This window comes from Stutzerimonas sp. 21-1 (genome assembly GCF_056336065.1).
This window is the reverse complement of the sequence record NZ_CM150500.1, coordinates 752,791-863,774: the sequence shown is the minus strand read 5'-3', so window position 1 is coordinate 863,774 and position 110,984 is coordinate 752,791. Positions and strand designations below refer to the sequence as shown.

111 protein-coding genes (2 of these 111 only partly in view) are annotated in these 110,984 nt (G+C 64.8%); 47 read left to right on the top strand and 64 right to left on the bottom strand.

Annotated elements, in window-relative coordinates; genetic code table 11:
• From rng to mreB, 6 genes are all read right to left on the bottom strand, one after another.
• On the bottom strand, positions 1-115 hold the start of the coding sequence (gene rng, locus AC0ZJQ_RS04165) for a ribonuclease G (protein ID WP_008567322.1). Its footprint begins 1,343 nt before the window's first position; only the first 115 of its 1,458 coding nucleotides appear in the window; it begins with the start codon at positions 113-115; its stop codon lies beyond the left edge, outside the window.
• Positions 116-208: 93 nt separating this feature from the next.
• Complete coding sequence (locus tag AC0ZJQ_RS04160; RefSeq protein WP_458989311.1) at positions 209-799, bottom strand: Maf family protein; 591 nt, start codon at positions 797-799, stop codon at positions 209-211.
• Positions 800-893: 94 nt separating this feature from the next.
• Positions 894-1,964 (bottom strand): PEGA domain-containing protein, encoded by a 1,071-nt coding sequence (locus AC0ZJQ_RS04155; protein WP_237264497.1) that lies wholly within the window; start codon positions 1,962-1,964, stop codon positions 894-896.
• Between the two features lie 210 nt (positions 1,965-2,174).
• Positions 2,175-2,663: a rod shape-determining protein MreD gene (gene mreD / locus AC0ZJQ_RS04150; protein WP_008567325.1), complete on the bottom strand. Its 489-nt coding sequence runs from the start codon at positions 2,661-2,663 to the stop codon at positions 2,175-2,177.
• Positions 2,660-3,622: a rod shape-determining protein MreC gene (mreC, locus tag AC0ZJQ_RS04145; RefSeq protein ID WP_391639173.1), complete on the bottom strand. Its 963-nt coding sequence runs from the start codon at positions 3,620-3,622 to the stop codon at positions 2,660-2,662. The genes mreD and mreC overlap by 4 nt, the downstream gene beginning before the upstream one ends.
• A 139-nt stretch (positions 3,623-3,761) precedes the next feature.
• On the bottom strand, positions 3,762-4,799 hold the full coding sequence (mreB, locus tag AC0ZJQ_RS04140; protein ID WP_008567329.1) for a rod shape-determining protein MreB: 1,038 nt from the start codon (positions 4,797-4,799) through the stop codon (positions 3,762-3,764).
• Between the two features lie 302 nt (positions 4,800-5,101).
• Here mreB and gatC point away from each other — a divergent pair, with 302 nt between their 5' ends.
• From gatC to AC0ZJQ_RS04110, 6 genes are all read left to right on the top strand, one after another.
• Complete coding sequence (gene gatC, locus AC0ZJQ_RS04135) at positions 5,102-5,389, top strand: Asp-tRNA(Asn)/Glu-tRNA(Gln) amidotransferase subunit GatC (RefSeq protein ID WP_167136040.1); 288 nt, start codon at positions 5,102-5,104, stop codon at positions 5,387-5,389.
• Positions 5,389-6,840, top strand: coding sequence for an Asp-tRNA(Asn)/Glu-tRNA(Gln) amidotransferase subunit GatA (gene gatA / locus AC0ZJQ_RS04130; RefSeq protein WP_155551547.1), 1,452 nt, complete (start codon positions 5,389-5,391; stop codon positions 6,838-6,840). The genes gatC and gatA overlap by 1 nt, the downstream gene beginning before the upstream one ends.
• Before the next feature lie 11 nt (positions 6,841-6,851).
• Positions 6,852-8,300, top strand: a complete 1,449-nt coding sequence (gene gatB / locus AC0ZJQ_RS04125) for an Asp-tRNA(Asn)/Glu-tRNA(Gln) amidotransferase subunit GatB (protein ID WP_167136038.1) — start codon at positions 6,852-6,854, stop codon at positions 8,298-8,300.
• 141 nt (positions 8,301-8,441) lie between these two features.
• A complete protein-coding gene (locus AC0ZJQ_RS04120; RefSeq protein ID WP_167136035.1) occupies positions 8,442-8,840 on the top strand; it encodes a septal ring lytic transglycosylase RlpA family protein in 399 nt (132 codons plus the stop codon).
• A gap of 73 nt (positions 8,841-8,913) precedes the next feature.
• Positions 8,914-9,987, top strand: a complete 1,074-nt coding sequence (locus AC0ZJQ_RS04115) for a calcium/sodium antiporter (protein ID WP_476477364.1) — start codon at positions 8,914-8,916, stop codon at positions 9,985-9,987.
• Positions 9,988-10,015: 28 nt separating this feature from the next.
• On the top strand, positions 10,016-11,098 hold the full coding sequence (locus tag AC0ZJQ_RS04110; RefSeq protein WP_008567336.1) for a calcium/sodium antiporter: 1,083 nt from the start codon (positions 10,016-10,018) through the stop codon (positions 11,096-11,098).
• A 39-nt stretch (positions 11,099-11,137) separates the two neighbouring features.
• Here the strand turns inward: AC0ZJQ_RS04110 and AC0ZJQ_RS04105 are convergent, their stop codons facing one another.
• The 6 genes from AC0ZJQ_RS04105 to AC0ZJQ_RS04080 all read right to left on the bottom strand — a co-directional run bounded on the left by AC0ZJQ_RS04105 (position 11,138) and on the right by AC0ZJQ_RS04080 (position 15,913).
• Positions 11,138-11,563, bottom strand: coding sequence for a bactofilin family protein (locus tag AC0ZJQ_RS04105; RefSeq protein ID WP_102827744.1), 426 nt, complete (start codon positions 11,561-11,563; stop codon positions 11,138-11,140).
• Positions 11,564-11,577: 14 nt separating this feature from the next.
• Positions 11,578-11,934: a hypothetical protein gene (locus AC0ZJQ_RS04100; RefSeq protein ID WP_167136534.1), complete on the bottom strand. Its 357-nt coding sequence runs from the start codon at positions 11,932-11,934 to the stop codon at positions 11,578-11,580.
• Complete coding sequence (locus AC0ZJQ_RS04095) at positions 11,915-12,889, bottom strand: M23 family metallopeptidase (protein WP_165593998.1); 975 nt, start codon at positions 12,887-12,889, stop codon at positions 11,915-11,917. The genes AC0ZJQ_RS04100 and AC0ZJQ_RS04095 overlap by 20 nt, the downstream gene beginning before the upstream one ends.
• Before the next feature lie 140 nt (positions 12,890-13,029).
• A complete protein-coding gene (locus tag AC0ZJQ_RS04090; protein ID WP_476477363.1) occupies positions 13,030-13,971 on the bottom strand; it encodes an AEC family transporter in 942 nt (313 codons plus the stop codon).
• A 94-nt stretch (positions 13,972-14,065) separates the two neighbouring features.
• On the bottom strand, positions 14,066-14,626 hold the full coding sequence (locus AC0ZJQ_RS04085; protein WP_003287379.1) for a response regulator transcription factor: 561 nt from the start codon (positions 14,624-14,626) through the stop codon (positions 14,066-14,068).
• Positions 14,627-14,659: 33 nt separating this feature from the next.
• The gene (locus AC0ZJQ_RS04080; RefSeq protein WP_476477362.1) at positions 14,660-15,913 is read right to left on the bottom strand and encodes an ATP-binding protein; all 1,254 of its coding nucleotides are present in this window, start codon (positions 15,911-15,913) and stop codon (positions 14,660-14,662) included.
• A gap of 154 nt (positions 15,914-16,067) precedes the next feature.
• Between AC0ZJQ_RS04080 and AC0ZJQ_RS04075 the strand changes: the two genes are divergently transcribed.
• Together AC0ZJQ_RS04075 and AC0ZJQ_RS04070 are read left to right on the top strand one after the other, a co-directional pair.
• Positions 16,068-16,772, top strand: a complete 705-nt coding sequence (locus tag AC0ZJQ_RS04075; protein WP_167136028.1) for an SIMPL domain-containing protein — start codon at positions 16,068-16,070, stop codon at positions 16,770-16,772.
• Between the two features lie 181 nt (positions 16,773-16,953).
• Entirely contained in the window at positions 16,954-19,161 is a 2,208-nt protein-coding gene (locus tag AC0ZJQ_RS04070) for a TonB-dependent receptor domain-containing protein (protein ID WP_167136026.1), read from the top strand.
• Positions 19,162-19,263: 102 nt separating this feature from the next.
• Here the strand turns inward: AC0ZJQ_RS04070 and AC0ZJQ_RS04065 are convergent, their stop codons facing one another.
• From AC0ZJQ_RS04065 to nirS, 11 genes are all read right to left on the bottom strand, one after another.
• Positions 19,264-21,105, bottom strand: coding sequence for a nitric oxide reductase activation protein NorD (locus AC0ZJQ_RS04065; protein WP_003287386.1), 1,842 nt, complete (start codon positions 21,103-21,105; stop codon positions 19,264-19,266).
• Positions 21,106-21,188: 83 nt separating this feature from the next.
• Positions 21,189-22,613, bottom strand: coding sequence for a cbb3-type cytochrome c oxidase subunit I (locus AC0ZJQ_RS04060; protein WP_008567341.1), 1,425 nt, complete (start codon positions 22,611-22,613; stop codon positions 21,189-21,191).
• 44 nt (positions 22,614-22,657) lie between these two features.
• Positions 22,658-23,098, bottom strand: coding sequence for a c-type cytochrome (locus AC0ZJQ_RS04055; RefSeq protein ID WP_008567342.1), 441 nt, complete (start codon positions 23,096-23,098; stop codon positions 22,658-22,660).
• Positions 23,099-23,297: 199 nt separating this feature from the next.
• On the bottom strand, positions 23,298-23,804 hold the full coding sequence (gene ahbB, locus AC0ZJQ_RS04050; RefSeq protein WP_036997450.1) for a siroheme decarboxylase subunit beta: 507 nt from the start codon (positions 23,802-23,804) through the stop codon (positions 23,298-23,300).
• On the bottom strand, positions 23,779-24,222 hold the full coding sequence (locus AC0ZJQ_RS04045; RefSeq protein WP_003287391.1) for an Lrp/AsnC family transcriptional regulator: 444 nt from the start codon (positions 24,220-24,222) through the stop codon (positions 23,779-23,781). The genes ahbB (AC0ZJQ_RS04050) and AC0ZJQ_RS04045 overlap by 26 nt, the downstream gene beginning before the upstream one ends.
• Positions 24,215-24,730: a siroheme decarboxylase subunit beta gene (ahbB, locus tag AC0ZJQ_RS04040; protein ID WP_003287392.1), complete on the bottom strand. Its 516-nt coding sequence runs from the start codon at positions 24,728-24,730 to the stop codon at positions 24,215-24,217. Before ahbB (AC0ZJQ_RS04040) ends, AC0ZJQ_RS04045 begins: the two co-directional genes overlap by 8 nt.
• Complete coding sequence (locus AC0ZJQ_RS04035; protein ID WP_036997452.1) at positions 24,727-25,185, bottom strand: Lrp/AsnC family transcriptional regulator; 459 nt, start codon at positions 25,183-25,185, stop codon at positions 24,727-24,729. Before AC0ZJQ_RS04035 ends, ahbB (AC0ZJQ_RS04040) begins: the two co-directional genes overlap by 4 nt.
• A 2-nt stretch (positions 25,186-25,187) precedes the next feature.
• Entirely contained in the window at positions 25,188-26,366 is a 1,179-nt protein-coding gene (locus tag AC0ZJQ_RS04030; protein ID WP_003287394.1) for a cytochrome D1 domain-containing protein, read from the bottom strand.
• Positions 26,363-26,704: a c-type cytochrome gene (locus tag AC0ZJQ_RS04025; RefSeq protein ID WP_054093554.1), complete on the bottom strand. Its 342-nt coding sequence runs from the start codon at positions 26,702-26,704 to the stop codon at positions 26,363-26,365. The genes AC0ZJQ_RS04030 and AC0ZJQ_RS04025 overlap by 4 nt, the downstream gene beginning before the upstream one ends.
• Positions 26,705-26,721: 17 nt before the next feature.
• Positions 26,722-27,036 carry a c-type cytochrome gene (locus AC0ZJQ_RS04020; RefSeq protein ID WP_003287397.1) on the bottom strand — a complete coding sequence of 105 codons (315 nt, stop codon included), beginning with the start codon at positions 27,034-27,036 and terminating at the stop codon, positions 26,722-26,724.
• A 59-nt stretch (positions 27,037-27,095) separates the two neighbouring features.
• Positions 27,096-28,808, bottom strand: a complete 1,713-nt coding sequence (gene nirS, locus AC0ZJQ_RS04015) for a nitrite reductase (RefSeq protein ID WP_003287399.1) — start codon at positions 28,806-28,808, stop codon at positions 27,096-27,098.
• A 343-nt stretch (positions 28,809-29,151) separates the two neighbouring features.
• On the opposite strand from nirS, the gene AC0ZJQ_RS04010 reads away from it, so the two are divergent.
• The 7 genes from AC0ZJQ_RS04010 to AC0ZJQ_RS03980 all read left to right on the top strand — a co-directional run bounded on the left by AC0ZJQ_RS04010 (position 29,152) and on the right by AC0ZJQ_RS03980 (position 35,620).
• Complete coding sequence (locus tag AC0ZJQ_RS04010; protein ID WP_314019747.1) at positions 29,152-29,967, top strand: CbbQ/NirQ/NorQ/GpvN family protein; 816 nt, start codon at positions 29,152-29,154, stop codon at positions 29,965-29,967.
• Positions 29,951-30,538, top strand: a complete 588-nt coding sequence (locus tag AC0ZJQ_RS04005; protein WP_003287401.1) for a cytochrome c oxidase subunit 3 — start codon at positions 29,951-29,953, stop codon at positions 30,536-30,538. The genes AC0ZJQ_RS04010 and AC0ZJQ_RS04005 overlap by 17 nt, the downstream gene beginning before the upstream one ends.
• A 10-nt stretch (positions 30,539-30,548) precedes the next feature.
• Positions 30,549-30,806, top strand: coding sequence for a cytochrome C oxidase subunit IV family protein (locus tag AC0ZJQ_RS04000; RefSeq protein ID WP_003287403.1), 258 nt, complete (start codon positions 30,549-30,551; stop codon positions 30,804-30,806).
• A 223-nt stretch (positions 30,807-31,029) separates the two neighbouring features.
• Entirely contained in the window at positions 31,030-32,211 is a 1,182-nt protein-coding gene (gene nirJ / locus AC0ZJQ_RS03995; protein ID WP_155551533.1) for a heme d1 biosynthesis radical SAM protein NirJ, read from the top strand.
• A gap of 71 nt (positions 32,212-32,282) precedes the next feature.
• Positions 32,283-33,119, top strand: a complete 837-nt coding sequence (gene cobA, locus AC0ZJQ_RS03990) for a uroporphyrinogen-III C-methyltransferase (protein WP_155551532.1) — start codon at positions 32,283-32,285, stop codon at positions 33,117-33,119.
• Positions 33,110-34,633, top strand: coding sequence for a nitrite reductase (locus tag AC0ZJQ_RS03985; RefSeq protein WP_008567000.1), 1,524 nt, complete (start codon positions 33,110-33,112; stop codon positions 34,631-34,633). The genes cobA and AC0ZJQ_RS03985 overlap by 10 nt, the downstream gene beginning before the upstream one ends.
• 126 nt (positions 34,634-34,759) lie before the next feature.
• On the top strand, positions 34,760-35,620 hold the full coding sequence (locus tag AC0ZJQ_RS03980; RefSeq protein WP_008567001.1) for a LysR family transcriptional regulator: 861 nt from the start codon (positions 34,760-34,762) through the stop codon (positions 35,618-35,620).
• 13 nt (positions 35,621-35,633) lie between these two features.
• On the opposite strand, the gene AC0ZJQ_RS03975 is transcribed toward AC0ZJQ_RS03980, so the two are convergent.
• The 15 genes from AC0ZJQ_RS03975 to AC0ZJQ_RS03905 all read right to left on the bottom strand — a co-directional run bounded on the left by AC0ZJQ_RS03975 (position 35,634) and on the right by AC0ZJQ_RS03905 (position 52,943).
• Complete coding sequence (locus tag AC0ZJQ_RS03975) at positions 35,634-36,773, bottom strand: HPP family protein (protein WP_155551531.1); 1,140 nt, start codon at positions 36,771-36,773, stop codon at positions 35,634-35,636.
• Positions 36,774-36,865: 92 nt separating this feature from the next.
• The gene (ccoN, locus tag AC0ZJQ_RS03970; RefSeq protein WP_008567003.1) at positions 36,866-38,308 is read right to left on the bottom strand and encodes a cytochrome-c oxidase, cbb3-type subunit I; all 1,443 of its coding nucleotides are present in this window, start codon (positions 38,306-38,308) and stop codon (positions 36,866-36,868) included.
• Positions 38,309-38,601: 293 nt separating this feature from the next.
• Complete coding sequence (locus tag AC0ZJQ_RS03965; RefSeq protein ID WP_008567004.1) at positions 38,602-39,708, bottom strand: methyl-accepting chemotaxis protein; 1,107 nt, start codon at positions 39,706-39,708, stop codon at positions 38,602-38,604.
• Between the two features lie 12 nt (positions 39,709-39,720).
• The gene (locus tag AC0ZJQ_RS03960; protein ID WP_008567005.1) at positions 39,721-40,464 is read right to left on the bottom strand and encodes an SDR family NAD(P)-dependent oxidoreductase; all 744 of its coding nucleotides are present in this window, start codon (positions 40,462-40,464) and stop codon (positions 39,721-39,723) included.
• Between the two features lie 145 nt (positions 40,465-40,609).
• Positions 40,610-41,800 carry an NnrS family protein gene (locus tag AC0ZJQ_RS03955; RefSeq protein ID WP_008567006.1) on the bottom strand — a complete coding sequence of 397 codons (1,191 nt, stop codon included), beginning with the start codon at positions 41,798-41,800 and terminating at the stop codon, positions 40,610-40,612.
• Between the two features lie 376 nt (positions 41,801-42,176).
• Entirely contained in the window at positions 42,177-42,365 is a 189-nt protein-coding gene (tatA, locus tag AC0ZJQ_RS03950) for a twin-arginine translocase TatA/TatE family subunit (protein ID WP_177313783.1), read from the bottom strand.
• Positions 42,366-42,391: 26 nt separating this feature from the next.
• Positions 42,392-42,967, bottom strand: coding sequence for a nitrous oxide reductase accessory protein NosL (locus tag AC0ZJQ_RS03945; protein WP_008567007.1), 576 nt, complete (start codon positions 42,965-42,967; stop codon positions 42,392-42,394).
• Positions 42,968-42,989: 22 nt separating this feature from the next.
• Positions 42,990-43,820, bottom strand: coding sequence for an ABC transporter permease (locus tag AC0ZJQ_RS03940; RefSeq protein ID WP_008567009.1), 831 nt, complete (start codon positions 43,818-43,820; stop codon positions 42,990-42,992).
• Complete coding sequence (locus AC0ZJQ_RS03935) at positions 43,817-44,743, bottom strand: ABC transporter ATP-binding protein (RefSeq protein WP_008567011.1); 927 nt, start codon at positions 44,741-44,743, stop codon at positions 43,817-43,819. The genes AC0ZJQ_RS03940 and AC0ZJQ_RS03935 overlap by 4 nt, the downstream gene beginning before the upstream one ends.
• Positions 44,740-46,050, bottom strand: a complete 1,311-nt coding sequence (locus tag AC0ZJQ_RS03930; protein WP_037019317.1) for a nitrous oxide reductase family maturation protein NosD — start codon at positions 46,048-46,050, stop codon at positions 44,740-44,742. The genes AC0ZJQ_RS03935 and AC0ZJQ_RS03930 overlap by 4 nt, the downstream gene beginning before the upstream one ends.
• Before the next feature lie 133 nt (positions 46,051-46,183).
• On the bottom strand, positions 46,184-48,097 hold the full coding sequence (gene nosZ, locus AC0ZJQ_RS03925) for a TAT-dependent nitrous-oxide reductase (RefSeq protein ID WP_008567013.1): 1,914 nt from the start codon (positions 48,095-48,097) through the stop codon (positions 46,184-46,186).
• Positions 48,098-48,168: 71 nt separating this feature from the next.
• On the bottom strand, positions 48,169-50,349 hold the full coding sequence (gene nosR / locus AC0ZJQ_RS03920; RefSeq protein ID WP_051018660.1) for a transcriptional regulator NosR: 2,181 nt from the start codon (positions 50,347-50,349) through the stop codon (positions 48,169-48,171).
• A 269-nt stretch (positions 50,350-50,618) separates the two neighbouring features.
• Positions 50,619-51,869, bottom strand: a complete 1,251-nt coding sequence (locus AC0ZJQ_RS03915; protein ID WP_155551527.1) for an acyl-CoA dehydrogenase family protein — start codon at positions 51,867-51,869, stop codon at positions 50,619-50,621.
• A gap of 173 nt (positions 51,870-52,042) precedes the next feature.
• A complete protein-coding gene (locus AC0ZJQ_RS03910; protein ID WP_008567016.1) occupies positions 52,043-52,483 on the bottom strand; it encodes a CopD family copper resistance protein in 441 nt (146 codons plus the stop codon).
• Between the two features lie 109 nt (positions 52,484-52,592).
• Positions 52,593-52,943: a hypothetical protein gene (locus tag AC0ZJQ_RS03905; protein WP_054093540.1), complete on the bottom strand. Its 351-nt coding sequence runs from the start codon at positions 52,941-52,943 to the stop codon at positions 52,593-52,595.
• A 215-nt stretch (positions 52,944-53,158) separates the two neighbouring features.
• Here AC0ZJQ_RS03905 and AC0ZJQ_RS03900 point away from each other — a divergent pair, with 215 nt between their 5' ends.
• A complete protein-coding gene (locus tag AC0ZJQ_RS03900) occupies positions 53,159-53,560 on the top strand; it encodes a DUF488 domain-containing protein (protein ID WP_476477361.1) in 402 nt (133 codons plus the stop codon).
• A gap of 7 nt (positions 53,561-53,567) precedes the next feature.
• Here the strand turns inward: AC0ZJQ_RS03900 and AC0ZJQ_RS03895 are convergent, their stop codons facing one another.
• Positions 53,568-54,560, bottom strand: coding sequence for a TRAP transporter substrate-binding protein (locus tag AC0ZJQ_RS03895; RefSeq protein WP_476477360.1), 993 nt, complete (start codon positions 54,558-54,560; stop codon positions 53,568-53,570).
• A 425-nt stretch (positions 54,561-54,985) separates the two neighbouring features.
• A complete protein-coding gene (locus AC0ZJQ_RS03890) occupies positions 54,986-56,542 on the bottom strand; it encodes a sigma-54-dependent transcriptional regulator (RefSeq protein ID WP_314019741.1) in 1,557 nt (518 codons plus the stop codon).
• A 255-nt stretch (positions 56,543-56,797) separates the two neighbouring features.
• Here AC0ZJQ_RS03890 and phhA point away from each other — a divergent pair, with 255 nt between their 5' ends.
• The 3 genes from phhA to AC0ZJQ_RS03875 all read left to right on the top strand — a co-directional run bounded on the left by phhA (position 56,798) and on the right by AC0ZJQ_RS03875 (position 59,353).
• Entirely contained in the window at positions 56,798-57,583 is a 786-nt protein-coding gene (gene phhA / locus AC0ZJQ_RS03885) for a phenylalanine 4-monooxygenase (protein ID WP_008567022.1), read from the top strand.
• 220 nt (positions 57,584-57,803) lie between these two features.
• Positions 57,804-58,160: a 4a-hydroxytetrahydrobiopterin dehydratase gene (locus tag AC0ZJQ_RS03880; RefSeq protein ID WP_008567023.1), complete on the top strand. Its 357-nt coding sequence runs from the start codon at positions 57,804-57,806 to the stop codon at positions 58,158-58,160.
• Positions 58,160-59,353, top strand: a complete 1,194-nt coding sequence (locus tag AC0ZJQ_RS03875) for an amino acid aminotransferase (protein WP_476477359.1) — start codon at positions 58,160-58,162, stop codon at positions 59,351-59,353. The genes AC0ZJQ_RS03880 and AC0ZJQ_RS03875 overlap by 1 nt, the downstream gene beginning before the upstream one ends.
• Before the next feature lie 25 nt (positions 59,354-59,378).
• Here the strand turns inward: AC0ZJQ_RS03875 and AC0ZJQ_RS03870 are convergent, their stop codons facing one another.
• On the bottom strand, positions 59,379-60,332 hold the full coding sequence (locus tag AC0ZJQ_RS03870) for a helix-turn-helix transcriptional regulator (RefSeq protein ID WP_458989297.1): 954 nt from the start codon (positions 60,330-60,332) through the stop codon (positions 59,379-59,381).
• Between the two features lie 172 nt (positions 60,333-60,504).
• Between AC0ZJQ_RS03870 and AC0ZJQ_RS03865 the strand changes: the two genes are divergently transcribed.
• From AC0ZJQ_RS03865 to rimA, 4 genes are all read left to right on the top strand, one after another.
• Complete coding sequence (locus AC0ZJQ_RS03865) at positions 60,505-62,646, top strand: TonB-dependent siderophore receptor (RefSeq protein ID WP_476477358.1); 2,142 nt, start codon at positions 60,505-60,507, stop codon at positions 62,644-62,646.
• Positions 62,647-62,697: 51 nt separating this feature from the next.
• The gene (locus tag AC0ZJQ_RS03860; protein ID WP_008567364.1) at positions 62,698-63,003 is read left to right on the top strand and encodes a DUF2218 domain-containing protein; all 306 of its coding nucleotides are present in this window, start codon (positions 62,698-62,700) and stop codon (positions 63,001-63,003) included.
• Positions 63,000-63,917, top strand: a complete 918-nt coding sequence (locus AC0ZJQ_RS03855) for an alpha/beta hydrolase (RefSeq protein ID WP_314019738.1) — start codon at positions 63,000-63,002, stop codon at positions 63,915-63,917. The genes AC0ZJQ_RS03860 and AC0ZJQ_RS03855 overlap by 4 nt, the downstream gene beginning before the upstream one ends.
• A 137-nt stretch (positions 63,918-64,054) precedes the next feature.
• Positions 64,055-64,849: a S6 modification regulatory phosphodiesterase RimA gene (gene rimA, locus AC0ZJQ_RS03850; RefSeq protein WP_008567366.1), complete on the top strand. Its 795-nt coding sequence runs from the start codon at positions 64,055-64,057 to the stop codon at positions 64,847-64,849.
• A gap of 1 nt (position 64,850) precedes the next feature.
• Here rimA and AC0ZJQ_RS03845 read toward each other — a convergent pair whose 3' ends face one another.
• From AC0ZJQ_RS03845 to AC0ZJQ_RS03810, 8 genes are all read right to left on the bottom strand, one after another.
• Positions 64,851-65,534 carry a type 1 glutamine amidotransferase domain-containing protein gene (locus tag AC0ZJQ_RS03845; protein WP_314019737.1) on the bottom strand — a complete coding sequence of 228 codons (684 nt, stop codon included), beginning with the start codon at positions 65,532-65,534 and terminating at the stop codon, positions 64,851-64,853.
• A 122-nt stretch (positions 65,535-65,656) separates the two neighbouring features.
• A complete protein-coding gene (locus AC0ZJQ_RS03840; RefSeq protein ID WP_476477357.1) occupies positions 65,657-67,546 on the bottom strand; it encodes a methyl-accepting chemotaxis protein in 1,890 nt (629 codons plus the stop codon).
• 165 nt (positions 67,547-67,711) lie between these two features.
• Positions 67,712-69,172 carry a sodium-dependent transporter gene (locus AC0ZJQ_RS03835; protein WP_476477356.1) on the bottom strand — a complete coding sequence of 487 codons (1,461 nt, stop codon included), beginning with the start codon at positions 69,170-69,172 and terminating at the stop codon, positions 67,712-67,714.
• Positions 69,173-69,250: 78 nt separating this feature from the next.
• The gene (maiA, locus tag AC0ZJQ_RS03830) at positions 69,251-69,901 is read right to left on the bottom strand and encodes a maleylacetoacetate isomerase (RefSeq protein ID WP_476477355.1); all 651 of its coding nucleotides are present in this window, start codon (positions 69,899-69,901) and stop codon (positions 69,251-69,253) included.
• A gap of 76 nt (positions 69,902-69,977) precedes the next feature.
• A complete protein-coding gene (gene hppD / locus AC0ZJQ_RS03825; RefSeq protein WP_476477354.1) occupies positions 69,978-71,057 on the bottom strand; it encodes a 4-hydroxyphenylpyruvate dioxygenase in 1,080 nt (359 codons plus the stop codon).
• Between the two features lie 294 nt (positions 71,058-71,351).
• On the bottom strand, positions 71,352-72,761 hold the full coding sequence (locus tag AC0ZJQ_RS03820; RefSeq protein ID WP_102827627.1) for a sodium-dependent transporter: 1,410 nt from the start codon (positions 72,759-72,761) through the stop codon (positions 71,352-71,354).
• 109 nt (positions 72,762-72,870) lie between these two features.
• Positions 72,871-73,965 (bottom strand): Glu/Leu/Phe/Val dehydrogenase dimerization domain-containing protein, encoded by a 1,095-nt coding sequence (locus AC0ZJQ_RS03815; protein WP_008567372.1) that lies wholly within the window; start codon positions 73,963-73,965, stop codon positions 72,871-72,873.
• Positions 73,966-74,049: 84 nt separating this feature from the next.
• The gene (locus AC0ZJQ_RS03810) at positions 74,050-77,520 is read right to left on the bottom strand and encodes an indolepyruvate ferredoxin oxidoreductase family protein (RefSeq protein ID WP_155551514.1); all 3,471 of its coding nucleotides are present in this window, start codon (positions 77,518-77,520) and stop codon (positions 74,050-74,052) included.
• A 197-nt stretch (positions 77,521-77,717) separates the two neighbouring features.
• Here AC0ZJQ_RS03810 and AC0ZJQ_RS03805 point away from each other — a divergent pair, with 197 nt between their 5' ends.
• Entirely contained in the window at positions 77,718-78,188 is a 471-nt protein-coding gene (locus tag AC0ZJQ_RS03805; protein ID WP_008567373.1) for an Lrp/AsnC family transcriptional regulator, read from the top strand.
• A gap of 9 nt (positions 78,189-78,197) precedes the next feature.
• On the opposite strand, the gene AC0ZJQ_RS03800 is transcribed toward AC0ZJQ_RS03805, so the two are convergent.
• The 3 genes from AC0ZJQ_RS03800 to AC0ZJQ_RS03790 all read right to left on the bottom strand — a co-directional run bounded on the left by AC0ZJQ_RS03800 (position 78,198) and on the right by AC0ZJQ_RS03790 (position 81,107).
• Entirely contained in the window at positions 78,198-78,893 is a 696-nt protein-coding gene (locus tag AC0ZJQ_RS03800) for an anaerobic ribonucleoside-triphosphate reductase activating protein (RefSeq protein WP_476477353.1), read from the bottom strand.
• A complete protein-coding gene (gene nrdD, locus AC0ZJQ_RS03795) occupies positions 78,890-79,045 on the bottom strand; it encodes an anaerobic ribonucleoside-triphosphate reductase (protein ID WP_003287967.1) in 156 nt (51 codons plus the stop codon). The genes AC0ZJQ_RS03800 and nrdD overlap by 4 nt, the downstream gene beginning before the upstream one ends.
• A gap of 76 nt (positions 79,046-79,121) precedes the next feature.
• The gene (locus tag AC0ZJQ_RS03790; RefSeq protein WP_476477352.1) at positions 79,122-81,107 is read right to left on the bottom strand and encodes a ribonucleoside triphosphate reductase; all 1,986 of its coding nucleotides are present in this window, start codon (positions 81,105-81,107) and stop codon (positions 79,122-79,124) included.
• A gap of 271 nt (positions 81,108-81,378) precedes the next feature.
• On the opposite strand from AC0ZJQ_RS03790, the gene AC0ZJQ_RS03785 reads away from it, so the two are divergent.
• Entirely contained in the window at positions 81,379-82,056 is a 678-nt protein-coding gene (locus AC0ZJQ_RS03785) for a Crp/Fnr family transcriptional regulator (protein WP_003287970.1), read from the top strand.
• 99 nt (positions 82,057-82,155) lie between these two features.
• The gene (locus AC0ZJQ_RS03780; RefSeq protein WP_003287972.1) at positions 82,156-82,551 is read left to right on the top strand and encodes a putative zinc-binding protein; all 396 of its coding nucleotides are present in this window, start codon (positions 82,156-82,158) and stop codon (positions 82,549-82,551) included.
• Between the two features lie 102 nt (positions 82,552-82,653).
• Here AC0ZJQ_RS03780 and ubiT read toward each other — a convergent pair whose 3' ends face one another.
• The 5 genes from ubiT to norR form a co-directional block, all read right to left on the bottom strand.
• Positions 82,654-83,142 (bottom strand): ubiquinone anaerobic biosynthesis accessory factor UbiT, encoded by a 489-nt coding sequence (ubiT, locus tag AC0ZJQ_RS03775; protein ID WP_054093521.1) that lies wholly within the window; start codon positions 83,140-83,142, stop codon positions 82,654-82,656.
• Positions 83,136-84,026, bottom strand: coding sequence for a U32 family peptidase (locus AC0ZJQ_RS03770; RefSeq protein ID WP_003287974.1), 891 nt, complete (start codon positions 84,024-84,026; stop codon positions 83,136-83,138). Before AC0ZJQ_RS03770 ends, ubiT begins: the two co-directional genes overlap by 7 nt.
• A 14-nt stretch (positions 84,027-84,040) precedes the next feature.
• The gene (ubiU, locus tag AC0ZJQ_RS03765; RefSeq protein WP_008567383.1) at positions 84,041-85,036 is read right to left on the bottom strand and encodes a ubiquinone anaerobic biosynthesis protein UbiU; all 996 of its coding nucleotides are present in this window, start codon (positions 85,034-85,036) and stop codon (positions 84,041-84,043) included.
• 195 nt (positions 85,037-85,231) lie between these two features.
• Positions 85,232-85,441 carry a hypothetical protein gene (locus tag AC0ZJQ_RS03760; RefSeq protein WP_003287976.1) on the bottom strand — a complete coding sequence of 70 codons (210 nt, stop codon included), beginning with the start codon at positions 85,439-85,441 and terminating at the stop codon, positions 85,232-85,234.
• Between the two features lie 81 nt (positions 85,442-85,522).
• Positions 85,523-87,046 (bottom strand): nitric oxide reductase transcriptional regulator NorR, encoded by a 1,524-nt coding sequence (gene norR, locus AC0ZJQ_RS03755; protein ID WP_476477351.1) that lies wholly within the window; start codon positions 87,044-87,046, stop codon positions 85,523-85,525.
• Between the two features lie 151 nt (positions 87,047-87,197).
• On the opposite strand from norR, the gene ytfE reads away from it, so the two are divergent.
• The 4 genes from ytfE (at position 87,198) to AC0ZJQ_RS03735 (ending at position 89,167) form a co-directional block, all read left to right on the top strand.
• Positions 87,198-87,869, top strand: coding sequence for an iron-sulfur cluster repair protein YtfE (gene ytfE / locus AC0ZJQ_RS03750; protein ID WP_237264440.1), 672 nt, complete (start codon positions 87,198-87,200; stop codon positions 87,867-87,869).
• A 60-nt stretch (positions 87,870-87,929) separates the two neighbouring features.
• Positions 87,930-88,088: a hypothetical protein gene (locus tag AC0ZJQ_RS03745; protein ID WP_165594031.1), complete on the top strand. Its 159-nt coding sequence runs from the start codon at positions 87,930-87,932 to the stop codon at positions 88,086-88,088.
• Between the two features lie 145 nt (positions 88,089-88,233).
• On the top strand, positions 88,234-88,917 hold the full coding sequence (locus AC0ZJQ_RS03740; protein WP_008567389.1) for a Crp/Fnr family transcriptional regulator: 684 nt from the start codon (positions 88,234-88,236) through the stop codon (positions 88,915-88,917).
• 52 nt (positions 88,918-88,969) lie between these two features.
• Positions 88,970-89,167, top strand: coding sequence for a DnrP protein (locus AC0ZJQ_RS03735; RefSeq protein ID WP_165594033.1), 198 nt, complete (start codon positions 88,970-88,972; stop codon positions 89,165-89,167).
• Between the two features lie 82 nt (positions 89,168-89,249).
• Here the strand turns inward: AC0ZJQ_RS03735 and AC0ZJQ_RS03730 are convergent, their stop codons facing one another.
• A complete protein-coding gene (locus AC0ZJQ_RS03730) occupies positions 89,250-90,413 on the bottom strand; it encodes a type III PLP-dependent enzyme (protein ID WP_008567391.1) in 1,164 nt (387 codons plus the stop codon).
• Between the two features lie 392 nt (positions 90,414-90,805).
• Between AC0ZJQ_RS03730 and AC0ZJQ_RS03725 the strand changes: the two genes are divergently transcribed.
• Entirely contained in the window at positions 90,806-92,389 is a 1,584-nt protein-coding gene (locus AC0ZJQ_RS03725) for a peptide chain release factor 3 (RefSeq protein WP_476477350.1), read from the top strand.
• 68 nt (positions 92,390-92,457) lie between these two features.
• Complete coding sequence (locus tag AC0ZJQ_RS03720; RefSeq protein WP_476477349.1) at positions 92,458-92,766, top strand: hypothetical protein; 309 nt, start codon at positions 92,458-92,460, stop codon at positions 92,764-92,766.
• Between the two features lie 21 nt (positions 92,767-92,787).
• On the opposite strand, the gene AC0ZJQ_RS03715 is transcribed toward AC0ZJQ_RS03720, so the two are convergent.
• Complete coding sequence (locus AC0ZJQ_RS03715; protein ID WP_476477348.1) at positions 92,788-93,105, bottom strand: TraR/DksA family transcriptional regulator; 318 nt, start codon at positions 93,103-93,105, stop codon at positions 92,788-92,790.
• 145 nt (positions 93,106-93,250) lie between these two features.
• Between AC0ZJQ_RS03715 and AC0ZJQ_RS03710 the strand changes: the two genes are divergently transcribed.
• From AC0ZJQ_RS03710 to AC0ZJQ_RS03690, 5 genes are all read left to right on the top strand, one after another.
• Positions 93,251-93,556: a nucleotide pyrophosphohydrolase gene (locus AC0ZJQ_RS03710; protein WP_165594035.1), complete on the top strand. Its 306-nt coding sequence runs from the start codon at positions 93,251-93,253 to the stop codon at positions 93,554-93,556.
• Positions 93,553-94,302: a methyltransferase domain-containing protein gene (locus tag AC0ZJQ_RS03705; RefSeq protein ID WP_165594036.1), complete on the top strand. Its 750-nt coding sequence runs from the start codon at positions 93,553-93,555 to the stop codon at positions 94,300-94,302. Before AC0ZJQ_RS03710 ends, AC0ZJQ_RS03705 begins: the two co-directional genes overlap by 4 nt.
• Positions 94,303-94,318: 16 nt before the next feature.
• Entirely contained in the window at positions 94,319-94,924 is a 606-nt protein-coding gene (locus AC0ZJQ_RS03700; protein WP_476477347.1) for a DUF4136 domain-containing protein, read from the top strand.
• 88 nt (positions 94,925-95,012) lie between these two features.
• Complete coding sequence (locus AC0ZJQ_RS03695; protein ID WP_008567403.1) at positions 95,013-95,573, top strand: DUF4136 domain-containing protein; 561 nt, start codon at positions 95,013-95,015, stop codon at positions 95,571-95,573.
• Positions 95,574-95,662: 89 nt separating this feature from the next.
• The gene (locus AC0ZJQ_RS03690; RefSeq protein ID WP_476477346.1) at positions 95,663-96,112 is read left to right on the top strand and encodes a DMT family transporter; all 450 of its coding nucleotides are present in this window, start codon (positions 95,663-95,665) and stop codon (positions 96,110-96,112) included.
• Between the two features lie 6 nt (positions 96,113-96,118).
• On the opposite strand, the gene AC0ZJQ_RS03685 is transcribed toward AC0ZJQ_RS03690, so the two are convergent.
• A complete protein-coding gene (locus AC0ZJQ_RS03685) occupies positions 96,119-97,048 on the bottom strand; it encodes an SdiA-regulated domain-containing protein (protein WP_476477345.1) in 930 nt (309 codons plus the stop codon).
• 243 nt (positions 97,049-97,291) lie between these two features.
• Between AC0ZJQ_RS03685 and AC0ZJQ_RS03680 the strand changes: the two genes are divergently transcribed.
• From AC0ZJQ_RS03680 to AC0ZJQ_RS03670, 3 genes are all read left to right on the top strand, one after another.
• The gene (locus AC0ZJQ_RS03680) at positions 97,292-97,585 is read left to right on the top strand and encodes a hypothetical protein (protein ID WP_155551507.1); all 294 of its coding nucleotides are present in this window, start codon (positions 97,292-97,294) and stop codon (positions 97,583-97,585) included.
• Between the two features lie 89 nt (positions 97,586-97,674).
• Positions 97,675-99,051 carry an MATE family efflux transporter gene (locus tag AC0ZJQ_RS03675; RefSeq protein WP_167135987.1) on the top strand — a complete coding sequence of 459 codons (1,377 nt, stop codon included), beginning with the start codon at positions 97,675-97,677 and terminating at the stop codon, positions 99,049-99,051.
• A 1-nt stretch (position 99,052) separates the two neighbouring features.
• A complete protein-coding gene (locus AC0ZJQ_RS03670) occupies positions 99,053-99,511 on the top strand; it encodes a DUF2214 family protein (RefSeq protein ID WP_054093511.1) in 459 nt (152 codons plus the stop codon).
• A gap of 6 nt (positions 99,512-99,517) precedes the next feature.
• On the opposite strand, the gene speA is transcribed toward AC0ZJQ_RS03670, so the two are convergent.
• From speA to thiO, 3 genes are all read right to left on the bottom strand, one after another.
• Positions 99,518-101,428 carry an arginine decarboxylase gene (speA, locus tag AC0ZJQ_RS03665; protein ID WP_476477344.1) on the bottom strand — a complete coding sequence of 637 codons (1,911 nt, stop codon included), beginning with the start codon at positions 101,426-101,428 and terminating at the stop codon, positions 99,518-99,520.
• A 117-nt stretch (positions 101,429-101,545) separates the two neighbouring features.
• Positions 101,546-101,917 (bottom strand): translation initiation factor Sui1, encoded by a 372-nt coding sequence (locus tag AC0ZJQ_RS03660; RefSeq protein ID WP_167135985.1) that lies wholly within the window; start codon positions 101,915-101,917, stop codon positions 101,546-101,548.
• Positions 101,918-102,018: 101 nt separating this feature from the next.
• Positions 102,019-103,134, bottom strand: a complete 1,116-nt coding sequence (gene thiO / locus AC0ZJQ_RS03655) for a glycine oxidase ThiO (RefSeq protein WP_155551685.1) — start codon at positions 103,132-103,134, stop codon at positions 102,019-102,021.
• A 150-nt stretch (positions 103,135-103,284) separates the two neighbouring features.
• Between thiO and AC0ZJQ_RS03650 the strand changes: the two genes are divergently transcribed.
• The 7 genes from AC0ZJQ_RS03650 (at position 103,285) to AC0ZJQ_RS03620 (ending at position 110,790) form a co-directional block, all read left to right on the top strand.
• Positions 103,285-103,791 carry a GspH/FimT family pseudopilin gene (locus AC0ZJQ_RS03650; protein ID WP_167135983.1) on the top strand — a complete coding sequence of 169 codons (507 nt, stop codon included), beginning with the start codon at positions 103,285-103,287 and terminating at the stop codon, positions 103,789-103,791.
• A 181-nt stretch (positions 103,792-103,972) separates the two neighbouring features.
• The gene (locus AC0ZJQ_RS03645; protein WP_155551503.1) at positions 103,973-104,449 is read left to right on the top strand and encodes a GspH/FimT family pseudopilin; all 477 of its coding nucleotides are present in this window, start codon (positions 103,973-103,975) and stop codon (positions 104,447-104,449) included.
• 8 nt (positions 104,450-104,457) lie between these two features.
• Positions 104,458-105,006, top strand: coding sequence for a type IV pilus modification protein PilV (pilV, locus tag AC0ZJQ_RS03640; protein ID WP_155551502.1), 549 nt, complete (start codon positions 104,458-104,460; stop codon positions 105,004-105,006).
• Positions 105,007-105,041: 35 nt separating this feature from the next.
• The gene (locus tag AC0ZJQ_RS03635) at positions 105,042-105,854 is read left to right on the top strand and encodes a PilW family protein (RefSeq protein WP_476477343.1); all 813 of its coding nucleotides are present in this window, start codon (positions 105,042-105,044) and stop codon (positions 105,852-105,854) included.
• On the top strand, positions 105,851-106,525 hold the full coding sequence (locus tag AC0ZJQ_RS03630; RefSeq protein WP_476477342.1) for a pilus assembly PilX family protein: 675 nt from the start codon (positions 105,851-105,853) through the stop codon (positions 106,523-106,525). The genes AC0ZJQ_RS03635 and AC0ZJQ_RS03630 overlap by 4 nt, the downstream gene beginning before the upstream one ends.
• Before the next feature lie 10 nt (positions 106,526-106,535).
• The gene (locus AC0ZJQ_RS03625) at positions 106,536-110,363 is read left to right on the top strand and encodes a pilus assembly protein (protein WP_476477341.1); all 3,828 of its coding nucleotides are present in this window, start codon (positions 106,536-106,538) and stop codon (positions 110,361-110,363) included.
• 1 nt (position 110,364) lies between these two features.
• Positions 110,365-110,790 (top strand): type IV pilin protein, encoded by a 426-nt coding sequence (locus AC0ZJQ_RS03620; RefSeq protein WP_155551499.1) that lies wholly within the window; start codon positions 110,365-110,367, stop codon positions 110,788-110,790.
• Between the two features lie 112 nt (positions 110,791-110,902).
• Here AC0ZJQ_RS03620 and ispH read toward each other — a convergent pair whose 3' ends face one another.
• Positions 110,903-110,984 carry the 3' end of a 4-hydroxy-3-methylbut-2-enyl diphosphate reductase gene (ispH, locus tag AC0ZJQ_RS03615; protein WP_155551498.1) on the bottom strand. The gene runs 863 nt beyond the window's last position, so 82 of the gene's 945 nt are visible here — the last part of the coding sequence; its start codon lies off the right edge, out of view — the gene reads right to left on this strand; it ends in the stop codon at positions 110,903-110,905.

The following is a 110,984-nucleotide window of genomic DNA, read 5'->3' as shown; positions in this document are numbered from 1 at the left end:
CGACAATGCCGCGGCGCTGGGTGCGCTCGACGTGCACCTCCTGCAGGACGCCGTTCTCCACCACCGCCACCCGTGACTCCATGGGGGTGATGTTCATCAGGATCTCTTCGCTCATTGTCGTTTTTCTCGGCCGAAAAGCGGATTTGAAGCAGCCACAGCTGTCAGGTCTGCGCCGATTCTAGCGAGATAAACGCCGCAGCCACAGGCTCTAACCGGCGCTTTTGCTCCAGCGCGGCAATCCGAAGCGGTCGAGCAGCTGCGCCGTTTCGCACAATGGTAGGCCGACCACCGCCGAATAGCTGCCGCGCAACTGGTTGGCGAACACCGCCCCCCAACCTTGAATCGCGTAGCCGCCCGCCTTGTCTTGCGGCTCGCCGCTGTCCCAGTAGGCTTGCGCCTCGGTCGCATCGATGGCGCGGAACTCGACTTCGCTGTCGACCAGGCACACCTCGCAGGCGCCGCGGTTCGCCAGCACGATGGCGGTCAACACCCGATGGCTGCGCCCGGACAGCGCCGCCAGCATGGCCAGGCCTTCGGCCCGATCCGCCGGCTTGCCGAGAATGCGCTGATCCAGCACCACGCTGGTATCGGCGGCAAGCACGCAGGCATCCGCGTCAGGCAGGACAGCAAGTCCGGCGCGGGCCTTGTCCAGCGCCACGCGCCGGACGTAGTCCTCGGCCGTCTCGTGCGGCAACGGCGTCTCGTCGACGCTCACCGCCAGGAGGGAAAACGGCACACCGATCTGTTGCAGGAGTTCACGACGTCGCGGCGACGCCGATGCGAGATACAAGCTGCTCATTGCGGACCCTGTCGAGAAATGCAGGAAAGGGTCGCACACGCGCTGGTTGCAGGGAAGCAAATGGCCCGGCCGGAATCGGCCGGGCGCGCGGAAATCAGAAGCGGAAATTGACCACGCGATCGTCGTCCAGCGACAACTTGCGCGTCTGAGTGACGCCTTCGTGCGTCACCTGCACATCGTACTCGCCGCTCTCGAGGATCAACGACACCGGCGTCGCGCCGTGAACCTGATCGTTGATACGCACCTGATCGTTGAAGCGGTTGCTGCGCACGATCAGCGAATAGCTGCGCGCATCGCACAGTTCGCTGCTCACGCCGAGGATGGCGCAGGGCATCACCTTCTTCGGCTTGATCGCCGCCTCGATGATCACTTCAGCGCTGACCGTGCCATCCAGGTTCATGCTCGCTTCGGAGAAATCTGCCCGGGCGCGATAGGAATACCAGTTCGGGTCGAGCTGCAGGCTGTCGATCTCGTCGCGCAGCTCCTCACTCAACACGCGCTGGTAACGCTCCTGCACCCACTGCGACATGCGGCTGTCGTTGCGATGCTCGGCCAGGCAGGCCGCCATGCTCTTGCTGGTCGAACAGCGGAACGACACCGTCTCGTTGAAATGCAGGGTACGCTCCAGGCGTCTGGCGATGGCCTGAACCTTCTTGGCGTTGCGCTCGCGCGCCTCGGATGCCAGCAGTGCGGTCAATCGCTCCACTTCACGGGTGAGCTGCGCATATTTCAGATGCTGCCGTCCCAGCTCCTCTTCGGCCGCCTGCACGCGCTGCCGCGCGGCCTGCTCGGCCTCGCTGCCGCGTCGGTAGTCGGCAAGCAGTCCGTCCAGGCGCTCCTGGCCGGCTGGTTGCTTGAGGAAATCTTCGATCTCCTGGTGGATCAGCGACTTGGCGCTGGCAAGCTGCAGCAGGGCGGAATCCAGCGAGCCCTTCTCGCTACGAAGCCGCTCCTGCAGCTGCAGCCTCTCCTGCCCGGCCGTCTCCAGTTCACGCTGCTTGCGATTCAGTTGCTCCTCGCGCGACATCTCGGCCGGCACCGTACCGACAGATGACTGTACGGAGACGCCCGTCGCAGTCGGCGCGGCGCTTTCGGCCTGGCTATAGCCACCCCCGACCAGCAGCAGGATCGCCAGGGCGCCGCCACCCGCCAGCCACGACCGCATTCTGCGGGAACTCACCAAAACCTCAGCATCCATAGCCACTCGCCCGCGTTCTGTCTGCGCCGTATCGAAATAGCTCTGGACCACACGCAAAAAATGATGGCCCAGCGCCATGAAGGCCGCATGATTTCAGAAAAGCAGGCAGGGTTCAATGCGGGCCTTGGTCGAACACCATGCCCGACTGCCGCGGCGGCGGGAGGTCCTGTGGTGGACTCAGTTGACGTCGAAACGACGACGCAGCCAATGCAGCACGACGAAAATCCACGGCCAGAGCAAGGCGCTGATTGGCACCGGCACGAGGAAGATGAGCGTCGGCGGCCGGTTGCCGGTCAGGGTGTTGAGCCACAGCTGCACCAGCTGCGCCAACCCGAGAACGACCAGCAACACCATGCTCTGCTGCCATAGCGGGAACATACGCAGACGCTGCTGCAGGCTCAGCACGAGGAAGGCAATCAGGATCAGCGGCAGGCCGTTCTGTCCGAGCAGTGTGCCGGCCAGCACATCCAGCATCAGGCCAAAGACGAACGCCAGCCCCATACCACCACGATGCGGCAAGGCCAGCGACCAGAAGGCAATCACCAGGCCGAGCCAAAGCGGCCGGGCCAGCTCGGTGCTCGCCGGCATCGGTGCGATGCTGAGCAGCAGGGCCACCAGCAGTGACAACCAGATTACCCAGCCATTGTGCGCACGCCCGGCAATCATGGTCGCACCTCGCCGGCGCTCGGTTCCGCTGGCACGGCAGGCTGGCTGTCGCCGGCCGGTATGGTTTGCGCTTTCACCTCAGGCTGATCGGCAGTCTTCTCGGCACGCTCGGCCGCCTGACGATCGGCGCTGGCCTGCGCCTCGGCGGCCGCAGCGGCGCGTTCTTCGGGGCTGCGCGAGTCACTGAAAACCAGCAACAGATAGCGGCTGCGATTGAGCATGGCGGTGGGCACCGCGCGGACGATGGCGAACGGCTGCCCCGAGTCGCGCACCACTTCCTTCACCTGCGCCACCGGATAGCCGCTGGGGAAGCGCTGGCCGAGGCCGGAACTGACCAGCAGATCACCTTCCTTTATATCCGCCGTTTCGGCGACATGGCGCAGCTCCAGGTACTCCGAATCGCCGGTGCCGGCGGCGATCGCGCGCAGGCCGTTGCGATTCACCTGCACCGGAATGCTATGCGTAACGTCGGTCAGCAGCAGTACGCGTGCCGCATACGGCATCACTTCCACCACCTGCCCCATCAGGCCATTGGCATCGAGTACCGGTTGGCCGACGAAGACACCATCCTGGCTGCCCTTGTCGATCAGAATTCGGTGGGTGAACGGATTGGGGTCCAGGCCGATCAGCTCGGCGACAATCACCCGGTCATCGACCAGCGCCGCGGAATTGAGCAACTCGCGCAGCCGCACGTTCTGCTCGGTGAGTGTCGCCAGCTTCTGCAGGCGGCGTTGCAGCAACAGCGCCTCGGCCTTGAGCTTCTCGTTCTCCGCGACCAGGCTGCTGCTGCTGCTGATCTGCTCGGTAGCGCCCTTCCAGGCGCGCACCGGCAGGTCAGCCAGCCAGTAGAACGGGGTCAGTACCAGCCCCATCTGGCTACGCACAGGTTTGAGGGAATCGAAACGTGCATCCACCACCATCAGCGCGACACAGAGCACGGCGAACACCAGAAGGCGCACGCCGAGCGAAGGTCCCTTGGCAAATAGCGGTTTGATCGTGAAGCCCTCGAAACTGCCTGCTACAAACTGAACGCGGCGAGCCGAAAGCAGAGTCGCGCTCGGCCTTCGGTTCGCCGCATCGGTTACTGCCGCCTGTGCCTCACTCGGTGGAGAGCAGGTCCATGGCGTGACGATCCATCATTTCCAGCGCACGACCGCCGCCACGCGCCACGCAGGTCAGCGGCTCCTCGGCGACGATTACCGGCAGGCCGGTTTCCTGCGACAACAGCTTGTCGAGATCACGCAGTAGCGCACCGCCACCGGTCAGCACCAGGCCACGCTCGGCGATATCGGAAGCCAGTTCCGGCGGCGACTGTTCCAGCGCGCTCTTGACCGCCTGGACGATGGTCGCCAGCGACTCCTGCAGCGCCTCGAGCACTTCGTTGGAGTTCAGGGTGAAGCTGCGCGGTACGCCCTCGGCCAGGTTGCGGCCACGGACGTCGACCTCGCGGATCTCGCCGCCCGGGAAGGCGGTACCGATTTCCTGCTTGATGCGCTCCGCGGTCGATTCGCCGATCAGGCTGCCGTAGTTGCGGCGTACGTAAGTGACGATGGCCTCGTCGAAGCGATCGCCGCCGACCCGTACCGATTCGGCGTAAACCACGCCGTTGAGGGAGATCAGCGCGATCTCGGTGGTACCACCACCGATGTCGACGACCATCGAGCCACGTGCCTCGTCCACCGGCAGGCCGGCGCCGATCGCAGCCGCCATCGGCTCCTCGATCAGGAAGACTTCGCGCGCGCCGGCGCCCAGCGCAGACTCGCGGATCGCCCGGCGCTCGACCTGGGTCGACTTGCACGGCACGCAGATCAGCACGCGCGGGCTGGGCTGCAGGAAGCTGTTCTCGTGCACCTTGTTGATGAAGTACTGCAGCATCTTCTCGCAGACGCTGAAATCGGCGATCACGCCATCCTTCATTGGCCGGATCGCGGAAATGTTGCCCGGGGTACGGCCGAGCATGCGCTTGGCCTCGGTGCCTACGGCCACCACGCTCTTCTGGTTGCCGTGGCTGCGGATGGCGACTACCGAGGGCTCGTCGAGAACGATGCCGCGATCGCGCACATAGATGAGGGTATTGGCAGTGCCCAGGTCGATCGACAGATCACTGGAAAACATGCCACGCAGTTTCTTGAACATTGGGAAAGGGCCCTGGGGCAAACGCGTGGGGAAAAAAGTGCCGCAAACTCTAACAATGGTGCCAAGTTAGGGCAAGGCGCGAATCCGCCCCACAGCCGCCAGACGTGCGCCATTGCGCGCAATCGTCAGGCCATCGTCGCCACGCCAGGCGCTGCAGACGCGCTACCGGGAAGCGCCCCGTGCATGTAAGATCATCCGCTTTTCCGGGCTCGAAGCCCCCTCTTGCCGCGGCTCATGCCGCCAGCGTTCCGTCGGCCGACCGACGGATGGCAACCCGATTCGTTTTCCGCTGGAGACCTGCGATGGCGCTTGAACGCTGCGAAGTGGAAAAGATCGCTCACCTGGCCCGCCTGGGCCTGAATGAAAGCGATCTGCCGCGCACCACCGAGACCCTCAACAATATCCTCGGCCTGATCGACCGCATGCAGGCCGTCGACACCGCCGGCGTCGAGCCGCTGGCCCATCCGCTGGAAGCCACCCAGCGCCTGCGCGCCGATCAGGTGACCGAAACCAACCACCGCGACGAGTACCAGGCCATCGCCCCGGCTGTGGAAAACGGACTCTATCTGGTTCCCAAGGTGATCGAGTGATGCATCGACTGACTCTGGCGCAAATTGCCCGCGGCCTGGCCGCCAAGGACTTCTCTGCTGTCGAACTGAGCGACGCCCTGCTCGCGCGCATCGGCCAGCTCGACCCGCAGCTCAACAGCTTCATCACCGTCACCGCCGAGCAGGCGCGCAGCCAGGCGCAGGCAGCCGACGCACGCCGCGCCGCCGGCGAGAACGGCGCCCTGCTCGGCGCACCGATAGCGCACAAGGACCTGTTCTGCACTCAAGACGTGCTGACCACCTGCGGGTCGAAGATCCTGCACAACTTCAAGGCACCCTACGACGCCACCGTGGTCGCCAAGCTGGCCGCGGCCGGCGCGGTCAGCCTCGGCAAGCTGAACATGGATGAGTTCGCCATGGGCTCGGCCAACGAATCCAGCCATTTCGGCGCGGTGAAGAACCCTTGGGACACTTCCCGCGTGCCCGGCGGCTCCTCCGGCGGTTCGGCCGCTGCGGTGGCCGCTGGCCTGGTTCCGGCCGCGACCGGCACCGACACCGGCGGCTCGATCCGCCAGCCGGCAGCACTGACCAATCTCACCGGCATCAAGCCGACCTACGGTCGCGTCTCGCGCTGGGGCATGATCGCCTACGCCTCCAGCCTCGATCAGGGTGGCCCGCTGGCGCGTACCGCCGAAGATTGCGCACTGATGCTCGGCGCCATCGCCGGCTTCGATCCGAAGGATTCGACCTGCGTCGACGCACCGGTGGACGACTATCTGGCGACGCTGAACCAGCCGCTGGCCGGCCTGCGCATCGGCCTGCCGAAGGAATACTTCGGCGCCGGTCTGGACAGCCGTATCGCCGACGCCGTGCTGGCCGTGGTCGAGCAACTGAAGAAGCTCGGCGCCACGGTCAAGGACATCAGCCTGCCGAACCTGCAGCACGCAATTCCGGCCTACTACGTGATCGCGCCCGCCGAGGCCAGCTCCAACCTGTCGCGCTTCGACGGCGTGCGCTTCGGCTATCGCTGCGAGAATCCGGTCAACCTCGAAGACCTGTACAAACGCTCGCGCGGCGAAGGCTTCGGCGCCGAGGTGAAACGCCGCATCATGGTCGGCACCTACGCACTATCGGCCGGCTACTACGATGCCTACTACCTGAAGGCACAGAAGATCCGCCGCCTGATCAAGAACGACTTCGTCGGCGCCTTCGGCGAGGTCGACGTGATTCTCGGCCCGACCACGCCGAACCTGGCCTGGAAGCTCGGCGAGAAGAACGCCGATCCAGTCTCGGCTTACCTGGAAGATATCTACACCATCACCGCCAACCTCGCCGGCATCCCCGGCCTGTCCATGCCGGCCGGCTTCGTCGACGGTCTGCCGGTGGGCGTGCAGCTGTTGGCGCCGTACTTCCAGGAAGCGCGCCTGCTCAACGTGGCGCACCAGTACCAGCAGGTCACCGACTGGCACACCCGCACCCCGGCCGGATTCTGAGGACGATACACATGCAATGGGAAACCGTGATCGGGCTGGAAATCCACGCCCAGCTCAGCACCCAGTCGAAGATTTTCTCTGGCAGCGCTACGACCTTCGGCGCCGAGCCGAACACCCAGGCGAGCCTGGTCGACCTGGGCATGCCCGGCACCCTGCCGGTATTGAATGAACAAGCCGTGCGCATGGCGGTGAAGTTCGGCCTGGCGATCGACGCCGAACTGGGCCGCACCAACGTGTTCGCGCGCAAGAACTACTTCTACCCGGACCTGCCCAAGGGCTACCAGACCAGCCAGATGGATCATCCGGTGGTCGGCAAGGGCCACCTGGACATCACCCTGGAAGACGGCACGGTCAAGCGCGTCGGCATCACCCGCGCGCACCTGGAAGAGGACGCCGGCAAGAGCCTGCACGAAGACTTCCACGGCATGAGCGGCATCGACCTGAACCGTGCCGGCACACCGCTGCTGGAAATCGTCTCCGAGCCGGATATCCGCTCGGCCAAAGAGGCCGTGGCCTACGTCAAGGCCATCCACGCGCTGGTGCGTTACCTGGGCATCTGCGACGGCAACATGGCCGAAGGCTCGCTGCGCTGCGACTGCAACGTTTCGGTGCGCCCGAAGGGCCAGGCCGAATTCGGCACCCGCGCCGAGATCAAGAACGTCAACTCGTTCCGCTTCATCGAGAAGGCCATCAACCACGAGGTGCAGCGGCAGATCGAGCTGATCGAGGATGGCGGCAAGGTGGTGCAGGAAACCCGCCTGTACGACCCGAACAAGGACGAAACCCGTTCGATGCGCAGCAAGGAAGAAGCCAACGACTACCGCTACTTCCCCTGCCCCGACCTGCTGCCGGTGGTGCTGGAAGAGAGCTTCATCGAGCAGGTGCGCGGCGAGCTGCCGGAACTGCCGGGTGAAAAGCGTGCGCGTTTCGAGAGCCAGTTCGGCCTGTCCACCTACGACGCCTCGGTGCTCTCCGCCAGTCGCGAACTGGCCGACTACTTCGAAGCCGTGCAGCAGGTCTGTGGCGACGCCAAACTGGCGGCCAACTGGGTGATGGGCGAGCTGTCCAGCCTGCTCAACAAGGACGGTCTGGAGATCGAGCAGTCGCCGGTGTCCGCCGCGCAGCTTGGCGGTCTGATCCTGCGCATCAAGGACGACACCATCTCCGGCAAGATCGCCAAGATGGTCTTCGAAGCCCTCGCGGCCGGCGAAGGCGAGAACGCTGACGAAGTCATCGAGAAGAAAGGCCTCAAGCAGGTCACCGACAGCGGCGCCATCGAGGCGATGCTCGACGAGGTGCTGGCGGCCAACGCCGAACAGGTCGAGCAGTACCGCGCCAGCGATGAAGCCAAACGCGGCAAGATGTTCGGTTTCTTCGTCGGCCAGGCAATGAAGGCCTCCAAAGGCAAGGCCAACCCCGGCCAGGTGAACCAACTGCTGAAGAGGAAACTCGAAGGCTAAGCAGCGCGCGGCTGGCTCTCCCGGCCGGCTGCGCGCCGAGCGTCGCCCGGTCGGCCGGGTGTTCGCGGTCAGTGCGCGCGCCGCGCCAGCGTCCGGTTGCGACTGACTCGCCGGCAGAATTCTTCAAGGAACGGATCGTTCATGCACCTCGTACGCCTGCTTGCTCCGCTACTGCTGCTCGCGTTCGTCACCGGCTGCGCCGAACGGCAGCCCGCGCCGACAGCGCCGCACGCGCCGGTGGAACGTGGTTTCATCCAGCAGGGCAAGGCGTCGTACTACGCACGTATGCACCACGGTCAGCGAACCGCCAGCGGCGAACGTCACGACCAGAACGCGCTTGTCGCCGCCCATCGCTCGCTGCCGTTCGGCACGCGCGTGCAGGTGACCAACCTGGCCAACGGCCGCAAGGTCACCGTACGCATCAACGACCGTGGCCCGTTTCGCCGTGGCCGCATCATCGATCTCTCGCGCGCCGCCGCACAGCAGCTCGGCATGATCGAGCGGGGCGTGGTGGCCGTGCGGATCGAAACGGTCGAATGAACGCGCGACGCGACTCCGGGCGCTATCGCCGCGACGCCAGCACGCCGCCGTCGGCCTCTTGTACGCCACACCCATGACACTGCTCACCCTCGCCTATCTGCTTGCCGGCCTGATTCTGCTGACCTTCGGAGCCGGCAGCCTGGTTCGTGGCGCGACGCAGCTGGCGGCGCGCCTCGGCATCCCGCCGCTGGTAATCGGCCTGACCGTGGTCGCCTTCGGAACCAGCGCACCGGAAACCGCGGTCAGCCTCGAGGCGGCACTCGCCGGCAGCGGCGACATTGCGGTCGGCAACGTGATCGGCAGCAACATCGCCAACATCCTGCTGATCCTCGGACTCTGCGCACTGATCGCGCCGCTGCGGGTATCGCGCCAGCTGATCCGCCTGGACGTGCCGCTGATGCTCGGCGCCGGCCTGCTGGTCTATGCGCTGGCCTGGGACGGGCATATCGGCCGCGGCGAAGGCGCTTTGCTGCTCGCCTGTCTCGCTGTCTATACCGCACTGCACATTCGCGCCGCTCGCCGTCAGCGCCCCAGCGCCGGTCCCGATGAGTTCGCCGCGGAATTCAATGCGCAGCCCGGGGCCTGGCCCACGCAACTGCTGCGGGTGATCGTTGGCATCGGCCTGCTGGTGGCTGGTGCTCATCTGTTGATCGTCGGCGCGGTGGAGCTGGCACGCGCGTTCGGTCTTTCTGAGCTGGTGATCGGTCTGACCGTCGTCGCGGTCGGCACCTCGCTGCCGGAACTGGCGGCCTCGCTGCTGGCGGCGCTCAAGGGCGAGCGCGACATCGCGGTCGGAAATGTAGTGGGCAGCTGCATCTTCAATCTGCTGCTGGTGCTGGGCGCCAGTGCCGCGCTGGCCGGCGACGGCCTGTCGATCTCGCCGAATGCGCTGGCGTTCGATTTTCCGGTGATGCTCGCGGTATTCGTCGCCTGCCTGCCGATCTTCTTCTCCGGCTATCGCATCACTCGCTGGGATGGCCTGCTGTTCCTGGCCTACTACCTGGCCTACAGCCTGTATCTGGTGATGTTTGCTACCGGCCTTGGCAACCTCGAGCATCTGCGCGATGCCATGCTCTGGTTTGCCTTCCCCCTGACTGCCATTACGCTGGTGCTGATCGCCGTGCGCGCCTGGCGGCGGCAGCGCTAACCGTCTTCCCATCTATGGAGTGTGTTCCGTGACCCTGATGACCTTCGTCTACCTGTTCGCCGGCCTGGTGCTGCTGGTCGCCGGCGCCGAATTGCTGGTGCGCGGCGCGGCGCGGCTGGCCGCGCAGTTCGGCATTTCGCCGCTGATCATCGGCCTGACGGTGGTGGCCTTCGGCACCAGCACGCCGGAGATGGCGGTCAGCGTGCAATCGGCCGTGGCCGACCAGGGCGATATCGCGGTGGGCAACGTAATCGGCAGCAACATCTTCAACGTACTGTTCATCCTCGGCCTCTCGGCGCTGATCACGCCGATGCTGGTGTCGCGTCAGCTGATCCGTTTCGACGTGCCGATCATGATCGGCGCCAGCCTGCTGGCCTGGTTTCTGGCGATGGACGAGCAGTACGGGCGTCTGGATGGCGTGCTGCTATTCGGCGCAGTTCTGAGTTACACCGGCTTCCTGATCATCAGCAGCCTGAAGTCGCGCAACAACGAGAATCAGGAATTCGAAGACGAATACGGTCTGCATGAGCCGGCCGGACGCTTCGCCAGCCTGCGCCATCTGCTGTTCATCGCCATCGGCCTGGTGCTGCTGGTGCAGGGCTCCGGCCTGCTGGTGGACGCGGCGGTCACGCTGGCCAAGGCGCTGGGGCTGTCGGAGCTGGTAATCGGTCTGACCATCATTGCCGCCGGTACCTCGCTGCCGGAGGTCGCGACTTCGGTCATCGCCGCCATCAAGGGCGAACGCGATATCGCCGTGGGCAACGTGGTCGGCAGCAATATCTTCAACCTGCTGGCGGTGCTCGGTCTCGCCTCGCTGGTTTCGCCGACGGCCATCAGCGTCTCGAGCAACGCCATCGCCTTCGACTTCCCGGTGATGATCGCCGTGGCGGCCGCGTGCCTGCCGATCTTCTTCGCCGGCTACTGCATTCGCCGCTGGGAAGGCGCGCTGTTCTTCGCCTATTACGTGATCTACACTACCTGGCTGATCATGCACAGCACCGACGCACCGGGGCTGGCCATGTTCAGTCAGGCCATGCTGTGGTTCGTTCTGCCGCTGACCCTGATCACGCTGCTGGTGATCGGCGCTCGCGCCTGGAAGCTGCAGCGCTGAGCCTCTGCCGCCCGGCCGCTGCGGCCGGGCAGGTGCAGTTCAGCCCTCGCGCCCCTGCAGCCGCGGCAGTTCGAATATCTGCGCGGTTTCCTCCTCGTCGCTCAGAAGCTGGAGTGCTCCTTCGACCACGGCGCCGTTCTCCATGCTCAACTGGCGATAACGGATGTTGCCGCGCACCCGCGCATTGGAATGCAGCTCTAGCAGATGCTCGACCACCACGTCGCCGACCACCGTGCCGTCGATCAGCGCGTCGAAGCTGCTGACGTTGCCGTCGATCCGTCCTTCCGCGCTCAGCGCCAGCAGGCTATGGGTGCCCGGTTTGTGCAGGACATTGCCGCGCACTGTCCCACTGATCTTGAGGCCGTCCTCGAACTCCAGGTCGCCCGCCAGCGAGAGGTTGCCGCAAATCAGGCTGGAAAACTGGTCGATCACCACGCGCGGCGCCGGCTTCTTCTTGCTGAACATCAGGTACTCCAAGATCAATGGGCTTTTTTCTTCTGCTGACGGAAGAACGCCAGCTCGGTATGCAATTGCTCGATCTGCGCGGACAGCTGGGCATTGCGGCGCAGCAACTGCGCGTTGGTGGCCTGGATTTCCTGACGCTGCAAGCGGCCCTGCGCAAGCGTCGCCTGCAGCGCCTGGTTCGCCGTGGCGAGCTGCTCGACGTGCTGCGCTTGCGCGCTCCTGTCGGCGTGGCGCAACCACAGCAGCCCGGCAATCGCCGCCAGCAGGAGCAGCGGCAACCAGGGCAGGCGCCCGGGCCGGATCACCCGCGGCCGATGCTCGGCGCGCAGCAGCTCGCGGCTGGAATGCGCGCTAGTCCGCCGCCAGATCATCGTCGACACGCTGCAGTTCACCGAGGGCGAGGAAGCGCTGCGGATCGACGAAGCGCCCCTGGTGCAACACCTCGAAATGCAGGTGCGGGCCGGTGGAACGACCGGTCGAGCCGACCGCGCCGACGCGCTGCTGCGGTGTGACGATGTCGCCGGCCCGCACGTGCAATCGCGACAGGTGCGCGTAGCGTGTCACCAGCCGATTGCCGTGGTCGATTTCCACCAGTTTGCCGTAGGCGCCCCGATTACCGGCAAAGCGCACCCGACCGCCCGCTGCGGCGAACACATCGGAGCCGGCGCTCAGCGCGAAATCCACGCCGGAGTGGAACGCCAGCTGCTGCCGGAATGGATCGATCCGATTGCCATAGGCCGAACCCAGCCGCGCCGGTCCCACCGGACGACGCGAGGGGATCGTCATCAGAGCCGCGTTACGCTCGGCCACGCCCCGCATCAGTGCATCTACCACGCTACGCAGACAGCGCGCCGAGGTTTCGCTTTGCTGTAGATCGAGCAGGGGCTCGCGCTCGACTGCGGGCGTCTGGCCCTGCGCACAACCGCGCGGCGGCAGCAGCAGGCCGCCCTGAGCGCCGGCCAGCGGTGCCGGCGCAAGCACCGGCAGCAGCGCCGGATCCAGCGCCGACAGCTCGCGCTCGAGCACCCGCTGCTCGCTCAGCATCCGCTGCAGGGCGAGCACATCGGACTCCAGTGACTTCATCCGCCCGACCATTTCGCCAACCCGTGCGATGACGAAATGCCCCTCGCTGGCCGGCGTCGACTCCTCGACGCTGATCGCCGCGCGCGCTATTCCAAGCCCCTGCCCGACCCAGACGCCGCCACCAAAGATCAGCAGGCTCAAAGGCAGAGACAGCGCCAGGCACGGCGCCAGCAGTCGCCGCGGATTGACCACCCGATTGGTCTCACGCGTCAGCGAGCGGTTCGAAGGCGTAAAAAACGACATCGTGGCGTCCCCCAGAAAAACCGAGGGCGATTGGACGGCAGCGGAAGATAATTTTCTGCGCGCTGTTGGGCGATTAGCGCGATCGCCACCCACCGATGGCCGAAAAGCCGATCACGATCACAGCGTCACTCGCGGTCGCGCTAGATCCAGCCCAGCCCGCCGAGCAGGAACAGGCCGGCATTGATGCTCAAAGCGGCCATCAGGGTGGTGATGACGATGATGGTGGCCGCCAGCTGATGGTTGGCATCGACCGCGCGTGCCATCACGAAGCTCGCCGCCGCCGTTGGGCTGGCGAAATAGAGGAACAGGATGCCCAGTTCGGCGCCCCGAAACCCGCAGGCCCAGGCGCCGAGCGTGGCCAGTAGCGGCAGCCAGACCATTTTCATCAGGCTCGAACTCAGAGCGATCCCGCTACTGTCGCGTAACGCCGCCAGCGACAACGTCGCGCCAATACAGATCAGCGCCAATGGCAGCGTCATCTGCGCGAAGTATTGACCGGACGTCATCAGCCAGCCCGGCAATGCGACCCGCCAGTAGGCGAACGGAATGGCCGAAACGACCCCGATGATCAGCGGGTTGCGCGCGATGCTGATGAGAATCGCGCGCGCATCGGGCCGTGCACCTGCGCTGTAGAGCGCCAGGATCAGCGCCGACAGGCTGTTGTAGAGCAGGATCACCACGCCCGCCAGCACGCTGCCGGCGGACAGGCCGTAGTCGCCGTACAGGCTGGCTGCCAGTGCCAAGCCGACGATGCCGTTGTTACCGCGAAACGCGCCCTGCACAAAGACTCCGCGCTCCACCCGCGGACAGCGCCAGATTGCCCAACCCCAGGCCACGGCGAACGTGGCGATGGTCGCCAGCACGAAGTAGCCGAGCAAGGCCGGCTGCAGGGCGGTGTTCAGGTCGGCCTTGAGGATCGAGATGAACATCAGGGTCGGCATGGTGCCCTTGAACACCAACGCCGAGGCGGTGTTGACGAACGCTGCATCGATCCAGCCGACGCGCCGGAGCACCACGCCAAGAAACAGCATGGCGAATACCGGGGCGGTGACGCTCAGGGTCTGGACGACGACAGGGAACATGGGCGGACTCGTTGGTGAAGAGGCCGCCTATGGTAAACGCTTCCGCGTCGGGAACTGGAGCTTCGACAGCAGTGCTGCCGCGTCGCGGCCGGGTTTAACGCCGGACCGGACGCTTCTGCAGCTTGCGCTGTAAGGTACGGCGATGCATGCCGAGGGCGCGCGCCGTCGCCGAGATGTTGCCGTCATGCTCGTTGAGCACGCGCTGGATGTGTTCCCACTGCAGGCGGTCGACCGACATCGGGTTTTCCGGCACCAGACTGTCGAGATCGGCATGCTGCGACAGCAGTGCGGCCAGCACGTCGTCGGCATCGGCCGGCTTGCACAGGTAGTTGCAGGCACCGCGCTTGATCGCCTCTACCGCGGTGGCAATGCTCGAGTAACCCGTGAGGATCAGCACGCGCATCTCGGCGTCGAGTTCGAGCAGTTTGGGCAGCAGCACCAGCCCCGAATCGCCTTCCATCTTCAGGTCGAGCACGGCGTAATCCGGGATGTCCTGGCGGGCCAGTGCCAGCCCCTCGTCGGCCGAGCCAGCGATGCTCACCCGCAGGCCGCGGCGGCTCATGGCCCGGGCCATCACGCGAGTGAACGTCGGATCGTCATCTACCAGTAGCAGGTGGGGTTGTTCTTCGCCCTCGTGCTGCAACTCGTCGGTCATGTATGCATTCCTCGCAATGGGGTCACGATCAGGTCAGGCGCGCACCGAACCATGCGGCAGGCGCAGTTCGGTAAGTGTGCCACCTTCTTCGTGATTGTAGAGCTTCACCGTTCCGCCGGCGCGCGTCACGCTAGCCTGGCTGAGGAACAGGCCGAGGCCGAAACCTTTGCCCTTGGTGGTGATGAAGGGGCGGCCGATCTGCTCTGCGATGGCCAGCGGAACCCCCGCGCCATGATCGCGGATGGTCAGTTTGATCCATTGCGCATCCCAGTCCAGGCGGATGTCCAGGTCCTCAGGACTGGCGTCGGTGGCATTGTTCAGCAGGTTGAGCAACGACTGGCTGAGGTCGGCCGGCGGCATCAGGCGCGGCGCGCTGCCACGGCCGACACACTGGAAGCGATAGGTCGCCTCCGGACGCATCAGATGCCAGCGCTGCAGCACCGCGTCGACCCATTCGCGCGCCGTCTGCTCGACGATCGCCTGACGCCGGTCGGCTTCGGCGGCGCGCACCAGCTGACGCAAACTCTCCTTGCACAGCTGCACCTGCGACTGCAGCAGGCTCAGATCCTCGTTCAACTGCGGCTCCTTGTACTCCTGGCGCAGCTCCTTGAGCAGCACGCTCATGGTCGCCAACGGCGTGCCAAGTTCATGAGCGGCGCCGGCGGCTTGGGTGGCGACGGCCAGCAGCTGCTGATCGCGCAGGCTTTCCTCGCGGCGTTGGGCCTGCAGTTGCGCCTGTCTGCGCAACTGCTCGCCCATGCGCGCAACGAAGAAGGTGATCAGCGCGGCAGCCAGCGCGAAGCTCAGCCACATGCCATAGACCAGCAGCGTCGCGCGTTCAACCGATGGCAGGGTGATCGGGTCGTACCACACCAGCATCAGCGTGTAACCCGCCAGCGCGAGCCCGGCCAGCACCAGGGTATACAGCCACGGCAGCGTCGCGGCCGCGATGGTCAGCGGTACCAGATAGTAGGAGACGAAGGGGTTGGTCGAGCCCCCCGAGTAATACAGCAGGGCGCTGTGGATCAGCAGATCGAAGCCGAGATGCACGGCATATTCCAGCTCGGTCACCGGCCAGGGGCCGCGCAGGCGCAGCGCCGCGCCAAGACACAGCAGGCCGGAGATCGCGAGCGTGATGCCCAGCGCTACCCAAGGCAGAGTCAACGCCTGGGTCGCGTAGGCGAGCCCCACCGCACCGGCCTGCGCAGCCAGCACGAGGACACGTATCAGAATCAGAAGCCGAAGGTTCTGACGGCTGGCCGAAAGCAGCTGAACGGATGCGTACATGGAGTCTCCAAAGATGCGCCGAGTATAACCAAGCCACCCGTCGGACAATCTCCATGCGGCAACGCGACGCAGAGATTCGCTGCACGGAACGTTGGTCACGGTTACAGTTTCCACTTGCCGTCGCGATCGCCGGCGTTCAAGCCCAGGAGCGTTCATGTACTACCCCATCTCTCGCACCACCGTTCTGTTGGCCGTTCTCGCCAGCTGCGCCAGCCTGCCGGCTGGCGCCACGGAACCACGCTACAACCAGGTCTCGCTGCGCGCCGAAGTCAGCAGCGAAGTGGCGCACGACCGCATGCACGTCACCCTCTACAGCGAAGCACAGCATGAGGATCCAGCCCAGCTTGCCGCGCAGACTACCCACTCGCTGAATCAGGCGCTGCGGCAGGCCCGCCAGGCCAAGGGCGTGATCGTCAGCCAGGGCAGCCGCAGCAGCTACCCGGTCTATGACGACAAGGGCCAGCGTATCGTCGGCTGGCGCGAGCGGGCCGAGCTACGACTGGAGAGCAGCGATTTCGCGGCGCTGTCGCAGCTGACCGGCGAGCTGATGAAGAGCCTGAAGATGGGCGACATGCGTTTCAGCGTGTCCGATCCGATCCGCAAGCAGAACGAGGATGCACTGCTCAAGGATGCCGTGGCGGCCTTTCGCGCCCGCGCAAAGCTGGCTACCGAAGCGCTGGGCGGCTCGGGCTATCGTCTGGTCAACCTGAACCTCGGCAGTGGCGGTGGTTACCAGCCGGAGATGCGCAGTGCGTCGATGAAGTTCAGCCGGGACGCCATGCCTACACCGGAGATCGAAGCCGGCACCCGTGAGATCAGCGTCACTGCCGACGGCACGATTGAGGTGCAGCTGCCCTGACGGCAGGTACCAGCGAACCATCGCAACAATTTCTTACAACGCTGCAAGCCCGCGTGTCACGCGGCTTGTAGCGTGCAAGAGCGTTTAAGAGAGCACTTCTCAGGCGCGAATGATGCAACATATCAACTGCGAGTAATTATCATGCGCCGCAAAATTGCACTGCGCATCGATAGGAGTTCGCATGTCCGTTCCCTTTGCCCGTACCGCCCTCGCCGCCGCCCTGCTCGGCAGCAGTCTTGGTGTCATGGCCCAGTCTTCTCCGGTCACGCTGGACAGCATGGTTGTCAGCGCCACCGGCTTCGAGCAGAAGATCACCGAGGCGCCAGCGAGCATCAGCGTGATCACTCGGGAAGAGCTGCAGGAAAAGCGCTTCAGCAGCATCGCCGAAGCACTGCAGGACGTCGAAGGCGTGGACGTGCATGGCAACACCGGCAAGACCGGCGGACTGAACATCAGTATCCGCGGCATGCCCAGCGAATACACACTGATCCTCATCGACGGCCGCCGCCAGAATGCTCCCGGCGACGTTGCGCCCAACGGCTTCGGTGAAACCTCCACCAGCTTCATGCCGCCGCCCTCGGCGATCGAGCGGATCGAGGTCATCCGCGGTCCGATGTCCACCCTCTACGGCTCCGATGCGCTCGGCGGGGTGGTCAACATCATCACCCGCAAGGTCGGCAAGGAATGGGCCTCTTCGGTTGGCGTCGAGCATACCGTGCAGGAGCACAGCGACTACGGCGATAGCTCGAAGATCAACTTCTACAGCAGCGGCCCGCTGATCGACGACAAGCTGGGCCTGGCGCTGCGCGGCAGTTTCTACGACCGCGATAGCGCCAGCCTGGAATTCTCCGATTCACACCTGCCACTGAGTACCCGTGGCCCGTCGCCGGTGGAAGCCGAGAACTGGAGCGCCGGTGGCCGGCTGGCCTTCACCCCCAACCAGGATCACGACATTTCCCTGGACCTGGATCGCTCGATCCAGACCTACGGCAACGACAACTGCCAGCTCGGCAGCCTGGACGGGCTCGATCAGGACGACTGCACCACGGCGTCCACCAGCGCCTGGGGCTACCGCGACGAACTGCGTTTCGAGCGCGAATCGGCGACGCTGACGCACACCGGGCGTTTCGCCTTCGGCACGCTGGATTCGAGCCTGATGCGCAACACCACCGAAACCATCGGCCGTACCAACCCCGGTACTCTCGGCAACCCCACCAATGCCGTACTGCCCGGGGTGATCGCCGGGTCTGATCGCGAACTGAAGGCCACCAACCTGGTGTTCGACAGCAAGCTGGTGATGCCTCTCGGCGAGGCCAACCTGCTGACGCTCGGCGGCCAGTGGTGGGAGGCCGAACTGGACGACGGCATCGCGTTGGACACCTTCGAGCAGACCACCTGGGCGCTGTTCGCCGAGAACGAGTGGCGCATCCGCGACGACCTCGCCCTCACCGTCGGCGCGCGCTACGACGACCACGAGGAGTTCGGCGGGCAGATCACTCCGCGCACCTATCTGGTGTGGAACACCAACGACAACTGGACCATGAAGGGCGGCGTGAGCAAGGGCTACCGCGCACCGGCGATCAACGACCTGCATGACGGCATCAACGGCGTGACACGCCAGGGCCGCACCCTGACCCTGGGCAACCCCGACCTTGACCCGGAGCAATCCACCAGCTACGAATTCGGCCTGTACTACGACAACCTCGCCGGCTTCAACGCCAACGGCACGCTGTTCTACACCGAGTTCAAGGACAAGATCATGTCCGGGCCGGACATCAACTGTGCCACCACGCCCGGTGCCGGCGGCTGCCAGTGGCTGGCCGGCACTGGCCAGAGCGTCTACAGCCAGCAGGTCAACGTCGGCGAGGCGAAGACCCAGGGCATCGAACTGGCGACCCGCATTCCGCTGGCCGACGCCTGGTGGATCAATGCCAACTACACCTACACCGAGAGCGAGCAGAAGAGTGGCGACAACAAAGGCCGGCCGCTGACCAACACGCCTGACCACATGCTCAACGCGCGTCTGAACTGGCAGGCCACCGACCGCCTGAAGACCTGGCTGGCGTACGAATACCGCAGCGAAACCCTGCGCTTCCTCGATGCCCGCTCGACGCTCAGCGGTGACGATGCGGCCGTCTACGATCAGGTCGGCAACGAACTGGGCGCGTACAGCCTGTTCCACCTCGGCGCCAGCTATCGCGCCAGCCAGAACCTGACCCTGCAGGCTGCCATCTACAACCTGCTCGACAAGGACTTCCTGCGCAGCGACGCCTACATCGGCAGCAACGGCCTGGACTACGTCAGCGAGTACAGCCACAGCACCCGCTCGACCTCCGGCTACATCCCCGAAGGGCGGCGGCTCTGGCTGTCTGCCAACCTGGCGTTCTGACGCCGACCACCGTAACGACAGAGCCGGGCTTTGCCCGGCTCTGTCGTTTTCCACATCGAACGAATCACGTGGCGCGGCCGCAACCGCCCGTTCCGCGTTGCGCTACGGCTGGGTCAGCTGCTTGTACAGCTGCGGCAGGCGGAACGGCAGCTGCTGCGGCTCCTTGATCAGCGTGTAGCCGTTGGCGCCGAACATGTAGGGCAGGTAGTCGCCGGCCTCGCGGTCGATGGTGATGCAGAACGGCAGCAGGCCCTGCTTGCGCGCTTCCATCACCGCCTGGCGGGTGTCCTCGACGCCATAGCGACCCTCATAGAGATCCAGATCGTTGGGCTTGCCGTCGGTCACCAGCAGCAACAGCTTGCGCCGCTGCTTGCAGTTGCCGAGCAGCTCGGTGGCCTGGCGAATCGCCGCGCCCATGCGGGTGTAGTAACCGGGCTTGAGCGCCTGGATGCGTCCGCGGGTCTCGTCGCCATAGGGCTGGCGGAAGCTCTTCAGCTCCTGCATGCGCACCTGCTGACGGCGCAGCGAGGAAAAACCGTAGAGCGCGAACTGGTCGCCGACCGCCGACAGCGCCTCGCCGAACAGCAGCAGGCTGTCGGTGATCACGTCGATCACCCGGTGCTCGTTGTCCAGGTGCGCATCGGTGGACATCGACAGGTCGGCCAGCAGCAGACAAGCCAGGTCGCGACGATTCTGCCGCTGCTCCATGAACAGCCCACGCTCGGCGCACTGGCCGTTCTGCCGCTCGACGTGGAAGTCCAGCCAGGCCTGCAGATCCAGCTCCGAGCCCTGCGGTTGCTGGCGCAGCCACTGACGATCATTGCGCAGGTGCTCGAACTGCCGGCGCAGACGGCGTGCCAGCGGCGCCAGATGCAGCGGCAGCGGTTTGGCCTCCGAGCCGCGCGGCAGCATCATCTGCAGGTTGACGAAGTCCTTCTGCAGGGTTTGCTTGCGGTAATCCCACTCGGGCAGCTTGATGCCCTCGCCCAGCGGCACGTCATCGAAATCGGCTGCCGGCAAGTCCAGATCGAGCTTGAGCCCGCCGCCCTGGCGCATGCGCTGGCGCGACAGCGCCAGCTCGTCGAGATCCTCGGCGACGCGCGCGGCATCCAGATCCTCGGTATCGTCGCCGCAGCGATCCAGTTCGACGTGTTCGGACCAGCTGAACAGGTTTTCCAGGCGGAACAGCAGCAGCCCGCCCTTGCTGGTGCTTTCCTCGACGCGCTTGGCGCGCTTGCGCTGGCGCGATTCGCCACCCGGCGGGGTTTCCAGATTGCCCTCACCGTCTTCACCACGGTCGGCAGCCTGCGGCTCGCCGAGATTTTCCGCCGGGTACAGCCACAGCGGGAGCGGCCAGGGCGCGCGCTCGCTGCGCGGGAACTGGCTGACGCTGCCGGGCTCGCGCAGCGCCTGGCACAACGCCCGTTCCAGCGCGGCCTCGCCCTTGGGCAGCTGGTCAGGATCGGGACGCAGTGCCAGATGGGCCTCGACCAGTCGCTGATAGCGTGGGCGCATGGCGGGAAATTGTTCCAGCAGCTGCTGCGTCCAGCGCTGGTTGTCACGCGCCCAGTGGCGCATCTCACCGGCCTGCGCTGCGAGCAGCGCCAGCCAGCGGTAGAGATCCTGGTTCAGCGCGGCCTCGGGGTACACCGAGAGGCTTTGCGGAAGCCGAAGGTTGTTGCGATCGCACCAGGCCACCGGCAATTGTTTGCAGGTGCCGGCGACCTGTTGCAGCAGGTTGCGCCGCAGCAGCATATCCCGCGCGGCGGCGGCTTCGACACCGACACCGCTGGCCCCGCCCATCGCGCGAAACAGCAGGGCCAACGAGCGCTGCATGCTTTCCAGCTCGACGCACGCCTCGGGGAAATCCGGGCTGGCGCGGCGGGTGATGAAGCGGTGCCAGACGCTGCCGACCCACTCTTCCACTTCGATGGTAAAGGCCATGGCGGGTTACTCCGTACAAGCATTTGAAAAGCGAAACGGCCCGCTAGTACCAGCCGGGCCGTCGGTCATCGCTACGCTTCGTCTCAGGCCGCGGTGGCGGCTGTCGAGGCGACCGTTACCCGGCCACGCTGCTTGAAGCTGTACAGGTAGCAGATCAGGCCGATCAAGAAGAACACACCAGCCACCAGGCGCAGCCAGAAGAAGATGGCCAGCTGGTCAGTAGTGTTCATGAACGACATGGCGGCGCCATCTGCCGGGATGCGTTGCAGCCAGACCTGTACCACGCCTGCAGCGGTGAGGAACAGGGTGATCAGCACCATCGAGATGGTCATCAGCCAGAAGCCCCAGATCTCCACGGTCTGCGCACGAGCATCCGGCGCTTCACCGAGGCCACGCAGACGCGGCATGGCGTAGCTGATCATGGTCATGATGATCATCGCGTAGGCACCGTAGAACGCCAGGTGACCGTGAGCGGCAGTGAGCTGCGAACCGTGGGTGTAGTAGTTCACCGGAGCCAGGGTGTGCAGGAAGCCCCACACGCCGGCACCGAGGAACGCAGTCACGGTAGTGCCCATTGCCCAGATCGCGGCAGCGCGGTTCGGGTGCTCGCGGCGGCGACGGTTCACCATGTTGAAGGCGAACAGCACCATGGCGAAGAACGGCAGCGGTTCCAGAGCGGAGAAGATCGAACCCAGCCACAGCCACACGGTCGGCGCACCGATCCAGAAGAAGTGGTGACCAGTACCGATGATGCCGGTGATCAGAGCCATGGCGATGATCACGTACAGCCACTTCTCGATCACTTCACGGTCAACGCCGGTGATCTTGATCAGGACGAAGGCCAGCATCGAACCCATGATCAGTTCCCACACGCCCTCCACCCACAGGTGCACCACGAACCACCAGTAGTACTTGTCGCGCGCCAGGTTTTCCGGGTTGTAGAAGGAGAACAGGAAGAACACCGCCAGGCCGACCAGACCGGTCATCATGACCGTGCTGACCACGGTCTTGCGACCTTTGAGCATGGTCATACCGATGTTGTAGAGGAAGCCCAGGGCCACCACTACGATACCGATCTTGGTGATCGTCGGTTGCTCGAGGAACTCGCGTCCCATCGTCGGCAGCAGTTCGTTGTGAGTCAGCTCTGCCAGACCGGCGTAGGGCACGAACAGGTAGCCGAGAATCGTCAGCACGCCCGCGGCGGCAAACACCCAGAACAGGATGATGGCCAGTTTGGGGCTATGCAGTTCGCGATCCGCTTCCTCGGGAATGAGGTAGTAGGCCGCGCCCATGAAGCCGAACAGCAGCCAGACGATCAGCAGGTTGGTGTGGACCATACGGGCCACGTTGAATGGCAGCAGCGGGAACAGGAAGTCACCCACCACGTACTGCAGACCCATGATCAGACCGAACAGAATCTGGCCGACGAACAGCATCAGCGCAAACACGAAGTAAGGTTTGGCAACAGCCTGCGATTGGAATTTGAGATGCGGATTAATGATGCCCATCTCGTAGCCCTCCTAAGGATTCGGAAACAAAGACGTTCATCAACTCAACCTTCCTTGTTTGGCGGCCAGTTGTTGGTGTCGATTTTCGAAGTCCACTTGAGGAACTCCGCCATATCGTCTACTTGCTGTTCGGTCAGGTTGAACTGCGGCATGGCGCGACGACCCGGTGCCCCAAGGGGCTGAGCCTTCATCCAGGCGTGCAGGAAAGGCTTGAAGGCCTCTTCGCCACCGCGACGGACGAACACGTTGCCCAGCTCCGGCGCGAAGTAGGCGCCCTCACCAAGCAGGCTGTGACAGCCGATGCAGTTGTTGTTTTCCCAGACCGCCTTGCCGCGCACCACCGCCTCGGTGATTTCCGACTCGTTGGATCGCTCGGGAAAGGTCTGTTCTGTGTGATAGGTCAGGCCTAGGAATACCAGGAAGAAGAACACGCTTCCCCCGAAGTAAATATTCCTGGCCATCCCCTTGGTGAAGGTCTCGGACATGGTCGCCTCCTCATGGCTTGGCGTGGCCAGTTTAAGAAGGCGCCTATCGAAACGTGCTTGATGGCAATCAAGAAAAACCTGAACACAACAGTCGGGCATTACACGAAGGGAAAATCAGCCGGCGCCTGCGCAAAAATGCGCCAGCTCCGATGCCAGAGCAGCCGGCAGTGGGTGCGCCGGCCTGGCTTAAGCCCGACGCTCAGGCGCCGCGCTGGGCGGCCACGCGCAGGCCGGTCTTCTTCAGGATGCGGCTGGACACCAGCATCTCGTCCGCTCGGCAGGCTTCGCCGAGCAGCGCACGGATCTGGTTGCGATAGGCGTCGATGTCCCGCGCGTCGCGCCCATGCACCATCGCGAAGAGGTTGTAGCGCCAACCGTCGCGGCGTGGCCGCCGGTAGCAGTGACTGACGAATGCCTGGGCGCCGATCAGCGGGCCGAGGCGGGCCATCTCGGCATCGTCGACATCCCAGACGGTCATGCCGTTGTGCCGGTAACCCAGCCGGTAGTGGTTGGGTACGGCGGCGATGCGACGGATCGCTCCTGCCGCCTGCAGGCGCTGCAGCAAGGCGAGCGTCGCATCCACCTCCAGCCCCAGCTCGTCGGCCAGCCAGGCCCAGGGATCGTCGACCAGCGGCAACCCGGCCTCGGTGAGTTCGACCAGACGTCGCTGCAATTGGGCGTCAGACGGGGAAGTGCAATCCGACATGATAGGTCTCCTCCTTCGGCAGGTTGAGCACCGGCAAGCCGGTCTGCGCCTCGATCCGCGCGATGGTTTCGGCGATCCCCTCAGGGGTCGCGCAGCCGAGCACGAACCACATGTTCCAGGCGTGCTCGCGCCGGTAGTTGTGCGCAACCTCCGGCATGGCGTCGAGGATTGCCGCCACCTCGTCGAAGCGCTCCTCAGGGACGGACAAAGCCGCCAGGGTGAAGGCGCCGCCCAGGCGCTCGATATCGAACATCGGACCGAAGCGGGTCAGCGTGCCGTCGTCGAGCAGCGCCTGCACGCGTGCGCGCAGCGCCTCGGAACTGCTGCCAAGCTCCTCGGCCAGCGCTTGCCACGGCTGCCGTACCAGTGGCAGACCATGCTGCAGGCGGTTGATCAGCTGGCGGTCGAAATCATCCATGCGCAGCCTCTCTGACCAGCGGCGGGGCGTAACGGCCGCCGCACTGTTTATAGGCGCGGGTGCTGAACAGCAACTGGTGCGGCACCTCGCTGAGGCCATGCTCGGCGAGCAGCGTCTCGATCAGCTGGCAGACCTGCTCGCGCTCCCGTCCGTGAACCATGCAGAACAGGTTGTACGGCCACTGCGGCAGCCGCCGCGGGCGCTGGTAGCAAAGATTGACGCCGGCAGCCAGGCCGAGCCGGCGACCGATCTCATCGACTTCGGCATCGGGGATATCCAGCACCAGCATGGCGTTAGCCCGAAAACCCAGCGCGCGATGCTTGAGCACCAGCCCGACACGGCGGAACAAGCCGTCCTCCTGCCAGCGCCGGACCTGGTCAAGCACCTGCTCCTCGCTGCTGCCGATCTGCTCGGCGAGCTGTCGATAGGGCCGTGCCGCCAGCGGCAGGCCGGCCTCCAGCAGGCGGCGCAGGTGCATCGCCTGCAGATCGTTCAGCGCAATGCTCATGACGGTTCTCCCAACGGGAAGCCGAGATCGATGCGGTAGGCATGCAGCATCGGCAGGTCAAGCGGCACCAGGCCGGTATCGGCCTCAATCTCGGCCAGCAGGCGATCGAGATGCGGGCGGTCCGGGCCGGTCAGCACGAACCACAGGTTGTAGTGATGCTCGCGCAGATAGTTGTGGTTGACCTCGGGAAAGGCGCTGATGCGCGCAGCAACCTGTTCCAGCCGTGCTTGCGGCACGGCCAGCGCGACCAGGGTGCTGGCGCCGGCACGGCTGTGCTCGAACACCGGACCGATCCGCGACAGGCCGCCGAACTCCTGCAGCTGTTCCAGGCGCGCCAGCACCTCGCTCTCGTCGCAGCCTAGCTCGTCGGCCATGGCGCGATAGGGTTCGGCGCACAGGGGCATGCCGTGCTGATAGCGGTCGATCAGGCGGCGGCTGAGATCGTCGATCATCATGGTCACAGCCCCGTCTCGTGTGCGCGACTGCTGAAGAAGATGCCGCTCGGGCTTTCGGCCGGCAGGCGCTTGAGCAATTGCAGGCGGTACGGGTCCCACACCTGGACTTCATTGCCGTCGCGCACCGACAGCCAGAGCTGGTCGCCGCGTGCGGTGAATTCCATGTGCAGCACCGCGGGTCCCGGCTCGAGGTCGGCGATGATCTTGTGCGTTTCGCTGTCGATGACCTGAATCCGGTGGTTGTCCGGGTGGGCGAAGTTGACCCAGATCTGCCGCGCATCGGGCCGTGCCATAACGAACACCGGCTGACCGGCGACATCGATGGCGTCGGTCTGCTTCCAGTTCTGCGAATCCATCACCAGCACGCGGTGCTGGCCGATGGCCGGGACGAAGGTCTGGTTACCGGCGACGGTCCAGCCTTCCAGATGCGGCATCTTGTAGACCGGCAGTTTTTCCTGCCCGCGACCGTAGCCATCGAGAATGCGCTCGACGCCCTTCTCCGGGTGCCACAGATCGATCTTGCCCATGCCGTCTTCGCCGAACAGGCCGGCGATGTAATAGCGGCCTTCGGGCGTCAGCAAAGCGTCGTAGGGTTGTTTGCCGATGTTGTCGAAACGCGTGATCTTCGGGGTGTTGCCCTGACTGAAATCCAGCAGCCAGGTTTCGTTGGTATCGAACAGGCTGTAGATGAAACGCTTGCCGGGCACGTCGGTGACGCCGACTACCCGCGAATTGCGGCTGCCATCGGCCAGCGGCGTGGCCGGAACGTCGGCAACCAGCTCGAGCGTCTGGGCGTCGAATACCTTGACGCCACCCGGCTCGTAGTTGCCGACGGCGATCAGCGCGCCGTCCTGGCTGATCGCACCGCCGATGCTGTTGCCAGCCTGCACCACGCGCTTGTCGATGCGCTGTTCGAGCAGATCGACCTTGGTCAGCCCGCCGTCGCGGCCGAACACATAGGCGAAGCGCTGATCGCGGGAAAACACCACCGAGGCGTGGGACAGATCGCCCAAGCCCTCGACCCGTGCCAAGCGGGTCTGACCGCTGCTCTCGATGATTTGCAGGCTGCCGGTGGCGCGCTCGACGATCACGCCGAGATCGCCGCTGCCACGCAGCGGTTGTTGCGCACAGGCGCCAAGCAACAGGCAGGCCGCGGCCAGCAGCAAAGACGGACGGTTCATGGCTTTGGATATCCTTGCAGAAGCAGATCGACCAGCCAGGCGATGTCCTGCTCGTCGAGCAGGGCCTTCCAGCCGGGCATGGCGGTACCGGGACGACCGTGGGTGACGGTGGCGATCAGGCTGTCGCGGGGTTTGCCGGCAAGCGCGTCGCGGGTCAGCGCCGGGCCGAGGCCGCCGGTCATGCGCAGGCCGTGGCAGGAGCCACAGTCCTGCAGGAGCAGATGCTCGAGTTGCGCCTGGCGTTCGGCGGCGGGCGCCGCGGCCAGGGCCGCAGGAATCAGGAGGAGGGACGCCAGGGTCAGCCCCAAACGTGATACTGCGTGTCGGGAGCGGGTCATGGCGTCCTCCAGGGGTGTTACTTGAGACTCAGGACCCAGGTAGCCAGGGCCTTGGCTTCTTCTTCGGTCACGGCATTTGGCGGCATCGGGATCGGGCCCCACTTGCCTTGGCTGCCGTTCTTGATGCTGGCGGCCAGCGTATCGACGGCGCCATCAACGCCGGCATTCTTCGCTGCCACTTCCTTCAGAGCCGGGCCGACCAGTTTGGCGTCGACGCTGTGGCAGGCCGCGCAGGGCTTGCTCTTGAACAGCGCTTCGCCGTCCTGGGCCAGCGCTGGCTGCAGGGCCAGAGCGCCGCCAAGGGCGAGCAGCGGGAGCAGAACTTTCTTCATGAGTACTTCCTCAAGGCTAAAGAAGGGGCGGATCTTGAGGCCCGCCCCCGGGGCTAAACTCAGTAAACGTCGTACTGAGTGTTGTGGACGTTAAATTTACCGGTTGGGGTAATCAACCTTTTGTCCTTGATCACTGTTTTGAGTTTCAGGGTCTTGTCGTCAACCACCACGATGGCCGACTCCTCTTCCTGACCACTCCACACCGAGAACCACACCTCGTCGCCGGCCTCGTTGTACTCAGGCTGCACGACGCGCTTGGCACCGTCCTTCAGACCGGCCCACTCGCCGATCGGCAGAACCTTGAAGCCCGCTTCCAGGTTGCTGATGTCGAACACCGCGGCCGACTGGCTGACCTTGGCATCCGGGTGGAAGGTGGTATCCAGGTACAGGTGCTTGGACTTCGGATGGGTCTTGATGAACAGCGAACCACCGCCCTGGCCCTTCAGGGTGTCGACGTGCTTCCACGCGTACTGCGGGTGGTTCTTCGGATCGGTACCGATCAACGAGATGCTCTCGTCGCCCAAGTGGCTGGTGGCCCAGACCGGACCGTATTTCGGGTGGTTGAAGTTGGCGCCACGACCCGGGTGCGGGATCTTGCCGACTTCGACCAGCGCGCTCAGCTTGCGCTCCTTGGAGTCGACCACCGCAACCTTGTTGGAGTTGTTGGCGGCCGTCATGAAGTAGCGGTGCGTGCTGTCCCAGCCACCGTCATGCAGGAACGGCGCGGCGTTGATGCTGGTGGTGGTGAGGTTGTCGATGTCCTTGTAGTTGACCAGCAGAATCTTGCCGGTTTCCTTGACGTTGACGATGAACTCGGGATGCTCGTGCGAGGCGATGATCGCCGCGACGCGCGGTTCCGGGTGGTATTCCTGCTTGTCCACAGTCATGCCACGGGTGGAGACGATCTGCAGCGGCTGCAGGGTCTCGCCGTCCATGATGGTGAACTGCGGCGGCCAGTAGTCGCCGGCGATGACGTACTTGTCCTCGTAGCCCTTGTACTTGGAAGTCTCGACCGAACGAGCCTCGATACCTACCTTGATCTCGGCGACCTTGGTCGGCTCCTTGGCCCACAGGTCGATCATGTCGATCTTGGCGTCACGACCGATTACCAGCAGGTAGCGGCCGGAGGCCGACATGCGCGAAATGTGCACGGCGTAGCCGGTGTCGATGGTCTTGACGATCTTCTTGGTTTCGCCGTCGATCAGCGCGATCTTGCCGTCGTCACGCAGGGTGACGGAGAACAGGTTCGGCAGGTCGAGATCGTTCATCTGCTTCTTCGGACGATCTTCCGGCTTGACCAGGACCTTCCAGGAATTCTTCATCTCGGCCATGCCCCACTCCGGCGGAGTCGGCGGGGTGTGCTGGATGTACTTGGCCATCAAGGTGATCTGGTCCTTGGTCAGCGCGTTCGAGGTGCCCCAGTTGGGCATACCCGCCGGCGAACCGTAGGTGATCAGCGCTTCCAGATAGGCCTGGCCGCGCTCCTGGGTGATGTCCGGGGTCAGCGGCTTGCCGGTGGCGCCTTTACGCAGCACGCCGTGGCAGCCGGCGCAGCGCTGGAAGTAGATTTCCTTGGCCTGCTCGAACTCACCGGCGCTCAGATCCGGCGCGCCCGGAGAACGCACGACCTGCGCACTGGCTGGGTCGACGGTCGATGCTTGGCCCTTATAAGCGGCCTGGGCTTTGTCTTCTGCTGTGTCCTGCGCCTGGGCCACGCCCAGAGCAAGCAGCGAAAAGCCGGCGACAAGTCCGGCCAGTAGTGGTTTGCGCATACGTTTTCTCCTCTGAATCGCCTCATGCGATTCCTGCTAAGTGACGGCGGTGCGGCAATTCCAGTGATTAATTGGTGCGGTTGCATCCTAGGAGAGCCCAAATCGCCGAGCGCTTGACGGCAATCAAGAGACCCCCCGACACCCCCTAGGCGTGACGCCTTGTCGCGGGGGCGACGATAGCCCGGCATCTGGCGCTGCGAGTAGCAAATGCCTGACCGGCGGCGACCAATTCGAGCGGGGCTTGACCGCGATCAAGCTTTGCCGGCGGATGCCTTGAGGGGCAGCGATGCGGGCGGTAGTTTGTCGTTCGTGATTAACCGACTACCGCAGTGAGGTATTGCCCGTGAATGCGCCCGAAAGACTGACCGTAGTTGCCGACACTCCCGACGCGCCGTTCTATCAGCCCCTGGGCAACGAACAGGCGTTGTTCGAGCAGGCTTGGCAACACGGCATGCCCGTGCTGATCAAGGGACCGACCGGTTGCGGCAAGACCCGCTTCGTGCAGCACATGGCGCATCGTCTGGGATTGCCGCTGTATACCGTGGCCTGCCATGACGACCTCTCCGCCGCCGACCTCGTCGGCCGTCACCTGATCGGCGCGCAAGGCACCTGGTGGCAGGACGGCCCGCTGACCCGGGCAGTGCGTGAAGGCGGCATCTGCTACCTCGATGAAGTGGTCGAGGCACGCCAGGACACCGCCGTGGTGCTGCACCCGCTGGCCGACGACCGCCGCGAGCTGTTCATCGAACGCACCGGCGAGGCGCTCAAGGCCACGCCGGGCTTCATGCTGGTGGTGTCGTACAACCCCGGTTACCAGAATCTGCTCAAGGGCATGAAGCCCAGTACCCGCCAGCGCTTCGTCGCCATGCGCTTCGACTATCCGCCGCAGGCCGAGGAAGAGCGCATCGTCGCCAACGAGGCCCAGGTCGATGCCGCGCTCGCCGCGCAGGTGGTCAAGCTCGGCCAGGCACTGCGCCGGCTCGAGCAGCACGACCTGGAGGAAGTCGCCTCCACGCGCCTGCTGATCTTCACCGCCCGCATGATCCGCTCCGGCATGACGCCGCGTCAGGCCTGCCTGGCCTGTCTCGCCGAGCCGCTGTCGGACGACCCGCAAACCGTCGCCGCGCTTATGGAGGTCGTCGATGTCCACTTCGGCTGAGGTGCTCACGCGCCCGGTTCGGCGGCTGCCGGGCGACCTGGCGATGTGGTTCTTCATCCTCGCCGAGCTGACCGTGTTCGCCCTGCTGATCGTCGCCTTCGCCGTGACCCAGCTGCTCGATCCGGCGATGTTCGCCGAAAGCCGGCAGGCGCTGGACAGCTCCATCGGCCTGGCGCTGACGCTCAGCCTGCTGACCTCGGGGCTGTTCGCCGCGCTGGCGGTCGAGCAGGTACGCGCCGACCGCCAGGGCCGCGCCGGCCTGCTGCTGCTCGCCGCGCTGCTGTCATCCTGCGTCTATGTGGTGCTCAAGCTGAACGAGTACGGGCATCTGGCGTCGCTCGGCCTGGGGCTCGAACACAACCGCTTCTTCACCCTTTACTGGATCCTCACCGGCTTCCATTTCCTGCACGTGCTGCTGGGCATGGTGATCCTCGGCTGGATGGCCGAGCGCTGCCGGCGCCGCGCCTACTCACCGCAACACCACGGTGGGATGGAATCCGGCGTGCTCTACTGGCACATGGTCGATCTGGTCTGGGTGTTGCTGTTCCCGCTGGTGTACGTACTGAACTGACGAGGTAGCCATGTCCGCTTCAAAAGTCCTGGTTGGCTGCTGGCTGGGACTGGCCCTGCTCTCCATCACCACCGTGCTGCTCGGCAGCGCCGGTTCGACCCTGCTGCTCGGCGGCACCATTCTGCTGGTGGCGCTGGGCAAGGCCTGGCTGATCACCGAAGGCTTCATGGAGCTGCGCCACGCGCCGCGCCTGTGGCGCCTGCTGCTGCTCGCCTGGCCGCTGCTGATCGCACTGATCGTCATCCTGCTGATGCTGCGCGGCAACTAGCCACAGCCCCCTGCGCGCCGGCGACAGCGCCGGCGCCAGGCCCTGCCCTCCGCTCTTCCCAACCGCACGTCGCGCCGCCCTGGCGCGGTGGCGGCATATCCGGTCTTTTATTGTTTCTCGTCAAGGATAGGCTCCGGGCGCTCGTTGATCCTGCACCCCATCGAGGCAGGTCACCGCGGGTGGCGTGCCCACGGAGCCCCGCGCTCCCCGAGGAGAAACGCTCATGTTGAGAATCAGCCATTACCTGCGCGCCCTGGCCCGGCCGACCACTCCCGTACTCGGCGCCCGCAGCACTGCTGGCGCGCGCCCGCCGGTGGTGATCTGGAACCTGCTGCGCCGCTGCAACCTGACCTGCAAGCACTGCTACGCCACCTCCGCCGACAGCGAGTTCCGTGACGAGCTGGAAACCGCCGAAGCGTTCAAGGTGATCGACGATCTGCATGCCGCCGGCGTGCGCGTGCTGATCCTCTCCGGCGGCGAGCCGCTGTTGCGCAAGGACATCTTCGAGCTGTCCGACTACGCACGCGACAAAGGCTTCTTCGTTGCGCTGTCGACCAACGGCACGCTGATTGACGAGCGCAACATCGAGCAGATCGTCGCCGCCCGCTATGACTACGTCGGTATCAGCATCGACGGTCTGGAAGCCGTGCACGACGACTGGCGCCAGCTCAAGGGCAGCTTCGCCGCCTCCATGCATGCCATCGACCTGTGCCGGCAGCACGACATTCGCGTCGGCCTGCGCACTACCCTGACGCAGAACAACTACCCGCAACTGCCGGCCATCCTCGAGCTGATGCGCGAGCATGACGTGCAGAAATTCTACCTCTCGCACCTCAACTACAGCGGCCGCGGCAAGCGCAGTCGCAAGGCCGACGCCCATCATCAGATGACCCGCGACGCCATGCGCCAGCTGTTCGAGCAGGCCTGGGACGATGTGCAGAACGGCCGCGAGACCGACTTCGTCAGCGGCAACAACGACGCCGACGCCATCCTGCTGCTGCAGTGGGTCGCAGCCAACCTGCCGCAGCACGCCGCGCGTCTCGAGGGCATGCTGCGCGCCTGGGGCGGCAACGCTTCCGGCAGCGGCATCGCCAACATCGACAACATCGGCGACGTGCACCCGGACACCTACTGGTGGCAGCACACCGTCGGCAACGTACGCAAGCAGAGCTTCCGCGAGATCTGGCTGGACAACCCGCAACCGCTGCTGCAGCAGCTGCGCCAGCATCCGCGCGCCGTCGAAGGCCGCTGCGCCGATTGCCGCTGGCTGTCGATCTGCAACGGCAACACCCGCACCCGCGCCTGGGCCGAGGGCAACCTGTGGGCCGAAGACCCCGGCTGCTACCTGACCGATGAAGAGATCGGCCTACCGACGCCGCAGCGCATTCCCAGCATCGCCATTTGATCCACTACAGCGGCCGCCAAGTGCCGCGTAGCGCCACACCGCAGCCCGATGAGAATTTTTCAGGAGAGCCCATGGACCAGCCAATCACGCTACCCGCCTCGCTGAGCGCCGCGTTCGCCCCCGGCGAAGTCGCCCTGGTCGGTGCCGGCCCGGGCGATCCCGGCCTGCTCACCCTGCGCGCCTGGAGTCTGCTGCAACAGGCCGACGCCGTGGTCTATGACCGTCTGGTCAGCGACGGCCTGCTGGCCCTGCTGCCCGCCGCCTGCAGCCGTCACTACGTCGGCAAGACCAGCGGCTACCACAGCCTGCCGCAGCCGGAAATCAACGCACTGCTGGCCGGGCTGGCGCTGCAGAACAAGCGCGTGGTGCGCCTGAAGGGTGGCGATCCGTTCATCTTCGGCCGTGGCGCCGAGGAGCTGGAATACCTGCTCGAGCGCGGCATCGACTGCCAGGTGGTGCCCGGCATCACCGCCGCCGCCGGCTGCAGCGCCTATGCCGGCATCCCACTGACTCACCGCGATGTCGCCCATTCGTGTCAGTTCATCACCGGTCACCTGCAGGAAAACGGCGAACTGCGCCTGCCCTGGAGCGCCCTGGCCGAAGGCAAGCAGACCCTGGTGTTCTACATGGGCCTGGCCAGCCTTGGCGAAATCTCGCGCAACCTGATTGCCGCCGGCCTGCCGCTGGACACCCCCGCCGCGCTGATCGGCAACGGCACCCGCCAGGATCAGCAGGTGGTGCGCTGCACGCTCAAGCAGCTGCCGAGCATGGCCGATGAAAAACACCTGACGCCGCCGACCCTGACGGTCATCGGTCAGGTGGTCGGGCTGTTCGACGGCCAGCAGGTCGAATACCCGGCGCGCCTGCGCAGTCAAACTTCTCGCGAATCGGAGGCCGTATGCGGCTGATTCCTGCCCTGCTGCTGGCAGCCGCGCTGCCGGCTGCCACCTTCGTCGCACTCGATCTGGCCGTGCCGCGAGCGGCCGCCGCCGAAGCCGCGGATACGGCCCAGGCGCTGTACGAACAACATTGCCAGAGCTGCCACGGCGTCAACCGCCTGGGCGGCGCCGGCCCGGCCCTGCTGCCCGAAAGCCTCGGACGGATCAAGCCGACCGAAGCGCACAAGGTGATCCGCGACGGGCGCCCGGCCAGCCAGATGGCGGCGTTTTCCAGCGTGCTGGACGAAACGCAGATCGCCAGTCTGGTGACCTATCTGTACCAGCCGCCGGCCACCCCGCCGAGCTGGAGCGACGCCGACATCCGCGCCAGCCATCGCATGCTTGCCGACCTGGCCAAGCTGCCCACCACCCCGCAGCACGGCGCCGATCCGCTGAACCTGTTCGTCGTGGTGGAAGCCGGCGACCACCACGTGACCATCCTCGACGGCGACCGCTTCGAGCCGCTGACACGCTTCCAGTCGCATTTCGCCCTGCATGGCGGGCCGAAGTTCTCGCCGGACGGCCGCTTCGTCTACTTCGCCTCGCGTGATGGCTGGATCAGCAAGTACGACCTGCACAACCTGACCAAGATCGCCGAGGTGCGCGCCGGACTGAACACCCGCAACCTGGCAGTCAGCAACGACGGCCGCTGGGTACTGGTGGGCAACTACCTGCCGGGCAATCTGGTGCTGCTCGACGCCCGCGACCTGTCGCTGGTCAAGCACATCCCGGCAGTCGCCGAGGACGGCACCCCGTCGCGGGTCAGCGCCGTCTACACCGCGCCGCCGCGCAACAGCTTCGTGGTCGCCCTGAAGGACGTGAAGGAAGCCTGGGAGCTGTCCTACGCCGGCGAGCCGACCTTCGAGCCGCGGCGGATCAAGGCGAAAGACTTCCTCGACGACTTCTCCTTCACCCCTGACTACAGCCATCTGCTGGCCACCTCGCGTCAGGCCCACGGCGGTCAGGTGATCGAACTGGACAGCGGCCGGGTGGTCACCGACATCCCGCTGCCGGGCATGCCGCACCTGGGCTCGGGCATTTACTGGAAGCGCGACGGCAAGTGGGTATTCGCCACGCCGAACATCAGCAAGGGGCTGATCTCGGTGCTCGATCTGGAAACCTGGAAGCTGATCAAGGAAATCCCCACCCAGGGTCCGGGCTTCTTCATGCGCAGCCAGCAGAACTCGCCCTATGCCTGGACCGACGTGTTCTTCGGTCCGAACAACGATGTCGTGCACCTGATCGACAAGCAGCGCCTGGAAGTCGCCCACACGCTGCGGCCGATGCCCGGCAAGATCGCCGCCCACGTGGAATTCACCAACGACGGTCGCTACGCCCTGCTCAGTGTCTGGGATAAGGACGGCGCCCTGATCGTCTACGACGCCAACACGCTGGAAGAGATCAAGCGCCTGCCGATGAACAAGCCCTCCGGCAAGTACAACGTCGGCAACAAGATCGAATTCGCCGAAGGCACCTCTCACTAACCCCGCTCTGCCGCTCCCCACGCGGAGCGGCACTTTGGGCTGATAGCCTAACGTAGCAACCACAATTCACCACGACCGCTATACAATCTTCAGTCGAATCATTTTTCTTGCACTGAAGGCGCGTTAGTGGATATCGATCTTGCCCGTACCTTTCTTGAGATCATCCGCAGCGGCAGCTTCATCGGTGCCGCCGAACGCATGCATATCACCCAGACGGCGGTGACCGCGCGGGTGCACAACCTCGAAAGCCAGCTGGGCTGCCGCCTGTTCGTGCGCAACCGTGCCGGCGCGCGGCTGACCGACGACGGCGAGCGCTTCGTCGCCTACGCCAACCAACTGGTGCAGACCTGGGAAGCCGCACGGCGCGATCTGCCGCTGTCGCAGGGCGGCGGTAAGCTGCTGACTCTCGGTTCCGAAGTGAGCCTGTGCAATCCGCTGATGCTGGCGTGGGTCCAGCGCCTGCGTCAGAGCCTGCCGAGCCATGCGGTACGGCTGGAGGTCGGCAGTGGCGAGGAGCTGCAGAAGAAGCTCGACCTCGGCGTGCTCGATGCCGCACTGGTGCACCAGCCGGAATACTGGCCGGGCCTGCAGATCGAACAACTGCTGGAGGAAAAGCTGATCCAGGTGGTGCAGGCAGAAAACCCCACACCCTACCTGTATGTCGACTGGGGCCCGGCGTTCCGCAAGCAGCACAACCAGGCGTTGCCCGAGTACACCCGCGCCGCGCTGTCGTTCGGCCTCGGCCCGCTGGCGCTGCAGTATCTGGTGCAGTGCGGCGGGCGCGGCTACTTCCGTACCCGCGTGGTCCAGCGCTATCTGGAGAGCGGCGTTCTCAAGCGGGTGGAGCAGGCGCCGGAGTTTTCCTACCCGATCTATCTGGTCCACGCCCGCGCCAGCGAGTCGCCGGCGCTGGCCAGGGCCATCGAGCTGCTGCGCGAAGTGGCCCGCGACGACTTCGACTGGTCGCGCTGGTACTACGAGATCTGATTGGCGCGCCGGCTCAGTCCGGCAGATGCTTGAGCCAGTTACGGTACAGCGCGGCGATCAGGTCAGTCTGGGTGATCATGCCGATCAGCCGCTGCTGCGCATCGATCACCGGCAGGCAGTGCAGGCCGCGGTCGGAGAGCAGATAGACCAGCTCGACCATGTGCGTATCGGCCGTCACCGACACCACCGGCGACGTCATGATGGCGCGCAGCTTGGTGCCGCGCAGGAAGTTCAACTGGCCGAAGCTGAGCCGCCCCGGCTGCGGGTGGAAGTGCTTGAGCAAATCCACCTGGGTCACGATGCCGACCAGTCGATGATCGTCGCCCTCCACCACCGGCAGCGAGCGCAGCCGATGTGCCTGCAGCGTCTGCCAGGCCTGCTCGATGAAGGTATCCGGGGTGTGCCAGCGCAGATCGCGCGACATCACGTGCGCTGCGGTGATCTCTCCCATGCTGCGGCGCAGCGCGTGCTTCTCGGTCTGCTTGATCAAGCGTTCGAGATCGTCGCGGGTGACGTCGACGTATTCGCCGAACTCCCGCAACGCCTGGTCGACGTCGTCATGGGTGAAGCTCATGCGCTCGCCGGGCGGCAGGTCATGGGTGTGATGGACGTTCTCGCGACTCAACCGCGGCTTCGGATAGGGATGCCCGGTGAGGTTGTTGTAGACCAGCGCAACCGCCACCAGCAGCAATGAATAGAACAGCACCGGGCCGATCAGCGCGAACCCCAGCTGATGCACCTCCGCGCCGCCGACCGTCGCCACCAGCGACAGCGCGATGCTCGGCGGATGCAGACAGCGCAGGGAAAACAGGCAGATCAGCGACAGACAGGCCGCCAGCGCCAGCGAAAGCACACTCGGCAGGCCGCTCATGCCCAGCCCGATACCGATCAGCGCGGCGACCACATTGCCAGCCATCAGCGCCCACGGCTGGGCGAACGGGCTGGACGAGGCGACGAACACCAGCACCGCCGACGCCCCGGCCGGCCCCATGATTTGCAGGGTCAGCGGCGTGCCGACGGTCCAGTAGCCGGCGCAGAACACCAGCGGCATGACCAGGGCAATGCCGAAGGCGGCGCGCAGCCATTCCTTCGGTGAAGCATTCAGGGGAGCGGGGATGAACGAGCGGAACCACAGGCTGAGGGAGTCGTGCATGTTTACTGCTTGGCGGATCGATCGGGGGGCGCCGCGAGGGCGCGCGAATAAAAAAGTCCGTCCTTGGACAGGTGAGGAAAACGGTGAGACGGTCAGCCGGCCACGGTCAGCGGCGGCACGCCGGTCAGTGGCTCTTCGCGCGCAGTGCGCACGGTCAGCCAGGTATTGAACGCCATCAGCAACATGCCAGTGGCGAAGATCGCACCGCCGGTCATGCGTACCAGGTAACCGGGATGGCTGGCTTCCAGTGCCTCGACGAAGGAGTAGGTCAGCGTGCCGTCCTCGTTGACCGCGCGCCACATCAGACCCTGGGTGATGCCGTTGACCCACATCGAGGCGATGTAGAGCACGGTGCCGATGGTCGCCAGCCAGAAGTGCGCGTTGATCAGACCGACGCTGTACATCTGCTCACGACCCCAGAGCCGCGGAATCAGGTGGTACAGCGAGCCGATGGAAATCATCGCCACCCAGCCGAGCGCACCGGCGTGCACGTGGCCGATGGTCCAGTCGGTGTAGTGCGACAGGGCGTTGACGGTCTTGATCGCCATCATCGGGCCTTCGAAGGTGGACATGCCGTAGAAGGCCAGCGAGACGACTAGAAAGCGCAGGATCGGGTCGGTGCGCAACTTATGCCAGGCGCCCGACAGGGTCATCATGCCGTTGATCATGCCGCCCCAGCTCGGTGCCAGCAGGATGATCGACATCGCCATGCCCAGGCTCTGCGCCCAGTCCGGCAGCGCGGTGTAGTGCAGGTGGTGCGGACCGGCCCAGATGTAGATGGAGATGATCGCCCAGAAGTGCACGATCGATAGCCGGTAGGAATAGATCGGACGCCCCGCCTGCTTGGGCACGAAGTAATACATCATGCCGAGAAAGCCCACCGAGAGAATGAAGCCCACCACGCTGTGGCCGTACCACCACTGCACCATCGCGTCAGTCGCGCCGGAGTAAAGCGAGTAGGACTTGAGCAGGCTCACCGGAATCAGCGCGTGGTTGATGATGTGCACCATGCCGGTGACGATGATGAACGCACCGAAGAACCAGTTGCCGACATAGATGTGGCCGATCCGGCGGCGTGCGATGGTGCCGAAGAACAGGTAGGCGTAGAGCACCCAGATCAGCGTGACCCACAGCGCGATCGGCCACTCCATCTCGGCGTATTCCTTGGATGTCGTGTAGCCCAGCGCGTAGGTGACCGGCATCGCCACGCAGGCGGCCTGCCAGCCCCAGAACACCACGCTGGCCAGCCGATCGGAAATCAGCCGGGCGTGACTGGTACGCTGCACGATGTAGAACGACGAGGCGAACAGCGCGCCGCCGCCGAAGGCGAAGATCACCAGATTGGTATGGATGGGCCGCAACCGCCCGAAGCTGGTCCACGGCAGATCGAAGTTCAACTGTGGCCACACCAGTTGCGCCGCGATGAACACCCCAAGACCCATGCCGATTACGCCCCAAAACAGGGTCATCAGGGTGAATTGCCGCACCACGTGGTAGTTGTAGGCGATCGCTTCAGGGTTGTGCTGTTCGCTCATGCTCGCTGGGCGGGCCAGCACGGGCACCGGTGAACGAGCATAGAAATCTGCAGGCGCAACACTTCCAATGGTCGACGGACCGGCACACCGCACTCACTCGCCGCTCCTCCAGGGATTGGTTCATGTTCGGACGCGACGGTGAGTCGCGCAGACAGAATGCCTGAGCATTGTCAGCGGGCAGTTGAATAATCTCTAACGAATAGTATTGCAGGAAGAGTGCAATAAAATTGCACAAACATGCGTTTGGTCATTTTTACGACTGACCAATCGTGCTTCGCAACGCCTCGGCGGAATCAGGCAGCCCGCGTTACGCTTCGCTCGTATTGCTCGATCACGGCGTTGACGATACGCATCACCTCCAGGTTGGCCTCCTCCATCCGCTCCAGATGGCGCAGTGCGTTCTCTAGCGAGTCCTGCCCGAATGCATCGATCGCCGCCTGCCCCTGCGCGTGCACAGCGGTATGTGGCCGCTCGATCTGGGCGAAACAGTCCAGCGCCTGGATGTCCCGATTGCCCTCGCCGTAATACCAGCGTCCGAAGCGGCAATCGCGCTCGCCGGGCAGTTGTGGCGCCTGCTGCGAACGCTCGCCGAGCAGGTGGTTGTAGACCACGAACTTCAGCGACAGCTCGTCGAGGTTGGCCAGCTCGACCCCGGCGCGCAGCGAGGCCGCCGAACTGCTCTCGCGCATCGCGCCGGCCAGCTGATGCAGGGTGCGCATTGCCCCGACCGCATCCTCGGTGGTACGGCTGAAGCCCTGCGCATGAGTGCCCTGCAGCTGGATGTAGTCGTGCACGTTGCGAATCTCGGCCTGCACCTCGCCGATCTTGCGCACGATGTCGTCGGTCGCCAGCGCGGTTTTTTCCGCCAGGCTACGGATTTCCCCGGCGACCACCGCAAAGCCGCGCCCCGCCTCGCCGGCACGCGCCGCCTCGATGGCCGCGTTGAGCGCCAGCAGGTTGGTCTGACTGGCGATGCCGCTGATCAGATCAACGATGCCATTGATCTCCTGCGAGCGCTCGGCCAGGGTATCGACCTTGCGCGACGCCAGGTCCAGACCGCTTTCCATCTCCGCGGCGCGGCCCTGCAGCTCGCCGAAGTGCTTCTGGTTGCTCAGCGCTGCGGCCGCAACTTCACCAGCGCGCCCCTTGTTCTCGCCCAGCTGGCCGGTGAGGAACTCGAAGGATTCGCTCAGGTGCGCAACCGACACACTGAAGCGCGTCAGGCTGGCGGACACGCCGCGGTAATAGTCAAGCTGGCGCTGGCCACCCCGGCTGGCGGATTCGGCCTGCTGCAGCTGCTGCTCCAGCCCGGCGATGCGCGCGGCCTGCTCGGCATGGCTGGCGCGCAGTGCGTCCAGCTCCTGTTGCAGGCGTAGCGCCGCCTTATTCTTGAACCACATAGGGTCACCCCTTCAGCTGACGGTGTAGCCGTTGTCGACCACCCAATCCTGACCATAAACGCCACGCGCGCCCTGCGAGAGCTGGAACAGGATCACGTTGGCAACGGCCGAGGACTCGAGGAAATGCCCCGGCAGCAGGCGCTTGGTGACGCTTTCGGCGACCTCGTCGAGCTGCTCGTCGGTCAACCCGAGGCTGCCCCAGATCGCGGTCGCGGTCGGCCCGGGCGAAACCATGTTGATGCGCACATCCAGCGGCGCGAACTCCACCGCCAGGGTCCGCGCCTGCGCGCCCAATGCCGCCTTGCTGGCGATATAGGCCGCCAGCCCCGGGAAGGCCGAACGGGTGAGGAAGGTACCGATGAAGACCACCGAGGCCGGCTTGGCCAGCTCGCCGCGGAGTGCATTCAGGGTATTCAGCGCACCTGCACCGTTGACCGCCCACTGGCGGTCGAACGCTGGCATGTCCAGTCCGCAGGCCAGCTCGGCAATGCCGGCGTTGGGCACCAGATAGCTGACCGGCCCCATTTCCGCGGCCCGCCGGCACAATGCCTGCAGGTCGTCGGCACGGGTCACGTCACCCTGCAGCCAGACCAGCTGATCGGGGTAGGACTGCAGCAGCGGCTCGAGCCCACCCAGCGTGCGCGACATCGCCAGTACCCGCGCACCGCGCTGCAGCAACGCGGCGCACAGCGCCAGACCGATACCGGAACTGGCACCGGTGATCACCGCCAGACGATCGAGGAATTCGCTTTTCATCGTTTACTCCATTGCCCGGCGCGGCCGAGCCCACGGCTGCCGGCACGGCGGCCGACAGCGGATTGGTGCCTCAGAAGGAAAGACGGCCATCGCTCGCTCAGCCCGTCCTCCGTGGCGCCGGCAAAATCGCCGACGTCGGTGAAAATCAGCCCGGATGGCCATCGACCCGCGCCCTCACCAGCATCGGTGCGTAGCGCCAGGCGTAGATGAGGAAGGCCAGCGTCCAGCACAGCGCCGCGAGCCAGAGTCCGGCGACCGGCCAGACCGCCGCGAGAAACACCCGCGCCAGCGTACCCAGATTGAACAGTACGAAGGCGGCGACGACTCCCGTCGGCGGCTGCAGCGGTCGGCCGGTATGCCCCAGGGTGACCCGCGCGATCATCGCCAGGATCAGGCCGCTCATGGAGCCGACGCTCAGCGCGTGCAACGCCGGACTGGCATTGACCAGCAGGCCGAAATGCCAGAGCGCCAGACCGAACGCTGCCACCACCAGCCAGAGCATCGCCAGATGCAACGACCACAGCAGCGCGACGCCCCAGATCCCTTTGTCGTACCAGCGCGCCAGACGTAGCAGGTGTCCGGCACCGACCAGGGCGAACAGCAGCCCCAGCAGCGGATGCGCCTGCAGCCCCAGTCCCAGCGCGTAGAGAATCGCGATCAGCGCTGTGCCGACCAGCAAGGCGATATCCAGCCAGACCCACGGCTTGATCGCCTCGACCCAGCCCAGACCACGCTGGGTGAAGAACGGGATCACCCGTCCGCCGATCAGCGCCATCAGCGCGGCCACCAGCCACAGCCCGGCCCACACGCCCTGGCGTTGCAGACCATCATCGCCCTGCAGCAGCCCCACCAGCACCAGCACGTCGGCTGCGATCATCAGCGACAGCACCGCCACGATCGGGTAATTGCGCTTCTGCCGCACCGCCCAAAGCATCTGCGCCATCAGCAGCGCGACGGCGAGCGGAAACAGCAGTTCCAGCGGCACCAGCAACGCCAGCGGCAAACCGAACAGCCAGCCCAGACGCGCCGCCAGCCAGACCAGCGCCAACGCCATCAACCGGTTGCCGGAAGGCGCGACCTGGCCGGTCCATGTCTGTACCGCGGTGAGCAGAAAACCGGCCACGATGGCCATCGCAAAGCCGAACAGCATTTCGTGGCGATGCCAGGCGAGCCAGCCGCCGGTGGGTTGCAGGCCCGGCCATAAGCCGGTCCAGGCGGCGACCCAGAGCGGAACTGCCAGCAGCGCGTAGACGCTGCCGGCGAGAAAGAACGGGCGAAACGCGAGCCTCCAGATGGGCGGGATACTCAGGGCTTTTCGCCGATCGATAACTTGCACGGAAGGCCTCCAGATCGTTCTCATGCCCGGCAGATGCGCCTGGATGGTGCAAGCTGACCGGAACCATGTGCGCTCCCACGACATCTGGAGCCAGGGTTACTTTCTACAGGTTAGAAGCCCTCGACAGACTTGATTGCAATCAGCTTTTTTCCGGACGGTCGGAAATCCCCCACCGCGCCGGTGACTGAGACGGCGACGCTGTAGGCGGAACGGGAGCAGATCGAAGAGGAATCGTGTCGCGGCGGCTAATCCCGCACGCGGATCACCGCGAGGCGTTGCGCGGCGCAGCGAAGATGCCCGCAGGTGCTGCGGGGGAACGGGAGGAATCGCCTGGCCCGAAACAGGCCAGGCGATGACGGGTCCAGACGCGCTGGTCTCAGACCCGATTGGCGTCCTGCTTAATCGCCTCGGTCGACGAGGCGCTATCGGTGTCGTTGATCGACTTGCGGAACCCGCTGATCGCACTGCCCAGATCGGCGCCCAGGCCGCGCAGGCGCTTGGTGCCAAACAGCATGACGACGATCAGGAGGATGATCAGGAGTTGCCAGATGCTGATACCCATAATTAGCTCACCTCGTTGGATTGTCGCGGTCAGTGACCGGCGTGTGCGTTGTCGTGTTGCGCTGGCGCGTGCTCATCGTGCATCGCCCCGTGCTGCATGCTCGCGGCCTCCTGCAGCAGGGCCTGGTCGATCTGCTCGAAGCGCAGCACGCGACCGCCATGCTCGGCCGCAAGTTTCTGCGCAGCCGCCTCGTCGGAGAAGGTCGCCAGCGACGCGCCCATCGCGCCTTTGAGCGAAGTACCGATCACGTAATAGGCGCTGGTCGCGTCGATCAGGTAGGCGTCGTCCGGGTGCTCCCACTGGCTCTTGCCCATGTCGTGCACGTACAGCTTGGCATCGAGCAGCTTGTTCTCGGGCTGCAGCCACCAGCCGAGCATCTCGGCGGTGGAACAGAATTTCTTCACGCCGCCCTTCTCCACCGCCTGGCCTTTCGGCCCGGGGAAATCGCTGATGACCATGCCGCATACGTGGCATTCGTCATTCTCGTGGAAGGCCACCGGATCGAGCGTCTGCTTGACCTCTTCCTTTTCACCGCAGGCGGCCAGCCCCAGGCCTAGGGCCAGCAGCAACAGCGCGCGAATACCGTGATGATAAAGCCGATTCATAGAGACTCCTTGTAAGTTGGGATCAGGTCAGACGCCGACGGAACATGCCATAGGCCAGCAGCAGCGAGGCGCCGACCCATGCCAGCAGGCACAGCCAGAGCACCGCGCCGGGAACCGGCAGATCGCTGCCCAGCGACAGCACGCCCATCGCGCTGCCGGCACCCTCGAAGCCCGACAGGTTGATCAGGCGATAGATGTCCGTGGGGTTGAGCAGCAGCAGCCAGGGCAGCAGTTCAGGGCTGAACTTGCCCTCGCTGAGCACCAGCAGCGCCAGCAGCACGAGGTCGAAGACCAGCACGAAGAGGAACCAGACGCCCAGCGCCAGCCCGGCCGCGCTGGACTTCTCGCTGACCTTGCTGCTGAGCACGTAGGCCAGGGCGAGGAACACCCAGCCGAGCAGCGTCGAGGAGATCATGAAGCGGCCGAACGCCCAGAGCAGCAGGCCCAGTTCGATGTCCTCGACCAGCAGGGCAATCGCCAGTGCCGCGCAGCCGAAGCCGATCAGCACCGCCAGGGCTAGGATCAGCCCATGGCCAACGAATTTACCGAGCAGGATCTGCCCACGGCCGAGCGGATAGGTCAGCAGCAGCATCAGCGTGCCGCCTTCGTCCTCACCGACGATCGCGTCATAGGCCAGCAGCAGCGCGATCAGCGGCATCAGGAAAGTGGCCAGGCTGGCCAGGCTGGCGATGGTCGCCGGGATCGAGGTGAACCCCAGCTGCCCGGACGCCGCGGCGCCAAGCCAGGCGATGCCCACCGCGAGTACGGCGAACAGCAGGCTGATGGCGAGCAACCAGCGGTTGCGCAGGCCGTCGCTGAGTTCCTTGCGGGCGATATTCCAGATCTGGTTCATGCTCGGCCCTCCTGGGTGCGTACATCGCCGGCGCGTTCCATGTAGTAACGGTACAGGTCTTCCAGCGAGGGCTGGTGGATCTCGATGTCCTCCGGCTCGCCTTCGCCGAGCAGCTCGCGCAGCAGCACCAACTTGTGGCCGTTGACCGCGACCACTTCGATGCTGGTCTCGCTCAGCGCCCGCGCACTATGGCCCGCATCGCTCCAGCGCTGCCGCCAGTGCTCGCTGCTGCCGATGCCGCTGGCGCGGATGCGCACCGGCAGGCCGGCTTCGGCCCGCAACTGGGCCAGGCTGCCGACCGCCTGCAGGCGGCCCTTGGCGAGGATCGCCGCACGGTTGATGTGCGATTCGACCCCCGGCAGCACGTGGGAGCAGAGGATGACGCTGGTGCCGCCCTGGCGCAGGCGGTCGATCAGCAGATACAGCTCCTGCGTGGCGATCGGGTCGAGGCCGACCGTCGGCTCGTCGAGCAGCAGCAGGCGCGGCTGGCCGAGCACTGCCTGGGCCAGGCCGAGACGCTGGCGCATGCCCTTGGAATAGGTTTTCACCCGCCGATCGGCGGCATGGGCGAGGCCGACCTGCTCGAGCAGATCGTCGACCTGACCCAGCGGCGTGCTCTTCAGCCGGGCGAAATGGCGCAGGGTTTCGCGGCCGGTCAACTGCGGGTAGAAGGTCACGTTTTCCGGCAGATAGCCCATCTGGCGACGCACGTCGGTGGTGCGCGGATCGCGGCCGAGCACCCGCACCTGCCCCTCGCTGGCCTGCAGAAGGCCGAGGATCAGCTTCATGCTGGTGGTCTTGCCGGCGCCGTTGTGGCCGAACAGGCCCAGCACTTCGCCCTCGCCGAGGGTCAGGTTCAAATCGTGCAACACCGTCATGCTGCCGTAACGCTGGCTGACGCCCTGGATCTCTACCGCATTCATGAGGACGGCTCCTGCGTGGTGTTCATCAGTTTCTTGGTCGGCAGATGCATCAACGGATGGCTATCCTGCACCCCCGGCGACTTGACCACCGGGAAGGCGCGCTGCACCCAGCGCAGCACCTCGATGCTGGGGCTGTTCATCAGCAGCCGCACCTGCGGATACATCCACAGCAGGCGGTCGACGTTGTCGTTGGGCTCGTAGGGCACGTCGCCCAGGCCATCCTCGTTGCGATCCCAGCCCAGGTAGTCGCTCCAGTAGTTGCCACGCCCGTCCACCGACCATTCCTGGGTACGGGTGGCGACGTACTTGACCTGTTGCTCGTTGCCGACGAAGGCATTGGTGCTGATCTTGTTGTCCTCCGAGCCCGCGGTCAGGTGAATCCCCAGATTGCTGTGCTCGAAGTGGTTGTTCTCGATGGTGTTGAACAGCGAGTTGTAGATGAACAGCGCCTTGCCTTCGCCGCCGCTGATCATGCTGTCGCCACCGGTATCGCCACGCTGCACGTCGCTGACGAAGTTGTCTTTCAGCGTCGAGTAGGTGATGTAGTTCATCAGGATGCCGTAGTTCTGATCCTGTTCGGAGCGGTTGCCAGTCACTACCAACTTGCGGCTCTGCATCAGCGCATAGCCGGTACGGGTGCGCCGCGTTATGTTGCCGATCACGCTGTTGTCGTTGGCGAACATGTAGTGCACGCCGTAACGCAGGTCCTCGAGAACATTGCCCTCCAGATGGTTGCCATTGGACGTATCGATATAGATACCGTCGCGCGTGTCGCGGACGTGATTGCCGACAACCTCTGCGCCATGCACCGCATACAGATGGATACCGTTGCCGCGATCCTGGGAACGCACGCTGGGGTCACCGACGATGCGGTTACCGACGATTCTCACATCCTGCGTCCCGTCGGCCCAGATGCCGAAACCGGCGCCTTCGAGACGGTTGTCCTTGATCTGCGCGCCACGCGCGTTGCGCTCGATGAACACGGCCGAGTTCATCGCGGTGAGATCGCGCCCCCAATCGAGAAGCGTGCAGCCTTCGACCGTGACGTCGGACGCTCTGATGTTCAGCGCATTGCCTTCGCCCTGCGCCCGAATCACCGCACCAGGTTCGCAGCGCAGGTGCATCGGCTGGTCTATGCGGAACTGCCCGGCGTATTCGCCGGCCGGAAGCCGCCAGAGGTTTTCACCCTCCGCCTGTAACGGCAGAGCGGTGATGGGTTGCGGCGCCGCCTGAGCCACGCCACCGAATAGGAGAAAAATGCAGAGTGCCCACGGAGAGAGCACATCGACAGCCTGAGATCTGAGCACGACAGTTACCTTATTCAGCGTCCAGGCAGATTGCGGGTGTTTCTCAGTGCCGGCAAGGGTGCCGGAACAAATCTAAGGAAAGGTTATTGCAGGAGTTCCTGCCCGACCGGAAGGGTCGGGCAGGAAGTTCGGCTTACGCCGGCTCGACCATCATGCGGCCGACCATCTCCATGTGCAGCGCGTGGCAGAACCAGCTGCAGTAGTACCAGTGCAGACCGGGCTTGTCGGCCACAAAGGTAATGGAAGAGGTCTGCTGCGGGCTGATCTCCATGCTCACACCGTGGTTGACCATGACGAAGCCGTGGGACACGTCCTCGATCTGGTCGATGTTGGTGATGGTCACGGTGACTTCATCGCCCTGCTTGACGGTGAACTCGTTGATGCCATACGCCGGCGCCATCGAGGTCATGTACACGCGCACCTTGTTGCCGTCGCGGATGACCTTGTTGTCGGCGGTCAGGTTGATGCCGTCCTTCTCGGCGCGCTTCACGGTTTCCGCGAAGAACGGATCGTTGCGGTCCCAGATCTTCTTGGTCTTGATCTGGTCGCGGCGAGCCATGATGCAGTCGTGCGGTTCGGCGAAGGTCGGGCCGTCGTGCATCAGCTTCATCTCGTCGCCGGAGATGTCGATCAGCTGATCGTTCTCCGGGTGCAGCGGGCCGGTTGGCAGGAAGCGGTCCTTGGAGAACTTCGACAGCACGACGACCCACTTGCCGTCCGCGTCGCGCGTTTCGCACAGCGAGGCGTGGTTGTGGCCCGGCTGATAGTGCACGTCGAGCTTCTGCTTGATGTAGTTGACCTTCTCGCCCTTGTAGGCGCGACGGGCTTCCTCCATGTTCCACTTGACCAGCTGGCTGTCGATGAACAGCGTGGTGTAGGCGTTGCCGCGGCCGTCGAAGGTAGTGTGCAGCGGGCCAAGGCCCAGCTCCGGCTCGCCGACAACAACGTCACGCGGGTCCTTGAGCTTGCCGGCGAACAGGTCAGGCAGCATGTCGATGGCGATCATCGAGCAGGTCGGCGACAGCTTGCCGTTGGCGATGAAGTACTTGCCGTCCGGCGAGGTGTTGCAGCCGTGCGGGTTCTTCGGCACCGGAATGTAGCGGGTGAACTCGCTGTCCTTTTCGCCCTTCTTGCGGCCGTCGAGGACCGGCACCTTGGAGTCGCCGAGAGTGATGAACTTGCCAGCCTTGACGGCTTTCTCAGCCGCGTGGATGTCGAACACCACGACCCAGTCGCGCTCGTTGCGCATCATGCCGCCCAGATCGAAGGCCTTCTCCGAGTTGTAGCAGGTGGAGGCGGCGAAGCGGCCGGTGTAGTCAGCGTCGGTGTTATCGAGGTTGCCGTCGACGATGATCTGGAACGCCATTTCCATCTTCTCGGCGTCGATCACGTTGTACATGGTGTAACTGTTTTCGTCCTGCAGATCGAACACCTTGCCATCGTTCGGGTGCGGAATGACGAACTCGGCATTGGCGAAGACGTACTTGGTGTGCGGCACCTTCTGCAGGCGCAGGCCGTGAATGGCCTGGCAGTTCGGCACGGTCAGGATCTTGTCGCACTTCATGATATCCAGACGGATACGCGCGACGCGGGTGTTGGCCTTGTCGTTGATGAACAGGTACTTACCGTCGTACTTGCCGTCGGTCATCGAGATGTGCGGGTGGTGGCAGTCGCCGTTGAGGAACTTGGCGCTGTCACCCAGCACCGCCTTACTCTCATTGGTCAGGCCCCAGCCGGTAGCCGAGTCGACGTTGAATACCGGGATGCGCATCAGCTCGCGCATCGACGGCACGCCCAGTACGCGCACTTCGCCCTGGTGGCCGCCGCTCCAGAAGCCATAGTACTCGTCCAGCTCGCCCGGTCCGACGTGGATCTTGGACTGGGCGTCCTTGACTGCCGCCGCGAAGGACTCGCGGGTCATGACGGAAGTACCCAGAGCGGTGGCGGCAACAGCCGCACCGGTCATGGCGGTTGCGCCGAGGAAGCCACGGCGGCTCAGACCACCCTTCTCCAGCGTTTCGGGATTGTTCTTGCTCTTGTCACTCATGGGGGTGTTGCTCCTTATCGCTTAACACAGATCAGACGATCAGTTCCGAACGGCTCGCCCGCAGACGACGCTCAGGGTTCCACCACTTCAACTACAGGGATCATTTCCGGCCCGACCGGGGCCTTCTTGTCACGCTTCCTGCGCTTGTTCTTGTTCACCAACGGAGGACACTTGTTCTCGTTGTGGTAGGTCATCTGGCAGTCCAGACAGTAGTGGCACTCGTTGTGGTTGATGTGCCCATCCGGATGAATCGCCTGCACCTCGCATTCATTGGCGCAGATCTGGCAGGGGTTGCCGCACTCCTTGCGCCGCTTGAGCCAGTCGAACAGGCGGAAGCGACCGGTGATCGCCAGCCCCGCGCCCAGCGGGCAGATGTAGCGGCAGTAGACCTTGCGGGTGAAGATGTTCACCACCAGCAGCACCACTGCGTAGAGCACGAACCACCACTGGCGGTCGAACTTGAGCGTGATAGCGGTCTTGAACGGCTCCACCTCGGCGGCCTTCTCCGCCATCATCATCGACTCGAGCGAGATACCGAACAGCACCAGCAGGACGATGTACTTGATCGCCCAGAGCCGCTCGTGCACCGCGAAGGGCACGTCGTACTGCGGAATCTTCAGCTTGCGCGCAGCCTCGTTGATCAGCTCCTGCAGGGCGCCGAACGGGCACAGCCAGCCACAGAACACGCCGCGCCCCCAGAGCAGGATGCTCGCCGCGGTGAACACCCAGAGGATGAAGATCACCGGGTCGGTAAGGAACAGTTCCCAGCGGAAGTCCTGGACCAGCGCATGGACGAAGGTCAGCACGTTGACCACCGACAGCTGTCCCAGCGCGTACCAGCCGATGAACACCACGGTGAACACCAGGTAGCCGTGACGCAGCCGCTTGAGGAAGGTCGGGTGCTTGGTCAGCTTGTCCTGCAGGAACAGGATCACCGTCAGCAGGCCCAGCGCGACGAGGATCACGCCGATCTGGAAGCTTTTCTGGTACCAGATGTTGACCCACATCGGCCGATTGGCTTCTTCGATAATGGCGAGTTCTTCGGCGGTCGGTTGCGGACGCTCGATGTATTCCTCGGGAATCTGATACGGCAGCTCGAAGCTGGTGAAGATGCCGTCGACCGGGCCGGTCTGACGCCGCACCAGCAGCTCCAGCGTCCACGGCGTACCCGGATCGAAGCCGGTCTTCTCGCGGATGATGAAGATCGCCATCTCCTTGAACTCTGGAATGCCTTCGGCGTACACGTCGTTGAGCCGCTGGAAGTCCAGATCGCGGAAGCTGATGATGTTGCCGAACTGGCGCACCTGCACCCGATCGAAGATGCCGCCGCGCACGTAGCCCGAGCCCTTGAACGAGTATTCGCCGCTGCCGAGCACGGCAATCGCGTGCTCGCCCGGCTTGAGTTCTTCCATGAGGAAGCGGTACTGGTTGTCGCCCAGCAGATTGCGACCGATGGTCGGCGGATTCAGAGGCGCGGCGTAGAGATCGATGAACGTCTCGTCGAGCTCCTCGGCCGGCGCCTCGTCGATGCCTTCGGCTGCGGTGCCCTTGAAGGCCTCGTTGATCTGGCCATTGGTCAGGTGCAGCCGACGGATGGCGCCGTTGCCGGTCAGCTCAGCCCAACTGGCCGGCTTATAGACATCCGCGCGCACCAGCGCAGGCTTCTGCCGCGCCTCGAGGTTGTCTTTGACCAGACCGAGCGACGCGGCAACCTTGTGGGCCGAGCCCATGATGATCTCGTTGACCACCATCACGGTCACCGTAGCGCCGGTCACCGCGTCGACCGTCACCGCGTTCTTATCGCTGGAACGCCCCACTACCACGCGCTGGTCGGCCTTGATGCCGGCGTACTTCAGGTCGAAGTCGTGCAGTTTCTGCTCTGGAATGCCGATCAGCAGGATCGGCTCGTGGTGCTCGAGCACGTAGGCGTCGACGATCACGCCCTGCGGATCGAGCAGCACCTGCATGTTGATTGGCTTGCCGGAGTAGGCAGGGATCTGGGTGACGTTGATGCTCTGGTAGGCGTAGCCATAGACGGTGCCCACACCGTCGGCGAGCGTTCGCACCTGATACTCGCCTTCCGGCTCGGAGATGTGGGTAGCTTTCGGGAAAAACTGCTCGATTCGCTGTTGCTCAACGGCGTAGTCCTTGGCCTGCGCCTGAACGGCACAGAGAGCCACGGCAAGGAGCACTACGAGACCGTTCCCCCATGAGCGCAGCAGGCTGCGAAAAGAAAAGCAATGGGGTTTCATAGAGTTACCTTACTTCCACGGCGGGATGTGCCGCGCATAGTAGGGGAGTCAAGCATCTCCGCCCCTTGATTGCAATCAAGCCTGGGCAGGCCATCACGGATTCCATTGAGCCATGTCAACAAGTGCCTCGACAGGCGAACATCTGACCATCCGGATGAATTTCAGGGTAGGCCACATCGCTCGAAGTGCTACCGGGCGATGATCGTGCAGATTAATCCGCTCGCGTGACGGCCTGGTTAACCGCCGGAAGGCCGTAGGTCCGGCTCCGCTCAGTGATGCCGCCCCGGCGTGAGGTACGCGGCCGTAGCGCCACGATTGGCCTCGCTGGCCTTGAGCTCCATCTTCGCCACACTGCGCAGATGCACCTGATCCGGGCCATCGGCGAAGCGCAGCGCGCGGCCACCCGTCCACATATCGGCCAGCGGCGTATCCGGCGTCAGCCCCATCGCACCGTAGACCTGGATCGCACGATCCACCACGCGGGTATGCATGCGCGGCACCAGCGCCTTGATCATGGCGATTTCCCGGCGTGCCGCCTTGGCGCCGACTTCGTCGATCATCCACGCCGTCTTGAGCACCAGCAGACGCGCCTGCTCGATCTCGATGCGCGACTCGGCGATCCAGTCGGCGACATTGGAATACTGCTGCAGATACTTGCCGAACGCCTTGCGCTCCTGGCAACGCTCGACCATCAGCTCCAGCGCCAGCTCCGCCTGGCCGATCGAGCGCATGCAATGGTGGATGCGTCCCGGTCCGAGGCGGGCCTGGGCCATCATGAAACCGTCGCCCTCGGGCCCGAGCAGATTGCTTGCCGGCACTCGCACATTCCTCAGCAGCAGCTCGCTATGGCCTTCCGGGGCGATGTGGTTCATCACCGGAATGTTGCGCACCAGCTCCACACCGGGGGTGTCGAACGGCACCAGGATCATGCTCTGCTGGTGGTGAGGCTCGGCGGCGGGATCGGTCTTGCCCATCACGATCAGCAACCGGCAGTCCGGGTGCGAGGCGTTGGTGATGAACCACTTGCGACCATTGATCACGTAATCGTCGCCGTCACGGCGGATCAGCGTCTGGATATTGGTGGCGTCGGACGACGGTACGTCCGGCTCGGTCATGGCGAAGGCCGAGCGGATCTGCCCCTCGAGTAGCGGCAGAAGCCAGCGTTCACGCTGCTCGGGCGTGGCAAACAGGTGCAGCAGTTCCATGTTGCCAGTGTCCGGCGCGTTGCAGTTGAACACCTCGGAGGCCCAGTGCACGCGCCCCATGATCTCAGCCAGCGGTGCGTACTCCAGGTTGCTCAGCGCAGTGCCCGGTTCGTCTTCGTGCAGTGACGGCAGGAACAGGTTCCATAGCCCTTCGGCACGCGCCAGCGCCTTGAGATCGTCCATGAACGATACCGGATACCGACCCGCCGCCACTTCGGCATGCCAGGCACCGATGCGCGGCACGATGTACTGATCCATGAAGGCGCGGAGCTGCTGACGCAGCGCCTCCACGCGCGGGCTGTAGGCGAAGTTCATGCGGTACCCCTGCTGATCGAGTGCGATGCAGCCACCTTAGCCGGGGCAACGACGAACGCAATGAGCCTGCAGCGGCTGAATCGGGCGCAATCAGCGTCGCGACAAGCGGCATCGGTCTTGACGGAAATCATCATCAGCGGCGGCGAACCTGCTAGGCCCGCACACCGACGCGACTACCAGTGGACGTAGAACATCGCCTTGGCCAGCACCACGATGCCGACCATCTGCAGGAAGATCGCCCAATGGATGGCGCTGTAGCGCGCCGGCGTCATCCGCCCGCTGCGCAGCAGGATCGCCACCAGGCCGAAGGTGAAGAACACGCCGACGGCCAGCAGGATCTTCAGGCTCAGCAGCATCCCGAAGCTGCCGGCAAACGGCTCGGCCAGCGCCTGGCGGTGAAACCAGGCCAGGCCGATGCCGGCGCCGTAGACGAACAACACGACCCAGTGCAGCACCACCCGCGAGCGCGCGCCGACCGCTCTATCCAGCTGCTGCGCGACCGACTCGCCGAGCTGCGGACGAATCCTGGCAAGAATCGCCACTTCGACGAACAGCGTGCCGATGAAAAAGATCGCTGCCAGCAGGTGCACAACATGCAGCACGGAATAGGTCATCGCAGGCTCCTCGGACAAGACAGGCGCACGATCATCCCTCAGCGTTACCCGGGAGGCCAAGCGCTGCGGGCATATCGACCGGCTGACGACAGTCCCGTCGCACTACCGCTCAAGGGCGCATCGCGGTGATCTCGGCGCCGTCGCGGCGGATATGCTGGCCCTCCAGGAAACTGCCGTCGGAGCTGCGGATACGGTCGATGCTGCCATCGTCCTTGCGCACCACGTACAGCGTCTGCTCCAGCCCGGCGGCGTCCTGCACACCGCTACCCAGTAGCCAGCCCAGCCCGCCACCAACCAGCGCGCCTATCGGCCCGCCTACCGCGCCGACCATGAAGCCACTGAGCCCACCGAAACCACCACCGACCGCATGATCGGGGTGAACCTCAAGAATCTCGTCGGCGTGAACGGATGCCGAGATCAGGATGGCGGCGCTGGCTGCTGCTACGATCAACTTTTTCATGGGGATGCTCCTTTTGACGTTTGTGAGATGTCGCACCCCAAGAACACTTCACGAAGCGTGCCGCTTTCTTAACCATTGAAAATCAATGAGTTAACATTTCAAATGGTAGATATGACCTGCGACATCAGGGTTTAAATAACAATCAGACGAGGTATTTAATACCAAGCAAGACGCTCGGTCTTTCTCACCCGATGCTGAAAAGAAGGAGTCCGCCGATGATCCAGTGCAAACGCGCCTATCTGCCAACGGCCGACGAGGATGGCCAGCGCGTCTTGGTCGATCGACTCTGGCCGCGTAACTGCCGCAAGGAAGATTTGCCACTCGATGGCTGGCTGCCGCAGCTGGCGCCCACCACGGCGCTGCGACGCGAGTTCAAAGGAGGGCTGCTGGATTTCGCCACGTTCCGCCAGCGCTACCGGCAGGAACTCGCGGCGCATCCCGAGCATTGGTGGCCGCTGCTGGAGCGTGCCGCGGGTGGCACGCTCACACTGGTTTACGCCGCGCGGGACGAACGAGAGAACAACGCGCGGGTGCTCGCCGAATGGCTGGAAGAGGAACTGGAACGCCGCGCCGATCCCAGCTCGCCGACCTGTTACGCCGGCAAGCCGCTGGAATGAAACGCGCTCAGCGCCGGTTGACGGTCAGCGCCGCACGGATCACGTCGGCACCAATGTCTGCCTCGTAGGCCTGCCACACCGGCTGCATCTTCTCGCGCCAGGCCTGGCGCTGCTCCGGCGACAGGCTGATCAGCTTGCTACTGCCGCTGGCGAGAACGCGATCGCGATCGCGGCGGTTCAGCGCTTCTGCTTCCTCGTTCACCACCGCGGTCACCTCGACGATGATGTTCTCCAGCTCCGAGCGCGTCGCGAACGGAATGCTGCGCCAGAACTCGGCATTGGTGACCAGCATGTAGGCGAGCACACCGTGATTGGTTTCGGTGATGTACGGCTGCACGCTGTGCATGTTCTGACTGGCGATGTTCGACCAGGGATTTTCCGCCCCCTGCACCACGCCGCTCTGCAGCGACTTGAACACGTCGGCGAACGGCAGGCGCACCGACTTGGCGCCAACGGCGGCGAACTGTGCCTCCAGTACCGCCGACGGCTGCACGCGGAACGCCAGGCCGCTGGCGTCGCTCGGCAGGCGCAACGCCTGGGTGGCGGAAAGCTGCTTGAGACCGTTGTTCCAGTAGGCCAGGCCATAGATACCGCTGCCGGCCATCGAGCGCAGCAGCTCGCGGCTCTTTTCGCGGCTTTGGAAACGCTTGACCGCTGCCTCGTCATCGAACAGGAACGGCAGATCGAAAACCTGCAGCTTGCGCGTGTACTTCTCGAACTTCGACAGCGAGGGCGCCAGCAGCTGCACCCGGTTGTCCAGCAGTGCCTGCATCTCGTCGGCATCGCCCACGAGGCTGGAATTGGCGTAGACCTCGACCTTCACCTGGCCGGCCAGACGTTGCTCGACCAGCTGCTTGAACAGCAGCGCCCCCTTGCCCTTGGGCGTATCGTCCGCCACCACGTGGGCGAGCTTGATGACGATCGGCTCCGCGGCGCTGGCGGCCGACAGCCCCAGCAGAGACAGCGTCGCGACCAGCGCGGTGACACAAGACTTGAACATCGAAAGCTCCCAGAAACGGCTGCGCGACGACGGTGCCTCGTGAGCGCCGGTCGCGTCGTTGATCGGATAAGTGCAATGGCGCGGCCAGGCGGCGCGAACCATTCGGGCGAATGGCCGGTTCGTGGCAACCAAGGCTGCCGACCGGTCTTTATTGGCGTTTGGTCCTGCGTGCGCCACGACAACCAGTCGCGGCGCAGGCCGCGGCGAGTCTTCGGCAAGCGGCTGCGGCAGACAAGCGCAAGCGACTTGGTCGGCGCCGGTTTCGCGAACCCGGTCACGCCGTTGCACACAGAAAGGCAGCGAAACGAAATTGACCAGCCAGTCACTTTACAGGCACGCGATGAGACAAGCGCCCAGACGCATCTGCGCACCTGAATTGCTAACGCTGCTGCAATCCCCAGCGCGGCGTTTGCCCCACGCGGGCCTCAGTCCTCCCGACCAATGCCGTACTCGCGCAGCTTGTTGGCAATGGTGGTGTGCGATACGCCCAGCCGCTTGCCCAGCAGCCGGCTGCTGGGATGCTGCTGATAGAGGCTTTCCAGCACGGCCTTCTCGAAGCGCCCGACGATGCTTGCCAGATCGCCGTCCAGGGCGAAGTCGCCCAGCGGCTGCGCTGCACCGTAGGCCGGCAGGCGGATGTGCTCCGGCTCGATGCGCTCGTCATCGCAGAGCGAGACCGCCTGAAACAGCGTGTTCTCCAGCTGGCGCACGTTGCCCGGCCAGTGATAGCCGGCCAGGCGCGCCAGCGCGGCCGTCGACAGCGTCGGCAACCGGCAGCCGATCTGCCGGCTGGCCTGGTCGATGAAGTGCAGCGCCAGCGGTTCCAGCCCGTCGAGACATTCGCGCAGCGGCGGAATGTGCAGCGACAGTACGTTGAGCCGGTGGTACAGGTCCTGGCGAAACTCGCCCTTGGCGCACAGCTCGGACAGATCGACCTGCGTCGCGCAGATCACCCGTACATCCAGATAGACCTCCTCGTCGCTGCCCACCCGGCGAAAGCCGCCGTCCTGCAGAAAGCGCAGCAACTTGGCCTGCAACCGCGCGCTCATCTCGCCGACACCGTCGAGGAACAGCGTGCCGCCGGCGGTGAGTTCCAGCAGCCCCAGCTTGCCTTCCGGGCGCGCGCCCTCGAAGGCGCCGGGGCCGTAGCCGAACAGCTCGGTCTCGGCCATCGACTCGGGCAGCCCGGCGCAATTGAGTGCCATGAACGGCGCCTGCCCGCGCGGGCTGGACAGGTGACAGGCACGCGCCAGCAGCTCCTTGCCGGTGCCGGTTTCGCCCTCGATCAGCAGCGGCGCGTCCAGCGGCGCCATGCGCCGGGCCTCGCGCACCACTGCCGCCATCATCTTCGAGCTTTGGAAAATACTGTCGAAGCCGCGCAGCTCCTGCTTGCGCACGTTGTAGATGCGCTCGCCGACCTGATCGGCGCGGTGCAGCGTCAGCACCGCGCCGGCCAGCGCCTCGCTGTCGTCGTGCTGCGACTGCAGCGGTGCGATGTCGGCGAGGAACACCTGTCCCTTGATCTGCACCCGCAGGCCATTGATGCGCGCCTTGTTCGCCCGCACCAGCTCGGGCAGATCGAAATCCTCGGCATAGCGCGACAGGCTCAGCCCCGGCACCTCGTCCACCCGCACGCCGAGCAGCTGCGCCGCGCAGCGATTCGCCGCGACGATGGCGCCGCTCATGTCGACCGAGAGCACCGGAAAGTCCAGTGCGCCGAGCAGCGCGTTGAGTTCCAGCGAATGCCGCTCGCTGGGCATCAGGCTGACCTTGCGCAGCTCGAACACGCCGGGCAGCGCCTCGATCTTCGGCCGCAGGGCCTGCAGCTGCAGGTTCATCAGGTTCGGGCAGTGCAGGTAGATGGCATTGCCCTGCTCGCCCCCGACCTCACCGCGCGCCACGTTGATGCCGTAATCGACGAGCAGGTTGAGCATGTCGCGCAGGATGCCGACGCGGTTCTGGCAAAGGATTCGGATACGCATACGCGGCCCTTTTGTTGTTATGCGGCGAGTTATTCGCAAGCCAGGCTTGATTATCGTCAAGATTATTTGACGAACGCAGCCGCATACAAGGCGATCACCACGCCGCCGGGCGGATTCGTAAGACTTTCTTTACATCCAGCCGCAAGCGAAGTGCGCTCGGCCTTCGCACGCCTACTACCCAACGCCCGCGCCGGCACGTTCAGATGAGGCATCCATAACAACAAGACTCAGGCGGCCACCCGCTCAGGAGGTCCGATGAACACCACGCCCTATGTCGCCCGCGAACCGGACGCGCACGGCCACATCCACTACCCGGACGCCGAGCACGCCGTCTGGCAGACCCTGATCGAACGCCAGCTGAAGCTGCTCGACGGGCGCGCCTGCCCGGAATACCTGGCCGGCATCGAGCAACTCGACCTGCCCCGCGAGCGCATTCCGCAGCTCAGCGAAATCAACCGCGTGCTGCAGGCCACCACCGGCTGGCAGGTCGCTCGCGTGCCGGCGCTGATCCCGTTCCAGACCTTCTTCGAGCTGCTGGCGAGCAAGCGCTTCCCGGTCGCCACCTTCATTCGCACGCCGGAGGAACTGGACTACCTGCAGGAGCCGGACATCTTCCACGAGATCTTCGGCCACTGTCCGCTGCTGACCAACCCGTGGTTCGCCGAGTTCACCCACACCTATGGCCAGCTGGGCCTGGCGGCGAGCAAGGAGGAGCGCGTCTACCTCGCGCGGCTGTACTGGATGACCATCGAGTTCGGCCTGGTGGACACGCCTGAAGGCCGGCGCATCTATGGCGGCGGCATTCTTTCCTCGCCGAAGGAAACGCTCTACAGCCTGTCCGCCGCGCCCGAGCACCAGCCGTTCGACCCGCTGGAGGCGATGCGCACGCCTTATCGCATCGACATCCTGCAGCCGCTGTACTTCGTGCTGCCGGACCTGCACCGGCTGTTCGAGCTGGCCCACCAGGACATCATGGCGCTGGTTCACCAGGCCATGCGCCTGGGCCTGCACCAGCCGAAGTTTCCGCCCAAGGCAGCGTAGGGTGGAAAACTGCGGAGCGTTTTCCACGCGCCGGTTCGGTCACGACTCCGCTGGTTGAATGACGCCGCAAGGCTCATCTCCCAACCGCGACGAGATCTTTCGACGGCGTGGCGGACGAACCCAACGCGTGGACAAGCCTGCGGCGTTGTCCACCCTACGCCTTCAATTCACCTAGGCTTTGCCAACGACTTTCACCCAACAGACAGAAGGGACCGACACCATGACCGCTCTCGCCCAAGCCCAATGCGAAGCCTGCCGCGCCGATGCGCCGAAGGTATCCGATGAAGAACTGGCCGAGCTGATCCGCGAAATCCCCGACTGGAACATCGAGGTGCGCGGCGACCACATGGAGCTGGAGCGCGTGTTCCTGTTCCGCAACTTCCGCCACGCGCTGGCGTTCACCAACGCGGTCGGCGCCATCGCCGAGGAAGTCGGCCACCATCCGGCGCTGCTCACCGAGTGGGGCAAGGTCACCGTGACCTGGTGGAGCCACGAGATGCGTGGCCTACACCGCAACGACTTCATCATGGCCGCGCGCACCGACCAGCTCGCCGCCACTGCCGAGGGTCGCAAGTGATGCATTTCGGCCAGATACCCCGCGTCCCCGGCGACCCGATCCTCGGCCTGCTGGATGCGTTTCGCGCTGACGCCAACCCGGCCAAGCTGGACCTCGGCGTCGGCGTCTACAAGGACGCCCACGGGCAGACGCCCATTCCCCGCGCGGTGAAGCTGGCCGAGCAGCGGCTGGTCGACAGCGAGAAGACCAAGAGCTACATCGGCGGCCACGGCGATGCGCAGTTCGGCGCCTTGCTGATGCGGCTGGTGCTCAGCCCGCGCGCCGTGGCACTCGCCGAGGACCGCGCCGGCTGCACCCAGGCGCCCGGCGGCACTGGCGCGCTGCGCCTGGCCGGCGAGTTCATCGCGCGCTGCCTGCCGGGGCGCAGCCTGTGGCTGAGCGACCCGACCTGGCCGATCCACCAGACGCTGTTCGCCGCCGCCGGCGTGCCGCTGCGGCACTACCCGTACGTCGGCGCGAACAACCGCCTGGATCGCGAGGGCCTGTTCGCCGCGCTGGAGCGCATCCCGACGGGCGACGTCGTGCTGCTGCACGCCTGCTGCCACAACCCGAGCGGTTTCGACCTGAACCAGGACGACTGGCTGCGCGTGTTGGAGATCGTCCGCAGCCGCGAGCTGCTGCCGCTGTTCGACTTCGCCTACCAGGGCTTCGGCGAGGGGCTGGAGGAAGACGCCTGGGCGGTGCGGCTGTTCGCCGAAACGCTGCCGGAAGTGCTGATCACCAGCTCCTGCTCGAAGAACTTCGGTCTCTACCGCGAGCGCACCGGCGCGCTGATCGTCATCGCCGCCGGTCACGAGCAACTGCTGGATGTGCGCAGCCAGCTGGCCGCCCTCGCCCGCGGGCTGTGGTCCACGCCGCCGGCGCACGGCGCCGCGGTGGTGACGACCATTCTCGCCGACGACGCGCTGCGGCAGATCTGGCAGGACGAGGTGGAAAGCATGCGCCAGCGCATCGCCAACCTGCGCAAGGGCCTGGTGGAAGCGCTGACACCGTACGGGCTGGCCGAGCGCTTCGCGCATATCGCCGAGCAGCGCGGGATGTTTTCCTACACCGGGCTTACCGCCGCGCAGGTGCGCCGGCTTCGCGCCGAGCACTCGGTGTATCTGGTCGAAAGCGGTCGCGCCAGCGTCGCCGGGCTGGATGCCGAGCGACTGGACGCACTGGCCCGCGCCATCGCCAGCGTGAGCGGTTAGCCGGCCGGTTGGGCGAACGAAGCCGTCACAGCCGCCCGCGCACCTGCCGCGGGCTGATGCCGAACTGGCGCTTGAACGCCGTGGCGAAGTTCGCCGGGCTGTTGTAGCCGGCGCGCCAGGCGGCCTCGTTCACGCTGATTCCTTCGCGTTCCAGCGCCTGTCGCGCCTGCAGCAGGCGGCGAGCGCGGTGATACTCGAAGATCGTCATGCCGCGCGCGGTGCGGAACTGGCGCTGCAGGGTGCCGGCGTTGACGCCCATCTCGCGGGCGATGCGCTCGAGCGTCCAGGCGTCTGCCGCTCCGCTGTCGAGCAACTCCTGCAGTCGCTGCACGCGTAAGCCTTCCTGCGGGCGCAGCCCCGCCTCAGGCGCGGCCTCGGCAAGGCTGCCCAGCGCCTCGCAGGCGATATCCAGCGCGCGGCTTTCCAGATACAGCCGTTCGAGCAGCGGGTCGTAGCCCGTCGGGCTGAGCATCTGTTCGGCCAGCGTCAGCAGCCGTGCCGATGGCTGCCACACACGCGGCGCCAGATGGCTCTGCAGGAAGCGCCGCACCGCGCTGCCGGCCTCGGCGCCGGCGTTGTCGAACCATTCCGGCGCCAGACTCACCACCAGCTTGCGGATATGCCGACCACGGCGGGCCTGACGACGGAACAGCACCGGTTCGGTCATCGCCAGCGCCACGCCCTGCGGACGCTGGCGGCGATCCGCCTGGCCGAAGCTGAGCGCCAGGTCGCCGTAGCTCACCTCGCTCTGGCCGTCGAGGAACAGCACGAACGACAGGCGCGGCTGCACCGGATTCTCCGCGACGAAATCCTGCAGCTCCTGGTAATCCGACCAGTGCAGCGACAGCCCCTCGCGCAGCTGCACCCAGCCGACCCTGCCGAAGAACAGCCGGTCGTCCTCCGGGCGCGCCAGGCGCAGCCCCGGCTGGCTGGCTGCCGGCAGCTCGCCGCGACGGATGAGGTGATCAGGTTGCTGCATGGCGCAAATCCCCGGAAGACGGATCGCAAAGCAAATGTTCGCTCGCACAAAGGTTCGGCCGAGGCCGTGGTGGCAGACTACGCGCCGCCATTCTCGGATGCAAATCGTTATCATTTGTGCAATCGTGGGACAGTCGCCAACCTGCCCCGCCGCTTGCGACAGGAGCCGCAACATGGACCGCACCACCCGCCCTTCCCGTTTTTCCCGTCACTGGCTGCTGCTCGGCCTGCTCGCGCCGTTTCCGCTAAGTGCGCTGGCGCAGGGCGTCACGCCGCCGGAGCAGGCGGTGGAACTGGAAAGCATCACCGTCGAGGGCAATCGCCTGTACGACATGGCGCCCTCCGAGCAGGGCGGCGGCTACGCCGTGCCGGCCGCCACCGTGGGCACCAAGACGCCCGCCGAGCTGCGCGACATTCCGCAGTCGATCACCGTCTACACCAGCGATTACATCCGCGATCGCCAGTTCGTGAACCTCGACGATCTCGCCAAATACACCGCCGGCCTGCGCACCCTGACCAACGACAGCGGGCGCTCGTCGATCTATGCGCGCGGCTACGAGTACGACGAATTCAACATCGACGGCCTGCCCGCGCCGATGGCCAGCATCAACGGCACGCTGCCGTCGCTGTCGCCGTTCGACCGGGTCGAGATCATGCGCGGACCGTCGGGCCTGTTCAGCAGCACCAGCGAGATGGGCGGCATCGTCAACATGGTGCGCAAGCGCCCGACCCGCGAATTCCAGGGCAGCCTCACCGGCCGCTACGGCAGCTGGGACCAGAACTACCAGGAAGCCGACTTTTCCGGCCCGCTCGATGCAGACGGCCGCGTGCGCGGGCGCATGGTCGCCTCGCGCGCCGATACCAACGGCGAGGTCGACTACAACGCCAACACCAGCGAGAGCTTCTACGGCGCGCTCGACGTCGACCTCAGCGACGCCACGGTGATGTCCTTCGGGTTGATCCACCAGACCAAGGACATCGTCCCGCACAACGGCTACCCCGCCGCCACCGACGGCAGTCTGCAGCACTTCAGCCGCTCGACCTACCTGGGCGCCGACTGGGGCGACTTCGACGGCCGCAGCACCGATGCCATCGCCGAGCTGACCCACCGCTTCGACAACGGCGGCTACGGGCGCATTGCCGTGCGCGGCTCCAAGCGCGCCACCGACTACCTGTATGCCTTCACCGGACGCAACGCCAGCACCGGCGTGACCAACCTGGCCTACACCGCGCGCGACCTGGAGCAGGACACCCTCGCGGTGGACGCCAACTACAGCCAGCCGTTCGCCCTGCTCGGCCAGGTCAGCGAATTCGTCGTCGGCACCGACTTCAAGCGCTACGAGACCGACTACGCCGATGCGCGCGGCAACCTCGGCGTGATCGACGTCGACAGCTACCACCCGAGCGACAAGCCGCGGCCGAACGTCACCTTCGGCACGCCCACCGAAACCGACGAGCGCGAGGCCGGGCTGTACGCCAAGCTGACATTCCGTCCGTTCGAGCGCCTGGCGCTGATCGGCGGCGCCCGCGTCAGCAGCTACACCGGCGAAAACAGCACGGCCGCGCATGATGTGCGCGAAAGCGGCCATGTCACGCCCTACGGCGGGCTGGTGTTCGACCTCGATGCGCAGCACTCGCTGTATGCCAGTTACTCGCAGGTGTTCAAGCCGCAGACCGAGGCCGACGCCGGCGGGCGCATCATCGAGCCGCGCGAAGGCGAGCAGTACGAAGTCGGCATCAAGGGCAGCTACTACGGCGGCGATCTGAATGCACGCCTGAGCGCCTTCCAGCTCACCGACGAGAACCGCGCCACCGGCGCTATCGACGACTTCGGCGTGCCGCTCAACGGCGTCTACGAAGCCAGCGGCAAAACCCGCATCCGCGGCGGCGAACTGGAAGTCAGCGGCTACCTGACGCCCGACTGGGAGCTGCTGGCCGGCTACACCTACATGAAGAGCGAGAACCTGGCCGGCGACGAGAACGCGCTGTTCGCCCTCATGCCACGCCACCAGGCCTCGCTGTGGAGCAAGTACACGCTGCCCGGCGGCCCGTTGCGCGGCCTCGGCCTCGGTGCCGGCATCAGCGCCATGAGCGACTTCAGCATCGAACGCGCCGGCAGCCCGCGACTGAGCGCACCGGGTTACGCGGTGGTCGACGCCAAGCTGTCCTACCCGCTCACCGACAAGCTGACCGCCACCTTCGACGCCAACAACCTGCTCGACCGCAAGTACTACTCGCGGGTCGGCAGCGTCGGCACCTTCAACTTCTACGGCCCGTCGCGCAATTTCGTCGTCGGCGCGCGCTACGAATTCTGAGCCACCCCACTGCCGGCCTGCGGGCCGGACCACCCTGCAAGGAGATTGCCCGTGCCCCAGTTCCATGCCGTCGTACTCACCCCGCGCGCCGCGCGCAACATGACCCGGCTGTTCAAGCACTTCGCCCACAAGGGCGAGGTCGAACTCGACGAAACCCGCGCCCGCGTGCAGTTCCCCTTCGGCAGCTGCCGCATGCTCGCCGAAACCGACCGCCTGCTGATCGACTGCCAGGCCGAGGCCGGCGAGGCGCAGAAGCGTCTGAGCCTGGTCATCGCCGACCACCTCGAACGCTTCTCCGGCGAAGAAGCGCTCAAGGTGCACTGGCAGGACGGCGCGCTGCCGCTGACCCACGCATGAAGCGCCTCACCCTGGCCACGCTCGCGCTGCTGAGCGTGCCGACCCAGGCGGCCACGCCAGCGGCGTCCGCCTGGCAGGCCGTGACGCTGCCGCAGACCGAGCGGCGCGTGCTGCATTCGCGCCACACCGGACGCGACTACCAGATATTCCTGTCCCGACCGACGCAGCCGGCGCCGCCCGGTGGCTATCCGGTGCTCTACGTGCTCGACGGCAATGCGCTGTTTCCGGCGCTGGCGCTGCAGGCCCAGGCGCTGGAAGCGCGCCCCGAGCCGACGCTGCGCAACAGCGTGCTGGTGGTCGGCGTGGGTTATCCGGGCGCCGCGCTGTACGACTTCAAGGCACGCGCCGAGGACTACACGCCGCACGCCGAGGACCGCCAGCGCCTGCCCGGGCGCGAGGCTCCGCCGTCCGGCGGTGCCGGGCGATTCCTGGACTTTCTGGAAAGCGAACTCAAGCCGCTGATCGCCGCGCGCCATCCGGTCGATCCCGCGCAGCAGACGCTGTTCGGCCACTCCTACGGTGGGCTGTTCACCCTCTACACGCTGCTCAACCGGCCGCAGGCGTTCAGCCGCTACGTCGCCGCCAGCCCGTCGATCTGGTGGTATCAGGGCTATGTCGAACGCAGCCTGGCCCGCTTCGAGCGCCAGCTGCAGCAACATCCGGCGGGCAGTCGGCTACTGATCACCGTCGGCAGCGCCGAACAGCCGGCCGCCGACGATCCGCAGGACGATCCGCGCCGGCGCCACATGGCCGAGCGGCGCATGGTCGACAACGCCCGCGACTTCGCCGAACGCCTGGGCGCGATGCCCGGCATGCACGTCGAGCTGCGCATCAACCCGGACGCCAACCACGGCAGCAACACGCACCACAGCAGCGTGCAGGCGCTGGAGTGGGCGGCCGCCGCCGCGGAGTGAGCGCAACCCGGCGAGTCGACGTGCAGCAGTCAAGAAAGTCCCGCGCCGACCGATAGCAGCTCATCGCGCCCGTGCGCGCGGCTGTTCGCCGCGGGCGGCGCATCCGGGCACTGGCTGCCAATCGACGAGGACTTTCGATGTATCGCCGCTCCACCGACTGCGAGTCCCCGCTCGCCCGAGCGTCCTGCGAAGGCTGCCGCAACGGCCAGGCGCTGGATTTCAGCTTCGCCTATGCCTATCAGCCGATCGTCAACCTGCGCGAACGCCAGCTGTTTGCCCACGAGGCGCTGGTGCGCGGCCCGGCCGGCGAGCCGGCACCGAGCGTGCTGGCCAAAGTCACCGAGGACAACCGCTACCGCTTCGATCAGGCCTGCCGGGTCGAGGCGATCCGCACCGCGGCGGCGCTAGACATGCAGACACGGCTGTCGATCAACTTCATGCCCAACGCCATCTATCGCCCGGAGCTGTGCATCCGCTCCACGCTGGAGGCGGCGCAGCAGTATGGCTTCCCCATCGAGCGGATCATCTTCGAGACGGTGGAAGGCGAGGAGATCGACGACGGCAAGTGGCTGGCCGAGGTACTGCGCGAATACCAGCGCATCGGCTTCATGACCGCCATCGACGATTTCGGCGCAGGCTTCGCCGGGCTCAACCTGCTGGCCGACTTCCAGCCCGACCTGATCAAGCTGGACATGGACCTGATCCGCGGAATCGACAGCAGCCGCTCGCGGCAGGCCATCGTGCGCGGGGTGACGGAGATCTGCCGCGAGCTGGACATCCGCCTGATCGCCGAGGGCATCGAAACCCTCGATGAATGCCTGTGCCTGGCCGACCAGGGCATAGAGCTGATGCAGGGCTACCTGTTCAGCAAGCCGCTGTTCGGCGCCTGCGCCAGCGCCGAAAGCCTGGCCTGGCCCGAGCTGCCGCGCTGAATCAGCCGGCGCGCAGCAGCTCCAGCAGCGCCGCCGCCGCGGCCTCCGAGGAGGCCGGGTTCTGCCCGGTCACCAGCTGGCCGTCGACCACCACGTAGGGCGCCCAATCCGGCCCCTTGCTGTAGTTGCCGCCGCGCGCCTTGAGCCGGTCTTCCAGCAGGAAGGGCACCACGTCGGTCAGCTCCACCGCCGCTTCCTCACCGTTGGTGAAGCCGGTGACGCCGCGTCCCTTGATCAGGAACTCGCCATCCGCGCCGCGCACCTCGGTCAGCACCGCCGGCGCATGGCAGACCGCCGCGACCGGTTTGCCGCTGCGTGCGAAGGTCTCGATCAGTTCGATAGCGTGGCGGTCACGCACCAGGTCCCAGAGCGGGCCATGGCCGCCGGGAAAGAACAGCGCATCGAAATCCGCCGCCGAGACCTGCGCCAGCGGCACGGTGCTGGCCAGCGCGCGCTGCGCCTCGGCATCCGCCTTGAAGCGCCGGGTGGCTTCGGTCTGCGCCTCCGCTTCGTCGCTCTTGGGATCCAGCGGCGGCTGCCCGCCTTTGGGCGAGGCCAGCGTGATGGCGGCGCCGGCGTCGCGCAGCACGAAGTACGGCGCGGCGAATTCCTCGAGCCAGAAGCCGGTGGGCTTGCCGGTGTCGCCCAGCCGGTCGTGGGATGTGAGCACGATGAGCACTTGCATGGAGCCTCCTGAAGAACGCGCGGGTTGAGCAGTTGTGACTGCCAATCGCCGCGCGATGCTCCGTTGCGCGCTCGCGCGCATGAAAAAGGGCGCCGCAGCGCCCTTTTTTCAATCCACCTGGTTCAGATGCGGAAGCTGCCGACCAGCTGCTTGAGGCGGGTGGCCTGCCGCTCCAGATCGCCACAGGCCTGCAGGGTCGACTGCAGGTTCTCCACGCCCTGCTGATTCAGCGTGTTGATCTCGGTGATGTCCATGTTCAGCGACTCGATCACCGCGGTCTGCTCCTCGGTGGCGGTGGCCACCGACTGGTTCATGCCGTCGATCTCGCCGATGCGCTGCGTCACCTCGCCGAGGCGCTCGCCGGCGCGGTCGGCAATCGACACGCTGGCTTCGCTCTGGCGTTGGCTTTCGGTCATGGTCTGCACCGAGGCGCCGGCGCCGACCTGCAGCTCTTCGATCATCTGCTGGATTTCCTGCGCCGAACTCTGCGTACGGTGCGCCAGGTTGCGCACCTCGTCGGCGACCACGGCGAATCCGCGCCCGGCATCGCCGGCACGCGCGGCCTCGATGGCGGCGTTCAGCGCCAGCAGGTTGGTCTGCTCGGAGATGCCCTTGATCACTTCAAGGATGTGGCCGATGTCGACAGTCTTGGCGTTGAGCGTCTCGATCTGCGCGCAGGAGGCGCTGATCTTGTCGGACAGCTGGCGCATCGCGGCGATGTTCTGCTCGACCACCTGACGCCCGTCATCGGCCTGCAGGCGCGCGTTGCTGGCGTGCTGCGAGGCGTCGGCGGCGTTGCGGGCGATCTCCTGTGCGGCGGCCCCCAGCTCGTTGATCGCCGCCGCCACGCTGTTGGTGCGGCTGGACTGCTCGTCGGAGTTGGACATCGAGGCGTTGGAAGCGTCGAGCACCCGCTGCGCCACTTCATGCACCGCCTGCGTCGCCGACGACACCTCGCGGATCGAGCCGTGGATGCGCTCGACGAAGCGGTTGAAGGCGCCGGCCAGCTCGCCGAACTCGTCATTGGATTGCACGTCGAGGCGGCGGGTCAGGTCGCCCTCGCCTTCGGCGATATTGCCCATCGCCCGCCCCATGTCGGTCAGCGGACGCATCAGCACGCGGATCAGCAGGCCCAGCAGCAGCAGGATGAAGGCCACCGCCGCGACGGTCGCGATCAGCGCGGTGGTGCGGAAACTGCTGAGGCTGGCGTAGGCCTTGTCGCGATCCAGCGAGATGCCGACGTACCACTGCACCGACGGCAGCCCCTTCACCGGACTGAAACCGAGCACGCGCGGCGAGCCATTGAGTTCGGCCTCGACGTAGCGGCTGTCGAGCGACGGCGTGTTCTGCGGGTAAACGTCGCGCAGCGTCTTCATCACCATCTGCTGGTTGGGGTGGACCAGCACCTTGCCGTCGCCGCTGACCAGGAACGCATAGCCCATGCCGTTGAAATCCAGCGCGTTGATGATCTCCACCAGCGCCTTGAGCTCCAGGTCGCCACCGACCACGCCAAGGGTCTGCGCGCCGCTCTTCGCCGGAGTGGCGATGGACAGGATCAGCTGCCCGCTGGCGGCATCGACATAGGGTTCGGTCAGCGTCGAGCCGCCGGCGGCCACGGCGTCCTTGTACCAGGGCCGGGTGCGCGGATCGAAGTCGGCCGGCATCTCATCGTAGGGACGCAGCAGGAAGCTGCCGTCCTGGCCACCGAGGTAGGTGAAGGCGAACGTCGAGGTCAGCGCACGCTGCTCGAACAGGCTGGCCACGCGCTCGCTGCTGTTGTCGGCGGCGACCGATTCGGCCGCGCCTTCCACCAGCAGAATGCGGCCGGAAAGCCAGTTCTGGATGTTGTTTGCCGTGACCTTGCCCATCTCGTCGAGGTAACTCTCGAGATTGGCGCGGATGGCGTTGCGCTGCAGGTAGTCGTTGTAAAGGGTGAACAGCGCGAAGGTCGCGATCACCACCAGCGATGCGGCCAGCAGGATCTTGTGGCTGAACTTGAGGCGACTGGGCATTTTGAGGGGCGTCCGATTGACTGACTGGGCGCATCCTGCGGAATGTGAAAATCCTTGATCTCAGTCAGCTTCTCGGCCGTCCGTCGGGAAACTTGAACGCAGCGGTGTAGCTCGTGACCGCCCGGTCCGCACGCCAGCACCGCGCCGGCGTGCGGACCGCTCGGCTCAGCGTCCGGCCAGCGCCGGCATCACCCGTGGGCGCAGGCCCTCGCCGAGCATGCTCAGCAGCGCGATGGCGCCGACGATCCAGTACCAGCGCGCCAGCGGGTCGAAGCCCAGCCAGCCGAGGGCATGCAGGAACACCATGAGGATCATCACCGGGCTGACGTAACGCACCATGAACAGCCACAGCGCATGTCCGGCCGGCGACAGGCCCAGCTCGTCGCGCATGATCTCCGAGCGCAGGCAGTAGCCGGCCAGCACCACCATGCAGATTCCGCCCAGCGGCATCATCCAGCGCGAGGTGATGTAGTCCAGCCCGTCGAACAGCGTCATGCCGAACAGCTTCCATTCCGCGCCGAGGTTGAACGACAGCATCGCCAGCAGGCTGATCACGATCAGCACCGCACCGGAGCTGGCGGCGGCGCGGGCGCGGCTGATGCCGTGCTTCTCGTTGAGGTAGGCGACCACCGCCTCGATCATCGAGATCGCCGAAGTCAGCGCCGCCACCGAGACCATGGCGAAGAACAGCACGCCGAACGCGGTGCCGAACGGCATCTGCTGGAATGCCAGCGGCAGGCTCATGAAGATCAGCCCGGGGCCGGCGCTCGGGTCCATGCCGTTGGCGAAGATCACCGGGAAGATCGCCAGCCCCGCCAGCAGCGCCACACTGGTGTCGGCGATGGCGACGATGACGGTGGTGCGGGCGATGGACTGGCCGTCGGGGATGTAGGAGCCGTAGGTGAGAATCGCCCCGGAGGCCAGGCTGAGGGTGAAGAACGCATGGCCCAGCGCCGCCAGCAGCGCCTCGCCGGTGATCTTCGAGGCATCGAAGCTGAACAGGAAGGCAAAGCCCTCGGCGAAGCTGCCGTTGGTGAACGAATAGCCCACCAGCACGATGAGCATCACCGCCAGCCCCGGCATCATCCAGCGGAACGCCCGTTCGACACCGGCCTGCACGCCCTTGCCGACGATCCACAGCGTCAGCAGCGCGACCAGCAGGCTCCAGCCGCCGAGCGCCCACGGATCGGCGTTGTGCGCCTCGAACACCTGGCCGAGCGCTTCCACGCTGGGCGCGGCGAGCGAGCCGTCGAGCATCTTCCAGGTGTAGGAAAACGCCCAGCCGGCCACCACCACGTAGAAGCACAGGATCAGGAAGCCAGCGAGCATCGCCATGCCGCCGACCAGCTTCCACGCCGGGTTGCCGTCGTTCTCGCGCACCACGCGGCCGATGGCGTCGATCGGGCTGCCGCGCCCGCGCCGGCCGAGGGCGATCTCGGTCATCATCACCGGAATGCCGATGGCGAGGATGCACGCCAGGTACATCAGCACGAAGGCACCGCCGCCGTATTCGCCGGTGATGTAGGGGAATTTCCAGATATTGCCCAGGCCCACGGCGGAGCCGGTTGCAGCGAGGATGAAACCCCAGCGCGAAAGCCAGAGGTTCTTCGGTTTTTCACGAGTCATGCGTCACCTGTTTGTTTTTATCTGTGACGGAATTCGGACCGCCGCACCGTGGCGCGACGGCATGCAAGGCACCACGGATCATTGAGTGTCGGGCTGCACCTCCGGAGCGGCGTTGCGGAAGGCTTCCAGCGCCTCGCAGCGCTCGGTGAGCTGGCGGATGCGCGGGAATGGCGCGAGATCGCAGGCAAAACGGCGCGCGTTGTACACCTGCGGCACCAGGCACGCCTCCAGGTAACCGGGGCGGTTGCCGAGCGAGAAGCGCTCGCCGAAGGCGTCCAGCCCCTGCTCCACCGCCGCGAGGCCGGTAGCGACCCAGTGGCGATACCAGGCGTCCTTCGCCGCATCGTCCACGCCCAGTTCGCCGCTGAGGTACTGCAGCACGCGCAGGTTGTTCAGCGGATGGATCTCGCAGGCGATGTGCAGTGCCAGCGCACGCACCTGCGCCCGTTCCAGCGGATCGCCGGGCAGGATCGCCGGCACCGGAAACACCTCCTCGAGGTATTCCAGAATCGCCAGCGACTGCGCGATGCGCGCGCCGCCGTTGACCTCGTCCACCAGCAGCGGCACCAGCTGCTGCGGATTGAGCGCGCGGTAGTCGGCGGCGCGCTGCTGTCCGCCGTCCTGCACCAGATGCACCGGCACCTGGCGATACGCCAGGCCCTTGAGGTTGAGCGCGATGCGCACGCGGTAGGCGGCGCTGGAGCGCCAGTAGGAATAGAGGGTCAGCATGAGGGCTCCGGTTCCGAGGTGCGGTTCGATCGAAGAGACGGTGGAGTGGATGGGCATCCGCCATCCACCCTGCGCCTCACTCGCCGATCACGCCGCGGCGCAGCTGGTCTTCCTCGATGGATTCGAACAGCGCCTTGAAGTTGCCTTCGCCGAAGCCCTGGTTGCCCTTGCGCTGGATGATCTCGAAGAAGATCGGGCCGATCACCGTGTTGGTGAAGATCTGCAGCAGGATGCCGTCATCGCCCGGTGCACCATCGATCAGGATATTCAGCTCACGCAGCACGTCGGTCGGCTCGCCGTGGCCGGCGACGCGGGTGTCGACCTTCTCGTAGTAGGTGTCCGGGGTGGTCATGAAGTCCACGCCATTGGCACGTAGCTGGCGTACGGTGGCGTAGATGTCGTCGGTGGAGAGCGCGATGTGCTGGATGCCCTCGCCGTGGTACTCGCGGATGAATTCCTCGATCTGCGATTTGTCGTCGGCCGACTCGTTGATCGGGATGCGGATCTTGCCGCAGGGCGCGGTCATGGCGCGGGAGAACAGCCCGGTGAGCTTGCCCTCGATGTCGAAGTAGCGAATCTCGCGAAAGTTGGCGATGCGCTCGTAGAAGCCGGACCACACGTCCATCTGCCCGCGACGCACATTGTGGGTCAGGTGATCGATACACATCAGGCCGACGGCATTGTCGTTCGGCGTGCGCCCTTCGATGTACTCGAAGTCGACGTCGTAGATGCTCTTGTCACCGTAGCGGTCGACGAGATACAGCAGCGAGCCGCCGATGCCCTCGACGCAGGGGATGTTCAGCTCGCCGAAATTGGCGTGGCTGCCGACCAGCTTGGCGCCCTGGGACTCGACGTAGGCGGCGGCCTGCGCGGCGTTCTTCACCCGGAAGGCCATGGCGCAGGCGCTCGGGCCGTGCTTCTCGCCGAACTCGCGCACATGCCCGGTGGGGCTGCCGTTGAGCACGATGTTGATGTCGTGCTGCTGGAACAGCCAGACCTCCTTGGAGCGGTGCTTGGCGGTTTCGGTGAAGCCCATCTGGGTGAACAGCGTGCGCAGCTGCTCGATGCCTTCGGCATTCGGCGCGGTGAATTCGACGAACTCGAAGCCATCGGTACCGATGGGATTGTGTTGCTCGATCTTGCTAACGGCGTTCATTGCGCCTCCTGTTTCTTGTTATCGATTCGCTGAAGTCCGCAGACTCCTGCACGCATGGCTGAGGTCATGACAAACCAGCGCAGGCGGCGAAACAAGCGGGCTGCGGCCGCCTGGGCGAGCCGCATACCGGCGGCGCCGTCAGCTTTTCCTTACACCGCGCCAACCGCGCTCCGGCGCGGCCATCCGGCTTGCCAGGCGTAACGAAAAGCTGACAACCGCCTGCGACAGGCTGCCGCACGGTGGATAAGCGCTGCGCGCATTCGGATGTGCCACCGCGCGGCCTGGTCCACGCGCTCAGAGCACGCCGATCAGGTTGAGGAACACCAGCGTGATCGCCACCGGCGTGCCGTAACGCAGCAGGTTCCACCAGGCGTTGAACCAGCCCGGCTGGGCGATGCCGATGGCCTCGCGCACCGCTTCCTTCTGCAGTACCCAGCCAGTGAACAGCACCGTGCCCAGGCCACCCAGCGGCATCAGCCAGTTAGCAGTGAGGTAGTCCATGCTGTCGAAGAAGGTGTGACCGAACAGCTGATAATCAGCCCAGTGGTTGAACGAGAACACGCTGGCCAGGCTCATCAGCCACAGCACCGCGCCGGTCAGCAGCACCGCGCGGGTCCGGCTGACACCGAAGCGCTCGTTGAGCCAGGCGATGCCAGGCTCGCTGAGCGAGATCGTCGAGGTCACCGCCGCCAGTACCAGCATCACGAAGAACAGCCCGCCGAATACCTGGCCCAGCGGCATCTGGCCGAAGGCGATCGGCAGCGTGACGAAGATCAGCCCCGGCCCCGCTCCCGGCTCCAGGCCGTTGGCGAAGACCAACGGAAAGATCGCTAGCCCGGCGAGCAGTGCCACCGTGGTGTCGGCCAGCGCGACCAGCAGAGAGGTCTTGGCGATCGACACGCCCTTGGGCAGGTACGAGCCGTAAGCCATCATCGCGCCGCAACCGAGGCTGAGGGTGAAGAACGCATGGCCGAGGGCGAGCAGGAAGCCCTCGGCGCTCAGCTTGGAGAAGTCCGGTACGAAGAGAAACGCGGCGCCGCGGGCGAAGTCGCCGGCGATTGCCGCATAACCAACCATGCCCAGCAGCAGCAGGAACAGCCCCGGCATCATGAAACGCAACGCCCGCTCCAGGCCGTCGCGCACACCCAGACCGACGATCAGCATGGTCACCGCCAGCACCGCCGAGCCGTACAGCACCAGCCGCAGCGGATCGGCCAGCAGCGCGTCGAACTGCGCCGTGCTGGCGGCCGCATCGGCGCCGCTGAACGCGCCGCCGAGCGTCGCCGGCACATAGGCCAGCGCCCAGCCGGCGATCACCACATAGAAACTCAGGATCAGAAAACCGGTGAATGCGCCGAGCCAGCCGACCTTGCGCCAGTGCGCGCTGGCGCCGGCCAGGGCGGCCAGCCGTGCCACCGAGCCTGCCGGGTTCTGCCGACCGGCGCGGCCGATCATCACCTCGGCCATCAACAGCGGTATGCCGATGGTGAGGATGCAGGCCAGGTACACCAGCACGAAGGCGCCGCCGCCGTTCTCGCCGGTGATGTAGGGGAATTTCCAGATATTGCCCAGGCCCACCGCCGAGCCGGTGGCGGCGAGGAAGAACACCCAGCGCGAGGACCAGAGGCCGCGGGCGGCGCTGGATTGCGGACGAGCGAGCGCGCCGGCGAGGCTGCCGGCGGCGAGGCTGCTTTTATCGGTCATTGCGGATTCCTGCTTGTTGTTTTTGTCAGGTCGGAACGAACGGAGCGCGCGGCCGGTGCGTATGGCACCGGCGCGGCTCGAGAGATGCCGGCCGAACGGCCGGCGCGGGTCACGATGCCTGGCGCTGAAGCGCCTCGGGCTGCGCGTCGCCACCGGCCTGCAGGCGTTCCAGCGCCAGGCGGTCGGCGATCACCGAGGTCGGCTCGCCGCTGGCGGCGGCACGGGTAAAGATCTGCTGCAGGGTGTCGCCGATGGCGCGCACGTGGGCATCGCTCTGCGCGGCGCTGCCGCCGATGCGCTGGTAGTAGACGTCGATGATGCCGCCGGCGTTGATCGCGTAGTCCGGCGCGTACAGCTGCTCGCGCCGCTGCAGTTCGGCACCGATTTCCGGCGTGGCCAGCTGGTTGTTGGCGGCACCGGCGATCACCGGGGCGCGCAGCATCTCCAGGGTCTGCTCGTTGAGGATGCCGCCCATGGCGCAGGGCGCGAACACGTCGACGTCCAGGCCGTAGATGTCCTGCGGGCGCACCACGTTGGCGCCCAGTTCTTCCATGGCCTGCTGCACGTTGGCGTCGAAGATGTCCGCCACCCACAGCTCGGCGCCGGCCGCCTTGAGGTGTCGGCCGAGGCCCAGGCCGACATGGCCGACACCCTGGATCGCCACCTTCAGCCCGGTCAGGTCGTCCCGGCCGAGGCGATGACGCACCGCGGCCTTGAGACCGACGAACACGCCGAGCGCGGTGGACGGCGACGGGTCGCCGCTGGCGATGCTGCCATCGAGCAATGTACGCGGCGTCGCGCCCATCACGTGGCGGGTGCGCTGGGCGAAGGCCTGCATCTCGGCATCGCCGGTGCCGGAGTCGGCGGCGGTGATGTAGCGGCCGCCGAGGCTCTCGATGAAATCACCCATCGCGTGCAGCAGCGCCTGGCTCTTGCCAGTGTGCGGGTCGCCGATGATCACCGCCTTGCCGCCGCCGAGCTTGAGCCCGGCCAGCGAGGATTTCAGCGTCATCCCGCGCGACAGGCGCAGCACGTCGCGCAGGGCGTCGTCGTCGTTGGCGTAGGGGAACATCCGGCAACCGCCCAGCGCTGGGCCCAGGCGGGTGTTGTGAATGGCGATGATGGCTTTCAGACCCGATGCCTGGTCATGGCAGAAGACCACCTGTTCATGGCGGTCGAAGTCGGGGTGAGCGAAGACGGACATGGCGTTACCTCGTGGTTGTTGTCAGGTTGCGGCCCCGCCGGCGCGGGGCTCTGGGCAAAACATTCCGGGCGGATGCTGCGCCGCTCACGCCGCCGGCTGGAACAGCCGCACGCTCTGCACTTCGTCGCCTTTGGCCAATTGCTCGCGCAGCAGTTTTTCCTGCTGGTGGACCTTGGCCAGGGCACGCTCCTTCACCGGGCCGTAGCCGCGGATCTGTTCCGGCAGCGCGGCGATGGCCACGGCGGTGCGGTAGTTGGTCGGCTTGAGCTGGGCCAGCAGGTCGGCCACGGTCTTCTCGTAGTCGACGATCAGCTGGCGCTCGACGCGGCGATCATGGCCATAGCCGAACGGATCGAGCGGCGTGCCACGCAGGAAGCGCAGCTTGGCCAGCACACCGAACACATCGAGCATCCACGGGCCGAACTCGCGTTTGCGCGGCTCGCCGGTCACGGGGTCACGCTTGGCCAGCCAGGCCGGGGCGAGATGGAACTGCAGCTTGTAGTCGCCCTCGAACTGCGCCGCCAGTTGCTGGCGGAACTCCGGCTCGCTGTAGAGGCGCGCCACTTCGTACTCGTCCTTGTAGGCCAGCAGCTTGAAGTAGTAACGCGCGACTGCCTTGGACAGCGCCAGATCATCCGCGGTGTCGGCGTCGCGTACGCGCTCCACCAGTTGGCGATAGCGCCGCGCCAGGCCGGCGTTCTGGTACTGGGTGAGGAAGTCCACGCGCCAGTCGACGATCTCTTCCAGCGTCTTGCACACCGGTTCGGCCAGCTCGGCCGGGCGCGCCAGCTGCTCCACCGCGTCGCGCTCGAGCACCGCACGGCGACCCCAGCGGAACGCCTGCAGGTTGAGCTTGGCCGACACACCGTTGAGCTCGATGGCCTTCTCGATGGCCTCGGCGGAGATCGGCAGCAGACCCTGCTGATAGGCGAAGCCGAGCAGGAACAGGTTGGTGGCGATGCTGTCGCCCAACAGCCGCGTGGCCAGGCGGGTGGCGTCGATGAAGTGGGTCTTCTCGGCGCCGACCGCATCGCTGATCGCCTGGCGCATGGCTGCGCCGGGCACCTGGGCATCGGGGTTGCGGGTGAACTCGGCGGTGGCCGCTTCGTGGCTGTTCACCACAGCGTTGCTGTTCAGCTCGTTGAGGCGGGTCAGCGACTCGTCGCCGGCGGCCACCACCAGATCGCAGCCGAGCAGCAGGTCGGCCTCGCCGGCGGCGATACGCACGGCGTAGATGTCACTCTGCTTGGCGGCAATGCGTACGTGGGTGGTCACCGGGCCGAACTTCTGCGCCAGACCGGCCTGGTCGAGCACCGTGCAGCCCTTGCCTTCCAGGTGCGCGGCCATGCCCAGCAGCGCGCCGAGGGTGGTCACGCCGCTGCCGCCGACGCCGGGGATCAGCACGTTCCACGGGCGCTGCAGCGAGGGATGCTGCGGCTCGGGCAACTCGGAGGCTTCAAGGCCATGAGCGACCGCTTCGGGCTTGCGCAGCCCGCCGCCGTGCACGGTGACGAAACTCGGGCAGAAGCCTTCGACGCAGGAGTAGTCCTTGTTGCAGGCGTTCTGGTCGATCTCGCGCTTGCGTCCCAGCTCGGTCTCCAGCGGCAGCACCGACAGGCAGTTGGATTTCTCGCCGCAGTCACCGCAGCCCTCGCACACGGCGGGATTGATGAACACGCGCTTGGCCGGGTCTTCCAGCTTGCCGCGCTTGCGCCGACGGCGCTTCTCGGTGGCGCAGGTCTGGTCGTAGATGATCACCGAGACGCCCTTGAACTCGCGCAGCTCGCGCTGCACGGCGTCCAGTTCGCGGCGGTGGTGGAAGGTGGTGATCGGCGCGAAGCCGGCGCGGCTCGGGTACTTGTCCGGCTCGTCGCTGACCAGGGCGATGCGTTTGACGCCTTCGTCGGCGATCTGCCGGCTGAGCTGGTCGACGCGCAGTTCGCCGTCGATCGGCTGGCCGCCGGTCATCGCCACGGCGTCGTTGTAGAGCACCTTGTAGGTGACGTTGACCCCCGCCGCCACGGCCGCACGGATCGCCAGGCTACCGGAGTGAAAGTAGGTGCCGTCGCCGAGGTTCTGGAACATGTGCGGGGTGTCGGTGAACGGCGCCTGGCCGATCCAGTTGACGCCCTCGCCGCCCATCTGGGTGAAGGTCTCGGTGCGCCGGTCCATCCACTGCACCATGTAATGGCAGCCGATCCCGGCCGAGGCGCGGCTGCCCTCGGGCACCTTGGTCGAGGTGTTGTGCGGGCAGCCGGAGCAATAGTGCGGGGTGCGCACGGTGGTGTAGCTGCGCGCGGCCAGGGCCTTTTCCTTGGCGTCGAGGAAGGCCAGGCGGGTGACGATGCTCTCGCTGGTGTAGATCGGCGCGAGGCGCTTGGCGATGACGCGGGCGATCATCGCCGGAGTCAGTTCGGAGAGGTTCGGCAGCAGCGAATTGCCCTGCTCGTCGAATTCGCCGACCACCCGCGGGCGCTTGTCCACCGGCCAGTTGTAGAGCTGCCCGGTGAGCTGGTCCTCGATGATGCTGCGCTTCTCCTCGACCACCAGAATCTCGTCGAGGCCCTGGGCGAACTCGTGCACCGAGACCGGCTCCAGCGGCCAGCTCATGCCGACCTTGAGCACGCGCAGGCCGATCTGGGCGCAGAGGGTTTCGTCGAAGCCGAGGTCATCCAGCGCCTGGCGCACGTCGAGATAGGACTTGCCGGTGGTGATGATGCCGAGGCGCGGGTTGGGCGAATCGAGCATCACCCGATTCAGGTTGTTGGCGCGGGCAAAGGCGCGCGCAGCGTAGATCTTGAACAGGTTGAGGCGTTTTTCCTGGGCCAGCGGCGGGTCCGGCCAGCGGATGTGCACGCCGTCTTCGGGCAGCTCGAAATCTTCCGGGATGCGCGTCTGCACGCGCAGCGGATCGACCTCCACCACGGCAGAGGAATCGACGTTTTCGGCGATGGTCTTCAGCGCCACCCAGCAGCCGGAGTAGCGCGACAGCTCCCAGCCGATGATGCCGTAGTCGAGGATTTCCTGAACGTTGGCCGGGTTGAGCACCGGAATCGAGGCGGCGATGAAGGCGTGCTCGCTCTGGTGCGGCAGCGTCGAGGATTTGCAGCCGTGGTCGTCACCGGCCAGCAGCAGCACGCCGCCATGCGGGGAGACGCCGGCCGCATTGGCGTGCTTGAACACATCGCCGGCGCGGTCGACGCCAGGGCCCTTGCCGTACCACATGGCGAACACGCCGTCGTACTTGGCACCGGGGAACAGGTTGGTCTGCTGGCTGCCCCACACGGCGGTGGCGGCCAACTCTTCGTTGACACCCGGCTGGAAGTGGATGGCGTTCTGCTTGAGGTAGTCGCGGGCGTCCCAGAGACTCTTGTCCAGCCCGCCGAGTGGCGAGCCGCGGTAGCCGGAGATGAAGCCGCCGGTGTTCAGGCCGCGGGCCTGGTCGCGCTGATGCTGCAACATCGGCAGGCGGGTCAGCGCCTGGGTGCCGGTGAGGTACAGATGACCGGTTGCGAGTCGGTACTTGTCATCCAGACGGATCTCGGCCAGTGACATGGGGCGCTCCTGTTTGTTGTTATCGGAGTCAGGGTGGTCACGGTGTTGCCACCCGCCTTTGCTCGGACAGGGGATCGCCCTGCCTGCACGTGAGTACAGTCTGGCTGCGACAAACAGAGATTTTCTTTCTACTTTTGCGTTGGAACGGCCGTGCCGTGCATGATCATTTCGCGAACAACAATAAAACAGGAACAACCATGCAGCCCTCCCCCCTCAGCCCCATCGACCGCAAGATTCTCCTGCTGCTGCAGCACAACGCCGATCTGTCCGCCGCGGAGATCGCCGAGAAGGTCGAGCTGTCGCAATCGCCGTGCTGGCGACGGATCAACCGCATGCAGGAGGAAGGGCTGATCGAGCGCAAGGTCGCTCTGCTCAACCCGAAGAAGCTCGGGCTGAACATGACGGTGTTCGTCAACATCAAGCTCTCGGCGCATGGACGCAGCAATCTGGACGAGTTCGAGCAGGCAGTGGTGGGTTACCCCGAGGTGCTGGAGTGCTACACCATGGCCGGCGAGTCGGACTATCTGCTCAAGGTGGTGGCCCGAGACATCGACAGCTACGAGCGCTTCCTGCGCGACCAGCTGCTGCAGCGCCCGCACGTACAGGAGGCGCACTCGCACATCGCCATGAGCGAGGTGAAGCGCACCACGGAGCTGCCGCTGGATTGAGTCGCGCGCTCAACCGCGCACGACGAACGAGGGGAACAGCCGGTCCAGGCGCTCCCAGAGACGTTGCAGGTCATACGGCGCCGTGCTGTCGGCCAGGCTGGAGTCGAGCATGCGCGCGGTGCGCACGCACTGCACCACGAAGCGTTCGACGCCACGGGTGCGCAGACGCTGGGCCATGTCCCAGAGCTGCTCGGCATCGAACAGATTCCAGTGCACGGTGGTCCGGCACTCGTGCTCGACGCCACTTTCCAGCAGATGGTCGAGGCTCTTCCAGTTGGCCTTGCCGCTGCCCTCCACGCCGGTGATCAGCGTGCTCTGCTCGGGCAGTGCCTTGATGTCGAAGCCGACCCAGTCCACCAGCGGCAGCACCTGACGAAACAGCTTCGGCTTGATCCCGGCACTGTGCAGGCCGACCTTGTAGCCCAGCGCCCGCACCTGGGCGATGGCCTCCGGTAGCGCGGTCTGCAGGGTCGGTTCGCCACCGCTGAACACCACCGCCTCGAGCAGGCCGATGCGTTGCTCGAGGAACGCGAGAATCTCCGCCCAGGGCTTTTCCTCACTGCCGCAGGCGGGGATCAGCTGCGGGTTGTGACAGTAGCGACAGCGCCAGCCGCAGCCCTGGCAGAACAGCACGCAGGCCAGATGATCGGGGAAATCCAGGGTGGTCAGGGGCACGAGGCCCCCGACGCGCAGCGCTGCGGTCACCGCGCCGCCGCTTCGGTGAAATGCAGGCGCTCGCGGTGCTCGGACTGCTTGCCCGGATTGAACGCCGCGACCGGGCGGTGATAGCCCATCACGCGGGTCCAGACTTCACAACGCTGGCGTTGGTCCTGGGGCAGTTGGCTGGCTTGGCTCATGGTGCTTCTCCTTACTTGCTGGGGTGTGAGTATGCAGCGCCGCACCATGCGGAGCTGCGGGGCATGGGGTCGCAGTTCAGGCGGGCAATGCCGCTTCGGCGCGCTGCTTGTGCAGCAGGGCCTCGTCGCACTTCGGGCAGAACTCGTGCTCGCCGGCCAGGTAGCCGTGCACCGGGCAGATCGAGAACGTCGGCGTCACCGTCAGGTACGGCAGGCGGAAACGCGACAGCGCGTTGCGCACCAGCTTCTTGCAGGCCTCGGTGGAGGAAATCTGCTCGGCCATGTACAGGTGCAGCACGGTGCCGCCGGTGTACTTGGTCTGCAGCTCGTCCTGCAGCGCCAGTGCCTCGAAGGGATCGTCGGTGAAGCCCACTGGCAGCTGCGAGGAGTTGGTGTAGTACGGCGCTTCGGCCGAGCCGGCCTGGAGGATGTCCGGGAAGCGCTTCTTGTCTTCCTTGGCGAAGCGGTAGGTGGTGCCCTCGGCGGGCGTCGCCTCGAGGTTGTAGAGGTGGCCGGTGGCTTCCTGGAACTGCACCAGCCGCGCGCGGACATGGTCGAGCAGCTCCACGGCCAGCACGCGGCCGGCCGGCGTGTGCATGCCTTCGCTGTCGTCGGTGAAGTTGCGCACCATCTCGTGCAGGCCGTTCACGCCGATGGTGGAGAAGTGATTGCGTAGCGTGCCGAGGTAACGCTTGGTGTACGGGTAGAGCCCGGCATCCATGTGATGCTGGATCACCTTGCGCTTGACCTCGAGGCTCTGCCGCGCCATGTCCAGCAGCGCGTCCAGATGCTCGAGCAGCGCGGCCTTGTCGCCGGCGTGCAGATAGCCCAGCCGCGCGCAGTTGATGGTCACCACGCCGAGCGAGCCGGTCTGCTCGGCCGAACCGAACAGCCCGCCGCCGCGCTTGAGCAACTCGCGCACGTCCAGTTGCAGGCGACAGCACATCGAGCGCACCTGGTTGGGCTGCATGTCCGAGTTGAGGAAGTTCTGGAAGTACGGCAGCCCGTAACGCGCGGTCATCTCGAACAGACGCTCGGCATTCTCGCTGTCCCAGGGGAAATCGTGGGTGATGTTGTAGGTCGGAATCGGGAAGGTGAACACCCGGCCCAGACCGTCGCCAGCCTGCATGACTTCTATATAGGCGCGGTTGATCAGCTCCATCTCCGCCTGCAGCTCGCCGTAGGCGAAGGGCATCTCCTCGCCGCCGATATAGGGAATCTGCTCGCGCAAGTCCTCGGGACAGACCCAGTCGAAGGTCAGGTTGGTGAACGGTGTCTGCGTGCCCCAGCGCGACGGCACGTTGAGGTTGTAGATGAATTCCTGGATCGCCTGGCGCACCTCGTCAAAACCGAGGTTGTCCTTGCGCACGAAGGGCGCGAGATAGGTATCGAACGAGCTGAACGCCTGCGCGCCGGCCCATTCGTTCTGCAGCGTGCCGAGGAAGTTGACCATCTGCCCCAGCGCGCTGGAAAGGTGCTTGGGCGGCCCCGCCTCGACCCGCCCGGGAATGCCGTTGAAGCCCTCGTTGAGCAGCGTGCGCAGCGACCAGCCGGCGCAGTAGCCGGCGAGCATGTCCAGATCATGGATGTGCAGATCGCCGTCGCGGTGAGCGCGGCCGATTTCCGGGCTGTAGACCTCGTCCAGCCAGTAGTTGGCGGTCACCTTGCCGGACACGTTGAGGATCAGCCCGCCCAGCGAATAGCCCTGGTTGGCGTTGGCACGCACGCGCCAGTCCTCGCGCGAGAGGTACTCGTTCATCGACGAGGCGACATCGACGATGGCCTTGCGGTCGCGGCGCAGGCGCCCGTGCCGCTCGCGGTAGACGATGTAGGCCCGCGCGGTGTCGAAGTAGCCGGCGCGCATCAGTGCATGTTCGACGCGATCCTGCACCTGTTCGACATCGACCTCGTCCAGCCCGGCAAGCTGCCGCTGCACGGTGTCGGCCAAGGTCAGCGCCGCCGCATCGCCGAATTCGCCAGTGGCCTCACCCGCCGCAGCGATGGCGCGGCTGATCTTGTCCAGTTCGAATGCGACCCGCCGTCCATCGCGCTTGCGCAACATCCTTGACACCGCTCCCTCAACCCGCTCGTCCATCCCGCCTCCGAAATACTATATGTTGATATTCAATACGAACTTACACACAAGATAGTGGGAATCTACGGACTAAACGGTTACGGCGAATTGACCATCATCAAGTCGGGCAAAACATCGACGGGAGGTGGTGGGCGGCGTGCGACGACGCCCCAACTTGTCCGCGGTCAAGGAAAATCCGGGCAGCCACCTTCTAGGATGCAGCCTCGAACCATCCCGGCCCGGTGCCGGGGGAGGAGCCATGCTTACAGAACCGTCGCTCATCGCCGGGCTGCGCCGTCATCACCTGTTCAGTCGCCTGCCGGAAGCCGCCATGCAGGAAATCTGCGCCACGGCCAACCTCAAGCGCCTGCCTGCAGGTGCTTCGCTATTCCATCAGGGCGACAAGGCCGACCGCTTCTATTTCCTGTTCAGCGGGCAGATCAAGCTGCACCGGGTGATCTGCGACGGTCAGGAGAAACTGGTCGAGGTGATGCGTCCGGGCGAGTCGTTTGCCGAGGCGCTGCTGTTTCGCGGCACCCCGCTGTATCCGGTCAGCGCCACGGCGCTCAAGACCAGCCTGGTCGCCAGCCTGAACGGCCCGCAGTACCGCCGCATGCTTGAGGAGCACCCGGCGATCTGCCTGGAAATCCTCGCCACGCTCAGTGTGCGCCTGCACCAGCGCATGGGCGAAATCGACACCCTCACGCTGGCCAACGCCAGTCGCCGAGTGGCGCGCTTTCTCGCCCAGGCGCAGAGCGACGACAGCGGCGTGATCACACTCGACGTGCCCAAGCGGCTGATCGCCTCCAAGCTGGGCATCCAGCCGGAAACCTTTTCGCGCATCCTGCATCGGCTGGTCGAGTCCGGAACCATCGCCGTGCAACGCCGCCGTATCGAGATTCTCGACAGCCGCGCGCTGACCGCCTACGACGAGTAGGCCTGCGGCGGATCGCCTCAGGCATCTTGATCATCATCAAGGCCGCGCCCGGGGTCGGGCGCGATACTGCCTTTCGGTTTCACGCAGCGGGAGGAGCTCATGACCAAGTCCAGCATTCAACCTTTGGTGTATTCCTGCTCGGGCTGCTCCAACGTGGCGCAGATGGCCAATACCCTCGCCGTACGTCTCGATCGCGCCGGGCTGGCGGAAATGTCCTGCATTGCCGGCGTCGGCGGTCGCGTCGAGGCGCTGGTGCGCAAGGCGCATTCCGGCCGGCCGATCCTGGCCATCGACGGCTGCCCGCTGCACTGCGCACGCGCGTGCCTGGCCCAGCATGGCGTCACGCCCGACGTGCACATCACCCTCAGCAGCTACGGCCTGCGCAAGCGCTATCGCGAGGACTGCAGCGCGGAAGAAGCCGACGCGTTGTTCGAGGATATGAAGGACATCATCGCCAGCGACCGCATGCAGCCGCGCCGCCTGCGGGTCTGCTGAAGCGCAACGCTCCACCTGCGCGCGCTTAGCGGCGCTGCGAAGTACGCATAAAAAAGGCGGGGCATGCCCCGCCTTGTCGCCCCCCTCAGAGCAACTGTCCTGTTACGCCGGCTGCGCCTTGCCCGCGCGCGCCACTTCCTCGCCGGCACCTTGCAGCATCTTCCACAACCAAGACGGCAGCGTATCGGGATCGAGGCTGTCGATCAGGTTCTTGATCGCCAGGCCCAGCTCGGTATCGCCTTCGATGATCAGCCGACGACGGAAGAACAGCGTGTCCGGGTCTTCCTGACGGCTGGCCAGCAGGAGGAATTCGCGCCAGTTGCCGCGGATGCTCACCTCCACCGGCGCCTGCGCGGCGATGCGCAGCTTTTCCCGCTCGCAGGTCAGGCACCAGGCCAGTCCGAGGTCGATGACCTCGAGCTTCATCCAGTGACCTTCCAGCACGTCGAAGGCGCCGTCGGCCAGCGCCTCGGCGAAGATCTGATTGAGACTGCGCTCCAGCGCCAGGCGCTGCAGCAGGAACGGCGTCTTGGCCGCCAGCGGCAGCAGACGCCCGCCGAGGTTCACCAGATGGGCACGCGGGTTCAGCATAAACCGGCCTCCTCGGCACGCAGCATGCCCGGCTGGCCATGCCAATAACCATTGCAACCGTCCACCGCCAGCGGCGGCAGTGCGCCCTTGCGCACGGCGTCGAACGCGGCGATCACCTCTTCCATGCCGGCGGCACGCGGGCTCAGACGCAGCAGGTCGGCACCGCTGTCGACCAGCCCTTCGTAGTCGGCCAGCAGGTTGCTGACCGAGGCGGACATGGTCTGGATGCCGTTGATGGTGAACAGCGCCTCACCTTCCTGGCTGAGCAACGGGATGCCCTCCGGGTAGTTCTGGCAGCAGAACTGGCAATCATCCTTCGGCCGGTTCTCGGCACGGGCGGTGAAGCAGCGCGCCGAATAGGCCAGCGGCAGGTGGCCGTAGGCGAAGATTTCGATCTCCGGCAGCGTGACGCCCAGTCCCTGCAGCTGCGCGCGGGCACTCTTGATCAGCGCGCCAGAGGCTTCCACCGGCGGGACCCAGCGCTGCATGCCACTGTTGACCAGTTCGGCCAGAGCATGGCCGTTGTACAGGTTCAGCGCCGGACCGCCGACGAACGGCAGCTTGCGCTCGGCCAGCAGCTGCACCGCGCCCATGTCGTTGGCTTCGACCAGCAGCTGGCCGTTGTCGCACAGGCGCCGCAGGCTGGAGAGTTCGGAGGCCGCCTCGACCAGCGTCAGGCCGGACAGCACCAGTTGCGCCGAGGTGACCTCGGCCAGATCGCGCGCCAGCCCCAGCCAGTCGTCGAGCATCATCGCGCGGCGCTTGGAGCAGACGGTTTCGCCCATGTAGATCACGTCCAGCGGCTGGCTGGCCATGTTGGCGTAGAAGTCCAGGGTCTGCTGACGGTCCCAGTAGAACAGGATGGGGCCCAGGGAAAGTTTCATGGTGGCTTCCTCGTTCATTGCCAGGCCCGGTGGTAGGCACCCAGGGTGGTTTGCGAGCCTTCGGACAGCCCGTCGAGCGCCTCGCGCCAGGCCGGCTGCACGCTGTAGCGCTGCGGGGCCTTGAGGTAGCTGTCCAGCGCGGCGCGCCAGACGCGGGTGACCTGCTCGACATAGGCCGGGCTGCGCTGGCGGCCTTCAATCTTCATAGCGGTGACGCCGATGGCGGCCAGTTCGGGAATCAGGTCGAGGGTGTTCAGACTGGTCGGCTCTTCGAGCGCGTGGAAACGCTGGCCATTGACCATGAAGCGGCCTTTGCACAGCGTCGGATAGCCGGCCGATTCGCCCTCGGCGTAGCGGTCGATGAGCACGTTGTTCAGGCGCGAGGTCAGCCCTTCGGGCTCCTCGCTCCAGCGCACCGCCTTGGCCGGCGAGCAGACGCCGCAAAGGTTCGGCGACTCGCCGGTGAGATAGGACGACAGGTGGCAGCGGCCCTCGGCCATGATGCACAGGCTGCCGAAGGCGAACACCTCGATCGGCACCGGGCTGCTGGCGGCGACCTGCTTGACCTGCTTGAGCGACAGCACGCGCGGCAGCACCGCACGACTGATGCCGTAGCGCTCCTGGTAGAACCCCAGCGACGCGGCGTTGGTCGCCGAGCCCTGTACCGAGAGGTGCAGCTTGAGCTTGGGGTGACGCTTGCTGGCGTAGCCGAGCACGCCGGGGTCGGCGGCAATCAATGCATCGACGCCGAGGTCGGCGGCCTGATCCACCGAGCGCTGCCAGCGCTCCCAGCCTTCGGGTTGCGCATAGGTGTTGACGGCCACGTACAGCTGCCGGCCCTTCTCGCGGATCAGCTGCAGACCCTTGTCGAGCTGCTTCTCGTCGAGGTTGAGTCCGGCGAAGTGACGGGCGTTGGTGTCGTCGCGAAAACCGACATAGATGGCATCGGCGCCCTGCTGGACGGCGGCCTTGAGCGCGGGCAGGCTTCCTGCCGGGCAGACCAGGTGCATGGCAACTCCTAGACGTTCGGATAATGCGCGCTGCACCCCGAGGTACAGCGATCGTTCGGGCTGAACGGAGCAAAAACAGCCGGCAGTCTAGGCAGCTGACAGGGGGCCAGCATTGATGGGCGTCAAGATCGACCCGGGGGCAGCCGGCGCCACGAGCGCCGCGCGCGGCATGGCGAAAACCCGACGGACAGCGGCTCAGACGCCTTCGTCGCCCTCAAATTCCTCGGTGGCGCGGGCGACCATCTGCCGCCAGGCGCCGGACTCTTCGCCCAGCAGGCGCATGGCCTTGAGCGTGGCGACAAAGGCTTCGCGATAGTGCAGCGGTTCGTTTTCGCGGGCGGCCAGCTCGGCATGAGCCAGCGCCTGGCTCAGCAAGCCGTCGAATTCTTCCTGGTTCAGCGCCATGACGGGTCTCCTCGGCGGGTGCGCAATGAGGGTAGACCATGCCGTCGCGCCAGCGTCTCCAACCGGCCGACGACCGTCGCGCTACTTGAGCTTGAGCCGGCGCGCCAGCTTGTGCAGGTTGCTCGGATCGACATCCAGCAGCCGCGCGGCCTGCGCCCAGTTTTCACCGCTGGCCTCGAGCGCTCGGACGATGGCCAGGCGCCGGCTGGCATCCACCGTCTCGCGCAGCGGCAGGATTCGCTCGCCCACCTGCAGCGGCTCGACCACCACCGCAGCAGGGCCTTCGGGACGACTGTCCAGCGCCAGCATGTCCGCCTCCAGGGTGAGGATCTCGCTGCGCGAGCCACCGCGGCTGAGCAGACGCAGCGCGGCGCGGCTGATCACGTGCTCCAACTCACGCACATTGCCCGGCCAGTCGTAACCGAGCAGCGCGCGCTCGGCGGTCGGCGACAGGCGCACACTGCGCAGCCCCAGGCGAGCGCGATTGAGTTCGAGGAAGTGCCCGGCAAGGATCAGCACATCGTTGCCGCGCTCGCGCAGCGGCGGGATCGGCGCCGGGTAGACCGACAGGCGATGGTAGAGATCGGCGCGGAAATGCCCGTCGCGTACGCTGTCGCGCAGGTTGCGGTTGGTCGCGGCGATGATGCGCACATCCACCCGCCGCGGCTGATCCGCCCCCAGGCGCTGGATCTCGCCGTTCTGCAGCGCACGCAGCAGCTTGGCCTGTACCGTCAGCGGCAGCTCGCCAACCTCGTCGAGCAGCAGCGTGCCGCCATTGGCTGCGTCGAACCGACCCGGGCGGTCGGTGGTGGCGCCGGAGAACGCACCTTTGACGTGGCCGAACAGCTCGCTCTCGGCCAGCGACTCGGGCAGCGCCGCGCAGTTGACGTGCACCAGCGGCTTGTTGCGCCGCCGCGAGTGGCGGTGCAACCAGCGGGCGAACAGCTCCTTGCCGACACCGGTTTCGCCGAGCAGCAGCACCGGCAGCTCGGAATCGGCGACCACCTGCAGCTCGCGCAGCAGATCGCGGATCACCGCGCTGTGGCCGAGGATTTCGCCGTCATCCTGAATCAGCCGCGCCTCCAGCGTATCCGTGCGTGCCAGGCGCAGGCCGCGATTCTCGTGCTCCAGACGGGTGATGCGCACCGCCGCCTCGATCACCAGCGCATAGCGCTGCAGGTCGCGGCGTGCGTCATCGTCGAAGGTGCCGGCATGCAGCGCATCGAGCGTCAGCGCGCCCCACAGCTTGCCTTCAACGTAGAGGCTGACGCCCATGCAGTCATGTACCGGCAGCGGTTCGCCGACGCGCTCGTCGAGCAGGCCGTCGTAGGGATCGGGCAGTCGGCTGTCCGGCTCGAACCACGTCGGCTCGCGCTGCGAGAGGATGGCCGCCAGCCGCGGATGCTGGGCGACGACGAAGCGCCGGCCGAGCGCCTCCTGCACCAGCCCGACCGCTGCCATCGGCCGCAGGCTGTCGTCGTCCAGGCGCAGCAGCACCACGGCGCCGCAGCGAAACCGCTGATGCAGGGTGTGCACCAGCCGTTGCAGACGCACCGCGTTGGGCAGTTCGGTGACCAGGTCGGCGAGAAGCGCTTCTTCCATCATGGTTTTTCGGACCCTCAAGGTTTTTATAACCCTAACGGCGAATGGTCGATTTAACCAGCACGAATTGCCAAGCCCCGAGAATTCGCCGGTTCCGACCTGGCACAACGCTTGCGACCGTGCAGACAACTTCCCACCAACCGGATATTCGATCATGACCGTTGCGTTGACCGATCAAACCCTTGGCAATCTGGCCTGCTCCATCCCCGGCGCTACCCGCGTGTTCCATCAGTACCGCCTGGACTTCTGCTGCGGCGGCAACGTTCCGCTGCATGAAGCCGCCACCAGCCGCGGCCTCGACGCCGCGCAGATCGCAGCCGAACTGGCGGCGCTCGGCGCCTCGGCCGATGGCGAGCCGGACTGGCGCAGCGCCCCGACCAACGAGCTGATCGAACACATCCTCGAGCGCTTCCACGAGCGCCACCGCGAGCAGCTGCCCGAACTGATCCGCCTGGCCAGCCGCGTCGAACACGTGCACGGTGCCAAGCCGGACTGTCCGAACGGACTGGCCGAGATGCTGTGGACCCTGCAGCAGGAGCTGGAAAGCCACATGCTCAAGGAAGAACAGATCCTCTTCCCGATGCTGCAGCGCGGCATCAAGACCCCGCAGACCGACGGCCCGATCTCGGTGATGCGCTACGAGCACGACCAGCATGGCGACGCGCTGGCGCGACTGTCCGCGCTGACCAACGACATCACCCCGCCGGTCAACGCCTGCAACACCTGGCGTGCGCTGTACCGCGGGCTGGAAGAGCTGCGCGGCGATCTGATGCAGCACATCCACCTGGAAAACAACATTCTCTTTCGTGGTGCCGAAGCCCGCTGAAGAAAGAGACATGCCGTGGCGGACGGCGTGTCCGCCACTCCTGCAGTAACGGAGGCCCGCATGAACAAAGTCATCCAACCCCTGGCCTGGGGCCTTGCCCTGGCCTCGATCCTGGCGACCGCGAGCAGCCTGGCGCTGGATCTGGTCGCCAGCACCGCCCAGCCCGTCATCCAGAACCCGCAGGCGGTCGCCGAACTGCAGCCGTTGCGCGCCGAGTAGACCTCGCCGCGCAGCTCGGAGAGCGCTCGAACCGACGCGCCGGTCAATGCTATCGTCGCATCACCGCCGTGCGCCTTCGGTCCAGGCCGAGCCGCTGAGCGGTCGAGCTCGCGCTCCTCACATCAAGAACTCAGGAATGCCTTGCATGGTGCTTCATCGCGTACATCACCAGATTCTTCGCAGCCACCACCTGTTCGAGCCGTTGAACGACGAACAGATGGACGAGCTGATGAATGCCAGCCAGCTGCTCAATCTCGACAAGGGCGACAACCTGTTCCTGCAGGGCGAGCCGGCGCATTCGTTCTACTTCGTGATTTCCGGCGCCATCAAGATCTACCGCCTGACGCCTGATGGTCAGGAGAAGGTCTTCGAGGTCATCGGCAACCGGCAGACCTTCGCCGAAGCCATGATGCTGATGGACACACCCAACTACGTCGCCTCGGCGCAGGCGGTGTGCCCGTCGCAGGTCTACCGCTTCTCCAACACGGCCTACATGCGCCTGCTGGAGGCCAACCAGCGCCTGGCCTTCGCCCTGCTCGGCAAACTCAGCGTGCGCCTGCACCAGCGGATCAACGAGATCGAAACGCTGTCGCTGAAGAACGCCACCCACCGCGTGGTGCGTTATCTGCTGACCCAGCTGGCGCGGGTCAAGGACGGCAGCACCAGCTTCGAGCTGCCGATGGCCAAGCAGCTGGTGGCCGGGCACCTGTCGATTCAGCCGGAAACCTTCTCGCGGATCATCCGCCGCCTGATCGACGAGGAAATCATCGCCCAGGAAGGCCGGCTGATCAGCATCCTCGATCGCCAGCGGCTGGAGCAGTTCGAATGAGCCGACGCGGGCCCCTCGCCCTGCCGCATCCGTAGCCACAGGAGCATCGACCATGCCCAAATGCCTCTACTGCCAGGAGGAAAATCCACCGTACCAGGCCGACTGCCTGAACTGCGGCATGCCGCTGCCGGCACGGGCCGACGGCGCCGGCGAGCGGCGTCAGCGGCGCTTCCTGTGGTTCTGCATCGCGCTGACCGTCTTCTGCGCGGTGATGATCGTCTGGCTGCCGCGCGGCAGCATCTTCGGCTAAAGCCACCCGGCTCGCACGCCGCTTTCTGCAGCACAAACGAAAACGCCCCGACTGAGCGGGGCGTTGCTTCGTAGCATCCGGCTTAGATGTAGAAGGCCTTCAGCGGCGGGAAGCCGTTGAACTCCACCGCGCTGTAGCTGGTGGTGTAGGCACCGGTGGACAGCCAGTAGAGGCGGTCGCCGATGGCCAGGTTCAGCGGCAGGCCGTACTTGTAGTTCTCGTACATGATGTCGGCGCTGTCGCAGGTCGGACCGGCGATCACCACTTCCTCCACCTCGCCCTTCTTCTCGGTGTAGATGGGGAACTTGATGGACTCGTCCATCGTCTCGATCAGGCCGCTGAACTTGCCCACATCGACGTACACCCAGCGCTCGACGGCGGTACGCGACTTGCGCGCCACCAGCACCACTTCGCTGACCAGAATGCCGGCGTTGGCGATCAGCGAACGGCCCGGCTCAAGAATGATTTCCGGCAGGTCGTCGCCGAAGTCTTCCTTGAGGAAGCGGATGATTTCCTCGGCGTAGGTTTCCAGGCTGTTGGTGCGGGTGATGTAGTTGGCCGGGAAGCCGCCACCCATGTTGATCATCTTCAGCTCGATGCCGTCTTCTTCCTTCAGACGCTCGAAGATCACCTTGACCTTGGCGATGGCGGCATCCCACACGGAGATGTCGCGCTGCTGCGAGCCGACATGGAACGACAGGCCGTACGGCACCAGACCCAGCTGGCGGGCAAGGATCAGGAGGTCCATCGCCATGTCGGTCTGGCAGCCGAACTTGCGCGACAGCGGCCAATCGGCAGTGGTCGAACCCTCGGTGAGGATGCGCACGTACACCTTGGAGCCCGGCGCCGCCTTGGCGATGTTGCGCAGGTCGGCCTCGGAATCGGTAGCGAACATACGCACGCCCTTCTCGAAGAAGTAGCGGATGTCCTTGGCCTTCTTGATGGTGTTGCCGTAACTGATGCGCTCCGGGCCGACGCCGCGCGCCATCACCTTGTCCAGCTCGTAGATGGAGGCGATGTCGAAGTTCGAACCCTTGTCACGCAGCAGATCGATGATTTCCACCGCCGGATTGGCCTTGACCGCGTAGTAGACCTTGGCGAATTCGAACCCGGCGCGCAGGTCGTCATAGGCCTTGGCGATGGTGTCGGTGTCGATGACGACGAAGGGGGTTTCTTGCTGGTCGGCGAAGGCCTTCATCTTCTGGAAGGTCGCGCGGGGGAAATAGTCTTCGATCTTGACGGTCATGCCTGAACTCCAAAACGGGAAACGAAAGTCGATTAGGGATGAAAAACAGAACGCCTGATCAGTTTCCCCACTTTGGTTCGCCTACTTCCCAAGGCATGTCGCCGAGTATCGCGGGCGCGATCTCTCGTCGTCAGTACTTGAGCCGGATGGATCGTTGCCAGCATGGACGTTCGGGCGCGAACTTTAGGACCAAGGGGGACATAGATCAATCAAAAAAACACCCTCGCCACGCATCCGTTTCAGGCTTGTTCTCGATTCAAAACAAAGCGTCCCAGAAACTGCACAAACAGCGATTTTCCGGCGTCCGGCGAACCGCAGCCCGAGGCATTTGCCGCTATAATCGCCGCCTTTTCTGACAGACCGACTACTCGTCGACGGGTTCCTTTATTCCGATGACCACTCAGGCCGCCGAAGTCGCGAAGCGCCGTACCTTCGCCATCATTTCCCACCCCGATGCGGGCAAGACCACCATCACCGAGAAGCTGCTGCTGATGGGCAAGGCCATCGAGGTCGCCGGCACGGTTAAGTCGCGCAAGTCCGATCGCCACGCCACCTCCGACTGGATGGAGATGGAGAAGCAGCGCGGCATCTCCATCACCACCTCGGTGATGCAGTTCCCCTACCGCGAGCACATGATCAACCTGCTCGACACCCCTGGTCACGAAGACTTCTCCGAAGACACCTACCGCACCCTGACCGCCGTGGACAGCGCGCTGATGGTCCTCGACGGCGGCAAGGGCGTCGAGCCACGCACCATCGCGCTGATGGAAGTCTGCCGCCTGCGCGACACGCCGATCGTCAGCTTCATCAACAAGCTCGACCGCGACATCCGTGACCCCATCGAGCTGCTCGACGAGATCGAGGCGGTGCTGAAGATCAAGGCCGCGCCGATCACCTGGCCGATCGGCTGCTACCGCGACTTCAAGGGCGTCTATCACCTGCGCGAAGACAAGATCATCGTCTACGTGCCGGGCCATGGCCACGAGCGCACCGAGCAGCGGGTGATCGACAAGCTGGATTCGGACGAGGCGCGCACCCACCTGGGCGACATGTACCAGCGTTTCGTCGAGGAACTCGAACTGGTCCAGGGCGCCTGCCACGAGTTCGACGAGCAGGCCTTCCTCAAGGGCGAGATGACCCCGGTGTTCTTCGGCACCGCGCTCGGCAACTTCGGCGTCGATCAGGTGCTCGACGCCATCGTCGACTGGGCGCCGATGCCGCTGTCGCGCGCTGCCCACGAGCGGGTGGTCGAACCGGTCGAGGAGAAGTTCTCCGGCTTCGTGTTCAAGATCCAGGCGAACATGGACCCCAAGCACCGCGACCGCATCGCCTTCATGCGCATCTGCTCCGGCAAATACGAGAAAGGCATGAAGATGCGCCACGTGCGGATCAAGAAGGATCTGAAGATCGCCGACGCGCTGACCTTCTTCTCCAGCGAGCGCGAGATGCTGGAAGAAGCCTATGCCGGCGACATCATCGGCCTGCACAACCACGGCACCATCCAGATCGGCGACACCTTCACCGAAGGCGAAGCGCTGGGCTTCACCGGCATTCCGCACTTCGCCCCGGAACTGTTCCGCCGCGTGCGCCTGAAGGACCCGCTGAAGTCCAAGCAGCTACGCCAAGGCCTGCAGGAGCTAGCCGAAGAAGGCGCCACCCAGGTGTTCTTCCCCGAGCGCAACAACGACATCATCCTCGGCGCGGTCGGCGTGCTGCAGTTCGACGTGGTCGCCAGCCGCCTGAAGGAGGAATACAAGGTCGAGTGCGCGTATGAGGCGATCAACGTCTGGTCGGCGCGCTGGATCGAGTGCAGCGACGAGAAGAAGCTCAAGGAATTCCAGGACAAGGCCTACGAGAACCTCGCCATCGACGGCGGCGGCCACCTCACCTACCTGGCCCCGACCCGGGTCAACCTCAGTCTGATGGAAGAGCGCTGGCCGGATGTGAAATTCCGCGCCACCCGCGAGCATCACTGAGACCCGCCCCGCAGGCGATGCGTGAATGATCGACTATGCTCCGGCGCTCAACTTCCGGAGCAAACCTCGTGCAACGCCTGCTGATTCTTCTCGCCCTGCTTGCCCCTGCCGCCCAGGCGGGGGTACTGATCAACAGTCCCTATTGGGTGATCGCCCTGGACTGCCCGAACAACCCACGCTGCTATGCCTCCAGCAATGCTGGCTATACGGGCTCGCTGAACGGCGCCCGGCGCTTCGACGATCCGGCGCAGGCGGGGAAGTTCATGAACAGCCTGACCTCGAGCCTGCGCGGCAAGTCCCCCCGCATCGAACAGCACGGCGAGCAGCGGTGCGTCGAACCCAGCGGTGATCGACCGATCAACGGGCGGCCCTGCTGACTGGGCTCAGCGCAGCGGAGTTCAGCTAGCCGCGCACTGCAGACAGAACTCCGCCGCCGGCTTCGCCCGCAAACGCGCCTCGTCGATCAGCTCGCCGCAGCGCTGGCATTCGCCGTAACGGCCCTGCGCCAGTCGCTGGCGTGCCAGACCGACCAGACGCAACTCTTCTTCGGCCTCGATCAGCAGGCTGCGCAGAACATCATCGTTTTGCCGCTCCTGTGCCTGCTCGGCGAAATCCGGGTCGTGAGCCTTCGCCAGATCACGACGTAGCGCGGCTGCACGCTGCAGGTATTCGCTGGACAGGCGCTCGAGTTCTTCATGCGGTTCGAATCGGGACATGGTTCGCCTCCTGGGTAATGATTTGAGTGTGGCCCGTTCCAGGAATCGCGCACTGATGGCCGTCAATCCCGCTGCACCTGCCAGCCCCTTGCGAGCCGGCGAGGAGTGGCGGAAGCTAGCCGCCTTCCCGTAACTCGTGGCCTTCATGAATATCCAAGCCATCACCCAGCGCCTGTACGCGATCCGCGATCGCAACGACTGGCAGCGTTTTCACAGTCCGAAGAACCTGGCCATGGCGGCCAGCGTGGAAATGGCCGAACTGGTGGAAATCTTCCAGTGGCTCAGCGAGGACGAATCGCGCCAGCTACCCGCCGAGCGGCTCGAACACGCCGGTCAGGAAGTCGGTGACATCCTCATGTACCTGCTGTTGCTGTGCGGCGAGCTGGGCATCGACATGGAGCAGGCACTGCTGAGCAAGCTGGCCGACAACGAGAGGCGCTTTGCCCGATGAGTGATCGCCACTTCGACGAACTCGCGGCGCGCTTCGCCGAGAAGATCTACGGCGGCGCCAAGGGTGCGATCCGCCTCGCCGTGCTGCAGGCCGATCTTGCCGAGGTGCTGGCGCGACGCCCGCTGCGCGTGCTCGACATCGGCGCCGGGCTCGGCCACATGAGCCTCTGGCTGGCGCAGCAGGGGCATGACGTCACGCTCGCCGAGCCCGCGGCGCCGATGCTCGAGGGCGCGCGCGAGCGCTTCGCCGAAGCCGGCCAGCAGGCCACGTTCATTCAGGCGCCCTGGCAGGACGTCGAGGCACGCGTCGACGGTCGCTTCGATCTGGTGATCTGTCACGCGGTACTGGAGTGGCTCGCCGAGCCGCAGGCGATCCTGCCGGTGCTGCATCGCCTGACCGCAGCCGATGGCTGGCTGTCGCTGGCCTTCTACAACCGCGACGCGCTGATCTACCGCAACCTGCTCAAGGGACATTTCAAGAAGCTGCGCGCGCAATCGTTCGCTGGCGAGCGGCAGAGCCTTACCCCGCAGCAGCCGCTCGATCCGCGCGAGCTGGCGACGCAACTCGCCCCGTTGTGGCAGGTCGAACACAGCAGCGGCGTGCGCGTTTTCCACGACTACATGCCGCCCGAATTCCAGGCGCGTACCGAGCCGGCCGAGCTGCTGGAAATGGAGCTGGCTTACCGGCGCCACCCGACCTTCGCCGGTCTCGGGCGCTACCTGCACTGGCTGTGCCGGCCGCACTGACGGCGAGGAGGTATTCATGGCACGCTCGATCGCACGCCTCACCCTCTGCCTGTTGGCGTTGGGCCTGAGCGCCTGCCAGCACGACAACCCCTACATCAGCGCAGCCACACCGATCCCGGATGCGCCGCCGGCCAGCGTCGCCACGCCCGATCGCAGCGCCTATCCGGCAGCACCGGTGGAGTTTTCCAGCTATCGCACCTGGAGCTGGCGCAATCCGCCGGCCGGCACCGGCTCGCTGACGCCCGAAGAGCTACAAGAGATCGTCGCCAGCGCGCTCGATCAGCGCGGCCTGCGCCCGCCAGCACCAGGCGGTACGGCTGACCTGCAGATCGCTGCCCATGTGCGCAGCGAGACCCGCCTGCGGCAGGTCTACGACGACTATGGCAGCTATTATGGCCGCGGCCGTTACGGCAGCGACTACGGCATGTGGGGGCACGCGCCGCTGGTGCGGACCTACGAGGAAACCGTACTGGTGGTTAACCTTGAGCTGTTCGATCCGCGCCGCGCCGCCGTGGTCTGGAGCAACCAGGCGCAAGCACGCCAGGGTGGCGACCGCAGCCAGTTGCGCGACGCTCTGCGCGACGCCGTCGACCGCGCCCTGGCGGACTATCCGCCGCGCTGAGCAAACGGCCGGCACCGCGGCAAGAGTTCGCACGCCAACCGGCGCGCGCGGGCATACACTCAGATATATGCCGCATCGGAGACCGCTCATGTACCGCCATCTGCTGCTGATTCCACTGCTGGTCCTGCTTGTCGCCTGCCAGAGCGCGCCGCTGCAGCGCGACTTCGATCCCGACCGCGACTTCAGCCGCTATCGCAACTGGGGCTGGAAGGAACCGGCGCTGCAGTACCGCCCGGATGACCCGCGCATTCGCAGCGATCTCACCGAACAGCGCGTGCGCAATGCCCTCGCCGAGCAACTCGAGCAGCGCGGGCTGCGCCCGAGCACCGCCAGCGCGCCGGCGCAGGTGCTGGTGCAGGCCTGGCTGATCGTCGAACAACGCACGCAGACTTACACCAGCATGTCCGGTGGCGCCTGGGGCGGGCCCTGGTCCGGTTTCTGGGGCGCGCCGATGTATGCCGACACGCGCACCGTGGACTATCAAGTCGGCACGCTGCAGATCGACTTCTACGACGCCGCCGACGGCAAGCTGGTCTGGCGCGGCAGTACCGAGCGAATCCTGCCGAGGAACGCCGGAACGCCCGCCGAGCGCGAACGCATGCTGCGCGAAACCGTGGCCCAGCTGCTGGCGCACTATCCGCCGCGCTGAGCTGTGCCTCGCCGACGGTGCCCGGCCCTGGCCAGCCCGCGACGGACTGCCCATACTGCCGCGCCTGTTCATTCGCGGAGATTCGCTGCATGCCTGCTGTAGCCTGGTGGCTGCTCGCCCTGCCCTTCATTGCCGGAGCCTTCATGCCGTTGCAGGCCGGGATCAACGGCCAGCTGGCGCGTCAGCTGAGCAGCGTGATGGGTGCGGCGCTGCTTTCCTTCGCCGTGGGTACGCTGGCGTTGCTGTGCGTGGTCGCGGCGCAGCGCGACATGCCGGCGCTGCAGACGCTCAAGGGCTTGAGCTGGTGGCACTGGAGCGGCGGCCTGCTGGGCGCGTTCTTCATCGCCACTGCCGCCTTCGCCGCACCGCGTACCGGCGCGCTGCTGTTCATGGCGCTGGTGCTGGCCGGCCAGCTGTGCATGGCGCTGCTGCTGGATCACTTCGGCTGGGCGGGCTTTCGCCCGGCACCGCTCAGCCTCGGCAAGGGCGCCGGCCTGCTGCTGATCGTCGCTGGTGTCTGGCTGATCCGCCGCAGCTGACGCCGATCAGTCGCGGTCGAAGGCGTAGAACAGGTTCGGCTCGCTGACCAGATAGAGATTGCCACGCGCGTCGAAGGTCATGCCCTCGGCCTGCGGCACGCTGCGCTCCAGTCCGGCAAAACCGCTCCACAGCGAGCGGAAGCTGACCATCCGCCCCTTGCCATCCAGTTCGAGCATCATCTTCGCTTCGTCGCTGAGCAGCACCAGGTGCCCGGTGCGCTCGTCGAAATGCACCGACGCCAGGTCGCAGGCCATGTCCTTGTCCTCGATCCACGCCTCGCGGTCGATGACCTTCAGCGCCATCGTGCCGCGCAGGCTGCGCTTGAGGCCCTGGATTTCGTAGAGCTTGCGCGGCGAGTGCTCCTTGACGACGAACAGCCGATCGCCGGCGCGATCGTAGCCGACGCCTTCGAAGCCGCTATTGTCCGCTGCGTGCAGGCCGAGGCTGATCGCCTGGTAGTCGGCCCGCCGCAACGGCCCGTCCGCGGTCGGCAGTGGCACGATGACCAGCGTCTGGCTGCGTTCCTCGGCCATCACCAGCAGGTCATCACCGAGATAGGTCACGCCCTCGACATCGCTGAAGCCCTCGAGCCGGTAGCGCGCCAGCAGGCGACCGTCGGTATCCAGGGCAAGCAGTTCCTCCGGATTGTTGACGACCGCCCACAACTGGTCGCGCTGCTCGTCGTAGGTGAGGCCGGACAGATTGTTCGCCACGCCCGTCACCGGCGCCGCCTCGGTGCGCACGCGGTATTCCGGCAGCCAGAGGCTGCGTTCGCTCAACCGGCTTTCGTGCCAGGCGGTACTCAGCGAAAAGAACAGACGCTCGTCGAGGTGAAAGGTGGTGCTGACATAACCGCAGAGCAGAAGCAGCCCGGCGATCCACATCTGCGGGCGCACGCCGCCGGTCAGGCGCAGGCGTCTGGAACTTGCAGGCATTGGCTGGCTCTCGTTCGTTCTGGCCTGCCCGCACCTTGCGGCAAAGCCGTTGCAATTGGATGACGCTGACAACACGCCCCGATCACCGACACGAATAGCCAAGCCAGCGTCCGACTGCCCTCTCCGCTCGAGGTTCCGTAGCGCACCGTTTAAGCTGACGGAACTCGCCGGCCGTCTCGGCGGCCAAAGCGAGGTCGGCGGCAGCTACGGCACGCCGCCATTTCAACGGAGTGGGAGAACAGCATGCGGGTGGAAGGCGTTTTCGAATGGCTGGGCCAGGTTCTCGGAACGGTGATTCGCTACATCGTCGAAGCACTCAGCGGCTTCTTCGGATTCTTCGTCACCGCGGGACACGATTTTCTCGAAGGGCTGTCGCGCACGCTGGGCATGGACCGCTCGCTGCTCAGCCTGGCGGCGCTGGTGATCGGGCTGCTGTTGCTGGTGGCGGCGGTACGTGCGTTCTTCCGGCGAGCGTTCATCAGCGGTCTGGTCTGGCTGTTCTTCGGCCTGTGGCTGTTGAGCTGGCTGATCCGCTGAGTCGCCGGCGGTGACCGGCTCCGCCCTCCGCAGCTGCGTTCGACGTCCGGGACACGTATAGTTTCGGGCCGTTCTGGAGTTCTCACGTGATGTCCCGGCTGTTCGCTGCCTGGCGCCATGGTCCGACTCATCGCCGAGTCTGGAGCCTATCCGCGCCGATGATCCTATCCAACCTCTCCGTGCCGCTGGTCACGCTGGTGGACAGCGCAGTGGTCGGCCATCTGCCGCACGCGCATCAGCTGGCTGCGGTCGCGGTTGGCGGCAGCCTGTACACCCTGCTGGTCTGGCTGATGGGCTTTCTGCGCATGGGCACCACCGGGTTCGCCGCTCAGGCCAGCGGCCGGCGCGACGGCAGCGCGCTGCGCCAGGTTTTGCTGCAGGGGCTATTGCTGGCGCTGGGCTTCGGGCTGCTGCTCGGGATGCTGGCGGTGCCGCTCAAAGGCCTGGCGTTGCAGCTGATGCAGCCTTCGGCGGAACTCGATGCGCTGACCCGCGATTACTTCCATACCCGCCTGTTCGGCTTGCCGGCCGCGCTGGCCAGCTATGCCCTGATCGGCTGGTTGCTCGGCGCGCAGAACGCACGCGGGCCGCTAGCGATCCTGCTCACCACCAACCTGCTCAACGTCGTGCTGGACCTGTGGTTCGTACTCGGTCTGGAATGGGGTGTGCTCGGCGCCGCACGCGCCTCGGTGATCGCCGAATGGAGCGGCGCGCTGCTCGGCCTGACGCTGGCGGCACGCGCTCTACGCCGTCATCCGGGCCAGATCGATTACGCGCAGTTGCGCCGCTGGGCCAGCTGGCGACCGCTGATGGCCGTCAACCGCGACATCTTCCTGCGCTCGCTGGCATTGCAGCTGGTGTTCTTCATGGTGACGGTGCAGGGCACCCGCCTGGGCGACGCCACCGTCGCGGCCAATGCGCTGCTGCTCAACGGCATGCTGCTCACCGCTCACGCGCTGGACGGCCTGGCCCATGCGGTGGAGGCGCTCTGCGGCCATGCCATCGGCGCGCGCGACCGTCTGGCGCTGCGCCGGGTGCTGGTGGTCGCTGGCGGCTGGTCGTTACTGGCCAGCCTCGCTTTCGCGCTGTTCTTCCTGCTCGGCGGTGAGTTGTTCATCCGTTTGCAGACCGATATGCCCGAGGTGCGCCAGCTGGCCTGGAGCTATCTGCCCTATCTTGCCGCGCTGCCGCTGATCGCCGTCTGGAGCTATCTGCTCGATGGCCTGTTCATCGGCGCCACCCGCGCCCGCGAGATGCGCGACAGCATGCTGCTCGCCGTCGCGCTCAGCCTGCCGTTGGGCTGGCTGTTGCAGGACATGGGCAATCACGGATTGTGGCTGGCGTTCCTCTGCTTCATGCTGCTGCGCGGAGTCTGCCTCGGCGGCCTGGCGTGGCGCCTGCAGGCACGCCAGGCGTGGCTCGCGCCGATCCACGGCACACCTGGACATCCAGCCAAAGGATACTGACATGGCCTACGCCATCGCCGCCTACCTGCATTTCCTGGCGGTCTTCCTGCTGTTTGCGCTGCTGCTGCTGGAACACCAGCTGCTGCGGCGGCCGCTGAGCTTCGCCCGCGCCCGCAGCCTGTTTCGCACCGATCTGCTGTTCGGCATCGTCGCCGGGGCGGCGCTGGTCAGCGGCGTCGCGCGCGCCGGCTGGTATGGCAAAGGCGCCGACTATTACCTGCAGAACAGCCTGTTCCACGCCAAGGTCGGTCTGTTCGTGGTCGTTGCTGTGCTGTCGATCTATCCGACCGTAACCTTCCTCGGCTGGCGCACCGCGCTGCGCAACCGCCAGGTGCCGGCGATCAGCGCTCCCACGGCTCGCTGGCTGACCTGGGTGATCCGTCTGGAGCTGCTGCTGTTGCTGGTCATTCCGCTGCTTGCCGCGCTGATGGCGCGCGGCTTCGGCGTGCTGACCGACTGAGCCGGCTCAGGGCGTGAGGTAGGACGAGCGAGTCAGGCCCAGGCGCAGCGCATCGATGAACTGGGTGCGTTCCTTGGCGCTGAGCTTGGCGCTGGCGACCTTGTCGCGGTAGTAGGTCATCAGCTCCTCCGGCGACAGGTGCACGTAGCGCAGCATGTCCTCGATGGTGTCGTGGGTCTCGATGCTGGCGTGGTAGTAGCTGCCGTCCTCGCGCTGGTAGACGTTCACCGAATCGGTGTCGCCGAACAGGTTGTGCATGTCGCCGAGGATCTCCTGATAGGCGCCGACCAGGAACACGCCGAGGAAATACTCCTCACCGGGCGCGACCTCGTGCACCGGCATGCTGCTTTCGATGCTCTGCTCGTCGACGTACTGCTTGATCTTGCCGTCCGAGTCGCAGGTCAGGTCCTGCAGCACGGCGCGGCGCACCGGCTCCTCGCTCAGCCGCTGCAGCGGCACGATCGGCAGGATCTGGTCGATGGCCCAGGTATCCGGCAGGCTCTGGAACACCGAGAAGTTGCAGATGTACTTGTCGGCGAGCTTGTCGTTGAGTTCGTCGAGTACCGCACGATGCGAGCGCTGGCGCGCCTTGAGCTGGTTGTACAGACGACGGCAGATGGCGAAGTAGCTCTGCTCGGCCAGCGCCTTCTGCGCCAGGGTCAGCTTGCCGGACGCATACTGCGCGCCGGACTCGCTCATGTAGTGGGTGGCGCGCCAGTAGGTTTCGGTGACCATTTCCGGATCGGTCGGGCCGAGCAGATCGACTAGCGACTGGACGATTTCCGGCAGCTCGTCGTAGTTGTCGATCTGCGGCACCTCGTCATTGTGCCGCTCGATATCGGTTACCTGCATCACCAGCACCGCGTGGTGCGCGGTCATCGCCCGGCCGCTCTCGGAGAAGATGTGCGGGTGCGGCAGTTCCTGGCGGTCGCAGAATTCCTTGAGCATGCCGACCACGGTGCCGGCGTACTCGTCCATGTCGTAATTGATCGAGCTGGCGTTGCGCGAATGGGTGCCGTCGTAATCGACGCCCAGTCCGCCGCCAACGTCGATGTAATCCACCGGCAGGCCCAGCGCGCGCAGTTCGGCGTAATAGCGGATGGCCTCGCGGAAGCCCTGGCGATAGTCGGCCAGATTGGCGATCTGCGAGCCCATGTGAAAGTGCAGCAGACGGATGCCCTGATCCATACCCGCGACGCGGAAGCGCTCGATCACCGAGAGCAGCTGCGCGGCGGAAAGACCGAACTTGGAGCGCTCGCCACCGGTATCGGCCCACTTGGACGAGGCCAGCGAGGACAGCCGCACGCGCAGCCCGATCTGCGGCATCAGCTTGAGTTCGTTGGCCTCCTCGATCACCAGACCGACTTCGGACTCCTTCTCGATGACGATGAATACGTTGTGGCCGAGCTTCTGCCCCATCAGCGCCAGGCGGATGAACTCACGGTCCTTGTAGCCGTTGCAGACAATGGTGCCGCCCTTCGGCGCCAGCGCCAGCACGGCCATCAGCTCCGGCTTCGAGCCTGCTTCCAGACCGATGGAGACGTTCTGCGTAGCGATGATGTTTTCCACCACCGCTTCCTGCTGATTGACCTTGATCGGGTATAGCGCGGTGTATCTGCCGGCGTACTCCATCCGCTCGATGTTGGCGTCGAAGGCGCCGGTCAGACGCCGCACGCGGTCCTGCAGGATGTCCGGGAAGCGCACCAGCAGCGGCAGCGACAGCCCCGCCTCGCGCAGCTGGTGGATGAGCCGATTGAACTCGATCGGCGCGCCGTCGCGCTGCGGCCGTACCTCGACACCGCCTTCGTCGTTGATCGCGAAGTAGCCGGCGCCCCAATGGCGAATCCCATAGATGCTGCGGCTGTCCGCGGCGGTCCACTGGCTGCCGTCATCTTTACGTGTGCGTCGTACGGGCATCGGAGTCTCCCTGAAATGGTTGCGTGCCGCGCGGCTCGTGCGAGCCGGCGCAAGGGCTAATCGGCTTGGACAGCCTGATACAAAAAATCGCGCAAATGTTCGGCCGGGCGCCGATGCTCAGCCACCAGACTTCTTGGCCTGGAAGCCGCGCTTGGTCAGTTCGTCGAGCAGCAGCTGGACGTGGTCGCCCTGGATTTCGATCACGCCATCCTTGAGCGCGCCGCCGGTGCCGCAGCGGCGCTTCAGCGCGCTGGCCAGCTCCTTGAGTTCGACCTCGGCGAGCGGTACACCGGTGACGGTGGTGACCGTCTTGCCGCCACGCCCCTTGCTCTCGCGTCGCACCCGGGCGATGCCGTCACCCTCGGGGATAGCGCTCTGCTTGCAGATGCAGGCATCCAGCGGTTGTGCACAGTTGGGACAATGCCGGCCGGCGTCGGTGGAATAGACCAGCCCGCCCAGACCGGCCAGTGATGTGGTTTTCTTGGCCACGCATACCTCGTCGCAAAAGAAACAGCCCCGGCATGCCGGGGCTGCGATGCGCAGAATCTAGCAGCAAAGCACGCCGGACCGCAGCTCCGGCAACGACAAGCCTACGCGGTTGCCCCCTGGAGACGCGCACCCGGTGCGTAGGGTTGCGGATCGATGATCGGCTCACGATCCAGCATCAGATCGGCCAGCAGCTGGCAGGACGCCGGCGCCAGCACCAAGCCGTTGCGGAAGTGCCCGCAGTTCAGCCACAACCCGTCGAAGCCGTCCACCGCACCTATATAAGGCACACCATCCGGCGAGCCGGGTCGCAAGCCGGCCCAATGCTTCACCACCGGCGCATCGGCGAGCGCCGGCAGCAACTCGGCAGCAGTCTTGCGCAGGCTCTGCAGCGCATCTTCGGTTGGCACCTTGTCAAAACCAACATCCTCCAGCGTGCTACCGACCAGGATGTGGCCATCGCGCCGCGGAATCGCGTAGCGCCGCTTGGCCAGCACCATGCTCGGCAGGAAGTCCTCGGCACATTTGAACAGGATCATCTGGCCCTTCATCGGCTTGACGGGCAGCTCCAGCCCCAGCGTCCGCAGCAGATCACCACTCCAGGCGCCCGCCGCAACCACCACCCGTTCGGCACGCATCTCGCCTTGCACCGTGCAGACGCCCACGACCCGCGTGCCGTCGCGCACGAAGCCGGTCACGGGGCACTGCTCGATCAGCCGTACGTTCGGCAACTGCTGCAGCGCGGCCCGCAGCGCCTTTAGCAGGCGCGGGTTGCGCACGTTGGCGACCCCGGACATGTAAACCGCCCGCTCGAACCCTGGACCCAGCGCCGGCACGGCGGCATGCACTTGTGCCATCGGCACGGACTGCAACGGCCGACCATGCTGCCGAGCCCAAGCGAGTGCTTCGTCCTCATCCTGCAGATCGAGCCAATACAAGCCGGTCTCGTAAACCTCGGGATCGATCTCCGTATGCGCCAGCAACTGCTCGCCCAGCTGCGGATAGAAATCCTGCGACCAATGCGCCAGCGCTGTCACCGCCGGGCTGTAGCGCCACGGATAAAGCGGCGAGACGATCCCGCCACCGGCCCAGGAGGCTTCGCTGCCTGCTGTCCCCGATTCAAGCAACACCACGTCCTGACCCGCGCTAGCCAATAGGTAGGTCGAAAGCAACCCTATGACTCCGCCACCCACCACGATCGTCGTAACCTTCGCCACCATCCCCCCGCTATCTGGATCACATATCCAGCTATTCAGTGTTGATTTACCGGAACATGTTCTAAACCATTCCGCCGCTGCCAAGCCCTCGATACATGCCACAGCCCCGTACGCCTGGATGGCGACACATGATATGTGCAAAGGACATGCGCCATGCCGGACAAGGATCAAGGCTTCACCGTCGTCGAACTGCTCACAACCCTCGCGCTGCTGGCGATCATCGCCTCCATCGCGTTGCCGGCACTGGCCGACCTGATTGCCTACAACCGACAGCAGGCACTGCTCACACAGGTGCAGGAAGCGGTCCAGAATGCCCGCACCAAGGCAGTACTTCATCGCCAGACCATCGTGCTCTGCGGAACACAGGATGCAACCAACTGCAGCAACAACTGGAGCGATGGCTGGCTGACCCGCTCGGAAACCTCTCAAGAGGTTCTCCACGTTACTGAGCTATCAGGCGCGGACGAACTGCACTGGAGCAGCTTCGGCGGCCAACGCATACGCTTCTTCGAAAATGGAACCAGTCCCACCAGCAACGGGCGCTTCTTCCAGTGCTACAAGCAGCGCATCGCCTGGCAACTGATCCTGAGTCGTCAGGGCCGCTTGAAGCGCAGCACCCCCGCCGAAGATGCGCATGACGCCGCGCGGTGCATTAACTGAAGGCCTGCACAACGGCTTCCGCCTCATCAAAGCATGGCTCCGATCACACCGGCCTTCGCTTCGCAGGATCGATAATCGAGCCGACAGCCGGTCATCCACGCAAACGCACCGGCCATCCCGGTACAACGGACAAAACGTCCGGGCCGCACCATCATCCGCCCATCATCAAATGGAGTGCGCCATGTCTGGCCGAAGTTTCACGCGCGGCTTTACCCTGATCGAGCTGATGATCACCATCGCCCTGCTGGCAATCGTCGTGACGATCGCTGTTCCCAACTTCACCGCCTTCATACAGAAGACGCAACTGCAGGGACAGACCGACGATCTCCTTACATTTCTGCAATACGCCCGCAGCGAAGCCGTCACGCGCCGCACCACCGCCATTGTGGAAGTCAACGATGCTGCCCCCTGGGAAGTACAGGTGGGCGGTCAGTCCGTACGAGAACTGAGCCACGACGGACCGGTCAAGCTGGACGCGGATGTCGCGGCCATCACTTACAACGCCAACGGCACCGCGACGCCCGCCCTGATCATCGTCTGCCGGGACGACAACCACGAAACGGCGTTCGTCGTGCAAGTTCGTGCCAGCGGCGCGCCCATACGCCACGCGCGCGGCAAAGACGCAGCTGGCGATGCCCTCACCAAATGCACGCTATGAGGAACCTGATGAGAAGAACCAGCGGCTTCAGCCTGATCGAAGTAATGGTCACACTGGTGCTGACCACCATTGGCATTCTCGGCATGGTGGCCATGCAGGGGCGCAGCATCCAGTACACGCAGGATTCGGCGCAGCGAAATACCGCGATCATGCTCGCCAATGAACTGGTCGAGATCATTCGCGCCAATCCAGACGAAGTATTCAAAAAGACCCCTCCCAAGGAGCCCATATACAGCGGCTTCAAGGACACTTCGCTGTTCTACAAGGACAAAGGCAGCGACTTCGACACAGCACCCACAAATTGTGTCGCCAATCCCACCAGCGCAATCGAAATGCGCGACTGCTGGGTGGAGGCTGTCGAAGCCTCTCTGCCGGACGCCGCGACGCTCCTCGACTCCACTGCCTACATCTGCCGCAGCTCGTCACCGGGAACCTGCGATGACAACGGCTCGATGGTTGAAATTCAGCTGGCCTGGGCAGTCAAGGCGGGTACCTGTCCCGATACCCGCGCACCCGACGCCACGACTTGCATCTACAGAACCCGAGTAGAACTATGAAAATCGCGCACATTGCCTCGCAACGAGGCATTTCCATGATTGAACTGCTGGTAGCGCTGGCAATAAGCAGCTTTCTGCTGCTCGGTATCTCGCAGATATATCTCGATAACCAGCGCAACCATCTGTTCCAGCAGAGCCAGTCCACCAACTTGGAAGGCAGCAGATTCATCACGTTGGTACTCGACGAGTATCTGGGCAAGGCCGGATATCGCAGGGACCCAGCCCAATCGCTAGAGAGTGCATTTCCCCAAAAAGGGGAGAACGCCGACTGTATGGCCTTTGCCAAAGGAGCCGTGATAGTTCCCACCAAAGACGCTCTCGGCATTTGCCTGCGCTACCAGCCGCTGGTGAGCGGCGAAGCCGACTGCCAAGGCGATGCCAGCAAGGCCTTCGACGACAGCAAGCCATTCAAAGCTGCTCCTGATAGCGCGCTCATCACCTTGGCAATCAAGTACGCACCGAATACCGAACTTCATCAAGGCTCGATAACTTGCAAAAACCTCAACGCGGCGGCCCCCGGAACGATGGAAATCATGTCCGGCGTTGCTGACATGCGGCTGCAGTTCGGCTTCGGTAGCAAGGACATGTATGAAAAGAAACTGACTGAAGGCAGCGGCCGATTTGCCGACGCCAGTAGTTGGACCGCCAATAGCGGGCCGATTCGTGCCGTGCGCTACTCGATCTTACTGGCCAGCCAGGAAAATCAGCGCAGCGGTGCATCGTCCATATATGACCAGTGGATTGCTAAATCGAGTGTCGCAGCAAAATCCCGCCTGACCGCAAACGATAAAAATCGCATCTACCACGTTTCCAGCAGCACCCAGACGATCAGGAATCTCATGCCATGACAAGTCTCAACATCGCTCCGCAACGCGGTGCGACCTTACTGGTTGCATTGGTCATGCTACTGATTCTGACCGTTCTGGCGGTATCCAGCATGCGCGGAGTCGTCCTGGAATCCCGCATAACGGGAAACCGGGCGGAATCCCAGCGCCTACAGACTGCAGCTGAGGCTGCGTTGCGTGAGGGGGAGTTTCGCTTCTATGGCCCGGCGAATCTTCGCGACAAGCTGGAACCGCTTGAATCCAACTGCCGCAAGGAAAACGAACTGCAGGCCAACGGGACAAACCGTCCATGCCTGCTGGCAATAACGACAGATGATCGCAAGAAGTTCGTGCTCGATCCTCTCGCCTTCCTGAAGGCCAGCTCCGCTGATAACAAGACCGGAGCGGATACCGATAAGGCTGCCAATACAGCTTTTGTGACTTGGATGCCCTACCGAGGAACCGTGCCGGGTGCCGACGAAAGTGATGACAGCAACATCACCAGCAGTGATCGCGCCGCCTATTGGAACACCCATCTAATCGCCATGACCGAGGACGATTCATCGTTGAATCCAGAGTATGGAGCTGCGATGGAAGGACGTGGCACTTACTTCTATGTAATAAACGGACAAGCTGAGGATCAACTGGCCGTGCAGTCCACCACCGCAAACATATACCTCGGCCTGAACAATTGAGAGCAGAAAAATGAAAGGAATTCAGACCGCCCGCCCGGCCATCTTCCTCGCCAGCGCCATTATCGGAACCACATTAATAAGCGCAGCAACCAGCGCCCAAGCCGCCATATCCCAAAGCCCACTCAGCCTGACGGTCGGCGTATCGCCCAATATTATTTTTACCCTCGACGAATCGGGCAGTATGTCCTGGGGCTACGTTCCAGACTCTATCGAAAGCAATGTGATAAACAGCGGCACGATAACCCGTCTGTACGCCGCTTCCGAATACAACTCGATGTACTACAACCCGAACATCACTTACATCGCCCCCCCATCATTTGATGAAGACGGCAACGAGATAAAGCTGACCACTTCATTTAGCTCAGCCCCGATCAACGGCTTCCGCCCCAACGCTGGCACCCTGGACCTTTCCAATGATTACCGTCCAACTGGAAAAGAGTACCGGATGCCGCTTGGAACTCACCAGCGGGCTAACAATCCGCCAAACGACTTTTCAGTTTTCCAATCCTTCAATACTAACGAAACCCGGACCGCAACCAGTGCAGCCGGTATAGAGTTCGAGATCACCCGTTCCGGCACATCTAAAAAATACACATATGAATGCGTCATCAAACAGGCCGGCCCTGTGCTGGATGCCACCGCTTTCAGCTGCACCAGAAACAGCAATACCTACACCGCCAAAACCCCGGCCTACTACTACACTTACGACGAAAGCTTGCAATCGTGCGACGCTAGCAAGTCAAACACCGGCTGCTACAAACTCGTATTCGTCAAGGACAGCGAGAAAGAAAACTTTGCCACTTGGTATTCCTTCTACCGAACCAGAGCACTGGCCACTTTGTCAGCAACCAGCCTGGCATTTTCCCAGCTTTCCCCGGCAATTAGACTAGGCTGGCAAAACCTAAAACTGTGCACCAACCTCAACGGGGGAGATACAATAAACTGCAAGGACAACAGCTTTCGCCAATATGACGCGCTACATAAAGGCCAATTCTACAGCTGGCTCAAAGATGTCTATTTCAACAGCGGAACACCTCTACCAGGCGCAATGAAGAGAGCCGGCGAATTTCTTAAAAGCGATGTGGCTTGGCACAAATACCCTAACTCTCGGGTCGAATCCAATAAGAACACAGCCGAAAACACCTATGCCTGCAGGCCGAGTTACCACATCCTGATGACTGACGGCATGTGGAACGAAACGACCACCAATCCTAGTTCGTTCCAGCACGATGGTGACAGTATCGACTTGCCCGACACCAAGAGCTATTCGGAGCAACGACCCTATGTGGACGCTACTTCCAATACGCTGGCCGACTTGGCAATGCACTATTGGTCCACGGACCTCCATAGTCTCAAGAACAGGGTTAGTCCGTTTTTTGCCGATAAGACTGGTAGCGATACTGAAAACTACTGGAATCCGAAGAACGACCCGGCCACTTGGCAGCACATGACAAACTTCATCATGGGATTGGGCCTCACCAGTTCCATGAACGTTTCGGGCTTGCCCTGGGAAGGTTCGACATTCGCCGGAGAAGGCTATGAAGCCTTGCTGAGCGGAACGCAGAACTGGCCGCCGGCGGCGTCCGGCTCGTCCAACAACGTATACGACCTCTGGCACGCCGCAATCAATTCGCGCGGAGAGTTCTTCAGCGTCGACAGTCCCGACGCAATGGTGCAAGCGTTCGAAGACATCCTGAACCGGATTGCTGATCGCAAGTCCTCCGCGGCAAGACCGGCAACCAGCTCTGGGTTGGTGATCGACGATATGGCCACCAGCGTTTCCTATCAAACTTCCTACGCGAGCGATGAAAACTGGTCGGGCGATCTCAAGCGCTCTTCCAAGCAGCTTGTACTCAAAGATGGCAAGTACGTGCTCGAAATCAAAGAAGACTGGAGCGCACAGAAAGAATTGCCAGCAGCAGCCAGCCGCACGATAAAGATTGCGGATGAGGGCGGTGCCAATACCAGCAAGCTCAAGGACTTCAGCTCGGATAATGCAGGCGATTCCGCAACGGAGGGTACGCTGGCTTACTACCTGAACATCAACCCCGAGACAGCGGGTGAATCAGCAGACAGCAGGTGGGAACAGCGCATTGACTACTTGCGGGGCGATGATAGTCAAGAAGGCACTAATGAAGAGAGCTTCCGCACGCGTACCAGTGCACTTGGCGACCTGTACGGTTCCAGCCCTGTCGTAGTATCCGGCCCGCGCTATCTGGAGAGTTTCGCCAACCGTCTGGAAGGGCATCTTGATGAGGACGGCAAGGTTACCGGAGAGGATTCCTACTCGGCGTTCATGGCGACCATCAACGGCACGGCGGAAGGCTCGACCAAACGCAGCGGTCGCGTATATGTCGGCGGCAACGACGGCATGCTACATGGCTTCAATACCGAAACCGGCATCGAAGAGTTTGCCTTTATCCCCACCGCTGTTTTCAACAAGCTCAATAAACTGACCGGCAAAAACTACAGCCACCAGTTCTATGTCGATGGCTCACCAGTGGTCGCCGACGTTTACGATCAAGACAATAAGAAGTGGCGCACCATTCTGGTGGGCACCCTACGTGCAGGCGGTAAAGCACTGTTTGCCTTGGATATCACCACCCCCGGCAGCGAACAGTTGCTATGGGAGTTCGACGCAAGTGACATAGAGGATGAAGAGGCGGTTAAACCCGGCTACAGCTTCTCCACACCGACTATTGCCCGTCTGCATAATGGCCGCTGGGCCGTGGTCACCGGTAACGGCTATGAAAACGGTGCCAGTGATGGCAAGGCAGCGCTTTATATTATCGACGCCGTAACCGGAAAACTTACCAAGAGCCTGGAAGTATCGGGAACCGAAGGGGTCGCTAACGGCCTCTCCAGCCCGGTGCTGGCCGACTATAATGCCGACGGCATAGCCGACTATGCCTATGCCGGCGACCTCCAAGGCAATCTCTGGCGCTTCGATCTGCTCCCCACCATCAACACCGATGCCGACGGCGACGGCGTTCTTGATCAGACCGCCCCCTTGTCGACGAGTACGCTCGGAACCGTTACTGCGGAAAACTTCAAGGTTGCCTACGGCGGAAAACCGATGTTCCAGGCTAAGGCGGGCGGTAGTGAAACATCGCCGGCCCAATCGATCACCGCCGCGCCCAGTCTGGTCCGTCACCCGAGCCGCTTGGGCTACCTTGTGATCTTTGGTACGGGCAAGTTCTTCGAGACCGATGACAAGGAAGGGGTCAAGACCCATGCACAGAGTGTCTATGGCATCTGGGACACCAAGACTCGCGCCGAGCCAACCAGCGCTTTCACCATCCAGCGAACAGCCGGTGAAAATGGGCAGTTGGTGAAACAGAAGATCATCGAAGAGCTGACGGGCACCTATACCCAAGGCGGAACCAACCCGGCACGCACCATCACAACCAACGCCGTGGACTGGGTCGACGCAAACGGAAAGATCCAAAGGTATGGCTGGTATCTGGACCTCGCAGTCGACGAGACTCAGTTCGAGGGCGAGATGCTGATCGAAAAGATGTCGACTCTTGGCCAGACGCTTTTCTTCCAGACCTTGGTCCCCAATGACGATCCGTGTGCGGACGGCGCGAGCAACTGGACTTATGCGCTCAACCCCTTCACCGGAGGCCGGACCTCATTCCATGCCTTCGACCTTCGACATATTGATAGCAACAACGCAGTGAATGTCGTAAGCGGCATCAAACAGGACGGCGAAGGTGGCGTTACGATTTCGCAGACTCCGGAAGGCTTCGAGGCATGCACCGGCCTGGTGTGCCAGAAGATCTACCCAGACCCCTCCAGCATTGGCCGCCAATCGTGGCGAGTAGTAGGTAACTGACATGGCGCAGCACCACAACAAGGGCTTCACGCTGATCGAGTTAATGATCGTGGTCGGCATTCTCGGCATTCTCGCAGCTATCGCCTACCCCAATTACTTGGAGTACGTGCAGCGCAGCAATCGAAGCGAGGGACAGGCCTTGCTTCAGGATGCCGCCGCCGGACAGGAGCGCTTTTTTGCCCAGAACAACAGCTACGTAACCGCAGCCGCGGATATTGCCAAGCTTGGACTGCGCGGCACTAACGGCACTACCGTCAAGTCGGATAACGGCAAGTACACCCTGACTGTCGCTGGTGGCGGTGGCGGCTATACGCTCACCGCAACGCAAAGCTTCGGTGACGTCGCCTGCGGCAACCTCACACTCAACGCGCTTGGCGTCAGAGGCCGCACCGGCAGCGGAAAGACCGTGGAGCAGTGCTGGAAGTAATCAGCAGATAGACGAAGAAGCCCGGCATCACTGCCGGGCTTCTTCGTTAATGACCGGACAACCAGCCACCTAATACGCGCACGTGCAGCAGCTGGGCTGCCGCGTCGGTTAGTTACAACTGCTTAACCCGCAACTCCTTCGGCATCGAGAACGTCACGTTCTCCGGGCGCCCTTCCAACTCGTCCGTGCCGTCG

What these genes read in the sequence shown, in the direction of transcription:
- cobA (WP_155551532.1), top strand. Translation starts at nt 32,283, where the DNA reads ATGGACCAGCCAATCACGCTACCCGCCTCGCTGAGCGCCGCGTTCGCC.
- AC0ZJQ_RS03705 (WP_165594036.1), top strand. Translation starts at nt 93,553, where the DNA reads ATGAGTGATCGCCACTTCGACGAACTCGCGGCGCGCTTCGCCGAGAAG.
- norR (WP_476477351.1), bottom strand. Translation starts at nt 87,046, where the DNA reads ATGATGGAAGAAGCGCTTCTCGCCGACCTGGTCACCGAACTGCCCAAC.
- AC0ZJQ_RS03645 (WP_155551503.1), top strand. Translation starts at nt 103,973, where the DNA reads ATGTCTGGCCGAAGTTTCACGCGCGGCTTTACCCTGATCGAGCTGATG.
- AC0ZJQ_RS03975 (WP_155551531.1), bottom strand. Translation starts at nt 36,773, where the DNA reads ATGCACGACTCCCTCAGCCTGTGGTTCCGCTCGTTCATCCCCGCTCCC.
- AC0ZJQ_RS04155 (WP_237264497.1), bottom strand. Translation starts at nt 1,964, where the DNA reads ATGCGGTCGTGGCTGGCGGGTGGCGGCGCCCTGGCGATCCTGCTGCTG.
- AC0ZJQ_RS03780 (WP_003287972.1), top strand. Translation starts at nt 82,156, where the DNA reads ATGACCAAGTCCAGCATTCAACCTTTGGTGTATTCCTGCTCGGGCTGC.
- ubiT (WP_054093521.1), bottom strand. Translation starts at nt 83,142, where the DNA reads ATGCTGAACCCGCGTGCCCATCTGGTGAACCTCGGCGGGCGTCTGCTG.
- AC0ZJQ_RS03805 (WP_008567373.1), top strand. Translation starts at nt 77,718, where the DNA reads ATGCAGCCCTCCCCCCTCAGCCCCATCGACCGCAAGATTCTCCTGCTG.
- gatC (WP_167136040.1), top strand. Translation starts at nt 5,102, where the DNA reads ATGGCGCTTGAACGCTGCGAAGTGGAAAAGATCGCTCACCTGGCCCGC.
- ccoN (WP_008567003.1), bottom strand. Translation starts at nt 38,308, where the DNA reads ATGAGCGAACAGCACAACCCTGAAGCGATCGCCTACAACTACCACGTG.
- AC0ZJQ_RS03715 (WP_476477348.1), bottom strand. Translation starts at nt 93,105, where the DNA reads ATGTCCCGATTCGAACCGCATGAAGAACTCGAGCGCCTGTCCAGCGAA.
- ahbB (WP_003287392.1), bottom strand. Translation starts at nt 24,730, where the DNA reads ATGAGCATTGCGCTGAACGATCTGCAGGCGATGCACCTGCGCCGCCTG.
- AC0ZJQ_RS03620 (WP_155551499.1), top strand. Translation starts at nt 110,365, where the DNA reads ATGGCGCAGCACCACAACAAGGGCTTCACGCTGATCGAGTTAATGATC.
- AC0ZJQ_RS04035 (WP_036997452.1), bottom strand. Translation starts at nt 25,185, where the DNA reads ATGATGATCGACGATCTCAGCCGCCGCCTGATCGACCGCTATCAGCAC.
- AC0ZJQ_RS03945 (WP_008567007.1), bottom strand. Translation starts at nt 42,967, where the DNA reads ATGAATCGGCTTTATCATCACGGTATTCGCGCGCTGTTGCTGCTGGCC.
- AC0ZJQ_RS03685 (WP_476477345.1), bottom strand. Translation starts at nt 97,048, where the DNA reads ATGCCTGCAAGTTCCAGACGCCTGCGCCTGACCGGCGGCGTGCGCCCG.
- pilV (WP_155551502.1), top strand. Translation starts at nt 104,458, where the DNA reads ATGAGAAGAACCAGCGGCTTCAGCCTGATCGAAGTAATGGTCACACTG.
- AC0ZJQ_RS03870 (WP_458989297.1), bottom strand. Translation starts at nt 60,332, where the DNA reads ATGCAGCAACCTGATCACCTCATCCGTCGCGGCGAGCTGCCGGCAGCC.
- phhA (WP_008567022.1), top strand. Translation starts at nt 56,798, where the DNA reads ATGAACACCACGCCCTATGTCGCCCGCGAACCGGACGCGCACGGCCAC.
- AC0ZJQ_RS04080 (WP_476477362.1), bottom strand. Translation starts at nt 15,913, where the DNA reads ATGTACGCATCCGTTCAGCTGCTTTCGGCCAGCCGTCAGAACCTTCGG.
- AC0ZJQ_RS03650 (WP_167135983.1), top strand. Translation starts at nt 103,285, where the DNA reads ATGCCGGACAAGGATCAAGGCTTCACCGTCGTCGAACTGCTCACAACC.
- AC0ZJQ_RS03680 (WP_155551507.1), top strand. Translation starts at nt 97,292, where the DNA reads ATGCGGGTGGAAGGCGTTTTCGAATGGCTGGGCCAGGTTCTCGGAACG.
- ytfE (WP_237264440.1), top strand. Translation starts at nt 87,198, where the DNA reads ATGACCGTTGCGTTGACCGATCAAACCCTTGGCAATCTGGCCTGCTCC.
- AC0ZJQ_RS03745 (WP_165594031.1), top strand. Translation starts at nt 87,930, where the DNA reads ATGAACAAAGTCATCCAACCCCTGGCCTGGGGCCTTGCCCTGGCCTCG.
- AC0ZJQ_RS04055 (WP_008567342.1), bottom strand. Translation starts at nt 23,098, where the DNA reads ATGTCCGAGACCTTCACCAAGGGGATGGCCAGGAATATTTACTTCGGG.
- AC0ZJQ_RS03935 (WP_008567011.1), bottom strand. Translation starts at nt 44,743, where the DNA reads ATGAATGCGGTAGAGATCCAGGGCGTCAGCCAGCGTTACGGCAGCATG.
- AC0ZJQ_RS04160 (WP_458989311.1), bottom strand. Translation starts at nt 799, where the DNA reads ATGAGCAGCTTGTATCTCGCATCGGCGTCGCCGCGACGTCGTGAACTC.
- AC0ZJQ_RS03900 (WP_476477361.1), top strand. Translation starts at nt 53,159, where the DNA reads ATGATCCAGTGCAAACGCGCCTATCTGCCAACGGCCGACGAGGATGGC.
- AC0ZJQ_RS04070 (WP_167136026.1), top strand. Translation starts at nt 16,954, where the DNA reads ATGTCCGTTCCCTTTGCCCGTACCGCCCTCGCCGCCGCCCTGCTCGGC.
- AC0ZJQ_RS03675 (WP_167135987.1), top strand. Translation starts at nt 97,675, where the DNA reads ATGTCCCGGCTGTTCGCTGCCTGGCGCCATGGTCCGACTCATCGCCGA.
- AC0ZJQ_RS03875 (WP_476477359.1), top strand. Translation starts at nt 58,160, where the DNA reads ATGCATTTCGGCCAGATACCCCGCGTCCCCGGCGACCCGATCCTCGGC.
- AC0ZJQ_RS03940 (WP_008567009.1), bottom strand. Translation starts at nt 43,820, where the DNA reads ATGAACCAGATCTGGAATATCGCCCGCAAGGAACTCAGCGACGGCCTG.
- AC0ZJQ_RS04085 (WP_003287379.1), bottom strand. Translation starts at nt 14,626, where the DNA reads ATGACCGACGAGTTGCAGCACGAGGGCGAAGAACAACCCCACCTGCTA.
- AC0ZJQ_RS04075 (WP_167136028.1), top strand. Translation starts at nt 16,068, where the DNA reads ATGTACTACCCCATCTCTCGCACCACCGTTCTGTTGGCCGTTCTCGCC.
- nrdD (WP_003287967.1), bottom strand. Translation starts at nt 79,045, where the DNA reads ATGAGCCAAGCCAGCCAACTGCCCCAGGACCAACGCCAGCGTTGTGAA.
- AC0ZJQ_RS04090 (WP_476477363.1), bottom strand. Translation starts at nt 13,971, where the DNA reads ATGTTCCCTGTCGTCGTCCAGACCCTGAGCGTCACCGCCCCGGTATTC.
- AC0ZJQ_RS04100 (WP_167136534.1), bottom strand. Translation starts at nt 11,934, where the DNA reads ATGATCTGGCGGCGGACTAGCGCGCATTCCAGCCGCGAGCTGCTGCGC.
- AC0ZJQ_RS03815 (WP_008567372.1), bottom strand. Translation starts at nt 73,965, where the DNA reads ATGTCCGTCTTCGCTCACCCCGACTTCGACCGCCATGAACAGGTGGTC.
- AC0ZJQ_RS03700 (WP_476477347.1), top strand. Translation starts at nt 94,319, where the DNA reads ATGGCACGCTCGATCGCACGCCTCACCCTCTGCCTGTTGGCGTTGGGC.
- AC0ZJQ_RS04005 (WP_003287401.1), top strand. Translation starts at nt 29,951, where the DNA reads ATGTCCACTTCGGCTGAGGTGCTCACGCGCCCGGTTCGGCGGCTGCCG.
- nosZ (WP_008567013.1), bottom strand. Translation starts at nt 48,097, where the DNA reads ATGAGTGACAAGAGCAAGAACAATCCCGAAACGCTGGAGAAGGGTGGT.
- rimA (WP_008567366.1), top strand. Translation starts at nt 64,055, where the DNA reads ATGTATCGCCGCTCCACCGACTGCGAGTCCCCGCTCGCCCGAGCGTCC.
- AC0ZJQ_RS04065 (WP_003287386.1), bottom strand. Translation starts at nt 21,105, where the DNA reads ATGGCCTTTACCATCGAAGTGGAAGAGTGGGTCGGCAGCGTCTGGCAC.
- AC0ZJQ_RS03820 (WP_102827627.1), bottom strand. Translation starts at nt 72,761, where the DNA reads ATGACCGATAAAAGCAGCCTCGCCGCCGGCAGCCTCGCCGGCGCGCTC.
- AC0ZJQ_RS04000 (WP_003287403.1), top strand. Translation starts at nt 30,549, where the DNA reads ATGTCCGCTTCAAAAGTCCTGGTTGGCTGCTGGCTGGGACTGGCCCTG.
- AC0ZJQ_RS04105 (WP_102827744.1), bottom strand. Translation starts at nt 11,563, where the DNA reads ATGTTCAGCAAGAAGAAGCCGGCGCCGCGCGTGGTGATCGACCAGTTT.
- AC0ZJQ_RS03905 (WP_054093540.1), bottom strand. Translation starts at nt 52,943, where the DNA reads ATGAAAAAGTTGATCGTAGCAGCAGCCAGCGCCGCCATCCTGATCTCG.
- AC0ZJQ_RS03625 (WP_476477341.1), top strand. Translation starts at nt 106,536, where the DNA reads ATGAAAGGAATTCAGACCGCCCGCCCGGCCATCTTCCTCGCCAGCGCC.
- AC0ZJQ_RS03760 (WP_003287976.1), bottom strand. Translation starts at nt 85,441, where the DNA reads ATGGCGCTGAACCAGGAAGAATTCGACGGCTTGCTGAGCCAGGCGCTG.
- AC0ZJQ_RS03790 (WP_476477352.1), bottom strand. Translation starts at nt 81,107, where the DNA reads ATGTTGCGCAAGCGCGATGGACGGCGGGTCGCATTCGAACTGGACAAG.
- ahbB (WP_036997450.1), bottom strand. Translation starts at nt 23,804, where the DNA reads ATGTCGGATTGCACTTCCCCGTCTGACGCCCAATTGCAGCGACGTCTG.
- AC0ZJQ_RS03785 (WP_003287970.1), top strand. Translation starts at nt 81,379, where the DNA reads ATGCTTACAGAACCGTCGCTCATCGCCGGGCTGCGCCGTCATCACCTG.
- nirS (WP_003287399.1), bottom strand. Translation starts at nt 28,808, where the DNA reads ATGCGCAAACCACTACTGGCCGGACTTGTCGCCGGCTTTTCGCTGCTT.
- mreB (WP_008567329.1), bottom strand. Translation starts at nt 4,799, where the DNA reads ATGTTCAAGAAACTGCGTGGCATGTTTTCCAGTGATCTGTCGATCGAC.
- AC0ZJQ_RS04045 (WP_003287391.1), bottom strand. Translation starts at nt 24,222, where the DNA reads ATGGATGATTTCGACCGCCAGCTGATCAACCGCCTGCAGCATGGTCTG.
- AC0ZJQ_RS03670 (WP_054093511.1), top strand. Translation starts at nt 99,053, where the DNA reads ATGGCCTACGCCATCGCCGCCTACCTGCATTTCCTGGCGGTCTTCCTG.
- AC0ZJQ_RS03630 (WP_476477342.1), top strand. Translation starts at nt 105,851, where the DNA reads ATGACAAGTCTCAACATCGCTCCGCAACGCGGTGCGACCTTACTGGTT.
- AC0ZJQ_RS03810 (WP_155551514.1), bottom strand. Translation starts at nt 77,520, where the DNA reads ATGTCACTGGCCGAGATCCGTCTGGATGACAAGTACCGACTCGCAACC.
- nirJ (WP_155551533.1), top strand. Translation starts at nt 31,030, where the DNA reads ATGTTGAGAATCAGCCATTACCTGCGCGCCCTGGCCCGGCCGACCACT.
- AC0ZJQ_RS03880 (WP_008567023.1), top strand. Translation starts at nt 57,804, where the DNA reads ATGACCGCTCTCGCCCAAGCCCAATGCGAAGCCTGCCGCGCCGATGCG.
- AC0ZJQ_RS03725 (WP_476477350.1), top strand. Translation starts at nt 90,806, where the DNA reads ATGACCACTCAGGCCGCCGAAGTCGCGAAGCGCCGTACCTTCGCCATC.
- AC0ZJQ_RS03835 (WP_476477356.1), bottom strand. Translation starts at nt 69,172, where the DNA reads ATGACTCGTGAAAAACCGAAGAACCTCTGGCTTTCGCGCTGGGGTTTC.
- AC0ZJQ_RS03895 (WP_476477360.1), bottom strand. Translation starts at nt 54,560, where the DNA reads ATGTTCAAGTCTTGTGTCACCGCGCTGGTCGCGACGCTGTCTCTGCTG.
- AC0ZJQ_RS04030 (WP_003287394.1), bottom strand. Translation starts at nt 26,366, where the DNA reads ATGAACCGTCCGTCTTTGCTGCTGGCCGCGGCCTGCCTGTTGCTTGGC.
- ubiU (WP_008567383.1), bottom strand. Translation starts at nt 85,036, where the DNA reads ATGCACCTGGTCTGCCCGGCAGGAAGCCTGCCCGCGCTCAAGGCCGCC.
- AC0ZJQ_RS04025 (WP_054093554.1), bottom strand. Translation starts at nt 26,704, where the DNA reads ATGACCCGCTCCCGACACGCAGTATCACGTTTGGGGCTGACCCTGGCG.
- speA (WP_476477344.1), bottom strand. Translation starts at nt 101,428, where the DNA reads ATGCCCGTACGACGCACACGTAAAGATGACGGCAGCCAGTGGACCGCC.
- gatA (WP_155551547.1), top strand. Translation starts at nt 5,389, where the DNA reads ATGCATCGACTGACTCTGGCGCAAATTGCCCGCGGCCTGGCCGCCAAG.
- AC0ZJQ_RS03740 (WP_008567389.1), top strand. Translation starts at nt 88,234, where the DNA reads ATGGTGCTTCATCGCGTACATCACCAGATTCTTCGCAGCCACCACCTG.
- thiO (WP_155551685.1), bottom strand. Translation starts at nt 103,134, where the DNA reads ATGGTGGCGAAGGTTACGACGATCGTGGTGGGTGGCGGAGTCATAGGG.
- AC0ZJQ_RS03890 (WP_314019741.1), bottom strand. Translation starts at nt 56,542, where the DNA reads ATGCGTATCCGAATCCTTTGCCAGAACCGCGTCGGCATCCTGCGCGAC.
- AC0ZJQ_RS03710 (WP_165594035.1), top strand. Translation starts at nt 93,251, where the DNA reads ATGAATATCCAAGCCATCACCCAGCGCCTGTACGCGATCCGCGATCGC.
- AC0ZJQ_RS03915 (WP_155551527.1), bottom strand. Translation starts at nt 51,869, where the DNA reads ATGAACTTCGCCTACAGCCCGCGCGTGGAGGCGCTGCGTCAGCAGCTC.
- AC0ZJQ_RS03840 (WP_476477357.1), bottom strand. Translation starts at nt 67,546, where the DNA reads ATGCCCAGTCGCCTCAAGTTCAGCCACAAGATCCTGCTGGCCGCATCG.
- hppD (WP_476477354.1), bottom strand. Translation starts at nt 71,057, where the DNA reads ATGAACGCCGTTAGCAAGATCGAGCAACACAATCCCATCGGTACCGAT.
- AC0ZJQ_RS03845 (WP_314019737.1), bottom strand. Translation starts at nt 65,534, where the DNA reads ATGCAAGTGCTCATCGTGCTCACATCCCACGACCGGCTGGGCGACACC.
- AC0ZJQ_RS03865 (WP_476477358.1), top strand. Translation starts at nt 60,505, where the DNA reads ATGGACCGCACCACCCGCCCTTCCCGTTTTTCCCGTCACTGGCTGCTG.
- AC0ZJQ_RS03635 (WP_476477343.1), top strand. Translation starts at nt 105,042, where the DNA reads ATGATTGAACTGCTGGTAGCGCTGGCAATAAGCAGCTTTCTGCTGCTC.
- AC0ZJQ_RS03985 (WP_008567000.1), top strand. Translation starts at nt 33,110, where the DNA reads ATGCGGCTGATTCCTGCCCTGCTGCTGGCAGCCGCGCTGCCGGCTGCC.
- mreD (WP_008567325.1), bottom strand. Translation starts at nt 2,663, where the DNA reads ATGATTGCCGGGCGTGCGCACAATGGCTGGGTAATCTGGTTGTCACTG.
- AC0ZJQ_RS03855 (WP_314019738.1), top strand. Translation starts at nt 63,000, where the DNA reads ATGAAGCGCCTCACCCTGGCCACGCTCGCGCTGCTGAGCGTGCCGACC.
- AC0ZJQ_RS04120 (WP_167136035.1), top strand. Translation starts at nt 8,442, where the DNA reads ATGCACCTCGTACGCCTGCTTGCTCCGCTACTGCTGCTCGCGTTCGTC.
- AC0ZJQ_RS04020 (WP_003287397.1), bottom strand. Translation starts at nt 27,036, where the DNA reads ATGAAGAAAGTTCTGCTCCCGCTGCTCGCCCTTGGCGGCGCTCTGGCC.
- AC0ZJQ_RS03770 (WP_003287974.1), bottom strand. Translation starts at nt 84,026, where the DNA reads ATGAAACTTTCCCTGGGCCCCATCCTGTTCTACTGGGACCGTCAGCAG.
- gatB (WP_167136038.1), top strand. Translation starts at nt 6,852, where the DNA reads ATGCAATGGGAAACCGTGATCGGGCTGGAAATCCACGCCCAGCTCAGC.
- AC0ZJQ_RS04060 (WP_008567341.1), bottom strand. Translation starts at nt 22,613, where the DNA reads ATGGGCATCATTAATCCGCATCTCAAATTCCAATCGCAGGCTGTTGCC.
- AC0ZJQ_RS03910 (WP_008567016.1), bottom strand. Translation starts at nt 52,483, where the DNA reads ATGACCTATTCCGTGCTGCATGTTGTGCACCTGCTGGCAGCGATCTTT.
- AC0ZJQ_RS03695 (WP_008567403.1), top strand. Translation starts at nt 95,013, where the DNA reads ATGTACCGCCATCTGCTGCTGATTCCACTGCTGGTCCTGCTTGTCGCC.
- nosR (WP_051018660.1), bottom strand. Translation starts at nt 50,349, where the DNA reads ATGAAACCCCATTGCTTTTCTTTTCGCAGCCTGCTGCGCTCATGGGGG.
- AC0ZJQ_RS04095 (WP_165593998.1), bottom strand. Translation starts at nt 12,889, where the DNA reads ATGTCGTTTTTTACGCCTTCGAACCGCTCGCTGACGCGTGAGACCAAT.
- AC0ZJQ_RS03730 (WP_008567391.1), bottom strand. Translation starts at nt 90,413, where the DNA reads ATGACCGTCAAGATCGAAGACTATTTCCCCCGCGCGACCTTCCAGAAG.
- AC0ZJQ_RS03960 (WP_008567005.1), bottom strand. Translation starts at nt 40,464, where the DNA reads ATGAAAAGCGAATTCCTCGATCGTCTGGCGGTGATCACCGGTGCCAGT.
- maiA (WP_476477355.1), bottom strand. Translation starts at nt 69,901, where the DNA reads ATGCTGACCCTCTATTCCTACTGGCGCTCCAGCGCCGCCTACCGCGTG.
- AC0ZJQ_RS03690 (WP_476477346.1), top strand. Translation starts at nt 95,663, where the DNA reads ATGCCTGCTGTAGCCTGGTGGCTGCTCGCCCTGCCCTTCATTGCCGGA.
- AC0ZJQ_RS03735 (WP_165594033.1), top strand. Translation starts at nt 88,970, where the DNA reads ATGCCCAAATGCCTCTACTGCCAGGAGGAAAATCCACCGTACCAGGCC.
- AC0ZJQ_RS03965 (WP_008567004.1), bottom strand. Translation starts at nt 39,708, where the DNA reads ATGTGGTTCAAGAATAAGGCGGCGCTACGCCTGCAACAGGAGCTGGAC.
- AC0ZJQ_RS04115 (WP_476477364.1), top strand. Translation starts at nt 8,914, where the DNA reads ATGACACTGCTCACCCTCGCCTATCTGCTTGCCGGCCTGATTCTGCTG.